Here is a 100,823-nt window from a genome sequence, read left to right on the forward strand (position 1 = left end):
ACGCGCTGCGCGGCCGGGCCGGGCAAGGGACTGGGCAAGGCGCGGGGCCATCGGTTGGGGCAAAGGCCGGCCGCCAGGACCGCCCCACGGCACCACCGGCGGGCAGGGATATGCCGGCCCATCCCATCCCCGCGATCGCGCCCGTGCCAGGCGCGTGGACGCGGCGATGGCGGCGTCCCGATACCGGCTCATCACTCTCATATTTATGCTGCACATCTACGACACGCTATCGCGCACGAAAGTCCCTTTCAACCCCGTCGAAGCCGGCCGGGTGCGCATGTATGTGTGCGGCATGACCGTCTACGATTACTGTCACCTGGGCCATGCCCGGATGCTGGTCGGTTTCGACATTGTGCAGCGCTGGCTGCGCGCCAGCGGCCTGCGGGTCGATTACGTGCGCAACATCACCGATATCGATGACAAGATCATCCGCCGCGCCGTGCAGACCAACCGCCGCATCGGCGAGGTAACCTCGTTCTTCATCGACGCCATGCATGCCGACGAGCGCGCGCTGGGCGTGCAGGCGCCGGATCACGAGCCGCGCGCCACCGCGCATATCGGCGAGATGCTCGACATCATCGGCAAGCTCGAGGACAAGGGTCTCGCCTATCGGGCCGATGACGGCGACGTCAATTTCGCGGTGCGCGGCTTTCCCGGCTACGGCAAGCTTTCCGGCAAGACGCTGGACGACCTGCGCGCCGGCGAGCGCGTGGCGGTCGCCGCCGGCAAGCGCGATCCGCTGGATTTCGTGCTCTGGAAGGCGGCCAAGACCGAGGAGCCGGACGACACCAAATGGCCGTCGCCCTACGGCATGGGGCGCCCGGGCTGGCATATCGAATGCTCCGCGATGAGCAAAAGCCTGCTGGGCCTGCCGCTCGATATCCACGGCGGGGGGCCGGACCTGAAATTCCCCCATCACGAAAACGAAATCGCGCAGACCGAAGGCGCTTTCGGTGGGGTGCTGGCCAATGTGTGGATGCATTGCGGGCCGCTCATGGTCGACGACGACAAGATGTCGAAGTCGCTGAACAACTTCCGCACCATCCGCCAGACCGTCGCCTCCGGCCCGCTGGACGACAGCAAGGCGGATTACGCCTTCAACGCGCGCGAAGCGGAAATGCTGCGTTTCTTCATCGTGCGCAATCACTACCGCAGCCCCCAGAACTACACGCCGGACAACCTGAACGACGCGCAAAACGCCCTGGACCGCCTGTACCAGGCGCTGGCCAACGTGGCGCCCGACGATCAGGGCGTGGATTGGAACGAGCCGCAGGCGCAGGCCTTCAAGGCCGCGATGGACGACGATTTCAACACTTCCGGCGCCGTGGCGGCGTTGTTCCAGCTGGCGGGCGACGCCAACCGCACCGGCAGCGCGCGCACGGCCGGGCAACTGAAGGCCCTGGGCGCCATCCTGGGCCTGCTGCAGCATGACCCCCAGGCCTATCTGCGCACGTCCACCCGCTACAAGCAGGGCGCTCCGGCCGGCGCGGCCGCCTCGACCGTGATGGACGACCAGGCCATCCAGGGCCTCATCGACGCGCGCGCCGCCGCCAAGCGCGATCGCGATTTCGCCGAAGCCGACCGCATACGCGGCGCGCTGCGCGAAGCCGGGATAGAGCTCGAAGACAAGCCGGGCGGCGTCACGAATTGGCGCCGGGTTTGAGCCGCATCCAGGAGCCGCCCGTCATGCCGTCCGCCGATACCGCCGTCAGCAAGCCCCACTATTGGGAAGATGCCGTTTCCCATCTGGTGCGCCGCGACCGCATTCTGAAAAAGCTCATTCCCCAGCATCCGGAAGTCTGGTTGACCCCGCTGGGCACTCCGTTCGTCACGCTGGCGCGTTCCATCGTCGGCCAGCAGATTTCCGTGAAGGCGGCCGAAGCCGCATGGCAGCGCTTCGTCCAGGCGACCGGGGCGCGGCCTTCGCCCACCGCGGTCCTGCGTGTCGGCGTGGAGGGGTTGCGCGAAGCCGGGCTGTCCAAGCGCAAGGCCGAATACGTGCAGGATCTGGCGCTGCATTTCAGCGAGCGCCGCGTCCATCCGGACCGCTGGCCCCTGATGGAAGACGAGGCGGTCATCGACGAACTGGTCGCCATCCGGGGCATCAGCCGCTGGACGGCGGAAATGTTCCTGATCTTCAACCTCCAGCGGCCGGACGTCCTGCCGCTGGACGACCTGGGATTGCTCAAGGCGATCTCGCTACACTATTTCAGCGGCGAACCCGTCTCTCGCTTCGAAGCGCGGGAAGTTTCGCTGGCCTGGCAACCCTGGCGTACCGTGGCAACCTGGTATCTGTGGCGCAGCCTGGACCCTCTGGCGGTCTAGGCCACGTCCCGATACCGCATGGCCCAACAACGGAACCACACCTACATGCGCAATACCTTCCTGGATTTCGAACAACCGCTGGCCGAGCTCGACAACAAGATCGAACAGCTGCGCTTCGTGCAAGCCGACTCCGCGGTCGACATCTCCGACGAAATCGCACGCCTGCAGCAGAAAAGCCAGGCCCTGGCCAAGGAAATCTACGGCAAACTGACGCCGTGGCAGACCGCATTGGTCGCGCGGCATCCGCAGCGTCCCTACACCATGGACTACGTGCGGGAGATCTTCACGGATTTCCATGAACTGCACGGCGACCGCATGTTCGCCGACGATCAGTCCATCATCGGCGGCCTGGCCCGCTTCAATGGCACGTCCTGCATGGTGATCGGCCACCAGAAGGGCCGCGACACCAAAGAGCGCGCGATGCGCAACTTCGGCATGCCGCGCCCCGAAGGCTATCGCAAGGCAATGCGCCTGATGCGCCTGGCGGAAAAATTCGGCATCCCGGTTTTCACCTTCGTCGATACCCCGGGCGCCTACCCCGGCATCGGCGCGGAAGAACGCGGGCAGTCGGAAGCCATCGGCCACAACCTGTACGCCATGGCGGAACTGCGCGTTCCCATCATCGCCACCATCATCGGTGAAGGCGGCTCCGGCGGCGCTTTGGCCATTGCCGTGGGCAACGCGGTCCTCATGCTGCAGTACGCCACCTATTCCGTGATTTCCCCCGAAGGCTGCGCGTCCATCCTGTGGCGCAGCGCCGACAAGGCGCCGGAAGCCGCCGAAGCGCTGGGCATCACCGCGCCGCGCCTGAAAGACCTGGGCCTGATCGACCGCGTGGTCAACGAACCCGTCGGCGGCGCGCATCGCGATCCGCGCGTCATGGCCCGGCTGCTGCGCCGGTCCCTGGGCGACACCCTGCGTCAGCTGTCCGGCATGAGCGCCGACCAGCTGGTCGAACAGCGCCTGCAACGCGTCCTGGCGTACGGTCGCGTCCAGGAAGCGCGCACCTGACCTTCCCGGGACCGCGCGCCATGGCCACCGGCGACGAATCCGACCCTGTTGGCCGCGCCAAGCCCGCATCCGGTCCCGAGGACGCGCGCATCGTGCTGATGCGTCCGCTGCGGCATGCGCTGTCGGCGGCCCGCGCGGAATCGATCCCCGTGGGCGTTGCCGTCAGCGGCGGCGCCGATTCCGTCATGCTGGCGGTCCATGCGGCCGAGGTGGCGCGGGGTATGGGCGTCCCGCTGCATCTTCTGCATATCCACCACGGCTTGTACGAACAGGCCGGCGACTGGGCCGATGCCGTGCGCCGGCTGGGCGAGGCGTTGCAATGTCCCGCGCACATCATGCGCGTCCAGGTGGCAGCCGGCGGCGGTACCGGCATCGAGGCCGCCGCGCGCCAGGCGCGCTACGCCGCGCTGGGGCAGGCGGCGGCGAGCCTGGGACTGCGCCACATCCTGCTCGCCCATCACCGTGACGACCAGGCGGAAACCGTCCTGCTGCGCCTGCTGCGCGGCGCCGGACCGGAGGGGCTGGCGGCCATGTCGCCAGCCACGGCGCGGGACGGCGTCGTCTACCTGCGGCCCTGGCTGGATATCCCCCGCGGCCGCATCCGCGACGCCGCGGCAGCCTATGCGGCCCGGCAAGGATGGATGCCGGTGCAGGATCCCTCCAATGCCGACGAACGCTACACCCGCGCCGCCCTGCGCAACCTGCTGGTGCCCGCCCTGGATGCGCGATGGCCCGGCTGGCAGGCCATCGTCGCGCGCCATGCCCGCCTGGCGCGGGAAGCCGCGCAGATCCTGGGCGAGGTCGCCAGCGCCGATTTCGCCGGGCTGGATCCCTCTGCCACGGGCGACAGCTTTTCCCTGGCGGCATGGCGATCCCTATCGGCCGCCCGGCAGGCCCACGTCCTGCGCTACTGGCTGGGACGGCAGGGCGCGCGCATGCCCACAGAGGCGCGGCTGGCGGAGCTGCTCAAGCAATTGCGGCAACTGCATAGCCTGGGGCACGACCGCCAACTGGTCTGGAACCATGCCGGCCACCGCGTGCGTTGCATCCGGGGACGGGTCAGCGTCGAGCCACGGGAAGCGGCCTGAACGCCGGACGGTGGCGGCTTGCCAACGGCGCATCGTGGACACCGTCCGGCCGCCTTTCCAGCGCTTTTTCCACGGCACGGTAAAATAGCCCACTTTTGCCTGCCGGGCATGACCGGCAGATTTCCAGCCAGAGTACGAGATGTCCCTGATCGTTCACAAATATGGCGGTACCTCGATGGGCTCGGTCGAGCGCATCAAGAACGTGGCGCGCCGCGTCGCGAAGTGGCATGCCGCCGGCCACAAAGTCGTGGTCGTGCCATCCGCCATGTCGGGTGAAACCAATCGCCTGCTGGGCCTGGCACGCGAGATCGCCCCGCAGCCTGACGGCCGCGAACTGGACATGATAGCCGCCACCGGCGAACAGGCGTCCAGCGGCCTGCTGGCCATCGCGCTGCACGCCGAAGGCGTGGAAGCGCGCAGCTACGCCGGCTGGCAAGTGCCCGTCCGTACCGACTCTGCCTACACCAAGGCCCGCATCACGTCGATCGACGATGCGCGCATCCGTGCCGACCTGGACGCCGGCCGTGTCGTGATCGTGACCGGTTTCCAGGGCGTCGATGACGAAGGGCACATCACCACGCTGGGTCGCGGCGGTTCCGATACGTCCGCCGTCGCCGTGGCCGCCGCCATCAAGGCCGACGAATGCCTGATCTACACCGATGTGGATGGCGTGTACACGACCGACCCGCGCGTCGTGCCGGAAGCGCGCCGCATGCCGGTGGTGTCCTTCGAGGAAATGCTGGAAATGGCCTCGCTGGGCTCCAAGGTCCTGCAGATCCGCTCCGTCGAGTTCGCCGGCAAGTATCGCGTCCCCACGCGCGTACTGTCCTCGCTGACCGACCCCATGATTCCGCTCGACGAGGAAATGCGCTCGGGCACGCTGATTACCTTTGAGGATGACGAAAAAATGGAAGCCGCCGTTGTCTCCGGCATCGCCTTCAGCCGCGACGAAGCCAAGATCACCCTGTTGGCCGTGCCGGACAAGCCGGGCGTCGCCTATTCCATCCTGGGCCCCGTCGCCGCCGCCAACATCGACGTCGACATGATCGTGCAGAACCAATCGGTCGCCGGCACCACGGACTTCTCCTTCACCGTCAACCGCAACGAATTCCTGCGCACCATCGACGTGCTCAAGCGCGACGTCATGCCCGCGGTGCACGCCCGCGAACTGGTCACGGACGACAAGGTCTGCAAGGTGTCCATCGTCGGTATCGGCATGCGCTCGCACGTCGGCGTCGCCAGCCTGATGTTCCAGACGCTGTCGAACGAAGGCATCAACATCCAGATGATCAGCACCAGCGAAATCAAGACTTCGGTGATCATCGACGACAAGTACATGGAACTGGCCGTGCGCTCGCTGCACAAGGCGTTCGGCCTGGACCAGGCGCCGGGCGAAAAGGCCTAAGGGTAGTGTTGAAACCCTGCTGCCGCCCGGCGCTGTTGCGGCCGGATGACAGCGAAACCGCGGTTCTTTATGCTAGAATCGCGAATTCTTCGGAGACGTGCCCGAGAGGCTGAAGGGGCTCCCCTGCTAAGGGAGTATGTGGCTAAAAACTGCATCGTGGGTTCGAATCCCACCGTCTCCGCCAAGAGCTTGCACAGACTTGGCTCGCATTGCCCCAAAACCCGCACAGCGTAAGGCTCTGCGGGTTTTTGTTTCCTGCTAACTTCACGGCACCGAATTTCGCCACAGCTGGCCGCGATTTCAGGCCAGCTGCCGTGTAGCCGACCTGGGCGTGGCTGGAGTGCGGCTGCCCCCACGTCATGCCATTGCCCAACGATACGACCAGGCACTCGACTTTCGGTGAGCATCATGGCGCCTAGGGCCGGGTGCTCAAGGGTGCCCATCATCCAAATCCGCTCGGCCGCCTCTTCTAAAATCCGGTTGCGCCTGCCTTGCTGTCAGTTTGCGGTGTTTCGCCATCTCCCTGCACGGTTCTCCTGTATTGGCCGGGCGCAACATCCATCACGCGCTTGAACGCATTGCTGAAGGCACTTTCGGACGCGTACCCAACCGTCGCCGCGGCCTCGGAAATTGAAGCGCCCGCCCGAAGTTCGCGGCGCGCCAGATACATCCGCCATTGGGTCAGGTAAGCGAGAGGTGGAATGCCCATTATTTCGCGGAATCGAACCGCAAGCGATGTTCTCGACATCCCGGCTTTTCTTGCAAGCTCTTCCAGGCCCCAGTTGTGGGACGGTTCGCCATGAATGCTACTGAGCACAACGGCCAGCCGTTGATCACCAAAGCCTTTCAACCAGCCACCATCGCCGTTTGACGCTTGAGCCAAATAGGCTCGCAATGTCTGAACGAACAATAATTGCGTTATCCCCGCTATGACGACGGCACCGCCGGGGCGTCCTCCTTTCATTTCCGACACCAGTTGTTCAAGCAACCAGGAAAGCGGCTCGGCTTCGCCCGTAGTTCCTCGCACATGAATGAGAGGCGGCAAACCGTTCAAGAGTAGCGATTGCCGATCGGCATCGACTTGCACTGTGCCGCCCAGCATGACGAAGTCGCGGCCTTGCCCAAGCTGAAACTCGCCGTCGTCATCTCTAACGAGAGGCGTGGTCGTTGCTCTCTGGATCAGGGATGCGGCGCTGGCCAGCGTCAGCGTGCGTGTGCCATTGGTGATCAAGACATCGCCCGCGTCCACCCTGGCCGGCTCGGACATGCCATCGATCGAATACCAGCAGCCTCCCTCTGTGACCGCGCAGAATTTGATCGCGTCCAGATTGGCGAAGCGGCGTGCCCAAGTTCCGCCAGCTACGACTCGCCCGGACAAGCGGCACCTCGCTTGAAGGAAATTCAGCAGGTCCGAGAGCGGATCGGCTAACAAAATTGAACTCTCGCGCATAAAAATTGAACGGATACGACTTCTTCGTACGTCGCCGACACCCTACCATGCAAAGAGGCTATTCGTCATTGGCAGAATTTTCTGACCTGGACAGGAGAAATCGTTGCCTCTCAATCACTATGTCACGCTCGGCCGTTCAGGCTTGCGCGTGAGTCCGTATTGCCTCGGAACCATGACCTTCGGCGAAGACTTCGGTTGGGGCGCAAGCTCCGAAGAGTCGTTCGCCATGCTCGACGAATATCGAAATCGCGGCGGGAACTTCGTGGATACGGCCAATATCTATACCGCCGGCCATTCCGAGCGGATCATCGGCGACTATCTCAAGCAGAACAAAGTCCGGCGCGACGAGATCGTGCTTGGCACGAAGTTCTATTGCAACCTATTTCCGGGTGACCCGAACGGTGGTGGCGCCGGACGCAAGGCGCTCGTTCAGCAGTGCGAAGCCTCGTTGAACCGGCTCCGGAGCGACTACATCGACATCTACTGGCTGCACAACTGGGATCGGATGGTACCGATCGAGGAAACGTTGCGTGGCCTCGACGATCTCGTCACGGCGGGCAAGATCCGTTATGTCGGGTTCTCGGATATCCCTGCCTGGAAGACGGCCGAGGCCCAGACGATCACTCGTTTCCGCGGATGGGCGCCGATCATCGCGCTGCAACTCGAATATTCGCTGCTGGAACGGACGAGCGAGGGCGAACTGTTTCCGATGGCGCAAGCGATGGGAATGGGCGTCATGCCGTGGTCACCGCTCAAGAGCGGTTTCCTGAGCGGCAAGTTTCGGCGCGGCGGTGCAGGCCAGATCGATACGAAGCGTACGAGCATGGTCGGCGTGCCGGGCGAGGCCGACTACGACATCATCGAAGCCGTCCTGGAGCTTGCATCGGAGCTTGGCATCAGCCCCGCGTCGGTGGCGCTGGCCTGGGTCCGCTTGCAGGCTGGGGTCACATCCACCCTGATCGGTGCCAGGCGGCTAGATCAGCTCAAAGCCAATCTCGATTCTCTCGAAGTGACGTTGTCCGCCGAGCATATCGGCAAACTCAGCCTGGTCTCCAAGCCGAAGCTGAATTTCCCGTCCGAGAACAACGCAACCCTGGCGCCGATGCTGGCGTTCTCCGGCATGACGGTCGATGGCCGAACCGTGCCGCCATTTTCCCGGGCCTGATGGAAGTGAGATGCCACGCCATCGCATGGGGCACCACGAACTTGGTTTGATCAAGGAAAAGAAGATATGGCAATGAGCACAGCACAAGCACCCATCGGTTCAGGCTTCAGTCGCGCCTCCACGACCGCCGACGTCATCAAGGGCATCGATCTGGTCGGCAAGGTGGCTATCGTTACGGGAGGTTATTCGGGCCTCGGGCTTGAAGCGGCACGCTCGCTTGCGTCTGCCGGTGCGCGCATCATCGTGCCGGCGCGTGATGTCGAGCGTGCGCGCAGAGCCGTCGCCGAAGTCGGTGGCGGTATGGAGGTTCAATCGATGGATCTCACCGATCCTCACTCGATCGATGACTTCGCACGCGATTTCGTTGAAACGGGCCTGCCACTTCATCTACTCATCAACAACGCCGGCATCATGGCGCTGCCCGAGCTGAAGCGCGACGCTCAAGGCAATGAACTTCAGTTTTCCACCAACCACCTTGGCCATTTCAGACTGGCTCTGCGACTTTGGCCGGCACTCAAGCGCGCCGGTGGCGCGCGCGTCGTATCCGTCTCGTCCGCTGGGCACCGCTTCTCGCCGGTCGTCTTCAACGACATCAATTTCGAACGCCGCGATTATGAACCTTTCAAAGCCTACGGTCAGTCGAAGACCGCCAACATCCTCTTCGCGGTTGGCCTCGATCGGCGAGGCAAGGACGAGGGCATTCGCGCATTCGCGCTCCATCCGGGTGGAATCGCGGGGACGAACCTCGGCACGCATGTGGGGGTGGAAATGCTGAAAAAGACCGGATTCGTCGATCAGAATGGGCGCCCGGTCATCGATCTGGCCCGTGACTTGAAATCGGTGCCGCAGGGCGCGGCCACCCATGTCTGGTGTGCGGTCAGTCCGCAACTCGATGGTAAAGGCGGGGTGTTCTGCGCCGATTCCGATATCGCTCCGATTCTGCCAGATGGCAACTCTTTCGGTCTGTCTGAAGATCGTGCCAATCGCGGCACTGGCGTCCTAGCCTATGCGGTCGACCCGGACGCGGCCGAAGAACTCTGGCGCAGAAGCGAGGAAATCACCAACGTCTCCATCCAGGGCTAGTCCCAATGCGACGAGGGTGCGCTTGCCCCTCGACACTGCGATTTACGAAAGGACCTGGAGAAATGAACACGCGACGCCTCTGTAGATGGAAGAAGACATCAAACGTTGGACAGCCAAGTGCAAAAGCGCGCTGGTGCTGGGCATCATCCAGGGCAAGACCAGCGTGCGCGTGGGTGGATATGTCTAATCGGTGCTTGATAAGTTGGAATAAGGTGTATTCCCGCGGATCGACGAGCGGCCGATAAGCCAAATCCAAGACCGACGTATGCAGGTGGTGCCATCGCCCTTAAAGAACGCCTTTTTCTACCGCCTCGCGCAGTACCTTATTCACACGAGTCTGCCAGCCCTTGCCGGACCGGCGCAAGTGTTCCATGACGTCCGCATCGACTCGCATGTTTAGCGTGGGGCGCGTCACCAAGACACGCGGCCGACCAGGGCGCGTGACTTTGGCAGCATTCCAATACGCGCGCACCGCGGCCTCGTCGTTCGGGTCGTAGGGGTCGGTTTTCGGATTATGGGGCACAGGTGTTTCCGCTGCCGCCTCCGCCTTGACCCGGTCCCAATCAGTTTTGCTGTGCTTCTTCATACAGCCTCCGTTCGATCTTTGACGCGCGGCGCAGGGAAATCGCACGTACCGAGTTGCCTCGAATCATGTACACCAAGACCAGGACAACGCCAGCCACTTCCACCATCGCCACGTCCATCAGCCGGTTTTCGCCCCCGCGCATTGACTGCAGCGTGACCTTGTTCGGCGCTTCGTAGACCAGCAGCGCATCGCTGAGCGATAGGCCGTGCTTGGCGATGTTGGCGGCGTCTTTGGCTGGATCGAACTCAAGATCCATAAAATAATTGTATGGGCAAAAATAATAGTTGTCTATGCATCAAACCTTGTCCTGACAGGGGGGCGTCCGCCGTTAACAGCGCCGCGCATCCCGCTGCCGGAAGCGAGCTTCGGCACAGGTGGATTGGATAAGGCACGGCTCATCGCGTGTCGTTCCAGTGCGTCATATAGGCCAAAAACTTGGCGATCTTTGTGCTGGCAGTGCCTAAACTCGCATGAACTTGGTTTTGCGGGTTTTGTTACCTGGTAGCCGGGACGCGCATACCGTGTCCTAGTCGATGCGATTGATCAGTGCCTGCTCATGCCTGAGCAGGACTGCACGGCGCGTCTTGTGTTCCTGTCATCTCTGGCAAGCCGCGGTAACAGTAGCGTTTAATGCCGTGGTTCCAGTACGACAAAATCGCCCAGGAAATCGGACTCCGGCCCGAGAGGGACGGATGGCGACGGCCACTTACTTGCGCATTGCTTTCAATGCGCGATAAGGAGCCCTCATATGTCTATTACCTCAGTCAATTCCAATCCCGGTCCTGCCTACGCCGGATACCAGGCCCCCACCGCGCCGCAGGGCGGCACGCTCGGCGCGGCAGAGGCATTCGCTTCCTACGAGGCGCCCACGGCCTCTTCCGCCCAACCGGACATCGGCCGGGGTGCATTCCTATCCAATGGAATGTGCGGCACGCCTTCTTACGAGACCGTGCAGCTGCAGGAAAAAGTCGGACTGATCAACCAGGCCCAACAAGCGGTGAAAACCCTGGTCAACCGTATGCGGCAGGACCCGACGCTGGGTCCGAAGTCCGCAGCGGCCCAGCGTGTCGGAACCTTGCAGGCCACATACGACTTTGTGATCTCCGAGACCAAGAAAAGCGGTCTCTACGGCACCCTGCAGCAGGCTGCCGTACAGCGGCTGAAGGATTCCGGCAACTACGAGGGCCTGGTCAGCCAGGTACGGGAGAAGGAAGCGGCCATGGGCCGCACGCGCGATCGCGCCTGGGCCGAAAGCTGGATCGAAGGCCAATTCGACTACGACCGCGTCGACGCCAATCATCAGGAAGGCCAGCTTTATTTCGATTTGCGCGCGGTCGATGGAGAAGTGCGGGCCCTTCCTGGCAATACGGGCGCCGCCGCTTTCTTCGGCTCCAAGGCAGACGTCTTTGCGCGTGGGCCATTCTCGATCGAATTCGGCGGGACCGTCAAACAGCCGCTCTATACGGTGGAAAACAGGATTACCGGTGAAAAGACCGCACCGCGAGCCTTCGATTCGCGCGGTACGGTGATAGAAGCGGACGGCCTGCGCGCCGAAATGTTCGGAACGCCGGCACCTGGCGATTCGTTTTCCATTTACAAACCCGCCCAAGGGTTCGGGCGGCAGTCCGAATATCAGGTGGGTCATCTCGATTCCCTAGATATGATCTCGGTGGAGAACAGGAAGATAGACCTGTTCAATGCCCTGTTTGGCCCCGCCATTCGCGACGGGGGAGCGAAGCTGCCCAGCAGCATCATCCAGAACTTCATCTATACGCCGGTTTGATGTTCTCCAGCGACGCAGCCCTGATCGGGTACCCCAGGCAAGCTTGCCAGTCCGGGCATGACGGGCCGCCGGACATGGCTGCGTAAGGAGATCCAGGCAAGAACCCGCATGGCATTGCGCCCTGCGGGTTTTTTTTGCGCCCCGGCCTGCTACGCGGAGTCCCGTTGCCGGTCTTCCTTCACAAGACCCGTAGCGATCGCCTAAGCCGGCAATGCCTTGCTCATGACCGCGCTGCGGTAGTTGGTGTGCTTCCATTGCGCGTACTCGATGAAGCGGTAACCGCGCGACGAATACCAGCGCCTGAGATGCGTGGCGGGTTCCGCCGTATCGAGGGCGATTTCGCGCGCGCCTGATTCCCTGGCGCGCTTTTCGGCCAGGGCCATCAGGCGGTTGCCCAGCCCGGCTCCCTGGATCAGGGGATCCACGGCCAGTTGTGCCAGGCTGGCGATATCCGGCTGGTCCAGCCATGGGCTGCCACGTGTGCGGTCCGTGGGCTTGAAAAGCACGGTGCCGACGATCGCGCCATCCAGCACTGCCAGATGGCATTCCCCCATGGCCATGCGTTGCCGCGTGATATCTACGGTCTGGTCGACGGCCATGTAGCGCAGGCCCATGTCGCCGAGCCGCGCATAGGCGCGGTGCAGCAGGGCGGTCAGCTCGGCGGCGTCGCGATCGGGGGATGCCAGGCGGAAATCGATGGCGTCGGGAAGCGCGGGGCGGGACGTGCGCGTGGCGGGCATGTTCATTTTCTTGAAGCCGGGCCGGGAGACTATGATTCTACTTTTCTTCTGTCCGGACCCCGACCATGTCTCAGTCCCTTGTTTCCATTACGCCGGATATCGCTTGCGGTAACGATCGGCCGTTCGTGCTTTTTGGCGGCATCAATGTGCTGGAATCGCGCGACCTGGCCTTGCGCTCGTGCGAGCACTACCAGAACGTCACGCGCAAGCTCGGTATCCCTTACGTTTTCAAGGCGTCTTTCGACAAGGCGAACCGCTCGTCCATCCATTCCTATCGCGGACCCGGCCTGGAAGAAGGCCTGCGGATATTCGAAGCCGTGAAAACCGAGTTCGGCGTGCCGGTGCTGACGGACGTGCACGAGCCCTGGCAGGCGGATCCGGTCGCCCAGGTGGTGGATGTCCTGCAATTGCCGGCCTTCCTGGCGCGGCAGACGGATCTGGCGGTGGCACTGGCCAGGACCGGCCGCGTGATCAACATCAAGAAGCCGCAGTTCATGAGCCCGTCGCAGATCCAGAACGTCGTCGAGAAAATCGTCGAGGCGGGCAATGAACAGATCATCCTGTGCGATCGCGGCACCAGTTTCGGCTACGACAACCTGGTGGTCGATATGCTGGGCTTCGGCGTGATGAAGAAAGTCAGCGGCAACCGTCCGGTGATCTTCGACGTGACGCACGCGCTGCAGCAGCGTGCCGCCGGCGCGGCGGCTTCGGGCGGACGCCGCGAGCAGGTCGTCGAACTGGCGCGCGCGGGCATGGGCGCGGGCCTGGCCGGACTGTTCCTGGAGGCCCACCCGGATCCGGACAACGCGAAATGCGACGGCCCCAGCGCCTTGCCGCTGGACAAGCTGGAGCCTTTCCTGACGCAGCTCAAGCGTCTGGATGATCTGGTGAAGTCTTTCGACCCGCTCGATATCGCCTGAGCGCGCGCCGCCTGGCGATGCCCGCGGCCCTGCGGGCTTATCGGGCGGCTTCCTCCATCTGCGCGGTCTCCTGGACGATCCATTCCTCGAAGGCCTTGATCATCGGCGTATCCTGCCGGCCCTTCGGGTAGGCCAGGTAGTAGGCGTTGGCGGTGTTCACCCGCAGCGCCAGGGGCGCCAGCAGGCGCCCGGTGCGCAGGTCGTCCTCTACGAAGGCGCGCTGCGCCATGACGATGCCCAGTTCGTCGGTGGCCGCCTGATAGGCCAGCGCGGAGTTCTCGAACTTCAGGCCGCTGTTGCCGTCGATGGTCGTTACGTTGGCGGCGGCCAGCCAGTCCGGCCAGTCCGACGCGCGGTGCATGGAGCACAACAGCACGAAACGCGAAAGATCCGCGGGCTCGCGCGGGGGAGGGGCGTTCCTGAACAGGCCGGGGCTGCAGACCGGCAGCAGGATCTCTCCGAACAGCTTGCGGCAGATCGCCCCCGGGATCGGCGCCGGCCCGGAATGGATGCACAGGTCGACTTCGTCGCGATCGAATTCCACTTGCTGGTGCGAGGTCGTGATGTGCACGTCGATGTGGCGATACAGTGCGTGAAAGCGCGCCAGCCGGGGCACGAACCAGCGAATGGCGAACGTGGGCGGCAGCTTGATGCGCAGGATGTTGTCGGTGGGCCGTGCCCGCAGCTGGCGCGTCTGCGTTTCGATCAGGTCGAATGCGGCGCGCAGGGTCGCCGCGTAGCTGGCGCCCTCGACCGTGGTCTCGATGCCATGGCGCAGGCGCAGGCAGAGCTGGACACCCAGCCAATCTTCCAACTGACTGACGTGGCGGCTGACGGCGCCCTGGGTGACGGAAAGTTCCTGGGCGGCGCGGGTCAGGCTGCCGTTGCGCGCGGTGGCCTCGAAGGCCCGCAACGCGTTCAAGGGTGGAAGGCGTCTGGCCATGTGCTCTGAGTTTTTCTCAAGGGACCCTGCATAAATTTTGGTTTGAAGCGCCAGGGCTTGCATTTATCCTAACGCAAAATCTCCGCGAAGAATAAAGCGGAAAACCGCACGGCAGGATCGCGCGGCGATGGATAAGCCGGGTTGCGCTGCAGCATCCCTGGAGGAGAAAAAATCATGCCACGCATCGCTGGCGGCGACGCCGCCCGGCCGCGTTCGAAGGTCCAGGACCCGCGGAGCGGGGGCGACTCCCCGCGGACCGTCTTCGATAGGATCTGGGACGCGCATCTGATCGATCGGCTGGACGACGGCCGCGACCTGGTGTTCGTCGACCGCCACGTGCTGCAGGAAACGACCAGCGCCGTCGCCTTCGCCGGGCTGGCGCGGGAAGGCCGTACCGTGCGGCATCCCGAACTGACCATCGCCACGCAGGATCACATCGTTTCCACCCGGCCGGGACGCGACGAGGACAGCTACCCCGGCGGCCGCGAACTGCTGACGCTGATGCGCGCCAATGCCTTGCAAGGCCATATCCGTCATTTCGGCATCGAGGATCCGCGCCAGGGCATCGTCCACGTCATTGCGCCGGAACTGGGGTTCGCGCTGCCGGGCAGCATCCTGGCCTGCGGCGATAGCCATACATCGACGGCCGGCGGGCTGGGGGCGCTGGGCATCGGCGTCGGCACCAGCGAGGTCGAACATGTCCTCGCCACGCAGACCCTGGCACTGGCGCGGCCCCGCACTATGCGCGTGCGGTTCCAGGGGCGGCCGGGTGCGGGTATCGCGGCCAAGGACCTGATCCTGCTGGCCATGGGCGCGCTGGGCGTGGCGGGCGGGCGCGGCTGCGCCGTCGAGTATGTGGGCGACGCCGTGCGCGCATTGCCGGTGGAAGGCCGTCTGACGCTGTGCAATATGTCCATCGAGCTGGGCGCGCGGCTGGGCCTGGTCGCGCCCGACGAGGCGACCTTCGAATATGTGCGGGGACGCGAGTTCGCCCCCGCGGGCGCGGCGTTCGAGCAGGCCGTGCGGGCGTGGCGGGCGCTGCGCAGCGATGCCGATGCGGTTTTCGACCGCGATGTGGCGGTCGACTGCGCGGACATGGCGCCGCAGGTCACCTGGGGTACGACGCCGGCCCATGTCGGCGGCGTGGACGGCCGTGTTCCCGACCCCGCCGGTTACGCCGACGCCAGGCAGCGCGAGAGCGTCGCGGCGGCCCTGGACTACATGGGTTTGACGCCCGGCATGCCGCTGGAGGGCATCCCCGTGGATGTCGCCTTCATCGGATCCTGTACCAATTCCCGTCTGTCCGACCTGCAGGCCGCCGCCGCCGTCGTGCGGGGCCGGCGCGTCGCCCCGGGCGTGCGCGCGCTGGTGGTGCCGGGCTCCATGGCTGTCAAGCGCGAAGCCGAGGCGCTGGGCCTGCATCGCGTGTTCCGCGACGCCGGGTTCGAATGGCGCGAGGCCGGCTGCTCCATGTGCGTCAGCATCAACGATGACATGGTGCCCGCCGGCGCGCGCTGCATCGCCACCAGCAATCGCAATTTCGAGAACCGCCAGGGGCCGGCCAGCCGCACCCATCTGGCCAGTCCCGCCATGGTGGCGGCGGCCGCGCTGCGCGGGCATATCGCCGACGTGCGCAAGGAGATGCTCCCATGAGACCGATCGCGCGTGTCCGCGCGTGTGCCCTGGGCAGGATGCATCCGGCGCATACGCGCGCGAGGGAGACGACGGCATGAGGCAACCGGTGCGCGAGATCGCGGGCGTCATGGCGGCGATGCCCATGGCCGACATCAACACCGACGCCATCATTCCGTCGGTATGGCTGCGTACCGCGACCGCCGACATGGGCAAGGGCCTGTTCGGCGGCTGGCGCTACGACGAACAAGGCCGGGAGCGGCCGGACTTCATCCTGAACCGCGAGCCCTATCGTCGCGCCCGCATCCTGCTGGCGGACGAGAATTTCGGTTGCGGCAGTTCCCGCGAAGCGGCGGTATGGGCGCTGGCGCAGTTCGGCATCGGCTGCGTGCTGGCGCCCAGCTTCGCCGACATCTTCTACGAGAACGCCTTCCGCAACGGCCTGGTGGCGGCGATTATCGACACCGGGGCCTTTCAGGCATTGCGCGCCGCGGCCCAAGACAGCGCCGAGCCCACCTGCCGCGTCGATCTGGCGACGCTGACCGTGACCGGCCCGGACGGCGCGACGCATCCTTTTTCCATCCCGGTCTCGCGCGCGCAGGCGCTGATGCGCGGTGACGACGAGATCGCCATGACCCTGTCCCTGTTGCCGGCCATCGAGGCGCACTATGAACGCCGGCGCGCCGAATCCGGCTGGTTGTTCCCCGCCGCGTTGCAAAGGAGTACCGCATCATGACCCGTCCCAGCCTGCGTGACGCGCTCAAGCGCGAAACGCCGCTGATCACGCCGCTGGCGCACGACGCGCTGTCCGCACGCATGATAGAGCAGGCCGGCTTCCAGGCTTTCGCGGTGGGTGGTTCCGCCATGCTCGCGGCGCGGCATGCGTATCCCGACATCGGCCTGATCGGCCTGGCCGATATGGCCGACGGCCTGCGCGACATCGCCGCCGCGTCGAGGCTGCCCTTCCTCGCCGATGCCGACGACGGCTATGGCGACGTCAAGAGCGTGGCGCGGCTGGTTGCGCAGTACGAGGCCATCGGCGTCAGCGGATTCCTGCTGGAAGACCAGAGCCGCGACCACAAGCAGCAGCGCGCCGACAAGGCGGCCCTGGTGGTGGACGAGGCCGTCATCGAAGCCAAGCTCAAGGCCGCGATGCAGGCCCGCCGCAATCCCGACACGTTCATCATCGGCCGCACCGATGCCTACGGTCCGCTGGGCCTGGATGCGGCGCTGCGGCGGGCCGAGCGATTCCTGAAGCTGGGCGTGGATGGCGTGTTCATCGCCGGCCTGCGCCGCGAGGAAGACTATCGGCGGGTCGGTGCGTCCTTGAAGGGCGCCTATCTGTCGGCGGCCATGTTCGAGGGCGGCGACACGCCCTGGCTCAGCCCGGCCGAACTGGGCGCGATGGGATACACACAGGTTTCGTATCCGGCCAGCCTGATCCTGCGGGTGGTGCGGGCCCTGCGCGACGGCCTGGACGCGCTGCGGCGCCATGCCGACGGCACGACGCCGCTCGCGCCCATGGCGGACGGCGCCGACGTGCGCCAGGCACTGGACCGCGCGACCGACCTGGCAGGCTGGCGCGCGATCGAGGGCAGCCAGCCGCCCCATCCGTGACGTCACTATCCACGCAGCAAACCAAAAGAACCGGAGGAGACCATGCAGAAACGATACGACAGAACCGCGTTGATACGGCGCGCCGGCGCGGCCTTGCTGGGCCTTGCCCTGGCGGGTGCCGCACAGGCCGAGGACATCGTCGTCAGCAACTACGGCGTTTCCGCCAATGGCATGCCATTCGCGGTGGCCATGGCCAAGGGCTTCTTCAAGCAGGAGGGCGCCAACGTAACCGGCATCCTGACCTCCGCCGGCGGCGGTACCACGCTGCGCAATATGCTGGCCGGCAATGCGCCGTATGCGGAGGTGAATCCCAACGCGGTCATCGCCGCCGCACAGCAAGGCGCCGACATCAAGATCGTCAGCGACAACGTCCTGACGGTGGCGGAGTTCGTGTGGGCGGTGAAGAAGGATGCGCCCATCCACTCCGTCAAGGACCTGAAGGGCAAGAAGATGGGCTACACCAACCCCCGATCCACCAGCCAGGCGCTGGCCACGCTGGTGCTGCAATCCGGCGGGCTGAAGACGGAAGACGTCGAGCTGGTCAAGACCGGCGGCTTCGGCGAAGGCATTGCCGCGCTGGATACCGGCCTGGTGGATGTCACCCCGATGCCGGAACCGCTATGGTCCAAGTATCGCAACAAGTACCGCGCCATCGCCGTGGCCCAGGACATGCTGCCGCCTATCGCCAATGTCATCGGGATCGCCGCCGGTTCGGGCGTGTCGCCGGAACGCGAGGCCTTCATCAAGGGGGTGATCCGCGCGCGCCGGCTGGCGGTCGAGTATATGGAAAAGCATCCAGACGAATCCGGCGACATCGTCGCCAAGGTGTACAACCTGGAGCCGGCCGTCGCGCGCGCGGCCGTGCGCAACCTGGTCGCCAGCCGCACCAATGGGATCCCGTACTGGGGAGCCGGCGAGATCCATATGGACGGCCTGAAACGCGCGGTCGACGTGCAGAAAATGGTGGGCGCCATCAAGGGCGATGTCGACCTGGACAAGCTGATCGACACGCGCTATCTGCCCGACGACCTGAAGAAGGTGAAGTAGCCATGTCACGCGTCGCGCAAGTCTATCCGCATGCCTTGCCCGGCCGCCGGGCCGGCGACCCCAGGACCGGCGCGCCCGCGGCCGTCCACGTTTCCATGCGCGGCGTGGACAAGCTGTTCGCGCGGCCGGCGGGCGGTCCCGACGATACGCTTCACGCGCTCGGACCGATAGATTTGGAGTTGCGCCAGGGCGAGTTCTTTGCCGTGGTGGGGCCGTCCGGCTGCGGCAAGAGCACGCTGCTGGAGCTCGTGGCGGGGCTTTCCACGGCCACGCGCGGCGAGGTGGCCTTCGAGGGCGAGCCCATCGTCGGGCGCATTCCGGACGGGGTCGGCGTGGTGTTCCAGGAGGACGCGTCCTTTCCCTGGCTGACCGTGCGCGAGAACATCGCCTTCGGCCTGCGCCGCCAGCGCATCGAGGCCGCGGAAAAAGCGCGGCGCGTGGACCGCGCGCTGGCGATGATGGGACTGGCGCCGTTCGCGCAAAGCTATCCCGCCCAGCTGTCCGGCGGCATGCGCCAGCGCGTTTGCATCGCCCGTACGCTGGTGACCGAGCCGCGCCTGATCCTGCTGGACGAACCCTTCGGCGCCCTGGACCAGCAGACCCGCCTGCTGATGGGCGACGAGGTCCTGAATCTCTGGCGCAAGACCGGCGCGACGGTGTTCCTGATTACCCACGCACTGGACGAGGCGGCGATGCTGGCCGACCGGATCGGTGTCATGTCGGCCAGGCCGGGAAGATTGATCGATATCGTCGAAACCGGCTGGCCGCGCGATCGCGACAGCCGCATCGTGCAGGACGAACGCTTCGGCGCCATCACGGCGAGGCTGTGGCGCGCGCTGCGCGAAGAGTCCATGAAATCGATAGGCGCCATGGCGCCCGGAGGACAATCGTGAACCGGGCCCGCGTCTGGCGCATCGCCATCCTCCTGGCTTGCGTGGCGCTGCTGGAAGCGCTTTGCCTGACCGGCGTCATCGACAAGCTGACCATGCAGCCGCCGCATCGCATGATCGTGGACCTGGTCAACATGCTGGTGTCGGGTTCGTTGAACGGCGCCATCGCCAAAACGCTGGGCAATGCCGCCGTCGCGTTCGTCGCCGCGGTGGTGCTGGGCGTATCGGGCGCCATCGTGATCCACCGGCTGCGTCGCGTGCGGGACACGCTGGAACCGCTCTTCGCCACGTACTACGCCATTCCGGTGTTCGCCTTCTATCCGCTGCTGATCATTGTCTTCGGCCTGAATGCGGCGCCGCAGATTTTCATCGGCGCGATGCTGGGCGTGGTGGCCGTGATCGTCAACACCCTGAACGGGCTGGACCGCGTGCCCGGCGTACTGCTGAAGACGGCGCGCGTGCAGCACATGGGCGTGCGCGAAACCGCCTGGCGCATCACGCTGCCGTATGCCGCGCCGTATATCCTGACCGGCGCGAAGCTGGCGGTGGCCTATTCGCTCATCGGCATCATCGGGGCGGAGTTCATCATGTCCAACGGCGGCATGGGCTACGAAATCAGCTTCGCCTACAACAACTTCGACAACAAGACCATGTACCCGCTGATCCTGCTGATCCTGCTGGTGTCCGTGTCGGTCAATATGCTGTTCGCGCGCTGGGAGAAGGCGATCCTGGCGCGCAGGGGATTGCGATGAACCGCCGGCCTTCCATCCTGCGCAATACCTTCACCCTGCTGGTCGTGGTCGTGGCCGCCTGGCAGATACTCTACTGGCTGGTGGGCGACGTGGCCCTGCGTTCGCCGGCGCAGACGCTGGAATTCGCGCTGCGCTTCGTGACGACGGCGCAGTTCGGCGCGCACCTGGCCGAAACGGCACGGGCCTTCGGGATGGCGCTGGCGCTGGCCGTGACCATCGGCCTGGCGATCGGCTTCGTGCTGGGCGGGCACCGCTTCCTGGGCGAAGTATTCGAGCCGATGCTGATCGCGCTGTATTCGATCCCGAAGATCACCCTGTATCCGATCCTGCTGCTGGCCTTCGGACTGGGCATATCCTCCAAGGTGGCGTTCGGCACCATCCATGGGGTGATCCCCATCGCGCTCTTCACGGTCAACGCGGTGCGCAATGTACGCGCGGTACATCTGAAAACGGGCAGGGTCATGGGCCTGGCGCCGTGGGACATGGTCACGCGCATCATCTTCCCGTCCGCGTTGCCGGAAATCTTCGCCGGATTGCGCATCGGTTTTTCGCTGACGCTGATCGGCACCTTGCTGGGAGAAATGTTCGCTTCCCAGCGCGGGCTGGGGTTCCTTTTGATGAGCGCCATCGGTCTGCACAACGTCGACCTGATCATGACCTTGACGGTGCTGCTGAGCCTGTTCGCCGGGACGGCCAGCGTGATCCTGCTGGCGATCAATCAGCGGCTGCGAGCCAGGATCAGCCCCTAGGGTTCTGCGGAAGCCCGCCGGCGGCGCGGCGGACTGGGGCAATTTGTCCAGTCACCCGTGCGAAGATTCGCGGGTACACTGGCGAACGAATCTCATTTCGCAAACATGGCCCGTCACCTTCGCCGACAATCGACCGCCTGGCTTGGCCTGTTCGCCATGTGCCTGATCGCGTTCGCGCCGACGGCAAGCCATTTCGTCCGCGCCGCACGGACCTTCGTCCTGCCCGTCTGCACGATCGACGGCCAGGGCGAACACACGGTCAGCCTGTTTGCGGTCGACGCGCGCTCCGGCGGTGTCGCCGCGATGGCGATGAATGGCATGAAAGACATGCCGGGCATGCAACACGGCGCGGCGACGGGCGACAGCGGCGGCCATGCCGATCATCGCTCGGGGCCCATAGACGATTGCGGTTATTGCGATCTGTTCAACCATGCGCCCGCGATATCCATGGTGCCGCCCGCGCCGCTCACGCCGCTTTTGCTGCTGTTCGGTACGCTCGTATTGCCGGCCCTGACGCGCTATACGCCGTTCGGCGCCTTCCCCTCGGGCCGCCCGCGCGCCCCGCCCGCCATTTCCTGATCCCCGTCTCGCGATCCGATTGCCGCCGCCTCTTTCGGCGTCCGCGTTCGTCTTCCCATTTCGATATCAGGAACTCCGATGTCCTATCCTGCCTTGCGGCGCGCGCTGTCCTGCGCGCGCCTGGCGGCGGGGCTGGCCGGTGGCGGCATCCTGCCGCTGCTGCTGCCCGTGCGCGCCTGCGCCGCCGATGCCACGCCCGCCTTGTCCCCCGCCGTCGGCGTGGCCCCCGATACGCGGCCCGCCTTTCCCCCGCAAGCCCCGACCGGCAATGCGGCCGCCACCATGCCTGCCGGACCGGTGCCCGGCCATCCGGCGCCATCCCTGCTTCCGACCGTCAGCGTGACCGCCGACGCCGGCGATGCGCCCGCCTTCGATCCCGACCTGCCGGCTTCGGTGGAGTCCGTCTCTCGCGAGCAGTTCGGGAACTGGAACGTCGTCAATAGCGAGGACACGCTGAAGTACCTGCCCAATCTGGCGGTGCGCAAACGCTTCATCGGCGACCAGAACGCCCTGATCGCCGTGCGCGGCACCAGCAATAGCCAGAGCGCGCGCGGCCTGGTCTATGCCGATGGCCTGCTGTTGAGCAATCTGCTGGGCAACAGCTTTAGCTTCGCCCCGCGCTGGTCCATGGTCGCGCCGGACGAGATCGACCGCGTCGACGTCATCTACGGCCCTTATTCGGCGCTGTACCCGGGCAATTCGCTGGGCGCCACCGTGCTGATGACCACGCGCATGCCGGAATCGTTCGAAGCCCATGCGGACGTGAAGGGGTATACGCAGCACTTCGATCTGTTCGGCGTCGATCGCGATTTCTCGGGCGGCCAGACCTCGGCCTCCTTCGGCGACCGGGTCGGGAAGTTGTCCTATCGCCTGGACGCGGGCCATCTGGAGAACACCAGCCAGCCGCTGCAGTTCGCCACGCTGCCGCGTTCGACCACGCCGGCCCGCGCCGGCGATACGCCCGTGACCGGCGCCCGGTTCTACGACAACCAGACCGGCGCGCCCACCGTCGTCTTGGGCGTGAACGGCGAGGGCATCGAGCGCACCGTGGAAGACCAGTTCAAGCTCAAGCTGCGATACGACTTCACGCCCACGCTGCAGGGGGGCGCGACGGTGGGCTATTGGCGCGATCGCTACCGCAGCGATACCTCGACCTTCCTGCGCGATCCGGCTGGGAACAAGGTCTACCAGGGCACGGTCGACATCGGCGGATACGAGTACGCGATCCCCGCATCCGCGCTGGCGCCCAGCCGCGGCGACAGCGAGAACTGGCTCTATGGCCTGTCCTTGAAAACACGCAATCCAAGCGGCTGGAACGGGGAAGCGATCGCCTCGTATTACGACGTTGCGCGCAATGTCGCCCGCAACGCCGGCCAGGGCGGCCCGGGGGATGGGCCGGGCACCGTCACCTACGGCGATGGCACGGGATGGAAGACGCTGGACTTGCGGTCGACGTATACCCGGCCGGCATCGGCGGCGGGCCTGTCGGCCCACGACCTGGCGTTCGGCTACCACGTGGACAGCTATTTTTCCGATAGCAGGACCTTCGCGACGGACGATTGGTCGGATGGGAGCGCCGGTGCCTTCGCCAACGCCTTCAAGGGCAACACGCAGACGCAGGCCTGGTATGCCCAGGATGCTTGGCGTTTCCTGCCGCGCTGGAAATTCGTCTACGGATTGCGCTATGAGGACTGGCGCGCCTATGGCGGTTCGCAGGCGGTGGGCAGCGTGCGTGCGCCGTATCCGAATGCCGATCAGCGCCATGCATCGCCCAAGGCATCCTTGTCCTTCGATGCGACGGACGACCTGACGCTGCGGGCTTCCATCGGCCGCGCCTACCGCTTTCCGACCGTGGGGGAATTGTTCCAGGGCAAGATCAACGGCTCGACGCTGATCAACAACAACCCGGACCTGCAGCCCGAAAACGACTTGTCCAAGGAGCTGACCGCGCAATGGACGGGCGACAGCGGCGTGTTGCGCGTGTCGCTGTTCCAGGACGATGTGAAAAACACCATCTTCAGCCAGACCGACACCACGACGATTCCCAATGTGACCAGTTTCCAGAACATCGACAAAGTGCGCTCGCGTGGCGTCGAAACCGCTTACCAGGGGCAGGACGTCGGTGTCCGCGGGCTGGATCTCATCGCCAATCTCGCCTATACGCAGTCGAAGATACTGGCCAATTCGCAGAACCCGGCGTCCGTGGGCAAATACTTCTATCGCATTCCGCTGTGGCGCGCGAACCTCGCCGCGACCTATCGCTTTGGCGACAAGGCCGCGCTGACCGGCGCGGTGCGCTATTCGGGACGCCAGTACAACACGCTGACCAACACGGACAGCAATCCGGATGTGTTCGGCGGCACCAGCACGTATACCGTCGTGGATGCCAAGTTCACCTACCGGTTGAATCGCTATAGCGAGGTCAGCGTGGGCGTGGACAACCTGTTCGACCAAAGGTATTTCGTCTATCACCCGTATCCCGGGCGCACCTTGTACGTGGAGATCCGCCTGCACCTGTAGCGGCGGCCGCGCGCCGCGCGCATGGCGGTCCCGCTTCGTCCGCGCCGTGCGCGGCGGCGCGCTGCCGGCTAGGGTATCCACCAATCCGTATTGCATTGACAGCGGCACGTGGCAGTCCGGATAATTTGTCGCAGGCTCGGGACAATATTGTCACGAGCCGACGCAGCAGGATTGCTGCGCAAACACAGGCTATGAAAGCCCTCGCATCGCGCTTCCAGCGTGGTCGAGGGCTTTTTTATTTCCGGGCCGCCGCAAGACTATGCCTCCTTGCGGCAGCGAGCCGGCTTGCCGGCGCGGCGCGGAGGCATCTTTCGTTTCTGGAGTTTCCATGTCGTCTTTGGCTTCCGCCGGCGAGCGCGTATTCCCGGACACCATCGTGGCCGCCGTGCAGATGGATTGCCGCATCGGGCAGAAGGACGCGAACGTGGCGCGCTCGCTGGCGTTGATCGAGCAGGCCGCGGCGCAAGGCGCGGTCATTGTGGTGCTGCCCGAGCTGTGCAACACGGGCTATGTTTTCGACAGCCGCCCCGAGGCCTTCGCCCTCGCGGAAAGCGTGCCGGACGGCCCCACCGCCCAGGCCTGGATCGCGGCGGCGGCGCGCCTGGGCATCCATATCGTGGCGGGCATCACGGAGCGCGCGGGCGATCGCCTATACAACGCCGCGGCCGTCATCGGCCCGCGCGGCTACCTGGGCACCTATCGCAAGCTGCATCTGTGGGGCGAGGAGAACCTGTTCTTCGAGCCCGGCGACCTGGGCTTGCCCGTCTTCGATACGGAGCATGGCCGGCTGGGTGTGGCGATCTGCTATGACGGGTGGTTTCCGGAGGTATATCGCCTGCTGGCCCTGCAGGGCGTCGATATCGTCTGCATGCCGACCAACTGGGTGCCCATGCCGGGACAGGATCCGCGCCACCCCACCATGGCCAATACCCTGGCAATGGCCGCGGCCCACAGCAACGGCCTGAGCATCGTTTGCGCCGATCGCGTGGGTGTGGAGCGCGGCCAGCCGTTCCTGGGCCAGAGCCTGGTGGTCGGCGCCCAGGGCTGGCCGCTGGCCGGCCCGGGCACCCCCGACCAGGAGGAAATCCTTTGCGCGGCGGTCAACCTGAAGCGCTCGCGCGCCGCCCGCCATCTGAATCCCTACAACGTCGTGCTGCGCGACCGGCGCGACGATCTTTATCGACTCGTACCCGGGCCCGGGCAGACGCGTCCCGGCTAGCGCGGTCCGCGCGCATATCCGGTCCGTTTCGCGTGATACAGCGCGATGCGGCGCGGTTCGCCGCCGCGTGGCGGTCCGACCTTGTTTTCTACACAGGACAGAAGATGAAAACCACAGCTACTTTCCTTGCCCCCGCCGTCCTGGCCTGCGCCAGCCTGCTGGCCGTGGCCCAGGCCGCCGAACCGATCCGGATCGGCGTCGCCGTCGGCTTGTCCGGCGCCAACAGCGTGGTCGCGCCGGCGGCCGTGCAATCCTCGCAATTGGCCGTCGACGAAATCAATGCGTCCGGCGGCATCCTGGGCCGCCAGGTGCAACTGGAGATCGCCGATGACGGCTCCGGCGCGGTCGGCGCGCAGAAGGCTTTCGATACGCTGGTCTTCCAGAAAAAGGTCGACGCCGTGATCGGTATGGAAACCAGCGCGGCGCGCAGCGCCGGCCTGCCGGTGGTGGCGCGCGGCAAGACGCCGTATATCTACACCTCGTTCTACGAAGGCCGCTCGTGCAGCAAGTGGCTGTACGTCAACGGGTGGGTGCCGGAACAGCAGGTAGCTCCGGTGGTGGACTACTTCACCGCGCATGAGAAAGCCAAGACCTTCTTCCTTGTCGGCAGCGATTACTCGTTCGGCCGCGGCATGCTGGCCTTCACGCGCAAGTACATCGAACAGAAGGGCGGCAAGGTGGTCGGCGAGGAATACCTGCCCATGGACGGCAGCGACTGGACGGCGGTGATTTCCAAGATCCGCGCCGCCAAGCCCGACGCGCTGATCAGTTCCACCGCGGGCGGCGCGCCCAATGTATCGCTGGCCAAGCAGCTGAAGGCGGCCGGCATCGCCATCCCGTACGGCAACCTGGCGATCGACGAAGGCACGGCCAGGACGATGGGCGACGTGGCCTCGGGGATGTACCTGTCGGCGTCCTACCTGACCAGCATCGACAACGCCCAGAACAAGCGCTTCCTGGATGCCATGCACAAGAAGTTCGGCGCCGAGCTGAAAACGCCCAATGAACTGTCCGAACCCCAGTACGAAGCCTTTTTCCTGTACAAGGCCGCGGTGGAAAAAGCCGGGACGACGGATTCCGACAAGGTCATCCCGGCGCTGGCGCAGGTGTCGTACGACGGCCCGCGCGGGCCGGTCAGCATGAACAAGAGCCGTCACGCCGCCCTGAACATGCACCTGGGCCAGATCCAGGCGGATGGATCGGTGAAGATCCTGCAAACCTTCACGGCGGTCGATCCGGGCCCGCAATGTCCCAACATCAAGTAATGCGTCCGGCAACCCGGAGGCGGATGGCGCAAGGCGCACTGGACCACTGATATGGACCTACTACTCGATGTGCTGACAACGACAGCGATGCTGTTCGTGGTGACGGCCGGGCTGATGGTGATTTTCGGCGTCATGAAGATCGTCAATTTCGCCCATGGCGCCCTGATTACCCTGGGCGGCTACGTCAGCTACGTCGTCACGCGGCTGGGCCTGGATCCGTGGCTGGCCTGGCCGCTGGCCGTGCTATGCGGCATCGTGGCGGGGATGGCGGTGGAATGGCTGGTCGTGCGCCCGCTGTACCGGCGTCCGCTGGATGCGATCCTGGCGACCTGGGGGCTGGGGATCGTCATCGGGCAATTGATCGTGCTGGCCTTCGGGCGCGAAGTGCAGTTCGCCGATGCGCCGCTGTCCGGCATCTGGACCGTGGCCGGTACCGGTTATTCGGCGTATCGCATCGTCCTGATTCCGGCGGCGCTGGCGCTGTGGGCGTTGCTGGCCGGCCTGCTGAACGGCACGCGCTTCGGCGTGCGCACCCGCGCCGTGATCATGAACGAACCGCTGGCCAGCGGACTGGGCATCAATGCCGCGCGCATCCGCTTCGTCACCTTCAGCCTGGGCGCGGGCCTGGGCACCCTGGGCGGCGCGCTGGTTACCCCGCTATCCAGCGTCGATCCCAATATGGGCGTCGGCTGGCTGATCAGCGCCTTCATGCTGGTGATGGTGGCGGGGCATTCGATCACGAGCCTGTTGCTGACCTGCCTGGTATTCGGCGCTTGCCAGGTATTGGTCAGTATCTATGTGAACCCGGTCCTGGGCGGCCTGACCATCGCGGTGCTGGCGGCGCTGACCTTGCGCGTGCGGCCGAAGGGATTTGCCCATGAGTGATGCAATGAGCGATCGTACCGGCGCGCCCGGCACCCGGGCGGCGCGGTCGCCGGCGTCCGGCAGGGGCCTGGGCGCGCTGGCCGTCGCGGGACTGGTGCTGGTGGCCGCCGGGCCTTTCCTGTTCGACACCTATTTGCTGAACGTCCTGATCAAGGCGTACTTCTTCGCCATCGCCGCCCTGACCGTCGACCTGTTGTGGGGCTACACGGGGTATCTGACCTTCGGCCAGTCGGCCTTCTTCGGCATGGGTGCGTATGCCGCGGGACTGGCCTTTACGCACTACGGCTTTTCGCCGGGCGTGGTCGCGCTGGCGCTGCTGGCCGCGGTCGCCGCGACGGCGGTGATGGCGGCCGTCGTGGGCTGGCTGTCCTTTTATCGCGGGGCGTCGCCGTTCTTCGCCACGGTGATATCGCTCGTACTGCCCATCGTCCTGACCCAGTTGGTGCTGACCGGCGGGGAATGGACGGGCTCCAGCTCCGGCCTGACCGGCTACGACAGTTTCGATCTCTCGCTGGCGGGCTGGTACTGGGTCGCCGGAGCCGCCCTGGCGGTCGCCGCGGCGGCGGGGTGGCTGCTGGTACGCAGCGATGGCGGCCGCGTCCTGACGGCGATCCGCGACAACGAGACCCGCTGCGAATACCTGGGCCTGCGCGTATCGCGCGTGCGCATCCTGCTGCTGGTGGGGATGGCGGTCGTGGCCGGGCTGGCCGGATTCGGCTACGGCGCCTTCAGCGGCGTGGTAGCGCCGGAGCTGACCGGCTTCGTGCTGGGCACGGAACTGATTGTCTGGGTTGCGCTGGGCGGAAGGGGAACCTTGTGGGGGCCGCTGGTGGGCGCGGTGCTGATCAACGTGGCCAGTGCCTACCTGAGCGGCAGCATGCCCTTCGCGTGGCAGTTGATACTGGGCGTGGCATTCGTCGCGGTGATCCTGTTGCTGCCCCGCGGCCTGGTGCCGCTGTTGCTGCGCCCGTTCGGCCTGGGCCGGCTGGCACCGCGCATCCCCGTGCTGCAGGCGCGCGATGTCGGGCAGCCTGACCGGGCCGGCCCGCCGGCGCTGGATATGCGCGATGTCAGCCGGCACTTCGGGTCCCTGCAGGTGCTGCGCGGCATTACGCTGACCGCGCGGGCCGGGGAGCTGGTGGGGCTGATTGGCCCCAACGGCGCGGGCAAGACCACCCTGATGCGCGCGCTGAGCGATGGCGCCGAGCGTAGCGGCGGCACGATCTCCCTGTGCGGACACGACATCGGCCGGCAACCGCCGCAGGATTGCGTGCGCGACGGTCTGGGACGCAAGTTCCAGAACGCGAATATCTTCGACACCTTGACCGTTGCGGACAGCCTGCGCATCGCGGGGTCGCTGCATGACAAGCCGTCGCTGTGGCGGCGGTCGGATACGCTGCGGCTGCCCTCCTATGCGCTGGAGGTCCTGCGCGCGACGGAGCTCGATCGCAAGCTGGGCTCGGTCGCGCGCGACCTGTCGCATGGCGAGCAGCAGGCGCTCGAACTGGCCATGGTGCTGGCCCTGGCGCCGCGCATCGTGCTGCTGGATGAACCGACGGCGGGCTTGAGCCGGCATGAACGCGCCCGTATCGGTGAAATCCTGGCTTCGCTGGCCCATCGCCACGGCCTGTGCTGCCTGCTGGTGGAACACGACCTGGATTTCGTCGAGCAGGTCGCCACCCGCATCGTCGTCCTGCACCAGGGCGCCATCGTCATGGACGGCAGCTTTGCCGACGTCGTCGGCTCGGAGCTGGTCAAGACGATCTACGCCGGCACGGGGCAGGGGGACGCGATGAGCGACAGGGGAGGACACCAATGAGTTTATTGAAACTCGATGGGGTGACCAGCGGTTACGGCGCCTCGGTCGTGCTGCGCGGCCTGTCGATGGAAATCGGCTCCGGCCAGGCGGTGGCCCTGCTGGGCAAGAACGGCATGGGCAAAAGCACCTTGCTGAAGACCGTTATGGGCTATCTGCCCAAGCAGTCCGGCACCGTGGCGCTGAACGGCGAGGACATCACCCGGCTGGCGCCGCACCGCGTGGCGCGCAAGGGCGTGGCCTATGCCGCCCAGGAACAGGCCATCTTTACCGAACTGAGCGTGCGCGACAATCTGCGGCTGGGCCTGGCGCGGGAAGCGGACTTCCCCGAGCGGTTCGCCGCCATCGAGCCCCTCTTCCCGGTGTTCAAGGACAGGCTCCGGCAGCCCGCCGGCACGCTGTCGGGGGGCGAGCAGAAGATGCTGCTGGTGGCGCGCGCGCTGATGCTGCGTCCATCCGTTATCCTTCTGGACGAAATCACCGAGGGCCTGCAGCCTTCGGTGATCGACCGCCTGGCGCAAGCCCTGTTGTGGGAGCGCCAGGAGAATGGCACGACGATGCTGCTGATCGAACAGAATGTCGCCTTCGCGCTGCGCGTGGCCGACCGCTACCTGGTCCTGAAGCAGGGCGAGATCGTCGAAGAGGGCGACGCCCGCGATGAGGCGGCGGCCGAAACGATATTTGCCCATCTGCGTGTCTAGGGCCCCAGGCCAGGCAATAAGGCCTGGCCCAGGGTCCCGGCGCGCGGTGGGCCAGGATGGAACTATGACTGCAACCAGGGGATCGTCGGCGGACTGGCGGATCGGCATACTGTTTTCGCGGACAGGCGTGACGCGAGTCACCGGCTCGGAACATTTCCTGGGCACCGCGCTGGCGGTCGAGGAAATCAACGAGGCGGGCGGCGTGCTGGACCGGCAACTCGCCCCGGTGTGCTATGACCCGGCCAGCAACCCGGCGGAATACCGGCGCCTGGCCACGCAACTGATGGCCGACGATGACGTCAACGTGATCTTCGGCTGCTCCACCTCATCCAGCCGCAAGGCCGTCCTGCCAGTGGTGGAGCGCAATAATGGACTGTTGTGGTATTGCTCGTTCTATGAAGGTTTCGAGTATTCGCCCAACGTGGTCTACACAGGGGCGGTGCTCAACCAGAACGCCATGCAGCTGGCGGCCTACCTGCTGCAGCACAACGGTTCGCGGTTCTTCCTGGTCGGTTCCGACTATATCTATCCGCGCGAATCCAATCGCGTGATGCGGGACATGGTCGAACAGCACGGCGGCGAAGTACTGGACGAAGTCTACCTGCCGCTGACGGCCGGCCCCGCGGAAGTGGCGGAGGTCATCCGGGACATCCAGGCGGCCCAGCCGGAGGTGGTGTTTTCCACCGTCGTGGGCGATTCGGCCCGCATGCTTTATCGTCAATACGCCGAAAGCGGCCAGGATCCGCGCCGCGTTCCCATCGCCAGCCTGTCCATGGCGGAAGAGGAAATACGCCTGATCGGGCCTCGACTCTGCGCCGGGCACATTACCGCCGCGACATATTTCAATTCCCTGGACAACGAAAGCAATCGGCGCTTCACCACCCTGTGGCGCGCGCGCTATGGCGACCGGCCCACCAGTACGTGGTCCGAATCCGCATACAACCAGGTCCACCTGTTCGCCCGCGCGCTGGAGCGCACCGGCAGCCTGGACCCGACCAAACTGGTGCGCACGGCCCATTCGGTGCGTTACGATTCGCCGGAAGGGCCGCTGGCCATCGATGCGGAAAACAATCACTGCCTGCTGACGCCGCGTATCGGCGTTTGCCGCGAGGACGGGCAGTTCGACGTCGTCTGGCAAGGGGCAGGTCCGGTCAGGCCGGATCCCTATCTGTCCACCTTCGGGCTGGCCGAGTTCTGGCTGAAGTAACGCGATGAGCAGCATACGCCGCCTCTACGAAGATCTGCGCAGCATCAGCGTCGCGGTCGTGCATCCGCCCGGCGAGGATCGCGAACTGCTGATCGAGCAGCTCAAGCGCATCGGCTGCCGCCTGCAGGTGTTCTGGCCGTATTGCCAGGAGCCGCCGCGCGGAGCCGATGTGGTGTTCTTCCACCTGTCGCAGGAGATTCCCAGCGGCGGCATGTGGTGCGCCAGCGCGACGGAGGCGACATTGATCGCCTTGTCTGACTATGAAAGCCCCACCACGCTGAAACTGCTGCTGGACAGCAGCGCCCATGGCGTGCTGACCAAGCCCTTCCGGTCTTCCGGCGTATTGAGCACGCTGGTGCTGGCGCGTTCGGCGCAGGGCTTCCAGCAGCGCCAGCAGGCCAAGATCCAGAAGCTGGAAGCCACCATCAAATCGCGGCGCCAGATCGACAAGGCCATCAAAGTGCTGGTGGACCACCAGGGCATGGACGAGATCAAGGCCTACGAGCACATGCGGGCCCGCGCGACCAGCCTGCGCGTGACGGTGGCCGAGGTGGCCTCGATGGTGATCGATGCCCAGGAAGTCATGGAAAAGCTGGGCCTGGGTCGGTCCTAGCGGTCCAGCGGTCCAGCGGTCTAGCGTCCCATACGGCCCGCCAGCATGGCGCGCAGGTCCGCCTCGAACGCCGCCCGCACCGCCGCGGATGCATGGGCGCCGACCTGCACACGGGTGGCGCCCTGGCGTAGCCACAAGGTGTCGTCGGGGGCCTTGATCACGCGCAGTCCCTGCGCCGGCAGCAGATAGGTTTCATGCCGCAAACCCTGGTCTACCTCTATCCGGACCTCGCGCGCGTCCGTCAGCGTGACGGTCTCGCCGTCTATGGCGTGGCGGGCATAGGCCAATGCCGCGGTGCCGACGACGGCGAGCTCCAGGCCGCAGAAAACCGGCACCAGCCAGATGCCGCGTATCCAGCAGGCCAGCGCCACCAGCGTCGACATCCCCATGAGCAGGCCGATGCCCGCCGTGTACTGCACCGGCCGCAGCGCGCAGTTGCGCTTGAGCCGCCAGACGCGGGACTCGCGCGGCGGGCGCCATGGAATCGCCCAGCCACCGGCTGCCGGCGGGGCTGCCGACGCCAGGTCGTGAGTGTTCAGGCTAAGGCGTCTCATGCGGGTTTCCGTCCAGGCGCGAAAGGGCGCAGGCAAGCGGTATGCCCGTCTACTTTACTTCCGGCGGCGTTTCGAAGGTATGGAAGGGCGCCGGGGAGGGCACCGTCCACTCCAGTCCCGCCGCGCCTTCCCAGGGGCTGGCGGGTGCCCTGGCCCCTTTGCCGGCGAAGCAGCGCAGCACCGCATACAGAAAGATCAGCTGCGACAGCCCGAACCAGTACGCGCCGATGGTGGCGATCTGGTGAAAGGTCGTGAACTGCGCGGCGTAGTCGACATAGCGGCGCGGCATGCCGGCCAGGCCCAGGAAGTGCATGGGGAAGAAAGTCAGGTTGAACGAGATCATCGAGGACCAGAAGTGCAGCTTGCCCAGCTTCTCGCTGTACATGTAGCCGGTCCACTTCGGGATCCAGTAATAGGTGCCGGCGAACAGCCCGAACAGCGAGCCGGCCACCAGGACGTAGTGGAAATGCGCCACCACGTAATAGGTGTCGTGCACCTGGATGTCGATGGGGGCGATCGACAGGATCAGGCCGGTGAAGCCGCCTATGGTGAAGACGAAAATGAAGCCGATGGCGAACAGCATGGGGGTTTCGAAGCTGAGCTGTCCCCGCCACATCGTCGCCACCCAGTTGAAGACCTTCACCCCGGTGGGGATGGAAATCAGCATGGTCGCGTACATAAAGTACAGCTGTCCGGTCACCGGCATGCCGGTGGCGAACATATGGTGCGCCCACACGATGAAGGACAGCACCGCGATCGCCGCTACGGCGTAGACCATGGATGCGTAGCCGAACAGCTGCTTGCGGGAGAACGTCGGGATGACGGCCGAGATAATCCCGAACGCCGGCAGGATCATGATGTAGACCTCCGGATGCCCGAAGAACCAGAACAGGTGCTGGTACAGGACCGGATCGCCGCCGGCGGCGGCGTTGAAGAAATCGGTGCCGAAGTGGCGGTCCGTCAGGACCATGGTGACGGTTGCCGCCAGCACCGGCATCACCCCCAGCAGCAGGAAGGCGGTGATCAGCCAGGTCCAGCAGAACAGCGGCATCTTCATCAGCGTCATGCCGGGCGCGCGCATGTTCAGAATCGTGACGATGATGTTGATCGCGCCCATGATGGATGAGGCGCCCATGATGTGCAGCGCGAAGATCGCCATATCCATGCCCGGGCCCATCTGGACCGATAGCGGGGCATACAGCGTCCACCCGGCTGCCGTCGCGCCGCCGGGCACGAAGAAGGACGCGGTCAGCAGCACCGCGGCCATCGGCAGGATCCAGAAACTCAGGTTGTTCATCCGCGCGAACGCCATGTCGGCGGCGCCGATCTGCATCGGGATCATCCAGTTCGCGAAACCCACGAAGGCCGGCATGATCGCGCCGAACACCATCACCAGGCCGTGCATGGTGGTGAACTGGTTGAACAATTCAGGCTGGAAGAATTGGATGCCGGGCTCGAAGAGCTCGGTGCGCAGCAGCAGGGCGAGGACCCCGCCTTCCAGCAGCATGACGAACGAGAAAATCAGGTACATCGTGCCGATGTCCTTGTGGTTCGTCGCCATCAGCCAGCGTCGCCAGCCGTGCGGCACGCCGTGCGCGTGTTCGTCGTGGCCGTGCCCGGCATGCCCGGGCGCGTGTACCACCCCTTGTCCGCCTGTATAGCTGCTCATTGCTGTCTCCTGCGAGAGACCCCCACGACCGGCTTTGCTGCTGTGCCACGCGCGGATCTTGTCGGTGTCCGCCATCGAATGCGCAGCCTGGTCATGATGTGCGCTTTCCGGCGCCGTGCGAACCAAGAAATACTTAGTTCCCGGTCATGCGCGCCGGGCGGCAAGCGGGTACAGCACGGGTCGACCGGGGCGGACCGATGGAGAACGCCGGCGAGCGTCAGGCGCGCGTCATGTCACGGACAGGACCGGATCGCCGTTCTGGCTGACGCTGCACACGCCCAGCAGCACGTACCGGGCATGGCGCTCCGCATCTTCTCGGGTAGCGAAGTTCCGCGTCGCGGCCGCGCGCCAGGACAGGGGCGGAGGCATGCCTTGTTCGTCCGCTCGTGTCGTGGCGATGACGACGGCATAGCCGTCTTCCCCTTGCCGGGTTATCTTGCAAATGACACGATGGCCGTCGATGACGATCTCGCGCGATGCATCCATGCCGTCCCCCTTGTCGATACATGGCGTGCATTCGAAGTTACCCCGTTTCAGGGCCAACGTTGCAACCAATGGTGAGCGCGCGGTGCCAGCCTTCATTCATACGGACCCATCCACTTGCCCTGCCGTGCCCGCCAGGGCAAGAAACGGCAGGGAATTTGCTGTTATCCATCCATGCAGACGGAGAGGCCCATGAGCGAAGCCGGCGGGAAGGGACGCGTTTCAACGGATCGTGTTGCCCGTGCATTGCTGGAAAGCGCTACCGACTTCGCGATCTTTACGGTGGATCTATTCCTGCGCATTACCAGCTGGAACAGCGGCGCATGCAAGGTGTTCGGTTGGGCAGAGGACGAGGCGCTGGGCGCGGACTCCGCGATGATCTTCACGCCGGAGTCGCGTCGGCGCGGCGACCACCGCCTGGAAGCGGAGACGGCGCGCACGCAGGGCCGCGCCGAGGACGAGCGCTGGCACATGCGCAAGGACGGCTCGCGGCTGTGGGCATCCGGGCTGATGCAGCCCTTCCTGGACGATCGCACCGGCGAGCATATCGGCTACCTGAAGATCGTCCGGGACCGGACGGAGCTGCATCTGGCGGAGAGCAGGGCGAAGGCGGTCGACGCCCGGTTCCGAGCCCTGGTTGAAAGCTCGCCGCAGATGACGTTCTTCACCGACGTGCGCGGGCGCGTCATCTATACCAGCCCCTACTGGTCCCGCTATACGGGCCGCGAGCAGGGCGGCGAGCCGCGCGGGCACTGGACGGAATCCATCCACCCCGACGACCGCAAGCCGGTGCAGCGGGCCTGGCACGACGCCATGATGAGGGGCGTGGGCTGCGAGATGGAGATACGCTTCCTGCGCGCCGCCGACAACACGTGGCGCTGGTTCATGGCCCGTGCCGCCCCCATCGATGAGGACGGCCGCGTGGGCGGCTGGCTCATTATCGCCTTCGACATCGACCTGGTCGTCGCCGCCCGCAACGATTTGCGCCGCAGCCAAAGGCTGCTGCTGAACGAAGTAGCGCGGGGCAAGGCGGAACGCGACCGCACCTGGCAGTTGGCCAATGACCTGATGGTGGTGACGGACTTCGACGGCTATGTGCTGGATGCCAATCCGGCGTGGACGGTCCAGTTGGGCTGGAAGCACGAGGAACTGCTGGGCAACAATATTCTGGCGCTGGTGCGTTCCGATTACGCCTTGCTGGCGCAGAGCCAGCTCAAACGTCTGCAGCGCGGGCATGCGACATCGCGCTTCGTGTGCGAATGCCGGCATCGGGACGGCAGCTTCCGTACGCTGTCGTGGACGGCCGTGCCGGGCGATGGCCTGGTCCACGCGGTGGCCCAGGACGTCACGGCCGAGAGCGAGGCCATGGCGGAGCTGGAACTGGCGCATGAAGCGCTGCGGCAGTCGCAGAAGATGGAAGCGGTCGGCCAGCTGACCGGCGGTATCGCGCACGATTTCAATAACCTGTTGACCGGCATCATCGGCGCATTGCAGCTCATGCAGAAGCGGGCAGATCGCGGCATGGTGGTGGATATCGCGCGCTACGCCGACATGGCGATGGAATCGGCAAAGCGCGCCGCGGCGCTGACGCACCGCCTCCTGGCGTTCTCGCGCCGCCAGCCCCTGGCGCCCAAGCCCACGCCGCCGAATGCGCTGATCCGGGCGCTGACCGAGCTCTTCGAGCGCACGCTGGGCGAAAGGATCGCCCTGGAAGTCGATCTGCAGGATGATTTGTGGAACGTCCTGTGCGACCCGCATCAGCTCGAAAACGCCATACTTAATCTGGTGATCAATGCGCGCGACGCCATGCCCGACGGCGGTACGCTGACCATCACCGCGCGCAATGTGGATCTCGACAATGTCGTCGTGAACAGCGCGGTTATCCTGACCGCCGGCGAGTACGTCTGCATCTGCGTCGCCGATACCGGCGTCGGCATGCCCACCGACGTGGCCGCCAAGGCGTTCGAACCCTTTTTCAGTACCAAGCCGCAGGGCGAAGGTACGGGCCTGGGCTTGTCCATGGTGTACGGTTTCGTCCGCCAGTCGGGCGGCTACACCGACCTGGACAGCCGGCCAGGCAAGGGCACATCGATCCGCCTGTACCTGCCGCGGTACACGGGCCACCCGGCGCCGGAGCAGGATGCGGCCGACGGGCCGGAGCCGGCGGCCGACCTGCGGGCTACGCAACAACCGCTGGTGCTGGTCGTGGAAGACGACCCCCGGGTGCGCGACCTATTGGTGGAAGTGCTGCTGGACCTGCAATGCCGGGTGGTGGAGGCGGCCGACGGCCTGTCGGGACTGCGCATCCTGAACGACACGCCCAGTATCCAGCTGGTGATCAGCGACATCGGGCTGCCCGGCATGGACGGGCGCCGCATGGTCGAGCAGGCGCGCGCCGTCCATCCGGGCCTCAAGGTCATCCTGGTCACGGGCTATGCGCAAAGCCTGGCGCTGACCGAAGGCCTGCGCGAACCTGGCATGGAGCTGGTCACCAAGCCTTTCGGCATCGACGAGATCACCCGGCGCATTACCGCCATCCTGGCTTCCTGATAAAGATTTTCTTTACTCGAATCGCATAAATATTCGCTTTTGCTTTTTAGAGGCGCCATTCGACAATACGGCCACCACGAGAGGCATGCCTCTCCATCGCGAATGGATACGCCATGGATATGTTGGAAGTCAGGGTATGGCGCAGTGCCGGCGCGGGCGAGTTCGTTACCTACCGCGTGCCGCGCCACACCAGTCAGACCGTGCTGGATGTCGTCACCTACATCCAGCGCGAGCTGCAGCCCGACCTGGGCTACCGCTATGCCTGCCGCGTGGGCATGTGCGGTTCCTGTGCGATGACGGTCAATGGCAAGGCCCGCTGGACCTGTCGCACCCATGTTTCCAAGGTGGCCACGGATGGCCGGCTGGAAGTCGCGCCGCTGTCCAACCTGCCGGTCATCAAGGACCTGGTCACCGACATGAGCAGCTTCTTCGATAAATGGGCCCAGGCCAAGGGCAGTTTTGCCGGCACGCTGTCGCGGCATGACGATTTTGCGCGCGTGCCGCCGGCCTCGCCACGCCGGCAGGCAGTGGACGCCGGCATCGAGTGCATAGGCTGCGGTGTCTGCTACGCGTCCTGCGACGTGGTGACCTGGCGGCCCGATTACCTGGGGCCCGCGGCATTGAACCGCGCATGGACGTTGATGAACGATGAGCGCGATACGCAGGGCGCGGAGCGCCTGCGTGCCGTGGCGGGCGACGCCGGCTGCCATTCGTGCCATACGCAAGGCAGCTGCACGGAGCGCTGTCCCAAGGCGATCTCGCCCACGGCAGGCATCGCCGGCCTGAAGCGGATGGCGGCCAAGGCCGCCATAAAAGGGGAACTGTGATGGCAGCGATGGGTGTGCGCACGCAGGCGCGGCTTTGGTATTACCAGCGCGTCAGCGCGATGGTGCTGGCGCTGTTCGTCGCCGTCCATATCGGCATCATCGTCTATGCCGTGCGCGGCGGCCTGACGGGCGCCGAGATACTGGCGCGCACGCATGGCAGCGCCGGCTTCGCCCTTTTCTACGGCGTTTTCGTATTGGCCTGCGCGGTGCACGTGCCCATCGGCCTGCTGCGCATCGCGGAGGAATGGCTGCGCTGGCGCGGACCGTCGGCAGTGGCGGCCGTGCTGGCCTTCGCGCTCCTGCTTGCCGTCATGGGCTTGCGCGCGGTATACGGGGTGGTCGCATGATGCGTCGCAACGATGCGCGCGCCCGCAATCACCCGGCGTACTGGGCGTTTCTGGTGCACCGGTTGTCGGGCCTGGCGCTGGCACTCTTCCTGCCCGTGCATTTCTGGGCCCTGGGCCAGGCCATAGCGGGGGAGCAGGCGCTGGATGGCTTCCTGCGCTTCGCCGACCGGCCGCTGTTCAAGTTCGCGGAATGGGGACTGGTGGTGTTGCTGTCGCTGCACCTGATGGGCGGCCTGCGGCTGCTCGTCATCGAATTCGCGCCCTGGACCCATTTGCGCAAGGATTGGCTGGCCGTGGGGCTGGGGGTCGGCGCCTGTACGGGACTGGCGTTTCTACTGGCGTTGTTGCGGTAATCGCGCATTGACGCAACAGGGGCAAGGTGCGACGCTGACGCGCCGCTCCTTTTCGCGGTACGAGCTTCGCCGCAGATGCGAAGCCGGAAATTCAACGGAGACAACCATCATGCACGAGTATCTGTACGAGCTGTCCAGGGGCCCCCGGCATTGGCTGCACACCTGTATCCTGGCTTTCGCGACGACCGCCCTGGCGATGTCCGGCGTGGTCCATGCCGAATCCGCCTGGCCTGACAAACCCGTCCGCATCGTCGTCCCCTTTACCGCCGGCGGCACGACGGACGTGGTGGCGCGGGTGGTCGGGGCCGAGCTGGGCCAGATGTGGCACCAATCGGTCGTCATCGACAACCGTCCCGGCGCGGGCGGGGCGATCGGCGCCACGCTGACGGCGAAGTCGCCGCCCGACGGCTATACCTTACTGATGGCGTCGGGCAGCATGTTTACGGTGAATCCGTACCTGTACCGCAATCTGCCGTATACCCTGAAGGACTTCGACTACATTACCAACGTGGCCAGCGGCCCGATGCTGGTCCTCGTGAACAACTCGGTTCCGGCCCACAGCCTGAAGGAGTTGATCGCGCTGGCCAAATCCCAGCCGAAGAAACTGAACTTCGGTTCGGCCGGCAATGGCAGCCAGGTCCATATGGCCGGCGAATACCTGGCCGACGCCGCCGGCATCCAGATCACGCATGTTCCCTATAAAGGCGAAGCGCTGGCCTATAACGACCTGATCGCCGGCCAGGTGCAGCTCGTGGTCGGCAATATTGCTGCGGCCTCGGTGTTTGCCAAGAGCGGCAAGGCGCGCGCGCTGGCCGTCACGGGGCCGAAGCGCTCGCCCATGATGCCCGACGTGCCCACCGCCAAGGAAGCGGGCCTGCCGAACTACGAGACGACGGGATGGTTTGCCCTGGTGACCGCCGCGGGCACGCCCAAGGCCGTCATCGACAAAATCCAGCGCGATACCGCCAAGGTATTGCAGATGCCCGCCGTGCGCGAAAAGCTGGCCGGCCAGGGCATGACGCCGGTGGGCAATACGCCGGATCAACTGTTCAAGAGTATCCAGGACGAATCCGGGAAGTGGAAGGCGATCGTCGAACGCCGGAATCTTTCCATCGATTGAACGCTGCGATCGCGCGCCGCGACGGCCCTTGCCGGCGCGGCGGCGCGTCGCGATGGAGACGTTGCATGAAGCCAGACCTCGCGGCGGTGGAAGAGGCCGCCAAAGATCTTTACATCCGCGCGCTGAAGATCCTGCCGCCCGACATCAAGGCGGGGATAGACAACCTGGCGGAAATGGAAAGCTCGCCGGTGGCGCGCGGGGTGCTGCAAACCATGCGCACCAACATCCGCGTGGCCGAGGATCATGAAAACCTGCTTTGCCAGGACACCGGCATTCCCATCTACAACGTGGCGATCGGCCGCAACGTGCAGGTGGACGGGCATGCGCTGAAGCAGGCCATCCGCAAGGGGTGCGAACGCGCGACGCGCGAACATCCCCTGCGTTCATCCGTCGTCCACCCGTTGACACGGAAGAACAACCATACATCCTGCGGTTTCGATGTCCCGGTCATCCACATCGACTTCGACGACACGCCGGACCGCCTTTCCATCGAGATGATTCCCAAGGGCAGCGGGTCGGAGAACAATTCCTTCCTGAAGATGGCCGTGCCGGCCGAAGGCGTGGACGCGATCAAGGCCTTCGTCGTGGATTGCGTCATCGCCGCGGGCGGCAAAACCTGTCCCCCCACCATCGTCGGCGTCGGCGTGGGCGGAACCTCCGACCTGTGCGTGGCGCTTGCCAAGCGCGCCGCCACCCGGCCGCTGGGCACGCAGTGCCAGGATTCCGGCGGCGCCGAACTGGAGCGCGCGCTGTCGGCCGCCGTCAACCAGCTGGGCGTGGGGCCGCAGGGGCTGGGCGGCGACGGCACGGCCTTCGCCGTGCACATCGAACTGGCGCACACCCACATCACGATGAACCCGGTCGCGGTGAACATGCAATGCCATTCGGCGCGGCGCGCCCGCGCGGTCTTCACGCCGCAAGGCATCGATTACGGATTCTGATCATGGCGCATCACGAACTCACCATGCCGGTCACCGAGGCGCAGGTCCGGCAGCTGCACGTGAACGATACGGTCACGCTGCAACGGACGCTCTACGGCATCCGCGACGCCACGCAGATCCACATGTTCGACAAGGGACGCAAGACCCGGATGGACCTGAACGGCCACGCGGTCATCCACACCGCGCCCAATGTTCGCAAGGTACCGGTCAGCGAGGCGAACCCCGCCGGCTACGAATCCGTCTGCATCGGCACCACGACATCGGACCGCATGGAGCGCTTCACGCGGCCGCTGATGGCCGAATACGGCGTGCGCCTGGTCATCGGCAAGGGCGGGCTGCGCCAGGGCTCGCAGGACGCCTTCCGCGAATTGGGCGGCGCCTATCTGGCCATCATCGGCGGCACCGCCGCGCTGGAAACCACCTGGATCGAACAGATCGAGGACGTGGACCTGGACGACCTGAATCCCGAATCGCTGTGGCGGTTCCGGATCCGCGATTTCGGTCCTCTGCTGGTCGCCATGGATAGCCATGGCGGCAGCCTGTACGACGCCGTCCGGCACGACACCGAAACCCGCCGCGCGGCGGTCCTGGCCAGCCTGGGGGTGGCCGCGCCATGAGCCTGCCCCTGCCGATCAAGCGGTTGAAGACCGACATCCTGATCCTGGGCGCGGGCGGCGCGGGGTTGTTCGCCGCCTTGCATGCGCACCGGCGCGACCCCGGGCTCTCCATCACGGTGGCCGTGAAGGGGCTGCTGGGCAAGTGCGGCTGCACGCGCATGGTGCAGGGCGGCTACAACGTAGCGCTGGCGCCCGGCGATTCGGTGGAACGCCATTTCATGGACACCATCGAGGGCAGCAAGTGGCTGTCCAACCAGGATCTCGCGTGGACACTGGTCAGTACGGCCATCGAGCGCATCCATGAACTGGAGAACGAGCTGGGTTGCTTCTTCGATCGCAACCCGGACGGCACGGTGCACCAGAAGGCGTTCGCCGGCCAGACCTTCGACCGCACGGTGCACAAGGGCGACCTGACCGGCATCGAGATCATCAACCGCCTGTCGGAGCAGGTCTGGCGGCGCGGCATCGACCGGCTGGAGGAACACCGCGCGCTGGCCTTGATCCGCACGCCGGACGGGCAGGCGCTGGCGGGCGTACTGATGATCGATGTGCGCACCGGCGAATTCGTCTTCGTGCAGGCGCGCGCGGTGCTGCTGGCCACCGGCGGCGGGCCGACGATGTACAAGTACCACACGCCTTCGGGCGACAAGAGTTGCGACGGGCTGGCGATGGCCCTGGCGGCCGGCCTGCCGCTGCGGGATATGGAAATGGTCCAGTTCCATCCCACGGGATTGCTCGCCGGGACGGACACGCGCATGACCGGTACCGTGCTGGAAGAAGGGCTGCGCGGCGCGGGCGGGTATCTGCTGAACGGCAATCAGGAGCGCTTCATGCAGCGCTACGATCCGCGCGGCGAGCGCGCCACGCGGGACATCGTATCGCGCGGCATCTACGCCGAAATGCGCGAGGGACGGACGTCGCCCAATGGCGGGGTCTATATCCAGATGCATCATCTGGGCGTCGACGCGGTACGCCGCCAATTCAAGGGCATGGTGGAGCGCTGCGCGGATTGCGGGTTCGATCTCGCGGGCGGCCTGGTGGAAGTGGTGCCGACCGCGCACTACATGATGGGCGGCGTCGTTTTCCAGCCGGATTGCCGGACGGCGCTGCAAGGGCTGTTCGCGGCGGGCGAGGACACCGGCGGCGTGCATGGCGCGAACCGTCTGGGCGGCAATGGCGTGGCCAATTCGACCGTCTTCGGCGGTATCGCCGGCGACAGCATGGCGCACTGGGTACGACAGGAAGGAGACTGGCGCGCGCCCGACGAGCAGGCGATTTCGGCGGCCGTCGATGCTGCGCTGGCGCCTTTCGCACGCTCATCGGAAGGACTGCATTCCATCCGCGAAGCCCTGTATGACTGTATGTGGACGGATGTCGGTATCATGCGCGACCGTGCGGGCCTGTTGCGGGCGCGCGATACGCTGGCCGGATTGCGCGATCGCCTGTCGGTCGTCGGCGTGGCAGGTACGGATCGCGCCTTCAACCTGACCTGGCATGATTGGCTCAACCTGCGCAGCCTGGTCGAGGTCAGCCAGGTCATCACCGAAGCGGCCCTGGCGCGGGAGGATTCGCGCGGGGCGCATTTCCGGGAGGACTTCCCGCAGGCGGGGGACCTGGACGCCTCGGCCTATACCGTCGTGCGCCGGGATGGCGATGCGATCCGTATCGCTCGCGAGCCGGTGGCCTTTACCCGGGTCGCGCCCGGCCAGAGCCTGCTGAAAGATGCCGCCTGATGCCGGGCGGGGCAGCGGCCGTCATCCGGCTAGCGCTTTCGCCAGCAGGCTGGCGCTGCCCACGATAAGAATCGTCCACAGCATACGAAAGATGTATGCCGCCGGTACGCGATGCCGCAGCCAGGATCCGGCGCGCACGCCTAGCAGGCAACAGGGCAACATCCAAACCGACAGCGCAAACACGGCCGGTTGCAGCAGCAGCCCCGTCACGGCGAACATGACCAGGCGCGTCAGGCCCGTCAGCATGATGAGCGTGCCGACGGTGGCGCGCAGCGCGTTACGGTCTTCCAGGCGGCCAGCCAGGTAGATGGTGTAGAGCGGCCCACCCGTCCCGAACATCGCGGTAAAACCCCCGCCACTGAATCCCAGCGGAATCGCCCAGCGCGGACCCAGCTGCCGGAAGGTATCGCCCCCCCTCAGCCGCCAAAGGGAATACAGCAGCACCCCCACCCCCAACAGGATAAGCAGGGGCCGCTCCGGTACGTACATCAGCAGCCCCAGCCCGGTCAGCATCCCCAGCAGCATCCAGGGGACGATGCGGCGCAGCTCCGACGTCTGCACGTTGGTGCGGCTGGTCGCACCGAGCAGCAGGCCGGAAATCATGTCGCAAACCAGCATGATGGGCACGGCGCGATGCAGCGGCATGACTTGCGTCAGCAGCGGCATGGCCACGATCGCCGCGCCGAAGCCGGTCATGCCGAAGACGATGTAGCCGCCCATCAGCGCCAGGCCGGCGACCAGCAGCGCGGCGGCGTCGATACCGGTCGCCGCCGAGCCCAAGTGTGACGCCAGGTAATCCCACATCGCAGCGAATTCCTGGTAGTCAGGCTTGCGCCGGGCGGGATATGTTGGGCGCCGGAAAGCCTTCGATCATGATGTTCAGGCAGGCGGGCAGCGCGGAGCGATGCGCGTCATCGACAGCGACCGCGACCTGGGCGGGATCGGTGACCTGCCTGCCGAAGCCGCCGAAGGCCGCGGTAACCGCATCGTAGCGGGCGGGCAGCAGCTCGCAGCCGATCAGCCGGTCCTTGCCGTAGTCGCGCAACTGAATCTGGTATTCCGCGTTCCAGCGCGCGTCGTTGCCCACCACGGCGATGAACGGCAGCCGGTAGCGCACGGCGGTATCGATCTCCGCCGTATGAAAGCCGAAGGTGCCGTCGCCCATGACGGCGACGACGGGGGCCTCCGGCCGGGCCAGGCGCGCAGCCAGCGCGAAGGGCAGGGCCGCGCCGATGGACCCGGCCACGCCGTTGATGACGCGGTTGGGCGCGCGCAGGCAGGCCTGGGCCCATTGGCCGATTTCGCCGCCATCGGCGATGAAGACGGAATCGGGGTGGCTGTCCAGCAGTTTTTGCAGCGGGGCCAGCGCTTGCACGGGATGCATGCGGCCCGGAACGGCGGACGCAGCCGTTTGCCACGCGGGCGGGCGATAGGCGATGGCGTCGCGCACGTCGCGCGTCCATGCGTCGTGCCCGTTCGAGGCCGCCGCCGTGGCCTGCAGCAGGGCGCCCAGCGCGGAGGCGGCATCCGCCAGCGCACATTCGGCCAGGCGCGGTCCCACCGCGCGGCGCGTGCGTTCGAATTCCGCCGCTTCGGCGTCGACCTGCAGGAAGGTGCAGGCCGCGGCGATGGCCGGCGCCTTGCCGAACTTCAGCGTGAAATCCAGCCGCTTCCCCAGCAGCAGGACGCAGTCGGCCTGGGCCAGCATTTGCGCGAAGGCACCCAGGCTGGGGTCGCCGATGCCGCGCGGGCTTTCCATGCCGACCACGGGAATGCCGCAGGCGGATTCCAGTTCGCGCGCGAGCGCCAGCGTGCGGCCCATCATGGCCGCCGGCCCCGTCAGGATCAGGGGCCGCTTCGCCGCCTGCAGGCGGCGGATCAGCGACGCCGCGGTGTCGGTATCCAGTGCCTGGGGAACCGCATCGAAGGATTGCGGCGCGTCCGCTTGCGCCGCGCATGCCGCTTCCAGCGCATCGGTGGGCAGGCCCAGGCTGACGGGCCCGGGACGGCCCGAGCGGGCGATGCGGATGGCCTGGCCGACGTCGTGCGCCATGCTGTCGGCGCTGGCCACCGTGCCGGACCATTTGGTCAGCGGCGCAGCGACCTCGGCCTGGCGCATCTCCTGGAAGGCCCCCATGCCCAGCTGGTTGTTGGGCGCATGGCCGGACAGCAGCAGCACGGGCGATTCCCCCATGCCGGCGGTGTACAGCGCCGAAACCGCGTTGGCGTGCCCCGGGCCGCCGGTGACCATGGCCACGCCCACCTCGCCGGTCAGGCGCGCCCAGGCGTCGGCCATATGCACCGCGGCGCCTTCATGCCGCACGTGGATAAGTTCGATGTTCGCGTCGATGCAGGCGTCGAACACCGGCATGATGTGATTGCCCGAAAGCGTGAAGATGCGTTTGACCCCGGCGCTGGCCAGGGTTTGCACGAGCGCGTCGGCGCCGTTGCGGGATCGGGTCATGATGGGGTCTTCCTCCTTTCTTCGGCGCGCGCGGCGCGCGCCTTATTTGATCTGGATATCGAGCTTCTTGCCCAGGTCGCGGAACAACTGGTATTGCTCCTGCGCGAAACGGGCGGTGGCGGCCGGCGGCATGACGTTCGGAATCGAGCCGATACCGCGCACCCCGCCCAGCCAATCCTTGTCCTTGGCCAGCTTCTGCAACACGTCGCCCCATTGCCGCACCAGGGGCGCCGGCATGCCCGGCGGCCCGTACAGCGCGCTCCAGCCGCTGATGCGCTCCAGCTGCGGATAGCCTGTTTCTTTGGCCGTGGGCACGTCCGGCAGCTCCGGCAGCCGCTGCGCGGTGGTGGTGACCAGGGCGCGCAGGCGGCCTGCCTTGACGTTGCCGATCAGGGCCGTGACGTTGTTGCAACTGAACTGTACCTCCTTGGACAGCACCGCGGCGGTGGCCTCGCCGCCGCCCTTGTAGACGATCTGCACCGCCGACCGCGGCGGCAGGCCGGCGGCGTCCAGCAGTATCTGGGTCGCCAGGTTCAGCACGGTCGCCGGGCCGGAGGTACTGTAGTTCAGTTTGCCGGGCTGCGCGCGGATGGCCTGCACCAGCTCGCCCAGCGTGCGGTACGGCGCGTCGCCATTGACCACGCAGACCATGGGATTGAGGTCGAGCAGGCCCAGCGGGGTGAAGTCGTCCCAGCGGTACTTCAGGTCGGCCTGCAGCGCGGGCAGGATGGACTGCGAGCCGACGCGCGCCAGCAGCAGGGTGTAGCCGTCCGGGGCGGCATCGCGCACGAACATCGAGCCGATCGCGCCGTTGGCGCCGCCTTTGTTCAGGACCACCATCGGCTGAGGCAGGTAGGCGTGTACGGCCTTGGCCAGGTTGCGCGCGGCCAGGTCGGCATCGCCGCCTGCGCTGAAGGGCACCACGACGGTAATGGGATGATCGGGATAGCTGGCCCCGGCAGCCGCGGCGGGCGCGGATACCGTCGAGGCCAGGATGGCGCTACAGGCCAGGGCCGCCGACCAGGCTTTCAGGCGGGGCCGGGCCGCGAGGGTGGCGCGGGCACGCGGCACCGTGACGGCACCGACGCGGGTCCAGGCGGATGCGCACGCGGCGCGGGGGGCGATGCGTTTCATAGGGTCTCCTCCGGTGGCGTGTCACCCGCCGCGGGCGTCCTGCGCCACGCTGTTGTGGATATTGTTGTCGTTCTCGTTGCACGGGCCGGAGTCGCCTTGCAGCCTGGCAGGGCCCGCCCCATTGTTCTATGCCGCATCTATAAAGTAAAAGCTAATAATTCTTCGGTTGAGAGAAAGCGGAACTTGTCATGGCCTTGTGCTCCCTACGCTTTCCCGCTTTCCCGCTTTCCCGCTTTCCCGCTTTCCCGCGGGCCGATTCGCATCGCAGATCCCATCGCCCCATACTGCCCATAGTCAATCGCCGATCTTCACCTTTTCCCGCAACCAGGCGCTCATGTCCTCCATCCGCACGCTCAAGACCTTCCTCGCCGTGGCCCGCCACGGCACCTTCGCCGCCGCCGGCAAGGAAATCGGGCTGACGCCCGCTGCCGTGGGTTTGCAGATACGCGCGCTCGAAGAAAGCCTGAACTGCCAGCTTTTCGATCGCAGCGCCCGCGCGGCGGTGCTGAACCCTGCCGGCCGCGCCCTGGTGCCGGAAGTCTCCGATATCGTCCGCCGTTACGAGTCGCTGGGCGCGGAAGCGGGCGGGGACGGCATGTCCGGCACCATGGTCGTGGGCGCGCTGGTATCGGCGCTGATGGGTGCCTTCGCCGATGCGCTGTGGACCGTACGGCAGCGCTACCCGCGACTGGACGTGCGTCTGTTCGCCGGGCTGTCCAGCGATTTCGCGCTGCGGGTCGAGCGGGGCGAGCTCGATGCGGCCATCGTCACGCAGCCGCCGCACCCCTTGTCTTCCAACCTGCTCTGGACGCCGCTGTATACGGAACCCATGATCCTGATCGTGCCCCGCGAGCCGCATTTCGCGCTGCCGGCCAGGATGGAGCGCGTGCTGGAATCCTCGCCATTCCTGCGCTTCGAACGCAATACCTGGACCGGCATCCTCGTGCAGGAGGTGCTGGACCGCGTGGACGCCCGCGTGCGCGACAGCATGGAATTGAACTCGGTCGAGGCCATTATCGAACTCGTGCGGCACGGGTTCGGCGTATCCATCGTGCCGCGCCTGGCCAACGTCGCCTGGTCGCAGGACCGCGCGCTGCGCGTGATCCCCTTGCCCGGCGTGGACGTGCATCGCCGGGTGGGTTTGCTGGAGCGCGCGCGTCACAGCCGCACGGCCTTCACTGATGCCATCAAGGATTACTTCAGCCAGGTATCCCGGCAGGGGGCGAAGGGCGGAGCGATGGCGCGCGTTCCCGCGCCGGCCCGCCGTGCCGCGCGGCGGGCCGGCTGATCGCCTTCGTCCCCATGCGGCTAGCCGGGCCGCCGCGGACCGGCGGACTTTCTGCTATAGTTGCGCGCTTTCCCGGGGCAGCCGGCGTCTTTTCGTTAAAGGCGGCGGCCCGGATGGAACCACGGCGTGGTTCCTCACCGACCCCGCGGGGACTTGAAGGGCAAGAAAAGCGTGCTATAATCTTGCTTCTTTACTGAGGCGTTGCCAGGAATGTTCAACAAACCCGGCAAAACTTCAGCAGCAGTACCAAAGCGCCCGTAGCTCAGTTGGATAGAGTACTTGGCTACGAACCAAGGGGTCGTGGGTTCGAATCCTGCCGGGCGCGCCAGAATTTTCTAGCTGGATCAGGTAGTTAAAGCCGCTTAGAGCTTATCGCTCTAAGCGGCTTTTTTCTTGCCGGGTGACGTTTGGGTGACTTGCCCCATGCGAATCGGACGGACCAACGCCAGCAAATTCCAGTATTCCCCATCGCCGGGGCTTACGCTCGGTCCCCTTTCCCTAATGCATATGCATGCCGCCATTGATGGCGAGATTGGCACCGGTGATGTAAGCGGCATCCTCTGAGGCCAGGAATTGAACAAGGCTTGCGACTTCGTCGGGTTGGCCCAAGCGTCCGAGAGGGATAGACGGCAAAACTTTCGCGAACAAAATCTCCCTCGGCAGTTCCGTCACGGTTCCTGTTGCCAGGTAACCTGGGGATACCGTGTTGGCCGTGACGCCATACCGCGCCATTTCGAGGGCAAGGGACATCGTGAACCCATGCATGCCTGCCTTGGATGCGGCATAGTTGGTTTGCCCGAATAAACCGCGTTGGCCGTTCACGGAAGAAATATTGATAATGCGTCCCCACCGACGTCCGGCCATGCCGTCCAGTACCGGCTGTGTCATGTTGAATACGGAATCGAGATTCGTCGCGATCACACTCTCCCAGTCCGCCCGCGACATTTTGCGCAGCGTCGAGTCCCGGTAGATTCCCGCATTGTTTACAAGAATGTCGACGCTCCCTACCTCTGCATGCACGCGCTCCACGCAAGCCCGGCAACTGTCATGGTCCGCCACGTCGGCCGGGTAGGCGCATACCCGGATTCCGTCGCGTCGACGTTGCTCCAGCCAGGCTTGCGCGTGTGTATTCTCGGGTGACTCTGTTACCACGATGCGATGCCCGGCACGGTGCAGGCGGGCCACTATGGTTTGTCCCAGGCCGCCCATTCCACCGGTGATCAATGCAACTCGTTGCGGCATGGCTGTGTCCCCTCAATCAGATAAGCGAACAGTCGCGCGCAGGCCTTACGGATGGGTACGCCCATAGCGTGACGGGACGGCGTCGCGGCCGTGCATAGGCTGCGCGCCCGGTTTCGCGCTACGTCGATTCTCCGTCGCGGTTTCGAAACTCGAGTTGATTCAGATCAAGCGGACTCGGGATAACCGGTGACAGCATGATCATGCGTCAGATTATCCCTTGACATTCGTTCAGCAAAGCCATGCGCAGCTACACCTGCATCGCTGGCCCCGCCATGAACAACCAGGGTCGTACGCGCCGTGGGACTAGGAAAAGAAAATGAGCGATTTCCCCTTACCTCAGCGGATCTTCCTGGCCACGGACATGAGCGCCCGATGCGATCGGGCCTTGGACCGCGCGGCCAGGTTGGCGCGTGGGTGGGGAAGCGAACTGATCGCGACGCACGTCGTCAACCATGCCGAGCTGGTTCGGCATGACCGTCTCTCGATCGGTGCCCCATCCTGGCGTCGGTCGGAGTCATGGATTCAGACGCGTGGGCGCATGCTGCGCGCCGACCTGGAAGCCGAAGGCATCACGGCAACGACATGTGTTCTGGTCGGCGTGGCGCCCGAGACGGTGTTGCACGCGAGCAAGGAGACTCATGCCGAGCTTGTCGTGCTCGGTATCGCGAAGGATGCGCGGATGGACCGCATCCAGTTGGGAAGCACCGTCGATACCTTGGTGCGCCGCGCCCGTGTACCCGTCCTGAACGTCAGGAATCGGGCGCGAGACGCCTACCGGCATATCGTGGTCGCGACCGATTTCTCCGCGGCAGCCATGCATGCGTTGCAACTTGCTGCGAACTGGTTCAGGGATGCTCGCCTGACCTTGTTTCACGCCGACATTCCACCTGGGACGACTCCGACAGATGAGGACCACGCGACGCAGTCCTGGCGTGCAGCAATCGCCCAGCAATGTGCCACCCACATCGCCGAGGCAGCGCTCCCCGCATCCACCGAGGCCCAGCTGCATTGCATACTGGAATACGGTACTCCTGAAGCTTTGCTTTCCGATTACGTGGGCAGCGCCGACGTCGATCTGGTCGTGCTGGGCTCGCGGGGACGCGGCGGGCTGAGGAGGGCGTTGCTCGGCAGCACGGCGGAAAATCTCCTGCACACTCTGGATTGCGACACGCTGGTGGTGCGCGGTGCATGAAGCCGCTCCCTCACCGACGCCCGGTGCCCCGCCCACACCCGCGCCGGCGCCCAACGGCATCGATGCCGGTCAGGGCCGCGACGTCGCCCCGGCCTGGCACGGCCTTACCGCGGACGAAGTGCTACGTCATTTCGCGGTGGACCCCCATCGAGGGTTGGAAGCCGGTGCGCGGAGGAAGGCCCTTGACCGATATGGCCTCAACGCCTTACCCGAGGCACCGCTGAGACCGGCATGGCGAATATTCGCGCGCCAGTTCAAAAGTCCGCTGATTTACATCCTTTTCGTGGCCGCGGCGCTGGCGCTGGCCCTGGGACACCATGGCGATGCGGTCGTTATCCTTATCGTTGTACTGGTCAATGCGGTGATAGGGGGGGGCCAGGAGGGCCGGGCCGAACGGTCGATGACGGCGTTGCGCAGGTTGTCCGAACTGCGCGTGCGTGTGCTTCGGGAGGGCGCCGAGCACACGATCGGAGCGCGCGAACTGGTGCCGGGCGACATCGTATTGATCGCCGCGGGCGATGCGATCGCGGCCGATGCGCGCTTGATCGAAGAGGTGCAGCTGCGCATGGCGGAGGCGGCACTGACGGGCGAGTCGGTGCCCGTGTCCAAGGTAACGGCGGCGATGCCCGAGGCGACCGGGCTGTCCGATCGACGCTGCATGGTGTATTCCGGAACGCATGCCACCGCAGGCCGCGCGCGGGCAGTGGTTGTCGCTACCGGCGCCAGTACGGAGCTGGGCCGCATCGCTGGGCTCATTGAAAGTGCCGAAGAGCCCAAGACGCCGTTGGAACTGCGCTTGGCGCAGTTCGGCAGGGCCCTGGTCGTGGCGGCGCTCGGTCTATTCGTGCTCGTTCTGTTGCTTGGGCTATGGCGCCAGCTGCCGATGGCCGAGGTGTTGATGGTGGCCATCAGTCAGATGGTCTCGATGGTCCCCGAAGGGCTCCCTGTGGCGATGACGATCGCGCTGGCGGTTGGCATGCAGCGCATGGCCGAGCGCGGCGCGATCATCCGTCGGCTGTCGGCGGTGGAGACGCTGGGGTCCACCACCGTGATCTGCAGCGACAAGACCGGCACGCTGACACGCAACGAGATGACCGCCGTAACCCTGTGGCTCCCGGGGGGACGCGAAATCGCAGTGGGCGGAACGGGATATCTACCCATGGGCCCGCTGACCGAGCGCGATGAACCTGCGCAGCTCACCGACCCGGCGCTGCATGCGTTGCTGCTGGCTGCGTCGCTATGCAATGACGCGGAGCTCCTCGAACCGGAGGACGAGCGTGGCTGCTGGACGGTGCTGGGCGACCCGACGGAGGGCGCGCTGCTCGTGCTGGCGCGCAAGGCAGGCCTTGCGATCGACACCCTGCGCACTGATGCCCCCCGGGAAGACGAGCTGCCTTTCGATTCGGACGCGAAGCTGATGGCCACGCGTCACCGGCTGCCGGACATGACGCGGCGCGTCTGGATCAAGGGCGCTCCAGAGGCCGTGTCGCGGCTTTGCGGAGCCGAAGGCCGCACGGAACTCCAGGCGGCGCGGATGGCGGCAGAGGCCATGGCGGCACGCGCGCTCCGGGTGCTGGCATTTGCCACCCTGGATGATGACGTCCTCGATCCCTTGGCTGATTTCGAGGCCCTGGGCGGCCGCGTGCGCTTGCTCGGGCTTGTCGGCCAGATCGACCCGCCGCGCGAAGAGGCCAAGCTGTCCGTAGCCGACTGCCGGTCCGCTGGAATACGGCCAATCATGGTCACTGGAGACCATAAGCTCACCGGCCTGGCTATCGCGCGCGAGCTGGGGATCGCCCGCGACGGCGATCGCGCGGTCGACGGCTCCGAGCTCGAACGCATGGGTGAAGCCGAGCTCCGTGCGGAGCTGCCCGGGGTCGCGGTATTTGCCCGTGTTCAACCCGCACAGAAGTTGCGCATCATCGAGGCATTGCAGGCCCGGGGCGAGGTGGTTGCCATGACCGGCGATGGCGTCAACGACGCGCCGGCATTGGCGCGCGCCGACGTAGGCGTGGCAATGGGCATTACCGGTACCGAGGTGGCCAAGAGCGCGGCCGACATCGTCATTACCGATGACGATTTTTCGACCATCGTGGGCGCCGTGCAGCAGGGGCGTGTGGTCTACGGCAATCTGAAGAAAGTGATCCTGTATTTGTTCGCGACTTCGCTGGCCGAGGTACTGGTGTTGTTGCTGGCGCTTGTCGGCGGCTACCCCTTGCCGCTGGCAGCGGTGCAGATCCTCTGGATCAACATCGTTACGGAAGGAACGGTTACGGTGAACCTTGCGATGGATCCGGCGGATGGCGACGAGATGCGGCGCGCCCCGGCTCCGCGAAACGAACGCCTGCTCGACGCCGCGTTGCTGCAGCGGGTCGCGCTGATGACACCGCTGATCGCTGCGGTAACGTTCGGCTGGTTTGCGTGGCGGCTCGACCAGGGCGCGGCGCTGGAGATCGTTCGCACCGAGACGTTTACGGTGCTGGCCATGTGCCAATGGTTCAACGTCCTGAATTGCCAATCGGACAGTGCTTCGGTGTTGGGCCTACGCATCCTGCGCAACCGCTGGCTGCTTGGTGGACTATCCGTGTCGGTGTTGTTGCAGGTGCTGGTACTTTATGTTCCGGCGATGAACGACGCCTTCCATACTGTTGCGCTGCAGCCGGCCTCGCTGCTTCCCCTGCTCGGGCTGGCCAGTAGCGTGCTATGGGTCGAAGAGGTCCGCAAGCTATGGGCTCGAAAGGCTGGCGCGACGAGCAGGAGCCGCTTATGACGCTGGCGTGGCTAACGTTGCAGTTCGTCCTCTGCGCGGGTGTGATCGCGCGCGCGGGCTACGTGCTGAGCCGCAGTGCGGACGCGCTCGCCGGCGCTTACGGCTGGGGGCGCGGCTGGGTCGGGTTGGCGCTGGTGGCGACAGTCACCTCGCTGCCGGAATTGGCCTCGGGTATCAGCGCGGTGGCTTTCGTCGATGCGCCCAATCTGGCAGTGGGAAACGCGCTTGGCGCCTGCGTCATCAACCTGCTGTTCTTCGTCGTCGTGGACGCCTTGCAGCGTCCACAGCCGATGTACTGTGAGGCCAGCGCGACACACCTGCTGGCGGCCGGCTTTGGCGTGGTAATGCTGGGCTTCGTGGCCATGAGCTTGCTTGCAGGCGGACGCGTCGAGGCGGTACTGCACGTCGGTGTCTATAGCCCGCTACTGCTGGTGTTATACCTGACAGGATTGAAGTGCATCCATGGACATGAACGCCAGGCCTTGGTGGCCGCGGCCGGCCGGGCCATGCCTGGACCGGTGGCGCCGATGTCGCGCGAGTGGCGCCGGTTCGGCCTGGCAGCGATGGCCGTCCTGGCCGCCGGGAGTTGGCTCCCGGAGGTGGCCGACGATCTGGCCCGGATATTCGGCCTGTCCCGGAGCTTCGTCGGTACGATACTCATGGCCATCGTGACCACATTGCCGGAGATGGCCGTGACCTTAGGCGCATTGCGCATCGGCGCACTGGACATGGCCATCGGAAATCTGCTTGGCAGCAATCTGTTCAACGTTGTGATCCTGGCGGTGGATGATGCCTTCTACGCACGTGGACCGCTGCTTGCCGACGTGGCACCCGTGCATGCAGGAACCGCGGTCACCGCGCTGGTGATGACGGGACTGGTCGTCATCGGCCTGGCCATGAGGCCGCGAGGCCAGCTACTAGGCCTTTTGAGCGGCATCAGCGTTGCGCTCGTGGCGACCTACGTCGTCAACGCGATGCTGCTCTACCTTGGCGGGACGTGAGGCAGACATGCAGCAACCTTTCGCCGAATTCGCTTTGCTGCTGACGGCCAGCGCGCTGGCGGGAGCCATTTTCGTACGACTGCGCCAGCCGGCGCTCATCGCGTATATCGTCGTCGGCGTCGTGGTGGGACCGGCGTTTCTGGGTCTGGTGTCGGCTCACGACCAGATAGACCTGCTTGCGCAGGTCGGGGTGACGGTGTTGCTTTTCGCCGTCGGCTTGAGTTTGGACCTGAATCATATCCGCCATGTCGGGCCGGTGGCACTCGCCACGGGCCTTGGTCAGCTGGGCTTCACAATCCTCATTGGCCTTGCCATCGTTCTGTCGTTGGGTAAGGGGATGATGGAAGCCTTGTACGTCGCGGTGGCGCTTACCTTCTCCAGCACCATCATCATCGTGAAACTATTGTCCGACAAACGCGAGCTCGATAGTCTTCATGGACGGATCGCGGTGGGTTTCTTGATTGTGCAGGATTTGGCGGCGGTGATCGCGATGATGGCGATGAGTGCACTGCGAGGCAGCCCAGGTTCGGGAGGGGAACTTGCGGCATGGGCCGCGGTGCTGCTGTCGCTGTCCTGGCGATTGGCACTGGCGGCCGTGACCCTATTCGTAATTATGCGCTGGGTATTGCCAGCGCTCGTAGGTGCGATGGCGCGCTCGCAGGAGCTTCTATTGATCTTCGCCGTTGCATGGGGCGTGGCATTGGCCGCATTGGGCGAATGGGTGGGCTTCAGCAAGGAAGCAGGCGCCTTTGTTGCGGGCTTCTCGCTTGCGTCGATGCCCTATCGCGAAGCGATGCGGGCAAGGCTGGCGGGCATCCGGGATTTTCTGTTGCTCTTCTTCTTCATCGACCTCGGCTCGAAACTTGACTTCTCTACCCTGGGCGCCGAGCTTGTGCCAGCGCTGGTGCTGTCGATTTTCGTGCTGATCGGAAATCCCGCGATTGTGATGGCTATCATGGGCTTGATGGGGTACCGTCGTCGAACCGGTTTCATGGCCGGGCTCACCGTGGCGCAGATCAGCGAGTTTTCCATCGTGTTCGTCGCCATGGGTGTGACATTGGGGCATGTGGGCGCGCAGGCCTTGAGCCTGACCACCCTGGTCGGTTTGGTGACGATCACCGTGTCTACCTATATGATCCTGTATGCGCAACCAATTTATGAGCGCATTGCGCCGCACTTGCGGCTGTTCGAGCGTCGGCATCCGTTCCGCGAGGTTGCTGCGGAGACGCAGGCGGCGATTGAACCCACGGCCGAAGTCATTGTCTTTGGTCTTGGTCGCTACGGCAGGCGCTTGTTCGAGCAACTGCGCGTCGGTGGGATCAGTGCGTTGGGCGTCGATTTCGATCCAGAGGTCGTGCTGGAATTGCGCGGCCACGGCTTACCGGTAGTGTTTGGAGACGGGGAAGATCCGGACTTTCTCGAGTCCCTGCCTCTTCGGCGTGCGCGATGGGTGATCACCACATTGCCCCAGTGGGAGTCCAATCGGACATTGCTGCACGCGCTCCGTAGAGCTCAGTATCACGGAAAGGTTGTTGGCGCGGTGCGCGATACGGCCCACGCTGACGCCCTGGCCCAGGCCGGTGCCGCGTGCTCACTTAATGTCTTCAATGATGCAGCCGACCATGCAGCTGATCGCTTGGCTCGAATCATTCGTCGACAGCTGGACATTCGATGATTGCGCCATCCAAACCGTCCTTGCTGCAACAAGGAAGCCAGTTCTCCTGCGAAAGTGGATGGTCAACCTAGCGCAGAAGCCGGTGACGATGAATGGCCGCCACCGAGGAATCGCGATACGGGAGCATCCGCTATAGCGAACGGTTGGCCGAGGCGGGCATCGAACAGTTGGTCGGCAGCCGTGGCGACCGCTACGACAACGCCTTGGCCGAGACGATCAACGGTCTGTACAAAGCCGAACTGATCCACCGTCGTGCCTTACATCTGGCCTGCAGTCTGTGCACGCGCCCTGGCGCGCTCCGCATCCTGCAATTCGCGCCATGCGATCTTCCCTGTAGCAAGCCGAGGGAGGTCGTCGACGAAATCGACCAGCCTCGGGTACTTGTAGGCCGCCATTCTGGCTTTGCACCAGTCGATGATATGGCAGGGCTCAACGCGTCCCTTGGCGCCTTCGCGCAGCACGATGATTGCCTTTACCGTCTCGCCACGATATGGGTCATGCGCGGCTATGACGCACGCCTCGCGCACGTCAGGGTGCTCATGCAGCAACGCTTCAATTTCCGTCGGCCACACCTTGTATCCCGACGCATTGACCATGCGCTTAAGGCGGTCGACGATGAAAAAATACCCTTCGCTATCTACGTAGCCCAGGTCTCCGGTACGAAAGAACGATCTTCCGTCCAGATCGATGAAGGCATCGCGCGTGGCCTGTTCGTTTCGCCAATAGCCGCCAAACATCTTGTCGCTGCATATCACTATTTCGCCTATCGCACTCCCTGCCAGTTCCTGCAGGGTTTCGGGATCGACGATACGGGCGTCGGTGTTGAACAGGGGAACGCCCAGGCACTGGCGCTTGAAATGAGCCGCCGGATTTCCCATGAAGGGCATGCCCTCCGACAACCCGTAGCCTTCCAGAAAGTCCACGCCCAGCAATGCTTTTATTCGTTCGCCGATCGCCTGCGGCATACCGGCGCCGCCGCCGCCCACGCGGCGCAGCGAGCGGAGGTCGTAGCTGGAAAGCCGATCGCTGGCCAGGAAATCGATCATCACGGTCGGCATCGTATTCCAATGGGTGACCTTATGCCGGGCAATCAATTCGGCTGCGCTATCGCGATTCCAGCGCGGCAACAGGACCAATGTACCGCCGACGTATATCGGCGTGTTCATCATGTTCTGCATGCCCGTAATATGGAAAAACGGCAAGGCCGCCAACACAACGGTTTCCGACTGCATATGCATCCAGTGGGCAACGGTGTTGATACTGGCCATCATCGAGCGGTGCGTATGCATGCAGCCCTTCGGCCTGCCGGTCGTCCCCGAGCTATAAAGGATTACGGCAAGCTGCTCCGGGCTTTGGTCCACAGGACGGGAAGGGGCAAGATCCGCCTCCAGTACGCTTTCAAAATCATGTAACTCAGGTGCGCGGTCGTCCGGTTCGGACAATATTCCCGCATCCGCTGCCGGGCTATCGACGACAACGACGCCGGCAAGGGCCGACGGGTTTTCCATCCCCAAGAGTTCGGGCACCATGCCGGCGCTGGTGAATGCGAAGCGCGCGCCTGTGTCTGCCTGGTAATGTGCAAGCTCGCCGCGCTTGTTCATTGGATTGACGGGCACCACCACCGCGCCCACGCGCAGGATCGCATAGTAGGCAACGATGAATTCCCGGCAGTTTTGCATATAAAGCATGACGGGCTCCGAACTGCGGACGCCCAGGCGGTGCTCCAGGAATCCCGACATCCGCTCCACCGCTGCCAGCAGTTCGCTGTAGGTCAGGGTTCCACGCTCGTCGATCAAGGCCGCCTTTTCCGGGAAGCGGGTTGCCGACACCAGGAGATTGAAGTGAAGGTTTGTCCCGGGCGTCGCGATCTGGTGTGGAAGATGCCCGGGCCAGTGGCTGACTTGCTGTGGTGTCATGGTCGACCTATTTATGCGGCTTGATTGCGGTCAATCGAGGGTGATATGGAGATCGGAGATGGCTTTGGCCCAGGTCTCGCGATCACGGGCAACGCGTTTGCCGAAAGTCTCTTGATCGGTGCCGGTAGGCTCTTGTCCTGTCACGATCATGCGATCGGCAACATCCTTGCGGTGGACGGCCGTCAGGACTGCTTTGGATATTGTGTCGATCACGGCTTTGGGCGTTGCGGCAGGCGCGAAGATTCCACACCAGCCGCTGGCGTTCATTTCGGGATAACCCGCCTCGATGAAGGTCGGAACGTCGGGGAGCAATATGGCCCGCACGGGGTTGGCGACGGCAAGTATGCGGATCTTATGGGCGTCGGCGTACTGCTTGTAGGTGCCCACTGCGCCCCAGGCGCTGGTCGTGCGGCCAGCCAACATGTCCTGCAGCGCCGGAATTTCGCCGCCATAAGGAACATGGATCAGCTTTATCCCGGCATGTTGGGAGAACTGCGCTGCCCAGATATGGGCAGATGATCCCTTGCCGTACGAGCCGTAGCTCAATTGCTCAGGCTCCTTTTTCGCCAGCGCAACGAACGACTGCAGGTCAGTGACCGGAACCTGGATCCCCACCCCGAATGCGACGGGGGTATTGGCGACTTCCGCCACGGGCGCGAGATCGCTCAGCCGGTACGACGCGTTCTTGTGCAGCAGATCCGCCTGCAATACGCCGGTATGGGTCATCAATAGGGTATAGCCGTCGGCTGGCGCCTGGGCGACGGTGGAGGCCGCGATCATGCCACTTGCGCCCGTTCGGTTTTCTACGATGACCGGCTGCTTCAGTTGGTTGGACAATTCGGCGCTGAGAATCCGCGCAATCGTATCGATACTGCCTCCCGCATTGGTGGGCACGATGATCCGGATGGGCTTTTCCGGAAAGCCGGACGGGGCGGCGGCGACGTTGGCCTGCACGCCGACGCATGCGGCAATACAAAGAATCCTGCATACCGACAGGAAAGCATGATTGTTCATGATGACTCCAGCATGGCATAAGGGAAGGAAAGGGATAGAGGACGCAGTAGCTGCCGCGTGTCGCCTCAGGGGCGATCTACCTCGCTCAGGAAGCGAGGCAGGCTGGAAAACCGCGCCAGGTGGTGGTCGGTGTCGCCCAACATGGCTTCGATAACGGTCAGCCGCTTCACGTAGTGGGAGACCGCAAGCTCGTCTGAAAGCCCTATTCCCCCGTGCAACTGCACCGCCTGCTGCGAGATGAACTTCATGGCCTGCCCCGCGCGCACTTTGGCTGCCGAGGCCAACCGCTTGCGGTCGCCTGCCTCCAACGGCGTGGACATTTCCGCTGCTGCCAGTGTTGCGACAGCACGCGCCTGCGCCAGATGAATCGCCATGTCGACCATACGATGCTGCAATGCCTGGAAGCTGCCGATTGGCACGCCGAACTGCTTGCGGGTTTTGAGATATTCCAATGTCGCCGCGTTCAGCGCTTCCATGGCGCCGATGGCCTCGCCGCACGCCAGTACGATGCCATAATCGGTCACTGCTTCCAGCATCCCCCAACCCTTGCCTTGTGCAGACAGCAGGGCCGAGGAAGGCACCCGGACATTTCTCAGCACGATGTCCGCGGCACGTAGCCCATCGATCGTCCGGTAGCCGCGCGCGGTCAGGCCGGCGGCGTTTGCGGGAACGAGAAAGAGGGAGATGCCATCGGGCTCCCGCTGTCCCCCGGATGTGCGTGCCGATACGATCGCATAACCGGCCTGTGCACCGTGCAGCGCAATCGTTTTGACACCGTCAAGGACGTAGTCGCCATCGTGCAGCCTGGCGGACGTGGCCACATCGAAAAGTTCGTGGCGGGACTGCCGTTCTCCAAGCGCGCACGTCATCGTCAGCGTACCGGAGGTAACTTCTTCCAGGAGTGCAGTGTGACTACCCGATAACCGGAGGAACTCCGCTGCCATCGCCGTTGCCAGTACGGGCTCCACGACCAGGCCCCTGCCCAATTCCTCCATGACGATGAACATGTCCATGACGGTCCCACCCAATCCGCCAACGGATTCTGGAAGCGGCAGGGCAAGGACGCCAAGCTCGGAGAGTGCGCGCCATGCCTGCTCCGACACGCCGAGCTCACTGTGGATGACAGAGCGGCGTGCTTCAAAGCCGTAGTCTTTGTCGACCCATCGGCGCACTGCGTTGGCGAACTGCTGTTGATCCTGCGTATAGTCGAAGTCCACGTTCCCGCTCCTTAGAGACCCAACGCCAGTTTGGCGATGACGTTCTTCTGAATTTCGTTGGAACCCCCGTAGATCGCGATCTTTCTGGAGTTGAAATACAGAGATGCGAGAGGCGCCGCGTCGTCGTTCTCGGTCACGGAATGGTCTCGCTCGCCGGCAATGAACGCAGGGTCGAAGGGCGATCCATAGGGGCCGACGGACTCGAGCATGAGTTCCGCGATGGCCAACTGGATCTCGCTGCCTTTTACCTTCAGCATCGAAGCCTCCGGCGTCGGGGATTTCCGCTGTTCTCCCTGCGAGATGGTCTTCAGCACCAGCATCTCCAGCCCCATCAGGTCGATTTCCAGCGAGGCGATCTTGGCCGCAAAGATGGGATCCTTGAGCAAGGATTCCCCATTCTTCGTCTGTTTGTATGCCAGCCGCTTGAGCGATCGGAGCTCGCGTTTCGAGCGGCCGACGGCCGCGATATTGGTACGCTCATGGCCCAGCAGATATTTGGCGTAGGTCCACCCCTTGTTCTCTTCGCCGATCAGGTTTTGCGCGGGTACCTTCACGTTGTCGAAGAACACTTCGTTGACCTCATGTTCCTCATCCAGCATGACGATGGGCCTAACGGTGATGCCCGGCGATTTCATATCTATCAGGATGAAGGAGATTCCTTCCTGTTTGCGAGCAGTGGGATCGGTGCGCACCAGGCAGAAGATCATGTTGGCGTACTGCGCCCATGTCGTCCACGTCTTTTGGCCGTTAACGAGGTAGTGATCGCCTGCGCGTTCGGCACGTGTGTTTATCGCCGCAAGGTCGGAGCCGGCGCCCGGCTCCGAATAGCCCTGGCACCACCAATCATCGCAGTTGAGAATGCGTGGCAGATAATGGCGTTTCTGGACATCCGTCCCGAAGGCCATGATGACCGGAGCCACCATGTTCACACCGAACGGCATGATGATGGGGGCGCCGGCGGCAGCGCAAGCTTCGTCCCAGATGTGACGCTGCACCGTGTTCCAGCCGGTGCCGCCATATTCCACGGGCCAGCTTGCCCCGGCCCAACCCTGGGCGGCCACGATCTTGTGCCATCGAACGAAGTCCTCCCGGTCCAGGCGCTTGTGATTCAGTACCTTGGCTCTTAAGTCGTTCGGGAGGTTTTCCCGTAGCCATGCGACGACGGTCTTGCGAAACTCCAGGTCCTGCGGACTGTAGCTGAGGTCCACGGTATCTCCAGGTGTGCCGATTGCAGGTGAAAAAAGAGGGCGCCGCAAACCGCGGTCAGATCGGGGGCCAGTTGAAAAAGTCCGCCGTTTCCTCGAGCGGTGTGAGAGCGCCCCGCATGGCGGGCATGGCAATCTCTCCGATACTCTCCGGTGTCCAACCGTCAGACTGGTGGACGGACTTCACCGGGCGCGGCTGGCTCATCAGCATGATCTCGTTGCCACGCACGGCGAAGACCTGGCCATTGATGTCGCGTGCCAGCTCGCTGCCCAGGAAGACAGCGAGCGGCGCGACCTTCGCGGGCGTCATCAACTGCTGCTTGCGCTCCGCTGCGCGCTTCTGTTCCTCGGTGGTTACCGGTATGGAGGCGACCATGCGCCCCCAGGCAAAGGGGGCGATGCAATTGGACCGCACGCCCGCGCGCTGCATGTCGATGGCAATGGTTCTTGAAAGGCCGACGATGCCCATCTTCGCGGCCGCGTAGTTCGCCTGGGCGCGGTTACCGACCAGGCCGGAGGTGGAGGTCATGTGGACATACGCGCCGCTACCTTGCTCCTTGAAAAACGGTGCCGCGGCGCTGCTGGTGTAGAAGGAACCATACAGATGGACCTTGAGCACAGAGTCCCATTCCTCATCTGTCATCTTGTGGAAGAAGCGGTCCCGCAGGATTCCGGCGTTATTGACGATGCAATCCACCCGGCCGAAGGTATCGATCGCCTGCTGAACCAGATTCTGTGCTCCCTTGCGTGTCGCGATGGAGTCCGTATTGGCCGAGGCTTCGCCCCCGGCTGCCCGGATCTCTTCTACGACCGCGGCTGCGGGACCTGCGTCGCTCCCTTCGCCGTTCAGGGACGCGCCGATGTCGTTGACCACTACCCGCGCGCCGGCCTGCGCAAGCTGTAGCGCGATGTCGCGGCCGATGCCACCTCCAGCGCCCGTGACGATCGCGACTTTGTCTGACATGGATAGCTTCATGATTCGTTCCTGGATAGTTGCAAGCGCCCTTGGGCATGACTGATGACGATGGCGTCGCGAGCGGCGACGTAGCCTTCAAGCGCGATGTGGGTTCCCTCGTTCCACATGCGGAACTCGATGACGTCGGAGGGATAGACGGGCGCGGAGAACCGGGCATCGAAGCCGCGGAGCCGTGTGGCGTCTCCGTCGGCGAACGCCCGGATGATCGCGATGGCCGCAAAGCCATAGGTCGCCAGGCCGTGGAGGATAGGGCGTGGAAAGCCCGCTCGCTGGGCGGCTCCGGGATCGATGTGCAATCGGTTGTTGTCCCCGCACAGGCGATATAGAAGTGCGGCATCGCTGCGGACGGCATACTCGACACGCTGGTCGGGTTGGCGCGCTGGCGCCGCGGTCAAGGGCGCTGGCGCATCATCGTCCAGCATGACGTCCTCTGTGCCGGTTGCCGAAAAGCCGCCATCGCCGCGGCAATAGAACAACTGCCAGGCGTGGCCGTAGAGGTCGCCGTCTTCCGACTGCAATGTCTTGCGGACCGTGACCAATGCGCCTTTCGACTGCCCCTTGTCGACCACGCGGCAGATCCGCGATGTACCCAGTATGCGGCCCTCTGCCGGCAAAGGGCGGTCCAGGTCGACGCGCTGCTCCCCCTGGACCAGTCGGGTGGCGTCTATGCCCAAGGCCCGCTCGTCGCGTGCCCAGAATCCGGGAGACGCAATCACCGCCGCCATCGTGGGGACCGGCACCTGGTCGGTCTCGTCGACCATTCGCAACTGACGACGGTCGAGGGGATCCGAGATCGCACCGACGGCCAGCGCATAGAGGGCGGAGTCGCGCAGGGTGTAATCGTAGAGCGTGGTTTTGCTCCATGCTTTGACGGCGTCGAGATTCATGCGCTTGGCTCCGCCTCGTCCAGGACAAACACGGGGACTCTGACCGCGCCGGCGCGGGCGAACGCGACGCGCACGACAGCGCCGATGTGTAGCCGCTCGAGCGACGCATCCACGATGTTGCTCAGCATCCGGACGCCTTCATCCAGCTCGATGAAAGCGAGTGCCTGGCCGCCCGGATCGCCACCGTTTTCGGTGTACGAATAGATGGTGCCTCGGCCGCTGGCCGGAACCCAGTCCACCTCGGCGGAAAAGCAATGAGGGCAAATGCGGCGGGGATAGTAGTGCGCCTGTTCGCAGGCACGGCAATGGCCGTAGAGCAATCTGCCTTGTGCGGCGGCTGCGAAAAATGCCTCGTTCTCGGGATTTGTGGCTGGCGCTTGCCACTCGCGGTTGTCTATGAACATTCAATCAACTCCTTCCTAGGATCAGCGTCGCGCTTCCATGGCGAGCGCCGAGGTTTCCGCCGGTTCCCTGCGCCAGCGCGAGTTCGCAGCCGGGGACCTGTACCTCGGGATGCGCTTCGCCTCGGAGTTGGCGTACCGCCTCGATCACTTTGGTAATGCCTCCGCGGTTGGCCGGGTGGTTGTTGCATAAGCCGCCGCCGTCGGTGTTGAAGGGCAGCCTTCCGACACCGGAAACGAGATTGCCGTCCTGAACGAAACGGCCGCCTTCCCCCTTGGCGCAGAAACCCAGGTCCTCCAACTGAAGCAGCACGGTGATGGTGAAGCTGTCGTAAATGGAGGCGTACTGGATGTCGGCCGGCGTCACGCCCGCCTCTGTAAAAGCCTGTGGGCCCGATTGCGCGGCGCCGGTGACCAATAGATCGCTGCCTCCGCCATATACGCCGCGCGCGGCCTCGCCCGCGCCCAGCACGTCGACGACTGGCCGGGCGAGGCTGCGCGCGATTTCGGGCCGGGTGACGACCAATGCGCCGCCGCCGTCGCTGACGACGCAGCAGTCCAGGCGATGAAGCGGATCCGCGACCAGAGGGGAATTGACAACGTCTTCCACCGTAACGGGCTTCCGCAGCATGGCGTGAGGGTTGTGCTGGGCGTGGATGGATGCCGCGACCTTGATCCAGGCCAACTGCTCCGCGGTTGTTCCGTACTCGAACATGTGGCGCCGCGCCACCATGGCGTAGCCCGCCAGCGTATTCATCCCGAAGGGTTGTTCGAATGCGGTGTCGGGCGATGTCGCTCCGTACGCCCGAGGCCGGGCGGTCGAGGGATCGGACCGCGGCCGGCCGGCCAACGTAATCAAAGCCACGTTGCACTTGCCCGCCGCGATCGCCTGCGCGGCGTGGGCGACGTGTATGAGATAAGAGGACCCTCCGGTCTCTGTCGTGTCCATGTGTCTTACCCGCAGGCCCAGGTAATCCATCATGGACAGGGCACCCAACCCCGGGGCATCGCCGGCGCAGAAATAGGCATCAACGTCCTGGATGCTCAACCCCGCATCCGCGAGGGCGCCTCGGGCGCATTCCGCGTGCAGTTGAGCGACGGAATGCTGCTCCGCCTTGCGCAACGGGTGTTCGAAAACGCCCGCAATGCAGGCCCGCTTCTTGATGGTCATAAAGCCCTTCTTTCGTGTTGTTGATTCTGCCTGGAAGAACGTCGTTCTGTATTCTGGTCTGAATTCTGATCGAAATCCAGATCACGTACAATAGGGTTAACATGGGGGTGCACGCTTATCCCCACTTCGGCGGTGGTTCTTGCTTGCCATCGCATCACACACAAGGACGGCTTCGCGCCGCTCGAACGACATGAGTACTGCAGACTCCATGGACCGGGAGGTTCTGGCTGACAACATCGCTGCGTCCGTCTATGCGGCAGTGCGGGCAAAGGCGGTGACCCATGCGTTTCTGCCGGGGGAACGATTGAACGAGGGCGAATTGGCCCGCGAATTGAACGTCTCCCGCACGCCTTTGCGAGCGGCACTACACCGCCTGACGACAGAAGGGTTCTTGCGCTCGGTCGCGGGCAAAGGGTTCTTTTTCAGGGATCTGGATCCCAAGGAGCTCTTCAGCCTTTACGAGCTGCGCGCCGCGCTGGAAGTGGCCGCGGCACAGTTGGCCATCGAGCGGGCCAGCGACCAGCAGATCCAGGCGCTTGCGGCCATGGTCCGCGAGGATGGGGCTGCGGAAGGTTGCACCCAGATGGATCTGATCGCGCAGGACGAGGCGTTCCATGTGCGCCTCGTATCCTTGGCCGGGAATCTGGAGATGTCGCGCGTCCTTGAGAACATCAATGCGCGCATACAGTTCGTGCGGTGGATAGATCTCGGCGCCCCCACGCGCCGGGCGACGCACCATGACCACAACCGGATCGTCGATGCGCTTGCCAGCCGCGACAGCGACGCGTGCTCCGAGCTTCTGAAAAAGCATATCGGACGGCGCCAGGACGAGATCGTCGCGGTAGCGCATGCCCGCCTGGCCCAGTTGTTTACGGAAAGAGCAACTCGCTCGCGCGTGTGACCGCGCCGAATTCCGAATGGTTAAAGATCCTGAGCTTTCGATCTTTTTGGGGATGTGATGAAGATACTTGTGCCTGTAAAGCGCGTCGTCGACTACAACGTAAAAGTGCGCGTGAAATCGGATCAAACCGGTGTGGACATCGACAACGTGAAGATGTCGATGAACCCGTTCGACGAAATCGCGGTCGAGGAAGCGACGCGCCTGAAGGAGAAGGGCACGGCCACGGAAGTCATCGCCGTGTCGGCTGGCGTGCAGCAAAGCCAGGAAACCTTGCGCACCGCCATGGCCATCGGCGCCGATCGCGGGATCCTCATCCAGACCGACGCCGTGCTGCAGCCACTGGCCGTGGCCAAGCTGCTCAAAGCCGTGGTCGACAAGGAGCAGCCGCAGCTGGTGATCCTGGGCAAGCAGGCCATCGATGACGATGCGAACCAGACGGGTCAGATGCTGGCCGCGCTGCTGGACTGGCCGCAGGCCACCTACGCCAGCAAGGTCGAAGTCGAAGAGGGCCGGGTCAGGGTTGCGCGCGAAGTCGACGGCGGCCTGGAAACGCTGATGCTGAAGCTGCCGGCCATCGTCACCACCGACCTGCGCCTGAACGAGCCGCGCTATGTCACGTTGCCCAACATCATGAAGGCCAAGAAGAAGCAGCTGGATACGGTCACGCCGCAGGACCTGGGCGTCGACCCCACGCCACGTCTGAAGACCCTGAAGGTGTCGGCGCCGCCCGTGCGTAAGGCCGGTATCAAGGTGCCCGACGTGGCCACGCTGGTGGACAAGCTGAAGAACGAAGCGAAGGTGGTCTGAAGATGACGATTCTGGTTATTGCCGAACACGATAACGCCCAGCTCAAGGGCGCTACCCTGAGCGCCATCACAGCCGCCTCCAAAATTGGTGGCGACGTGCACGTGCTGGTGGCCGGCAGCAATGCCCATGCCGTAGCGGACCAGGCCGCGCAGGCCCCCGGCGTGTCCAAGGTGCTGTTGGCCGACGCGCCACAACTGGCCGAAGGCCTGGCCGAAAACCTGGCGGCCCAGGTGCTGGACATCGCCGGGGACTACGGCCACATCCTGTTCCCCGCCACCGCGTCGGGCAAGAACGTGGCTCCACGCGTGGCCGCCAAGCTGGATGTGGCGCAGATCTCCGACATCATCGTGGTGGAATCGGCCGACACCTTCCAGCGTCCCATTTATGCCGGCAACGCCATCGCCACGGTGCAGTCGTCCGACGCGGTGAAGGTCATCACTGTGCGTACCACGGGCTTTGACGCCGTGGCCGCGCAGGGCGGCTCGGCGGCGGTGGAAAGCCTGACGGCCGTGGCCGACTGCGGCCTGTCGTCTTTCGTGGGCCGTGAAGTGGCCAAGAGCGATCGCCCGGAATTGGCCGGCGCGCGAGCGGTGGTGTCGGGCGGCCGCGGTCTGGGTAGTGCCGACAACTTCCACATTCTTGAGCCCCTGGCTGACAAGCTGGGCGCGGCACTCGGTGCATCGCGCGCCGCCGTCGACGCCGGCTACGCGCCCAATGACTGGCAGGTGGGTCAGACCGGCAAGATCGTCGCGCCGCAGTTGTACGTGGCAATCGGGATTTCGGGCGCCATCCAGCATCTGGCGGGCATGAAAGACTCCAAGGTCATCGTCGCCATCAATAAGGACGCCGAGGCGCCGATCTTCGGCGTGGCGGATTATGGATTGGTAGGCGACCTGTTCGAAACCGTGCCGGTATTGGCGGCGGCGCTGGACCATTGAGTGTCGCCGCCCGATACGTGGCTGCGAACCAAGGGGGCGTGGATTCGAATCCTGCCGGGCGCGGGAACCTGACCCGGACAGCACGCCGCGCATCCGTTGCGCGGGTTTTTGGATCGCGTGGGAGCAGGCTGCCGGAAAAAGCAGGCTGACCGGCTGTCATCATCGGCGTTATGCTGGATACATGGCTACCGGAAGCAAGAAGGTCATTTACGTTGCCCTGGCAGGCAATCTGCTCATCGCCCTGACGAAGTTGTTCGCCGCGCTGTATACCGGCAGCTCGGCGATGCTGTCGGAAGCCGTCCATTCGCTGGTGGATACGGGAAACGGCGGCTTCCTGTTGTACGGGATGCGGCGGGCCAAGCTGCCACCCGACAAGCGCTTTCCGTTCGGGCACGGCAAGGAGATCTATTTCTGGAGCTTCGTGGTCGCGCTGCTCATCTTTTCGCTCGGTGCCGGCATCTCGGTCTACGAGGGCATCCGGCACCTGCGCCATCCCGCAGTGATTGAAGATCCGCTCGTCAACTACATCGTGCTCGGCCTGAGCATGCTGTTCGAGGGAAGTGCGTGGGTGGTGGCGCTGAAGGAGTTCAGAAGGCAAAAGGGCAAGCGGGGCTACCTGGAAGCGGTCGAGGCTGGCAAGGATCCCACGGCGTTTGCGGTGCTGCTGGAAGACAGCGCCGCGATGTTGGGGCTGCTGTTCGCCCTGGCCGGACTGACCTTGAGCGAAGTAACGGGCAACATGATGTATGACGGCGCGGCGTCGATCGTCATCGGGCTGATACTCGCGTCGGTGGCCATCCTGTTGGCCAGGGAGACCAAAGGCTTGCTGATCGGCGAGAGTGCCAATCCGGAGGTCGTGGACGGTGTCCGCGCATTGATCGAAGCGACCCCCGGCGTCGATCGCGTCAATGAAGTCCTGACCATGCATATCGGCCCGGACTTCATATTGGTGAACATCAGCCTGATGCTGTCGCCGGCCCTGGATCGTGCCCAGGCCCACGAAACGCTGGACCGCATCGATGCGCGGATACGGTCGAGCTACAGCCGCATCAAACGCGTCTTCATCGAATCGGAAACGCGGCTGCGGGGCGGCGAGACGGCACGCGCCCCTGGACCGGAGGCCTCCGGCTGATCGCCCGGCACAACCGCGGCCGGCCCGGGCAGGCTCAAGCCATCACCGCTGGATGGCGCCGAGCACCCGGGCTATGTCGGCCGCCGGCACGGGCCGCGAAAACAGGAAGCCCTGCGCTTCGTCGAAGCCTTCCCTTTTCACCGCGTCAAGCTGCGCCTGGGTTTCAACGCCCTCCACCGTCGTCGTGATCCCCAGGCTGCGGCCGATGCCCGCGACCGCGCGGATGATGGCCAGCGATTCCCGGCCGTCCGGCAGGTCGCTGATGAAAGCGCCGTCCACCTTGATCTTATCGAACGGGAAAGTGCGCAGATAGCCCAGGGACGAATAGCCGGTGCCGAAGTCGTCCATGGCGATTTTCACGCCCAGCAGGCGGATATCCTGCAGTATCCGCAGATTCGTATCGCACTCGTCCAGCATGACGGATTCCGTGATCTCCAATTGCAGGCGGCTGGCGGGAAGCCCCGACGCGGCCAGCGCCGCCGACACCGTGTGCACGAGGTCGCCGTTCTGGAATTGCAGCGGCGACAGATTCACCGCCACGGCGGTGCCGTCCGGCCAATGGCTGGCTTCGCGGCACGCCGTCTGCAGTACCCATTCCCCGATCGGGATGATCAGGCCGCTTTCCTCCGCCAGCGGGATGAACTCCGCGGGGGAGACCATTCCTTTGCCGGGATGTCGCCAGCGGATGAGCGCCTCGCAGGTACTGACCTTGTTCGACGCCAGTTCGACCACCGGCTGGAAATAGATTTCCAGCTCCTGGCGGGCAATGGCGCCCTTCAATGCGACCTTGAGCTCCAGCTGGGCCTGGACGCTGGCATCCATGCTGTCCACATATCGCCGATAGATGCCGCGCCCCTCCGACTTGGCGCGATAGAGCGCGACGTCCGCGGCGCGGATCAGCTGGTCCGCGGTGCTGCCGGCAGCAGGCGCGAAAGCGATCCCGATACTGGCCCCGATGGTGACGGAGACGTCTTCCAGCTGGAAGGGTTCGTCCAGCGTGCGGATGATCCGCTCCGCCATTGCCTCGACATGCTCGGGGGCGCGGAGGGCCGGCTGTATGACGACGAACTCGTCGCCTCCCAGGCGGGCGATGGTGTCGGTGTCGTCGACACACGCCCGCAGGCGGTCCGCTGCCTGGCGCAGCAGCAGGTCTCCGATCGGATGGCCATAGGCGTCGTTCACCGACTTGAAGCCGTCCAGATCCAGTATCAGGACCGCCAGTTGGGTGCCGGGGGCCAGGTGGGCAAGGTCGCGGTCCAGGCGTTCGCGGAACAGCACCCGGTTCGGCAGGTTCGTCAGGGCATCGTGCCGGGACATATACGATATCTGGGTCAGCGCCTGGAAACGCTCCTGCTCGGCGCGGCGGCGGTCGGACGTGTCGCGGAAGAAGATCGAAAGTCCTTCTTCCGTCGGGGCCGCGTGGACTTCCAGCCACATGCCCAGTGCGGCGACGTATTCCTCGAACGTCACCGAATCCTGCGTCGCCAGCGCCTTGCGGCATTGGGCGGCGAAGGCGCCGTTTTCTTCATCGGGGTAAAGGCGCCAAAGGCCCGTGCCTATCGCCTCGTCTCCCAGGCCCAGCAGGCGCCGGGCATTCGAGTTCATGTACGTCAGCCGCCAGGCGGGATCCACGACGAGCACGCCATCCAGGGTGCTTTCCAGGACGGATGCGAGCCGGTCCGCCGCTTTCTCCGCCGCGCGCCGCGCCGACTCGGTGACGTCGCGGGCCGCCTTGGCCTCTGTGATATCGCGCCAGATGGTCAGGATGCGCGTCGGCTTTCCATCCTTGCCAGGTACCGGGGTGGAGACCACGTCCATGCAGCGTACCTTGCCATCGTGGGTGGTGATCGTCATTTCGAATCGCGCGCGGTGTCCCGCGCGCGCGCGTTCGAAGGCGGCCGTTACTGTGCGCATGTTATCCGGCGTGACCACCTTGTCCCATCGCGCCTCGCTCACGTCGGCAGTGTCGGACAAGCCGAAGATCTCGCGGCCCGCCCGGTTGATGAGCAGCGGCGTTCCGTCCAAGTCCAGCAGCCGTACACAGTCCGGGCTGCTCTGGAAGATGCTGCGGATCAGGATCTCGCTTTCGCGGACGGCCTCTTCGGCGCTCTTGCGTTCGTGCACGTCCTCCAGCAGTCCGTACCATCTCGAGACCCGGCCGTGCTCGTCCAGACGGGCCGCCGCGCGGCTCCTGAACCATTTGTAGGTGCCGTCGAACAGGCGAACCCGGAATTCGATGTCGCAGGGATCGCCGGTCCTGACCGAAGCATCCCAGCGCTCCTGGGCCAGCGGCAGGTCCTCAGGATGGACGCTGTCGGTCCAGCCGGACCCGTACGTGGATTGCGGAGACAGGCCCGATACCTGGGTCCACGTCGCTCCGGCTTCGATGACGCGGCCGGCCGCATCGGCAATCCATGGGACCTGCGGATGAAGCTCGACCAGCGACCGGTAACGTTCCTCGCTTTCCCGCAGGACGCGTTCCGCTTCCCGCAACTGCGTCACGTCCGTGATCAGGACGAGCAGCAGCCTGCGGGAGAGGCCAGACTCCGGGAACAGGATGCGGTGCTTGTGCGTGACGAAGGTTTTGCCGCCCTCGGGCGAGGTGATGGTTTCTTCGAAGATGCGGGGTTCGCCGGTGGCGAATATCGCCCGGTCGACCGCGATGATGGCATCCGCCTCGCGGCGGGGCAGGAAGTCGTAGTCCGTTCTTCCGATGACCTCCGCCAAAGGCCGCCGCATCATGGCGCAGGCAAGCGGATTCATATAAAGAAAGCGGGACTGCTCATCCTTGACGATAACGGGATGGCGGAATTCCTCGAAGATGGCGCGGAATACTTCCAGTGCGCCATCCACGCGGCGCGGTTGCTGATCAGGTAGAGCAGCAGACATCCCATCTCTCCGAGGCAGTGTTGGGGCGGGCCCCTTCAGTCCGGCGTCGCGGATCATGCTTCAACGCGCCTTTTATTTAATCGTGTGGCGATACTATGCCATCGGTAAGGCCGACGCGCTGCAGGGATATATTGCCTTTTCGCGACATCTTGCCGAAGCGCCATCCGGCGACGTGGCGGCGGCAAGCCGGCCGTTCGAAAACGGATGTAGAGTCCATGAGCAATCCGCGTGCGCAACCCGCTCGCGCGGGCGCGCCGCAAAACCCGATAAATCGAAAAGGAGACAAGCATGGCTACCGAGACGTGGTCGGACCGATCGATAGCGATTACCGGCGCGGCGGGAGGCATAGGCGCCGCCTGCGCCCGCCAGCTCGACGCGCTGGGCGCATCCCTGATCCTGATGGACCGCGACGAGGCCGCGCTGCAGCGCGTGGCGGCGATGCTGCGCCCCGATGGCGCGCGGCGTCTCGTCGCCGCCGATCTCGGCGAACCCGGCGTGTGCAGGCAGGTCTTCGATTCGATTGATGAACTGTACGGGCTGATCCACATGGCCGGCATCTACCAGGCCGACGACCTGGCGCCGGAAAGCCGCGCGGTGTGGGATCGCACGATGACGGTCAACCTGGACATGGCTTTCGACCTGGCCAGCGCGGCCGCGCCGCGGCTGTGCGATCGCGGCGGGCGAGGAGCCCGCATCGTCATGGCCGCCTCGCTGGCCTATCGGCGGGGCTCTTTCGACCACCTTGCCTATTCGGCTTCCAAGGGCGGCATCGCCGGCCTGACGCGCGCTCTGTCGCGGCGGCTGGCGCCGCAGGTGCTGGTCAATGCCGTGGCCCCGGGCATCATCGACACGGCCATGCCGGCCCAGTTGATCGCCGCGCGCGGCGACGCGGTACGGCGCGAGATCCCGCTGGGGCGCTGGGGGACCGCTGACGAAGTCGCCGGCACGGTCGTGTTCCTGTGCAGCGACGCGGCCAGCTACATCACCGGCCAGATCATCAATATCGATGGCGGCATGGTCAACGGCTGAATCGCCGGATGCGGGCGAGATACCCGGCGTGGTGCGGCCGGGTCTGCCCGTGGCGTCGTTGCAGGTATGGGGTCGGCGCACGGCAACACGGCGAATGCCGTTTACTCGCGTGGCTGCGGGAAAACCCTAAATCAATAATATTGACCGATTGTATTACGAGATCTAGTCTGTACCTGGGCCGCCGCTCAATCGGTGCGTCGCCTGGGGGCCCGCCGCTACGCGCACATGCTCCGCGCCATCGGTCCAGGACCCAAGGGCGGATCGGCGGAGTCCATGATGGGATCGCCCCGGCCGAGGCCGTCCGGCACCGCCGATTCCGGCGGCATTTTTTTAGTCCGGTTTGTCGTCAGACAATCCGTCAATAAGATCGAAAAAGGAGGAAGCAGCCAAATGGTTTCAGTAGCCCAAGCCTCGCCGGTGCCTCTCGCCGGCACTTCCACCGAGCAGAAACGCAGGAATGCCATCAAGGGCGCGTTCTTCTCGGAATTCATCGATATGTTCGATATCTATCTGCCGGTGGTCGTGTTGGCACCGGTGCTGTTCTATTTCCAGCCACGCGGTATCGCCCCGGAAACCGAGGTTCTCCTGGCATCGCTGGTATTCATCACGACCTTGCTGGGTCGACCGATCGGCGCGCTGATTTTCGGCATGGTCGCCGACCGCATCGGCCGCCGCAAGGCTTCCATCTGGTCGGTGTCGGGCTTCGGCGTGGTGACGCTGTTGATCGGCTTGCTGCCGGGCTATGACAGCATCGGCATCGCATCCTATCTGTTGCTGGTCGCGCTGCGGTTCGTCGACGGCATTTTCCTCGGCGGCGGGTATACCGGCGCCATGCCGCTGGCCATAGAATACTCGCGCAAGTCGCAGCGCGGACTCGTCGGCGGCCTGATACTGGCAGGGTTTCCGGCCGCCTACGTCTGCATCAATCTGGTGGCGATGCTGATGTTCGCGCTCTTTCCGCTGGCCGGTGCGCAATCGCCGTACGCGCAGGTGGGCTGGCGGATTCCTTTCCTGATCGGCGCCGCCCTGGCCGGCGTGCTGGCCTGGTATTACATCCATAAGGTCGCCGAATCGGAGATCTGGCAAACCGAGGCGAAGAAGGATGGCGCCGGACCGGCCAGGGAGAAACTGCCGCTGATGGACCTGGTTCGCGGACGCAGCGGACGCAACCTGCTGCAGGTGCTGCTCCTGATGACCGGCTTCTGGCTGACGCAGAACCTGATCACCATCTATATGCCCACGGGATTGCTGGCCTCCACGCTGCACCTGAGCGCTTTCGACACCGCCGCCACGCTGCTGGTGTGCTACGGAACGCTGTTCTTCAGCTATATCGGTTCGGGCATGCTGGGGCAGCGCATCGGTCGCCGCCGTTTCTTCATCGTGGCGGGACCGCTGATCGCGACCGTCGGTGCGGCCCTGTTCTATGCGCTCTCGCGGGCCGGCGGCATGCCGCTGCCGGTGATCATGCTGCTGGTCGTCCTGCTGTCCGTCCTGGTGACTTCGCCATGGGGCGTGATCGTTACGTACATCAACGAGCGCTTCGTGACCGACGTGCGCGCCACCGGTTTCGGCGTGGGATTCAGCCTGTCGGTGATCATCCCGTCGTTCTATGCCTTTTACATGAACTGGCTGGGCCGTCTCATGCCGATGCGGTGGGCGCCGGTGGCACTGCTGGTGATCGGCGGCGTGATCGGCACAATCGGCGCCATGATGGGTCCCGAGACCCGCGATGTGGACTTTTAAGGATGACGACCATGCGCAAGGATAGGGCAGGCTTCATTGGCCTGGGCAACATGGGCGGGCGCATGACGCGGCGCCTGGTGGACGCCGGCATCGCGGTGACCGGCTTCGATACGGACGCGTCGCGGGCCGCTGCGTGCGGCGCGGCGGCCGCGCGCGGCGTCGGCGATGTCGTGGCGGCGGCCGACGTCGTCCTGATGTCGCTGCCGGACAGCCATGTGGTAGAGGCGGTGGTCGAGGGCGCCGACGGCGTGCTCGCGCATTGCCGCGCGGGGCAGACCATTGTGGACTTGAGCACCGCCGCCGCCAGTTCGACCATGCGGCTGCACGAATTGTTCCGCGACAAGGGCGTCCACTATATCGATGCGGGGATTTCGGGCGGCGCGGCGGCCGCCGAAAAAGGCACGCTGACGCTGATGATAGGCGGCGATGCCCAGGCCGTGGACGCGGTGCGCTGGGTATTCGAGCCCTTCAGCGCCAAGGCGCTGCACATGGGCGCCAGCGGGGCGGGACATGCGACCAAGCTGTTGAACAACTTCCTGAATGCGGTCAGCCTGGCGGCGACCGCCGAGGTAATGGTGGCCGGCAAGAAAGCCGGGCTGGACCTGCATCAACTGCTGGAAGTATTGAACAGCAGCAGCGGGGTGAACTTCGCCACGCAGAACCGCTTCCCGTACATCATCGATGGCAACTATCTGGAAGGCGGCTTGACGAACAGGCTGATGACCAAGGATGTGGTGCTGTACGTGGACCTGGCGCGCGAGCTGGGCGTGGCGTCGCTCAATGCGGCCGGTCCGTTGTCCTGCTTCGGCCTGGCCACCGCGCTGGGTTATGGCGACACGATCAGCAACCGTGTGGTCGACGCGATCGGCGACGTCTCGGGCGGCGTCAGGCTCAAGGACCAGGGGAGTCGATGATGGCGCTGACGCAACGGCAGCAAAACCTGAAAGATGCCTTCGTGCGCTTGCGTGGCGCCTGGGGCGAGGAATGGGAAAGCATCCTCAGGCTGGACCCGGGATTTTTCGAGGCCTATCTGAACCTGGCCTCGGTACCCTGGCTTAAGGGGCACCTGGAGCCCAAGGTAAGGGAATTCATCCACATCGCCGCCGATGCCGCGGCCACGCACCTGTACCGTCCGGGCATCAAGGCGCATATCGAAGCCGCGATACGCTACGGCGCGACGCGCGAGGAATTGATGGAGGTACTGGAACTGACCAGCACCGTGGGAATCCACGCCGCCAACGCGGGTGTCCCCGTGCTGCTGGAGGTGCTGCGGGAAGAAGGGCTGCGCGACGCCCCCGCACCGCTGGACGAGCGCCGCGAGGCATTGAAGCGGGACTTCCGCAAGAATCGTGGCTATTGGCACGAGACCTTCGACGGACTGCTCGAACTGGATCCCGAATTCTTCCAGGCCTACCTGGACTTTTCCTCCGTGCCGTGGCGCACCGGCGTGCTGGCGCCGAAGGTCAAAGAGCTGATGTACTGCGCCTTCGACGCGTCGGCCACACACCTGTACCTGCCCGGCCTGAAGCTGCATATGCGCAACGCCATCGGCTATGGGGCTACCGCGCAGGAACTCATGGAAATGCTGGAGATCGTCAGCACGATAGGCATCCACGGCGCCGCGGTGGCCGCGCCCATCCTGGAAGAGGCGTGGGCCGCGCGGGACGCCTAGCTTCTCGCCTGGGCGAGGCCGCGCGCCGCCATGGCGCGGGCCGCGCCGGCGCCGCCGCCTGCCTATTGCGATGGAGGCACGTGCAGCATCGCGACCTTGCCGGCCAGCGCCGGCGCGGGCGGCGGATAGCGCAGCAGGACCTGGGGGTCGTGGCCCGGCACAATGTGAGCGTGGCTATCGGCCAGCGTATCCAGCCGGCGGTGGCCTTCCAGCATGTCGCCGACATTGAACACGGCGGGAAACGGGCGGCCTTCCTCCATGTTGCGGTAATAGTGCGAGGCATCGGAGGCCAGCACGACCCAGCCGCGCGCCGTATGCACGCGCACCACCTGCAGGCCCTTGGTATGGCCGCCGATACGGTGCACGGTGATCCCGGGCGCGATCTCGGCATCGCCATCGTGAAAGCGGACGCGGCCCGCATAGACCTGTTCGACCATCTGCAGCACGTCGCGCAGGTTGAAGGCTTCCGCCATGCAGCGGTGGGCCATATAGCGGCCGGTGGCGTACTCCATTTCGCGGTCCTGCAGATGGAAGACCGCGTTCGGATAGGCCGCCAGGTTGCCGACGTGATCGTAGTGCATGTGTGTGACGATCAGGTCGCGCACGGCGTCGACGTCCACATCCATCAGCTTCATCGCATCGCGCATCGGATGGATCAGCTTGCGGCCGCGCGCGCGCGCCTCGTCGGCATCGAAGCCGGCGTCCACCACCCAGGTGCGCCCGGCATCGCGGATCAGCCACACGAAATAATCCATGGGCATGGGGCCGTTGTGCGGGTCGCCGCCCAGGAAATTGGCGGCGGCGGTGCGTTGATGTTCGCCATATTTGATGGCGAAGACTTCGTACTCGGGAAGCATGGCGGGTCTCCTCCGTCTCGGATGCGGCATCGGGCGATGATAGGTAATGTCTGACAGTCAGTCAATAATACAATTCAACGTGCCGAGGGACGGTATGATCCGTCCGCGGTTCCAACCAAGGAGATGAACGGATGATCGTCGAAATGCGTGTCTATCACTGCGCTCCGGGCAGGCTGCCCGCCCTGAACGAGCGCTTCACCGGCATTACGTTGGGGTTCTTCAAGAAGTATGGGATCGAGCAGATCGGCTTCTGGACCACGCTGGCGGGGCCGAGCAACCAGACGCTGACCTATCTGCTGAAATGGGAGAGCCTGGCCGAGCGCGAGCAGAAATGGAACGCCTTCCAGGCGGATCCGGATTGGATCCGCCAGCGCAATGCCACCGAGGCCGAGAAAATCATCGTGGAGCGGGTGGAAAACCAGTTCCTGGCGCCCACGGCCTATTCGGCATTGCGCTGACGGCGGTTGCCGGGGCCGGCCGGCCCCGGCATGGTTCTCCGGGCATGCGCCTTGCTGTCGACGCTCTCCACTCCCGGAGGTGCAGCATGGACTCAGGTCGCGACGGACGCATGGTCAGGCATGGTGGCAGTTTTTACCACTTCCGGACGGTGGAGCAGGCTGCGGGGTTCCTGCGGGCGCTGCAGGACGGCAAAAGCGTCGAATCCTGCCGGCGGCGCTGGCGTCCCCGCCTGGTGCAGGTCGCGGCTTCCGTCGCCGCGCCCGGCATTGCCCGGCAGCCAGGCAAGGATTGATCGCTATTTCACCGCCACCAGGACCGGCTGCGCCTGGTAGATATCCGCGAACATCTGCTTCAGATTGGCGATCTTGGGCAGATCGTTGTAGACGATGTACGGATAGCGCGGATTGTTCACCAGGAAGTTCTGGTGATAGGCCTCGGCGGGATAAAAGCCTTTCAGGTTCTCCAGCGTGGTGACGATGGGCTTGGCATAGACGCCGGCCTTGCCGAGCTGGGCGATATAGGCCAGCGCCACTTCGCGCTGCATGTCGTTGGCGTAGAACACGGTGGAGCGGTACTGCGTGCCGGTATCCGGCCCTTGCCGGTTCAGTTGCGTAGGATCGTGCGCCACGGAAAAATACACCTGCAGCAGTTTGCCGTAGCTGATCTGGCGCGGATCGTAGGTCACCGCGACCGACTCCGCGTGGCCGGTGTCGCCGTCGCTGACGTCATCGTAGTGCGCCGTGCCGGCGCTGCCGCCGGCATAGCCGGAGACCGCCTGCTTTACGCCGCGCACGTGCTGGAATACCCCTTGCACGCCCCAGAAGCAGCCCCCGGCGAAGACGGCGGTTTCGGTGGCGGCGGTCGTGGCGGGCTCGTCCTGGACGGGCGGCGGGATGGCGACCGCGGCTTCGGCGGCCTGGGCGGGGGCGTGTCCGGCGAACAGGGCCGTCGCGGCGGCGGCGCAGGCGGCAAGCGCCAGGAAAGGCCATTTGGCCGGGAAACGGGCGGCGAATGTCATGATGGGGCTCCGAAGGGGCGGGGGGCGAAGGAATTATGGCGCCGCCGCGCCCGCGGAAACTTAAATTAACCGTGATATTGCCGGCGCGGCGCCGCGCCGGCACGCGCCTGCGCGACAATAGCGACCGCCGGGCCATACTGGCGCCCGAACGCCGTGACCGATATGACCTCCGCAAAACGCATTCTTATCGTCGAAGACGACGCCCATATCGCCGAACTGCTGCGCCTGCACCTGCGTGACGAAGGCTACGACGTGGTCCACGCCGCGGATGGCGACAACGGCCTGCGCCTGCTGGAAGGCGGGGGCTGGGACCTGCTTGTGCTCGACCTTATGCTGCCGGGCGTGGACGGGCTGGAGATCTGCCGCCGCGCGCGCGCGATGACCCGCTACACGCCCATCATCGTGACCAGCGCCCGCGCCAGCGAAGTCCATCGCATCATCGGCCTGGAGCTGGGCGCCGACGACTACCTGGCCAAGCCGTTTTCCATGATGGAGCTGGTCGCACGGGTTAAGGCCCTGCTGCGCCGTGTGGAGGCGCTGGCCCGCGACGCCCGCATGGAGGGCGGCATGATCGATATCGCCGGGCTGCGCATCGATCCGCTCGCGCGCGAGGCCTTCGTCGACGGCAACGCCGTCGACCTGACGCCGCGCGAGTTCGACCTGTTGTATTTCTTCGCGCGCCATCCCGGCAAGGTTTTCTCCCGCATGGACCTGCTGCACGAGGTCTGGGGCTACCAGCACGACGGCTACGAACATACGGTCAATACGCACATCAACCGGCTGCGCCTGAAGGTAGAGGCCAATCCCACGGAACCCCAACGCATCCTTACGGTATGGGGCAAGGGCTACCGTTTCGCGGCAGCCGGCGGCGGGGATACCGCATGAGGCACCTGAGCCTGTCGCAGCGCCTGTCCCTGGTCTTCGCGGTGTTGTTGCTGGCATGTACGGCGGCGGCGGCCTGGCTGCAGATCAATGCCAACCACGTGCGGGAAGAGGAAACCGCGCAGCGTTTGTCCAGCGGACTGGCGCGGCACATCGCCGACAGCGCGCCGCTGATGGACGCGGACGGCCTGCGTCCCGGTGCCGTGCGGGATCTGTTCGACAAGCTGATGGCCGTCAACCCCAGCGTCGAGGTCTACCTCTTGTCCAGGGACGGCCGTATCGTCGGCGATGCGGCGCCGCGCGGACACCTCAAGCGCGAACGGGTCGATATGGAGCCGGTGCGGCAGTTGCTGGCCGGCGCTCCCCTGCCTGTCCTTGGCGACGATCCGCGCAGCGCGACAGGGCGCAAGGTTTTCGACGCCGCGCCTTTGACGGTACGCGGCGAGAACGCCGGCTATGTCTACGTGGTCCTGCAAGGAGAGCGGCGCGATGCCCTGTCGGCCAATCTGGCCGCCAGCGCGACGACGCGCACGATGCTGATGTCCCTGGGGCTGGTGGCCCTGTGCTGCCTGATAGCCGGGCTGGTGGCCTTCGCCCTGATCACGCGTCCGCTGCGTCGATTGACGGCGGTGGTGCGGGACTTCGACGCCAATGAACAGGCCGCCACCGAAACCTTGCGCGCGTCGCCGGCGGCCGCCATGCCGCCCGCCGGCGGCGATGAAATCGGCGTGCTGGAACAGGCCTTCCGCCAGATGGCGGCGCGCATCGCGGAGCAATGGCGCGAGCTCAGCCGGCAGGACCAGCAACGGCGCGAGCTCGTTGCCAATATTTCGCACGACCTGCGCACGCCGCTGACCTCCCTGCATGGATACCTGGAAACCCTGCTGATAAAGGCCGATACCCTGGATGACGCAGACCGGCGCCGCTACCTGGAGATCGCCCTGGGCCAAAGCCGTAAAGTCGGCCGCCTGGCGCAATCCCTGTTCGAGCTGGCGCGGCTGGAATCCGGCCTGATCCAGCCGGATAAGGAAGTCTTCGCGCTGCCCGACCTTGTGCAGGATGTCTTCCAGAAATTCGAGCTCGCGGCCGAAGCGCGCGGCTTGCACCTGTCGGCCGGCTTCGACCGCGATCTACCGCCAGTGGAGGCCGACATCGGGATGATCGATCGGGTTCTGACCAATCTGCTCGACAATGCCATCCGTCATAGCCCGCTGGGCGGTGCGGTAGACGTTCGCATGACCGCGGACAGGGGCGCGGCCATCGTCACGGTCGGCGACGACGGACCGGGTATACCCGAGCCCCTGCGCGAAAATCTCTTCACCCGCGCTTCCGTATGGCGCTCGGATCGCGCCGAGGCCGGCGGTCTTGGCCTGCTCGCCGTGCATCGCATCCTCGCCTTGCATGGCGGCGATATACGGCTGGTGTCGCGACCGGGCCGGGGGGCCGTCTTCGAATTCCGCCTCCCCGCGGCGGCTGCCCGGCCGACCACGTCCGGCGCGTAGCGGCCGGTCCAGGGCCCCGGCCACCACTACGCACAAGGCATGGTGCGGCCTCGCCTGTAGATCGATAGGTGTAGGTCCGTGCTTTCGACCTAGGAAGCGCCCTATGCCCCGTCGCTCGTACGGCCTAGGGTGAACGCATTCTGGAGCTCTCGCATTACTGCGCGCACTATCTGCGCGGAGTAGGTATGACGTGAACGCCTGAATCGGATGGGACATGGACAAGAAGACCGTTGCGTTGCTCGTGAATGCCACGAACCAGCCTGGATGGGTGCATGAAGTCGCCCAGTGGCTATCGCGTGAAGAACACTTCCAGATCGCCGCGCTGATCGTCGCCTGGGACGATACGCAGTCCGCCGAACGCAGCTTGCCGTGGTCGCGCGACCCGCTGGGGACCGTGGCGCGGCTGGAATCGCGCATGCTGGAAACCCGCCACCGCGCCCAGCTGGCGACCAGCGAGCTGACCGCATCCCTGCCTCCCGGTACGCCGGTGCTGGACCTGGGGGTCACCCGCGGCCATGGCGGCCTGCTGGCCGCCGATCCGGAGCAGCTGCGCGATCTGATGGCGCTGCGCCTGGACGTCATCCTGATCCTGGGCGCGCCGGCGATACGGGGAGAGTTGGCTTCCCTGCCGGCCCACGGGGTATGGATGCCCGTGCATTCGGACCTCAAGGACCAGCAGCATGTGGCCCACGCCGGGTTCTGGGAGGTGTATCAGCGTTCCGACCACACCACGGTCAAGCTGTGGCGGCTGGGGGCGACCGAGCAGGCCGATGAATTGCTCGATGCGCGCAGCTTCAACACCGAGGTGTTTTGGCTGAAGAACCGCGCGCGCGCCCTGAGCCTGGCCAACCTGATGATCTTCGATACCTTGCAGGCGATGGTGCAGCCGGAGCGGCGCAAGCAGCCCTCGTCGTCGCTGCAGATCCATACGGCGATGACCCGCCCGCAGCCGGCCCAATGGGACGGCGCCGCCTATCTGGCTCGCCAGGCATGGCTGGCCTCGAGCATGGTGCTGCGTCGCGCCATGAAGCGCAACGTGCGGTGGCGCATCGGTATGTGCCCGACCGGGCGCCAGGAGGTCGTTACCTCCGAGGCAGCGGTCATGGTGCCGCCGAAGGGGCGGTTTTTTGCCGATCCCTTCGTGTATACCCGCAACGGACAACCCTATATTTTTTTCGAGGATTATTACTTCCGCGAGCGTAAAGGGAAGATATCGGTCGCCACGTATATCGACGGAGCCTTCCGCTTTCTGGGCGTGGTGCTGGACCTGCCTTATCACTTGAGTTTCCCCTACATTTTCGAATACGGCGGGGCTACCTATATGGTGCCGGAAACCTGCGGTAACCGAACCATCGAATTGTGGAAATGCACGGAATTCCCGCTTGAATGGGAATTGCATTGCAGGCTGATGGACAATATTTCGGCCGTAGACACCATCGTTTTCCCTTACGGGGGGCATTGGTGGCTATTCACGAACATCGATCGGACCGATGGCGTCAGCCATTGCGACGAGCTGTTCGCCTTCTACGCCGACCGTCCCGACACGGACCGCTGGACGCCGCATGCCCTGAATCCGATCGTCCATAGCCCCGTCAAGGCCCGCAACGCCGGGGTGATCCTGGCGGCGGACGGCAGCGTGGTCCGCTGCGCCCAGTCGCAGGGTTTCCAGCACTACGGCAACGGGGTGTCGCTGAACCGGATAGAGGAGCTTACGCCCCATACCTACCGGGAGGCCGACGGCCCCGTGAATTACCCCAGTTTCCTGCGCAAACCATTCGCTTCCATGCATCACTGGCATCACCACGGCGGTCATACCGTGTTCGACTTTGCATTTATGGAATAACAAATACCGGCGCGCGCCACCGCGGGTGGCGCGCCGGTAAAAGGAAACTCCCCGCAGCATAATCGCGGCGCATCGCGTAAAGCAGCAGCAGCGTTTCGCCGCTCCCCCCCGAAACCCGCATGAAATAAGGCTTGGAGCTCTACATGAAGACACAACTCGCCCAGGGTCGCTTGCAAAAGCTTGCAGACCGACTCCATTCAAAACTTGTTTAGTACCGCATTTAAACCAGCGTGGCGCTGATGTTTATTGATGCAGAAAAAATCAGGAGGGGCGGCTTCCGGGGGCATTCGATTGATACTAACGGATGACTTCGCTTCCTGTCGGTTTATGTCGATTGGATAAGCTTGATTTTGGACTGGGCTACCCATAACATGGACTGGTCATCCTAACGATGACTACTCAAGTTTCGGTCGGTTCCGCCAACGTCTCGCCCAAGTGGTCGGCAGACACACCGAACAAAAAAATAGCCGCCGTGTGTTTGCGCTACGTACCATTCACTGCTGCACTCTTGTTGCATCTGATGATGTCTTATGGGGAAAGCTATGTCGAAAATGGTCTTGATCGAGGCTCATCCACTTTTACGGCTGGGTCTGCGTCAAATTCTGGGCAAGGTTGAAGGCGTGTGGGAAATCGTCGGTTTGGATCTGGCGAATCTGGACGAAGCCGCTGAGCAAAACCGTGGCGCCGAACTTCTGATTTTCGGCTTGCCGATCGAAACCGAAACCGGTTGGCAAGCGTTGGCGGATGTACGCCGGGTGCTCGCGCCCAAGCGCATCCTCCTCCTGGTGGACAACATGCCTATGCAGGCCCTGTCCCGTCTTCCGGAAGGAAGCATCCACGGATGCCTGATGAAAACGGCGTCGATCGAGGTGCTGGAAGCCGCCATACGGCTGGTGATGGCGGGGGGGCAATGCTTTCCGAGCGGCCAGATGGCGCAACCGTCGGCCACCGCCGATGCACCGGCGGCGGCCGTGCAGCATGCGCCTGCCAATACGTCGATGATGATGGCCGGCGATGGCGATCATGCGGCCAGTCAGAAGATGGCAATGCCGATCACGGCCGGGGCGCAGTTGCTGAAGATCACGCCGCGGCAATACGAAGTCCTGGTTCTGCTGTCGCGCGGCTATCCGATCAAAACGGTCAGCCGCATGCTCAATATTTCCGTGGCGACGGCAAAGACCCACGCTTGCACGCTGTACCAGCGGCTGCAGGTGAAAAACAAAGGGGAGGCGGTATACACGGCCTTGCAACGTGGCGCCACGCTGGATTGGGATTCCAGCGGTGCCAATGGATCCAGTTATGAGCGCAACCGGCTCTAGCGCGTTAGATCGCGGTTTTAGTCGGACTTCGAAGCAAGCCTTTCGATGAGAGTCGGGGCTTGCTTTTTGCATTGGGAGCGAGGCCGTTAAGGCCCATGCGTCGGCTGTCATCCGCACGGCGGAGATGCACAGGGGCATGCCCTTGATACGATGGCGCAGGCCGTTCCCGAGCAAGCCACGATCGACCCGATCCGTGCCATGGCTGGGACGCTCAGCACATCGTGAGAGGCTCCCGGCGAATGACTACCGTCCTGATCGAGGAATATGCGATTCTGCGCATCGCCATCCAACACATCCTGGAGACCGCGCGCAGCCCCGAAAGCGTCATGGCCATGGCGCCGCAGAAGTTGAACGAGTTGTCCTTATCCGCGGTGCGTCCCGTGGAATTGCTGGTCCTGGGAATCGCCGGAGTGACGGATAACGACTTGCACTTGTTGTCGGCGTCGATGTCGCTGCTGGCACCCCGCCATACGCTGGTGCTGCACGATACGCTCGACCCGCGCTTCATGCTGGAGGCGGCGCGCTCGGGTGTGTGCGGGCTGCTTCCAAAATCGTCCACCACCGAAGCCATTACGGCCGCTGTGCACCTGGTGCTGGCCGGCGGGCAGTGCTTTCCGCGCACGATCGTCGAGGCGACGCAGACCACGTCGCATTTGCCCGGGCGCGGCCATGCGGCGATACGGATGCTCACGCCCAGGCAGGAAGAGATCCTTCGGCTTCTGGCGAAGGGCCGCACGATGCGCGAGATCAGCCGGGAAATCGGCATCTCCGTCGCTACCGTGAAAAGCCACGCACGCACCCTGTATTGGAAGCTGAACGCCCGCAACCAGGCCGAAGCGGCCTATATCGCCGTGCAGGAGGGGTTGCTGCGCGACGAGGCACCCGAGGCGAAAGGCGACGAGCCGTCGCCCGGATGACGTCCGCGGACGTGCGTGGCGACTGGTTCCGTGGGGGGCGACAGGCATCGCAGCAGGCGCCCTGGAGGGCGCGTGTCGAGGGCGTACGCGCGTCGGGAAACGCCGTGCCGCGCGCGGCCGCGGGAAGCCTATTGGGCCTTGCGGACCGCTGCCCGCCCGGGCTCGCGTAGCGCGGCCAATTCGCGCTCCAGGCGCTCCAGCACGGTGTCGGTGTGCAAGTGGGCGCGCGCGTAGCGCAGCGCCGCATCGCCCAGCACCGCGCGCCGTGCGGGGGAGGCCGCCAGACGCAGTATCGCGCGGGCCATGGCGCCAGGGCTCTCCGGCCGAACGACGATGCCGCATTGGGCGACGACCTGCGCCAGCTCGGTACCTGGCGCGGCGCCGCAGATAACCGGCTTGCCGCTGGCCAGCATGCCGGTCAGCTTGGACGGCATGACCAGATCGGCCGCGCCGGCGCGCTGCGGCAGCAGGTGCAGATCGGCGGTCGCCAGCAGGGCGGGCAGGTGTTCTGCCGGCTGCAGCGGCAGGAAATGAACCTGAGGCAGTTCGGCGCAGCGCAGCCGCAGTTCTTCGCGCTGGTGGCCCTCGCCGCAGAAAATGAAGTGGATGCCGGCAAGCCGGCGCAGGATGCGGGCGACGCCGGACAGGGTTTCCAGGCCCTGCTTGCCGCCCATGTTGCCGGAGTAAACGGCGACGATGGCGTCGGCCGGGATGCCCAGCTGGCCGCGGTAGTCCACCGCGGCGGCGCCGGCACGCGCGGCATCCACGTCTATCCAGTTCGGAAACAGCACGAGGCGATCGTCGCCGATGCCTTTCTGGCGCGCCAGCGCCAGCATGCGGGTCGAAATGGTGGAAATCCGGTCGAAGCGCCGCATCAGCCAGCGTTCGATGCCGCCGACCAGGCGCTTCAGCCGGTCTCCCTTGAGCAGGCCCAGTTCGAAGGCTGCATCGACTTCGTAGTCCTGGATGTGCAGCCATGCGCGCGCGCCGCACAGGCGCGCGGCGGCCACGGCCGCCGGCGCGCAGAAAAGGGGCGGCTCGACGACCATAATGACGTCGGGGCGGCGCAGCGCGCAGGCCAGCAGCAGGGGCAGGCTGGACAGGGCGAATGTCGCCAGGTGCAGCAGGCGCTTCGCGCCGCCCGGCTTGGGCGGAACCCAAAGCGGCGCGCGCAGGACCTTGACGCCCTGCCACGTCTGGGCGGCGTAGCGGCCGGCGCGGTAGCCGGGTTGTACGCGCCATTGCGGGTAGTACGGCGGAGCGGTGATCGCGGTGACCCGGTGGCCGCGAGCCGCCAGCCAGGCGGCCATTTCACCGGTGTATTTGCCGGTACCGGTAAGCTCCGGCGCGAAGTTGATGCCGTAGACGAGTATCTTCATGGAAGGGTCCGCACCCGGGGGCGTACCGGACGGCAGGGCGTCCCATGGCAGACCATGCCGGGCGGCATATCCTTGAAGACCGAGCTTCGCGCCCCGATGACGGCGTTCCGGTGGATCGTGACGCCCGGGGCGATGAAAACGTCGGTGGCGATCCAGGCACCGTCCTCGATCACGATGGGCTTGCCGCGAATGGGGAATTCGGGCAGCGCCGCATCGTGGTCGCCGGCGCATAGATAACCGCGCTGCGAGACGACCGCATGATTGCCGATGTCGATGTCGGCCAGGCTGTACAGGACGACGTCGTCGCCGATCCAGGAATAATCGCCGATGCGGACTTTCCATGGATACGTAATCTTCGCGCTGGCGCGGACCAGCACCTTTTCTCCGACATGGGCCCCGAACAGCCGCAGCAGGAAACGCCGAAAGCCGTAGGCGAACTGGGGCGAATAGCGGAATGCGGTGCTTTGCACCATCCACCACAGCTGCACGTACAAGGCGTTCCGGCCGCGAAAGCCGGTGGGCATCTGGAAAAGATTGAGTCTTTGGAAAGTGTCCATGGCGCCGGCTCCACGGGTCAATGTGTGCCGCCACGCACGGGATCGGCCTCGGCGTCGGCGGCGGGAGAAGCAGCCGCCATCGCCGCGCGCAGTTCGCGCGCCTTGATGCCGATCTGCCAGTAATACATGGATCGCGCCACGGCGTAGTCCAGTCCGGTCTTGCCGTCCAGGAACCCCAGGCGCACGATGTAGCAGTGCACGAAGGCCGCCGCGGCCTTGAAGGGCATGGCGGCGAAGATGCGCTTCATGGCGGAACGCAGGCCGATATTGGCCTCGCGCGGATCGTTCAGCAGCCCCTTGACGCGCAGGCTGGCCTCCCAGTCGGAGTATTTATTGTGCTTGTCGAAGTAGTGGAACAAGCCGTCGTGGTCGTGGTGCGCCATGCGGTGCTTGAGCAGGAACACCGGCCCGGCGACCTGCGGCTGGTAGTGGCCCTCGACTTCCCACATATTGGCGACGTCCAGGTCGTTGTAGTCCAGGAAGCGCGAGCGCGCGCGCGGCAGCAGCACCAGCTTGTACACGCGATGGCCGTGGCGCAGCAGCTTGCCGCAGAAAACGTAGTCGAAGCCGACGAAGGCGCCGCCCGCGCCCTGGGCGAAGCGCGGCAGGCAGTCGTTGATTTCGCGTGTCAGCGCCGGGCTCATGACTTCGTCGGCGTCCACGTAGAGCACCACGTCGTGGGAGAAGGGCAGGTTGTCCAGGCACCATTGCTTCTTCTTCGGATACCGCCGGTTCCATTCGAACTGCACCACGCGCGCGCCCAGGGCGGTGGCCATCTCGACGGTACGGTCGGTACTGTGCGAATCGACGACAAAGACTTCGTCGAAGTCGCTCAGCGCCCGCAGGCATTTTTCGATGTTCCGTTCCTCGTTCTTGGTCATGACGATCACGGATACTGGTACACGGGTCATGTGCGCGCTCCTACGCGGTCCAGGGCCTGCTTGCGCAGCAGGGGCTGGAAGAGGTCGGCCACATTGCGGCAATGGCGTTCCAGGGAAAAGTCCGCGGCCCGCTGGGGACCGAGGTCGGAAAGATGCTCGCGGCGCGAGCCGTCGTCGGCCAGCGACTGGATGGCGCGCGCCACTGCGGCTGCGTCGCCGACGGGGACGAGTTCGCCGAACTTGCCGTCCTCCAGGATTTCGGCGGGCCCCGACGGGCAGTCGGTCGCGACCACGGGGATGCCCAGGCAAAGGGCTTCCACCAGCACGATGCCGAAGCTTTCGCGCTCCGAGACCGAAAGGAAAATATCCGCGCTGGCCAGCATGGGGAAGGGATTGTCGACGTGGCCGACCAGGCGTACCGGACTGCCGGGCTGTCGCGCGGCGATCTGTGCCTCGAATTCGCCGCGCTGGGGCCCTTCTCCGATGATGGTGAAGACGATGCCCGGATCGTTGAGCAGGCAGGCCGCGTCGATCAGCGTCTGAAAGCCCTTGTTGCTGACCAGGCGGCCCACCGATACGACGTGCAGCTTGCCGTCGCGCGGCAGCGTCTGACCAGGGGCGCGGGCCTGTGCGCGCACTTCGTCGAGCGGGATGCCGTTGTAGATGTGCCGGCATTTGTCGCGCAGCGAGGGCACCATGGCGACCAGGTCGCGCGCGACGCCTCGCGAGACACCCACCACGTCGTCATGGGCTCCGTAGCAACTGCGCAAAAGGGCGCGCTTCAGTCCTCCCAGGCTGGTGGAGCGGTAGTGCGCGGACGGACTGTTGTGCTCGAAGGCGACCGTGCGGAAGCTGCCGGACATCAGCGTGCGCGCGGCGGCGACCAGGATGTTGCAGATCAGGCCATGCGAACAGACGACCGCGGGCCGTTCGCGGCGGATGGTGGCGATCAGCCGTGCCAGGCTCCAGGGCGCGGAAATCTGCATGGCCCGGTTGCTGAGCTTGCGGGCGACGCCGCGCGTGACGTTGGCCTTGCTGGGGCTGAACTCGTGCTCGATCTCCCGCATGCAGAACAGCGATGTGGTGAAACCGTGCTTGGGCAGTTCTTCCAGCATGAAGTAGACGCATCGGCCCACGCCACCGCGATGCAGGTCCGGAACGACGAAGAGAATATCAACCATGGTGCGGCAACCTCGGGTAGGCGGTTTTTCCAGGCGCTTGTCCGGGAATGATCGGGCGCGGGGCGCGTTGACGCGGTCCCGCGGGCGGAACAGGCCCGGCCGGCGCGACGGGCCGCGCGGCCGCCACCTCGTAGGGTGACAGGGCCGGACGGTAGTTGCGCAACAAGGACAGGCAGTAGGTCAGGAGAAAACCCGTCAGGGCGGTCTTGGGCGCGTAGGCCAGCCCGCCGGAAAGGGAGTCGATGAAGATGTATATCGGGACGCAGGCGATCAGGTAGCGCCGATGCATGTCCAGCCCGGCGTTGCCGTTGCGCCGTCCCAGCGAGAGCAGCATCAGGAGCAGCGGCGGCGCCATGATGGCGAAGGTACCCACCAGCCCGAACTTCATCAGGTAGAAGGCCCAGGAATTATGCGCGAAGGTGCCCAGCTCGAACCCGTCTTCGCCCATGACCCAGTACCGGTAGCCGGCCCCATGGCCGAACAGGGGCTCTTCGCGGAACTGATCCATCTGGCCCTCGTATTCCTGTACGCGGGCGCCGTAGCTGGAGTCGTCGTCCAGGGCTTCGACCGTCAGCACCCGGCTCGCCAGCACATCGAGATAGCCGATGGCGTAGAACACCAGCAGTCCGGCGACGATGGCGGGCGCGAAGATCACGGTGACCCGCCGCAGCGCGCCGACCTTGCCGCCGAGCGCAACGGCGATGCCCACCGTGACGGCAAGCTGCAGGTACTGGCTGCGATTCAGCGAAAACACCAGCGCCATGAACATGAACATGATCAGGAAATACGCGGTACGCGATTTCAGGCCGAGCACCTCCCGGAAATAAAGGATGGATGTGATGGACATGGGCAGGGCCCAGATGCCCAGGTTGACGTCGCGTACCGGATCCACGGTGCTGAACCCTATCGCGACCTTGATGATCATCAGCGCCGATACGGTCAGGCCGGCGGCCACGATGGTCCATTGCAGCTTGCGATAGGCTTCCGGGCCGTCGATATCCCGATAGCAGAGATAAGGGGTTATCAGGAAATAGACGACGATGCGCATGTCGCGCAACATATCGCCGGCCTCGATGCCCGGTGGCGGCGGTGCCATATAGATCAGGTAGGCCCAGGCCAGCAGGTTCAGCCCCATCAGCAGCGTGATGGGCGCGGAAGGCAGCCGATAGGCGTCCGGATCGGCCAGCCTGACGAACTTGACGGCAAGGATGGCCACGAAGATCAGATCGAAGAGCGACAGCTTGAAGCCGCCCACGGCGATGACCAGCGACTCGTTGCTCAGCGCCAGCGCACTGAACACGAAGGCGCACAGCAGGGGTACGGTCGAATAGTGATTCTGGACGTGACGCATGGCGGCCTCTTAGTGAGCATTCCAGTCGTCGCGACCGGCTACTTTATGCAGCAGCTTGTCGAACAGATAATCCAGATCGCCCTGGCGCGCATGCGCCGCGACTTTGGCCGCCCGGCACGACAGCCCGAACAGCGGACCCAGGCCGCTTTCCGTGGCGCGGATGTCGCCGACGATCTGCTCGCGCTCGCGCTCCAGGACATCCTGCAGCAGGGCGGTCTTGGTTTCCTCGTGCGCCGTATAGACGCCCATGGCCGTGGGGACGATGACGTTGGGGCCGTCGTGCAGCAGGCGGCTCCACAGCTCCAGATCCATGCAATAGCGCATTTCCTCTTTCAGCAGGCCGTGGTGCTCCAGGCTGTCGCGGCGGAACAGCGCGACCTGGTTGGGGATGGATGCGCGTATGACGGTCAGCTTGGCGCGCGTCAGGGGAATGTAGTAGACCTGGCGGAAGATGCGGTTGTCGGCATCGGCGATGTACAGATGGCCGTTGACGATGGGCGGACGGCGCTTGGCGGCGGCGCGGCCCAGCTTGACCAGTGCGCCGGGGCAATACAGGTCGTCGGAGTTCTGCCAGCCGACGTAATCGCCGGTGGCCATGGCGAAGCCTTTGTTGATGGCATGCGATTGCCCGCGGTCCTTCCTGCTTTCCCAATAGGCCAGGTGCGATTCATATTTGCGGATGATGTCCACGCTGCCGTCGGTCGAGCCGCCGTCCATGATGATGTATTCCAGCCGCGGGTAGCCTTGGTTCAGCACGGACAGGATGGTCCGTTCCAGGAAGCGGGCCTGGTTGTACGACGGCGTGACGATGGTGATCTTCGGCAGGCTGTCGGCGTCCGCCGGGGGCGGGGGCACCTGCAGGCGGCTGACGAAGTCGACCAGGTCGCGGGTGGCTTTCAAATGGCGCTTGCGCATCAAAGACCTCAGCATGGGCGTGAAACTATCGTGTTGCGGTACGGGCTGGAACGAAGGGCGGCGGGCGCGACTGGCGCAGTGCGAGGTAAATGCCGTAGAGCGTCGTCACCGAATACGCGATGCGCGCCCAGCCCGCGGCGATCTCGCCCACCGGCGCCACCAGCAGGAACAGCACGCAGACCATGCTGACCCCGGCCAGGCCGTTCAGGACGGCCACCGCGCGGCTGTTGCCCATGCCCAACAGCGCGAAATGGGCAACGACATTCAGGGAGAGCAGGCCCGCGGCGACGATCAGCAGCCTGAAAGTCGCGAGGTGACCGGGGGTATAGGCATGGCCGAGCATCAGGGAGAGGACGGGCGCGCTGATCGCCAGGGCCAGCGCGGTACCGAGCAGGGACAACGCCAGGTTGACTGCCATCAGGCGGCGCACTTCCCTCGATACCGCGCGCTCGCCATCGGCGCCGGCGGCGAGATGGCTGATGCGCGGCATGGTCTTCTGGAATATGGCCACCGAGGCGGTATGGATCATTTGCCCCACCTGGGCGCCAACGGTATAGATGGCCAGGGTGGCCGGGCCCAGCAGCGATCCCACCAGGATGCGGTCGACCGAGCCGAAGGCGACGGCGCTCAGGCTGTTGAACCAGGACCACCGCGAAAATCGGAAGGCCGCGCCCATTGCCCGGCGATCCAGGAGCGGCCGCACGAAGTAATGGCCTTCGCGACGGGCAAACAGATGCATCTTGACCAGTCCGGTCGCGAGCAGGCCGCAGGCCTGCGTCAGGCTGGCCAGCGTGGGGGAACCGGTCAACATCGCCACGCTGCAGGTCACCGTGTAGGCGGTAAGGCGGCCGCCGACTTCGCACAGTGCCGTGGTCGCGAATGCTTCGCGGCCCTTCAGGCAACCGGTGAACAACTGGTCGAACTGCTGGCTAAGGTAGACGGCAAGGGCGGGCAGCGCCAGGGTCGACACTGCGATGCCGCCGAAAGTGGCATCGGGCCATAGCCAGGACACGCCACCCCAGGCCAGCAGTGCCAGCATTACCACGAAGACCAGGGCGCAGCCGACCAGCGAAAAGCTGACCCCGGCGCCGCGCATGGCGCCGCCGCGCTCGTGCAGGCGTTCGGAAACCAGCTTGGTGCCGGTCACCGCTGCCCCCAGGTTGGCGACGTTGCCGAAGCCCGCCAGCGCCATGATCATGGCGAACTGCCCGAAGCCCACCGTGCCCAGCTGGCGCAGCAGGACGGGCGTGGCGGCCAGGGCGATGAGCGGCCCCAGTCCGTATTCCATCAAGCCCCAGAACGAGGCGTTCCCGGCGATGTATTTCCTGACGAGCGCACGCATGAGCGCGATTCCCCCGTATCGGTTGCGCGAGCCCGCCGGAGCGGACCCGGATCTAGGCAAGCGGCAGCGCCTGCCGGGCGGCATGGCGCAGGTAGTCGTGATAGGTGGACTCGATGCCTTGGCGCAGCCCCATCTCGGGGCGCCAGCCCAGGGCCTGGATGCGGCTCACGTCGAGCAGCTTGCGCGGCGTGCCGTCCGGCTTGCCGGTGTCGTACACCAGTTCCCCGTGGTAGCCCACCACCTGCGCGACCATGGCGGCGAGCTCGGCGATCGATACATCGCTGCCCACGCCGACGTTGTAAACCCCCTCGGCACGGTCGGACTCCGCCAGCATCACGCAGGCGCGCGCCAAGTCATCCACGTGCAGGAATTCGCGCCGCGGCTTGCCGGTGCCCCAGATGACGACCGTGGGCGACCCCTGTTCGCGCGCTTCGTGGAACTTGCGGATCAGCGCGGGCAGCACATGGCTGTTTTCCAGGTCGTAGTTGTCGTTCGGCCCGTACAGGTTCGTCGGCATGGCGCACAGGTAGCGGGCGCCGTACTGGCGGTTGTAGGCTTCGCACAGTTTCAGCCCGGCGATCTTGGCGATCGCATACGCCTCGTTGGTCGGCTCCAGCGGGCCGGTCAGCAACACTTCCTCGCGCATGGGTTGCGGTGCCAGCTTGGGATAGATGCAGGACGACCCCAGGAACAGCAGGCGGCGCACGCCGGCGGCGTGTGCGGCCCGGATGACATTGCATTCCATCATCAGGTTGCGGTACAGGAAGTCCACCGGATGGTTCTGGTTGGCCAGGATTCCGCCCACCTTCGCGGCGGCCAGGTAGACCGTATCCACGCGCTGCGTGCAGAAGAAGCGGTTGACCTGGTTCTGGTTCTCCAGATCCAGTTCGCTGTGCAGGCGGGTGACGATGTTCCGATAGCCGCGCTGGCGCAGCTCCCGTTCGATGGCCGAGCCCACCATGCCGCGATGGCCCGCCACGAATACGTATTGATCCAGGTCAGCCATGGCGCTATTCCTTGTAGGCGTAGACTTCGTAGCCGTTCTGTTCGACCAGGGCGTCGCGCTGAGCTTCCTTCAGGTCGTTGGCGATCATTTCCTTGACCAGCCCCTCGAAGCTGGTGCGCGGCGTCCATCCCAGCTTTTCCCTAGCCTTCGTCGGGTCTCCCAGCAGCGTTTCCACCTCCGTCGGGCGGAAGTAGCGCGGATCCACGCGCACGATGACCTGGCCCGGCTTCACCGCCTCATAGGCAGGGCTCAGCAGAACGGTGGCGGTCTCGTCGACGCCTTCGCCTTCCCAGGCCAGCAGCAAGCCCAGCTCGCGCGCGGCGATATTGATGAAATCGCGCACGCTGTACTGCATGCCGGTCGCGATGACGTAGTCCTCCGGTTTGTCCTGCTGCAGCATCAGCCACTGCATTTCCACGTAGTCGCGCGCGTGTCCCCAATCGCGCAGCGCGGACAGGTTGCCCAGGTACAGGCAGTCCTCCAGCCCCAGCGCGATGCGCGCCAGCGCGCGGGTGATCTTGCGGGTGACGAAGGTTTCACCGCGCCGCGGCGATTCGTGGTTGAAGAGGATGCCGTTGCACGCGTACATGCCGTAGGCTTCGCGGTAGTTCACGCAGATCCAGTAGGCGTACAGCTTGGCGACCGCGTAGGGGCTGCGAGGATAGAAGGGCGTGCTTTCCCGCTGGGGGACTTCCTGCACCATCCCGTAAAGTTCCGAGGTCGACGCTTGGTACAGCCGGGTGCGGTCCTCCATCTTCAGGATGCGCATCGCTTCCAGCAGGCGCAGGGTGCCCAGGCCATCGGCATTGGCGGTGTATTCGGGTTCCTCGAACGAGACGCCGACGTGGCTTTGCGCGGCCAGGTTGTAGATCTCGTCCGGCTGCACGGCCTGCACGATGCGGATCAGGCTGCAGGCGTCCGTCATGTCGCCATGGTGCAGCACGAAGTTGCGCGGGCTGGTATGAGGATCCTGGTACAGGTGATCGATGCGGGCGGTATTGAAAAGCGAGGCGCGGCGCTTGATGCCGTGCACCTCATAGCCTTTGCCCAGGAGAAACTCGGCGAGATATGCGCCGTCCTGGCCGGTGATTCCCGTAATCAGTGCCCGTTTTGGCATGGCTGTGTCCTTAAGGCTGAGATGTGCAAGAAGATTACTGACGTAGTGCTAGCCGGGGTATCGGCCGGAAGGTCTAAGGCAGCCTGCCCGTGTCGCCCCATTGGGGGAAGGCCCGGGCGGGCCGGCGGCCCGCGGGGCTCAGACGCGGCCGTACATATCCTCGAAACGCACAATGTCGTCCTCGCCGAGGTAGGCGCCCGACTGCACCTCGATGAGTTCCAGGGGGATCTTGCCGGGGTTCTCCAGGCAGTGCACTTCGCCCAGGGGGATATACGTGGACTGGTTCTCGGTCAGCAGGAAAGTCCGGTCGCCGTTGTGGATACGCGCGGTTCCCGAGACCACCACCCAGTGCTCCGCACGGTGATGATGCATTTGCGACGACAGGCGCGCGCCCGGCTTTACCGTGATGCGCTTGATCTGGTAACGCGGCCCTTGCCCGATGGAATCGTAGGAGCCCCATGGGCGCCTGACTTCGCGGTGATGCTCCATTTCGCTGCGGTGCTGGGCGCGGAAGGTTTCCACCACGCGCTTGACATCCTGCGTGTGGTCCTTGTGTACCACCAGCACGGCATCGGCGGTTTCTATGACGACGATGTTGTCCAGTCCTATCGTCGCCACCAGCCGGTTGGTCGCGTGCACCAGGCAGTTGCGCGACCCCTCGATCAGTACGTCACCCGAGGTCGAGTTGCCGTCCGGGCACTTGGAGGCAATGTCCCATACGGCGTCCCAGGCGCCGACGTCGCTCCAGCCGGCATCCAGCGGCACGGCCACCGCGCTGTCGGTGCGCTCCATGACCGCGTAGTCGATCGAATCGCTGGGGCAGGTGGCGAAGGCCGCCGCATCCAGCCGGAAGGCCGCGTCATCGCCGGCGCCGGCGCGTACGGCGGCGCGTACCGCATTCAGCATGGCCGGGGCCAGGCGCTCCAGCTCGTGCAGGAACACCGACGCGCGGAACGCGAACATGCCGCTGTTCCAGTAGTAGCCGCCGTCGCGCAGGAATTGGGCCGCGCGCTCGGCGTTCGGCTTTTCGACGAAAGCCTGGACGCGATGCCACGGGCCGTCCGATGCTTCCGTCCGCAAATAGCCGTAGCCCGTCAGCGGGGCGGTCGGCCGTACGCCGAAGGTGACCAGGGCGCCGTCGCTGGCCGCCTCGTGCGCCACGCGGAAGGCGTCGCGCAGCGCTTGGCCCTCCTCCATGACGTGATCGGACGGCACGACGAGCATGACCGGATCGTCGCCATCGCGCATGGCGCGCAGCGCCGCCGCCGCGATGGCGGGCGCGGTATTGCGCGCGCAGGGTTCCAGCAGCAGTTCCGGCTGGATGCCATCCAGCTCCTGCAGCTGCTCCGCCGCGATAAAGCGGTGGGCGTCGTTGCAGACCAGCAGCGGGCGGCGCGCGCCGGCGTTGTCGGCGAGCCGCATGACGGTGTTCTGCAGCAGGCTGCGCTCGCCGGTCAGGCGGATGAACTGCTTGGGCAGCAGTTCGCGCGACAGCGGCCAAAGCCGCGAACCGGATCCGCCGCAGAGGATGACGGGGCGAAACTCGGGATAGGGTCCAGTCATGGATGTTGCTCCGTGAAGTAGGCCTTCGTGTAGGGATGCACTTGCGCGTCGGCCGCGGCATCCTCGGGGGTGTCCCAGCGGTAGCCCAGGTGCTGGCTGGCGGGGAGTGCCGACGCCAGCGGACCGGCCGGTAATTGCGTCTGATATGCCAGCACCACGTAATGGGTGGGCATCCCGCGTTCGCCGGCGAAATTGATGTCGTAGAAGTGTTCGTACACGCCGCGCAGGCGCCAGCGCGCCGGCGGCAGGGTCATGCCGAGTTCCTCGCTGGCCAGGCGCTCCAGCGCCTGTGCCAGCGCTTCGCCCTTGCGGATGCGCCCGCCCGGTACGAACCACCGGCCCTGGGCCGGCGGGTTGCCGCGCAGGCCCAGCAGATAGCGTCCCCGCTGGTCCCGCACCAGCAGGTCGATGGAGACCAGCGGCAGCATGTCGACCGCGGCGCGGAAGCGCTCGGCGCTGAGCCTGCCCGCGGCGGGCCGCGCCCGTCGGTCAGTAGACATCTTTCCCGGTCCAGCCAGACACGGCGGTCTTGGCGATGATGCGCAGGTCCATCAGGAAGGTCCAGTTCTGTATGTAGTACAGATCGAACTCCACGCGGCTGCGCATCTTGTTGATGGTGTCGGTCTGGCCGCGATAGCCGTTCACCTGCGCCCATCCGGTGATGCCGGGCTTGACGCGATGGCGCATCATGTAGCGCGCCACTACATCCTTGTACTGTTCATTGTGTTCCAGCGCGTGCGGGCGCGGGCCGACCACGGACATCTCGCCGCGCAGCACATTGATGAACTGCGGCAGCTCGTCCAGGCTGGTGCGGCGCAGGAATGCCCCGATGGGAGTCACGCGCGCATCGCCGCGCGTGGCCTGTGTGACCGTGCCGTGCGTTTCCTGGTGCACGGTCATGCTGCGGAACTTGTAGACGTTGAATACCTTGCCGTCCACGCCCAGGCGCTTCTGCGTGAAGAGCACGGGTCCGCGCGACGTCAGCTTGATCAGCATGGCGATGGAAAGCAGTACCGGCGATAGGGCCACCAGCACGCAGGACGCGAACACGCGATCGAATATCTCCTTGGCCAGGCCCCGGATACCGGCGGCGGGCAGGCTGTTCAGTTCGATCGCGGGCACGCCCAGGAACTCGTCCACGCGGTGTCCCAGCAGCCGGACCGACATGACGTCCGGGATCCATCGCACGTCGATGCAATCGTGGCGCAGGTGGTAAATCGCCTCGCGTACCAGTTGGCTGGATTCGACCGGCAGGGCGATCCATACTTCGCGCACCTCGTGCTGGCGGATGAAGCCCGATAGTTCGTTAAGGGTTTCGATGCGATGGACGCGCGCCGGCACATGCTCCCTGGTATTGACGTAGATGCCGACGATCTCGTAGCCCGTGCTGCGCGCGGCCGAGGCGCGTCGCCACAGGTCGTGCCCCAGCGTACCGAAGCCGATCATGGCCACGCGTTTGCGGTCCATGCCGCGGTCGCGTGCCTCGCGCAGGATGCTGTGCACCACCAGCCGCAGTCCCACCAGACCGGCCGCGGTACCGCCGTACCACACCAGCGCCCACAAGCGCGATATCGCGCCGGCCTGGTGATTCACGAAGCTGATCAGAATCCCGAGCGCGAACACCACCGTCCACGCGGCGAAGCTGCGTATCGATAGGTCGAACAGGCTGCGGCCGCGCCATGAGCTGTATAGACGGAACGCGGGAAACAGCGCGATGGTGCCGAAGCTGCACAGGTACACCAGCATCGCGTGTATGGGCGCGACGTCCGGTCCCTGGCGCACGTCCAGCCAGGTGGTCGCGGCCAATCCGACGGCCGCCACCACCGCGGCATCCGTCAATCGAAACAGCAGGCTCGTATCGGCAAGCCGGCCCGATACATTCACCGACGAGGTGTCCATGACGTGCTCCCAGGGCGATTTCATCGGCGCGGCCGGCGAAGTGCGCGGCGCATATGACGACCGAAAAATCATAGGGACGAGCCATGCAGGTCGAAACGTCCAAAGGGCTTATGCGAAGTATTAGGCCGTCAGCCCAATGTGCGGCACCGCGGAAATCGCGTGGAATGTCGCAACCCGTTACGCGGCCGTAGTACCGGGAAACAGTAGGCCCTGACGGGCCGTCAACCGTGGAAAGCCAATGAACACGATCCTTCGCACGCTATGCCGGGGCGGCCTGATGGTCGCGCTGCTCTCGCTGTTGGGCGCTTGCGCATTCGCGCCAGGCATGCGCTACAAGCCCGACTTCCTGGTCGATCCCAACGATCCCAACTCGCGTGTGGAGGTCAAGGCCATCACGCCGAAACTGGCGATGGAGCAGACGCGGGCAAGGGATCAGCCCGTCAGCGATAACGTTCGTAAACTTATCGGCACGCCTAAACCCTACGTGATCGGACCGGGCGACATCCTTTCGATCGTGGTCTGGGACCATCCGGAACTAGTGCTTCCGACCCAGACCTACAGCATCGGAACGGGGCCGACCGAACTTACCTTCGGCGACACGGGAGCCGGTATTCCGGGCTATCCGGTCTCTTCGGATGGCTACATTCAGTTCCCCTACGTAGGCCTTGTGAAGGTAGCCGGGTTGACCGAGGCACAGGTCCGCAGCGGCCTCATACGGGGATCGGCCAACTATATTCAGGATCCTCAAATCACAGTGCGCGTGCTAGGTTATCGCAGCAAACGCGTATTCGTGGAAGGCGAAGTGAAGACGCCTGGTCCGCTGCCGATTACCGATGTGCCGATGACCCTGCCGCAGGCCATCAACACGGCCGGCGGGGTGCTTGCCACGGCGGACCGCAGCCGCGTTTACGTGACGCGTAACGGTCAGACGACGCGCGTGGATTTGCCGTTGCTGCAGCAGGCGGGCATCGATCCGACATCCATCCTGCTGCAATCCAACGACATTGTCCGGGTCGTGCCGCGCGACGAGAACAAGGTCTACGTGATGGGAGAAGTGACGGTGCCTCAGGCACTGACAATGCGTGACGGTGTGCTTACGCTCGGCGATGCGCTGGGCGAGACCTCCGGTCCGAGCCAATTGACCAGTGAGCCCGCGGACATCTATGTCGTCCGTTCCCTGCCCAACGCCACACCGGAGGTATTTCGTCTGGACAGCGCATCTCCCCAGGCCATGGCGGTAGCTCAGAAGTTCCCGCTGGAATCGAAGGACGTTGTTTTCGTCGATGCGGGCAACCTGGTGCGGTGGAATCGCTTTATCTCGCTCTTGTTCCCCAGCGCGCAGACGGTCCAGACCGTGGACGCCGTCCGCAAACAGTAACCCCCTCCGCACGCGGCCCGCATGGTGTTGCGATGCGGGCCTCCGTGTGCCGGCTCCGGCCGGCGCGATGTTTCTTCCTACTAGCGAGTCGACAATGAAGCAGCCTCCTCTCCAGCTGGAATACGCCAATACCGGGGGAACGCCTCCCGATACACCAATGATGTCGTACGTGGACGTATTGCTGGCGAATCGTTTCATGATCATCGCCGTGACCGTACTCGCGACCCTGATCGGCGTCGCCTATTACCTGATCAAACCGCCGGTGTACCAGTCGGACATCGCGGTGCAGGTGGAAGAGGAATTGCCGACCGGGCAGAGGACCAGCATGCTGGGCGACGTGTCGTCGATCTTCGACATCAAGCAGGCCGCGTCGGGGGAGATGGAGATACTGCGTTCGCGCATGGTGGTGGGACATGCCGTGGACTACTACCAGCTCTACGTGCATGCGACCCCGGACTACTTCCCGGTCATAGGCCGGTGGCTGGCCAGGCGGCATGAGAGCTTTGCGCTGCCGGCCGCGATCACCGATGCGATACCGGGAGGCTGGGCCTGGGGGGGCGAGCGTATCCAGGTGAATCGTATCGACGTGCCCGACGATTTGATCGGCAAGAAGCTGAGCGTGGTCGCGCTGGGCGGTGGCGCCTACGAGCTGGTCGACCCCGTGCACGACCGGCGGTTCGAAGGGCGCGTCGGGCAGCTGGAGCGCTTCGAAGTGCCCGGCGGGGCGATCGAGGTGCAGATCGACGTCCTGCAGGCCCGTCCGGAGACCACCTTTACGGTGATACGCAATTCGCGCCTGGAAGCGATCGAATCGCTGCAGACCCGCATGGGGATTTTCGAGCGCGGCCGCCAGTCCAACGTGATCGGCGTGACGCTGCAGGGCCAGGATCCGGTGTTGACGGCCGCGGTGCTGAACGAGATCGGCCAGGAGTACGTGCGGCAGAACACCAACCGCAAGACCGCTCAGGCCGAGAAATCGCTGGCGTTCCTGGATCAGCAATTGCCCGTGTTGAAAAAGCAGCTGGAAGATTCGGAGACCCGCTACAACGCCCTGCGAAATGCGCGCGGCACCATCGACCTGACCGAGGAAGCCAAGCTGGTGCTGGGCCAGTCGGTGGAAACGCAGAACCGCATCTTCGAGCTGAAGGCGCGGCGTCAGGAACTGGTGACCCGTTTTGCGGCCTCGCACCCCAGCATTACCGCCATCGACCGTCAGATCGCCTCGCTGACCGGCGATATGAACAAGCTGAACAGCAAGATCCGCGAGCTGCCGGACCTGGAGCAGGACGTGGTTCGGCTGACCCGCGACGTCAAGGTCAATACGGATCTGTACACCGGCCTCTTGAACAACGCGCAGCAGCTGCGCATGATCCGCGCCGGCAAGGTCGGCAATGTGCGGGTGGTGGATACGGCGGTGGCGGCGGAACGGCCGCTCAGCCCCAAGGCGCCCATCGTGCTGGGCATTGCCGCGCTGGCCGGCCTGGTCCTTGGCGTGGTTGCCGCCTTCGTACGCAACGCGCTGTTCGGCGGCCTGACCGATCCCGACGAAATCGAACGCTATACCGGGCTGCCGGTGCTGGCGACCGTGCCCTACAGCGATCTGCAGGA

At 64.9% G+C, this 100,823-nt stretch carries 90 protein-coding genes, 2 tRNA genes and 2 pseudogenes; 59 read left to right on the top strand and 35 right to left on the bottom strand.

Annotation, left to right across the window (positions count from 1 at the left end; all coding sequences use genetic code 11):
* Window positions 1-205 precede the first annotated feature (205 nt).
* The 6 genes from cysS (at window position 206) to ACO1P8_RS02000 (ending at window position 6,013) form a co-directional block, all read left to right on the top strand.
* Complete coding sequence (gene cysS, locus ACO1P8_RS01975; RefSeq protein WP_486294254.1) at window positions 206-1,663, top strand: cysteine--tRNA ligase; 1,458 nt, start codon at window positions 206-208, stop codon at window positions 1,661-1,663.
* A gap of 23 nt (window positions 1,664-1,686) precedes the next feature.
* Window positions 1,687-2,325, top strand: coding sequence for a DNA-3-methyladenine glycosylase family protein (locus tag ACO1P8_RS01980; protein WP_094840961.1), 639 nt, complete (start codon window positions 1,687-1,689; stop codon window positions 2,323-2,325).
* A gap of 45 nt (window positions 2,326-2,370) precedes the next feature.
* On the top strand, window positions 2,371-3,336 hold the full coding sequence (locus ACO1P8_RS01985; RefSeq protein ID WP_094844485.1) for an acetyl-CoA carboxylase carboxyltransferase subunit alpha: 966 nt from the start codon (window positions 2,371-2,373) through the stop codon (window positions 3,334-3,336).
* A gap of 107 nt (window positions 3,337-3,443) precedes the next feature.
* A complete protein-coding gene (tilS, locus tag ACO1P8_RS01990; protein ID WP_486294344.1) occupies window positions 3,444-4,424 on the top strand; it encodes a tRNA lysidine(34) synthetase TilS in 981 nt (326 codons plus the stop codon).
* Between the two features lie 139 nt (window positions 4,425-4,563).
* Window positions 4,564-5,829, top strand: a complete 1,266-nt coding sequence (locus ACO1P8_RS01995) for an aspartate kinase (protein ID WP_094840962.1) — start codon at window positions 4,564-4,566, stop codon at window positions 5,827-5,829.
* 91 nt (window positions 5,830-5,920) lie between these two features.
* Window positions 5,921-6,013 (top strand) — tRNA-Ser (locus ACO1P8_RS02000).
* A gap of 285 nt (window positions 6,014-6,298) precedes the next feature.
* Here the strand turns inward: ACO1P8_RS02000 and ACO1P8_RS02005 are convergent.
* Window positions 6,299-7,279: an AraC family transcriptional regulator gene (locus ACO1P8_RS02005; protein WP_486294255.1), complete on the bottom strand. Its 981-nt coding sequence runs from the start codon at window positions 7,277-7,279 to the stop codon at window positions 6,299-6,301.
* Window positions 7,280-7,382: 103 nt separating this feature from the next.
* Here ACO1P8_RS02005 and ACO1P8_RS02010 point away from each other — a divergent pair, with 103 nt between their 5' ends.
* From ACO1P8_RS02010 to ACO1P8_RS02020, 3 genes and pseudogenes are all read left to right on the top strand, one after another.
* The gene (locus ACO1P8_RS02010; protein WP_486294256.1) at window positions 7,383-8,444 is read left to right on the top strand and encodes an aldo/keto reductase; all 1,062 of its coding nucleotides are present in this window, start codon (window positions 7,383-7,385) and stop codon (window positions 8,442-8,444) included.
* Window positions 8,445-8,516: 72 nt separating this feature from the next.
* Window positions 8,517-9,527 carry an SDR family NAD(P)-dependent oxidoreductase gene (locus ACO1P8_RS02015; RefSeq protein ID WP_486294257.1) on the top strand — a complete coding sequence of 337 codons (1,011 nt, stop codon included), beginning with the start codon at window positions 8,517-8,519 and terminating at the stop codon, window positions 9,525-9,527.
* Between the two features lie 85 nt (window positions 9,528-9,612).
* Window positions 9,613-9,693, top strand: a pseudogene (locus ACO1P8_RS02020) (DUF1153 domain-containing protein); the annotation flags it as partial.
* A 120-nt stretch (window positions 9,694-9,813) separates the two neighbouring features.
* On the opposite strand, the gene ACO1P8_RS02025 reads toward ACO1P8_RS02020, so the two are convergent.
* Window positions 9,814-10,113 (bottom strand): BrnA antitoxin family protein, encoded by a 300-nt coding sequence (locus tag ACO1P8_RS02025; protein WP_486294258.1) that lies wholly within the window; start codon window positions 10,111-10,113, stop codon window positions 9,814-9,816.
* Entirely contained in the window at window positions 10,091-10,369 is a 279-nt protein-coding gene (locus tag ACO1P8_RS02030; protein ID WP_486294259.1) for a BrnT family toxin, read from the bottom strand. The genes ACO1P8_RS02025 and ACO1P8_RS02030 overlap by 23 nt, the downstream gene beginning before the upstream one ends.
* A gap of 693 nt (window positions 10,370-11,062) precedes the next feature.
* On the opposite strand from ACO1P8_RS02030, the gene ACO1P8_RS02035 reads away from it, so the two are divergent.
* Window positions 11,063-11,896, top strand: a complete 834-nt coding sequence (locus ACO1P8_RS02035; RefSeq protein ID WP_486294260.1) for a hypothetical protein — start codon at window positions 11,063-11,065, stop codon at window positions 11,894-11,896.
* Between the two features lie 200 nt (window positions 11,897-12,096).
* Here the strand turns inward: ACO1P8_RS02035 and ACO1P8_RS02040 are convergent, their stop codons facing one another.
* Window positions 12,097-12,636 carry a GNAT family N-acetyltransferase gene (locus tag ACO1P8_RS02040; RefSeq protein WP_486294261.1) on the bottom strand — a complete coding sequence of 180 codons (540 nt, stop codon included), beginning with the start codon at window positions 12,634-12,636 and terminating at the stop codon, window positions 12,097-12,099.
* A 65-nt stretch (window positions 12,637-12,701) separates the two neighbouring features.
* Between ACO1P8_RS02040 and kdsA the strand changes: the two genes are divergently transcribed.
* The gene (gene kdsA, locus ACO1P8_RS02045; protein WP_486294262.1) at window positions 12,702-13,556 is read left to right on the top strand and encodes a 3-deoxy-8-phosphooctulonate synthase; all 855 of its coding nucleotides are present in this window, start codon (window positions 12,702-12,704) and stop codon (window positions 13,554-13,556) included.
* A 37-nt stretch (window positions 13,557-13,593) separates the two neighbouring features.
* Here kdsA and gcvA read toward each other — a convergent pair whose 3' ends face one another.
* Window positions 13,594-14,499: a transcriptional regulator GcvA gene (gcvA, locus tag ACO1P8_RS02050; protein ID WP_486294263.1), complete on the bottom strand. Its 906-nt coding sequence runs from the start codon at window positions 14,497-14,499 to the stop codon at window positions 13,594-13,596.
* A gap of 174 nt (window positions 14,500-14,673) precedes the next feature.
* Here gcvA and leuC point away from each other — a divergent pair, with 174 nt between their 5' ends.
* From leuC to ACO1P8_RS02130, 16 genes are all read left to right on the top strand, one after another.
* A complete protein-coding gene (leuC, locus tag ACO1P8_RS02055; protein WP_486294264.1) occupies window positions 14,674-16,152 on the top strand; it encodes a 3-isopropylmalate dehydratase large subunit in 1,479 nt (492 codons plus the stop codon).
* 76 nt (window positions 16,153-16,228) lie between these two features.
* Window positions 16,229-16,867, top strand: coding sequence for a 3-isopropylmalate dehydratase small subunit (gene leuD / locus ACO1P8_RS02060; protein ID WP_486294265.1), 639 nt, complete (start codon window positions 16,229-16,231; stop codon window positions 16,865-16,867).
* On the top strand, window positions 16,864-17,748 hold the full coding sequence (locus ACO1P8_RS02065) for an isocitrate lyase/PEP mutase family protein (protein WP_486294266.1): 885 nt from the start codon (window positions 16,864-16,866) through the stop codon (window positions 17,746-17,748). Before leuD ends, ACO1P8_RS02065 begins: the two co-directional genes overlap by 4 nt.
* 42 nt (window positions 17,749-17,790) lie before the next feature.
* Entirely contained in the window at window positions 17,791-18,795 is a 1,005-nt protein-coding gene (locus tag ACO1P8_RS02070) for an ABC transporter substrate-binding protein (RefSeq protein WP_486294267.1), read from the top strand.
* A 2-nt stretch (window positions 18,796-18,797) separates the two neighbouring features.
* A complete protein-coding gene (locus ACO1P8_RS02075) occupies window positions 18,798-19,688 on the top strand; it encodes an ABC transporter ATP-binding protein (RefSeq protein WP_486294268.1) in 891 nt (296 codons plus the stop codon).
* A complete protein-coding gene (locus ACO1P8_RS02080; protein WP_486294269.1) occupies window positions 19,685-20,437 on the top strand; it encodes an ABC transporter permease in 753 nt (250 codons plus the stop codon). Before ACO1P8_RS02075 ends, ACO1P8_RS02080 begins: the two co-directional genes overlap by 4 nt.
* Window positions 20,434-21,186: an ABC transporter permease gene (locus ACO1P8_RS02085; protein ID WP_486294270.1), complete on the top strand. Its 753-nt coding sequence runs from the start codon at window positions 20,434-20,436 to the stop codon at window positions 21,184-21,186. The genes ACO1P8_RS02080 and ACO1P8_RS02085 overlap by 4 nt, the downstream gene beginning before the upstream one ends.
* 105 nt (window positions 21,187-21,291) lie before the next feature.
* Window positions 21,292-21,765, top strand: coding sequence for a DUF2946 domain-containing protein (locus tag ACO1P8_RS02090; protein ID WP_486294271.1), 474 nt, complete (start codon window positions 21,292-21,294; stop codon window positions 21,763-21,765).
* Between the two features lie 78 nt (window positions 21,766-21,843).
* The gene (locus ACO1P8_RS02095; protein ID WP_486294272.1) at window positions 21,844-24,285 is read left to right on the top strand and encodes a TonB-dependent receptor; all 2,442 of its coding nucleotides are present in this window, start codon (window positions 21,844-21,846) and stop codon (window positions 24,283-24,285) included.
* Between the two features lie 328 nt (window positions 24,286-24,613).
* The gene (locus ACO1P8_RS02100) at window positions 24,614-25,504 is read left to right on the top strand and encodes a nitrilase family protein (protein ID WP_486294273.1); all 891 of its coding nucleotides are present in this window, start codon (window positions 24,614-24,616) and stop codon (window positions 25,502-25,504) included.
* 104 nt (window positions 25,505-25,608) lie between these two features.
* Window positions 25,609-26,769, top strand: a complete 1,161-nt coding sequence (locus ACO1P8_RS02105; RefSeq protein ID WP_486294274.1) for a substrate-binding protein — start codon at window positions 25,609-25,611, stop codon at window positions 26,767-26,769.
* A 51-nt stretch (window positions 26,770-26,820) separates the two neighbouring features.
* On the top strand, window positions 26,821-27,654 hold the full coding sequence (locus tag ACO1P8_RS02110; RefSeq protein ID WP_486294275.1) for a branched-chain amino acid ABC transporter permease: 834 nt from the start codon (window positions 26,821-26,823) through the stop codon (window positions 27,652-27,654).
* 4 nt (window positions 27,655-27,658) lie between these two features.
* A complete protein-coding gene (locus tag ACO1P8_RS02115) occupies window positions 27,659-29,473 on the top strand; it encodes a branched-chain amino acid ABC transporter ATP-binding protein/permease (RefSeq protein WP_486294276.1) in 1,815 nt (604 codons plus the stop codon).
* Complete coding sequence (locus ACO1P8_RS02120; RefSeq protein ID WP_486294277.1) at window positions 29,470-30,171, top strand: branched-chain amino acid ABC transporter ATP-binding protein; 702 nt, start codon at window positions 29,470-29,472, stop codon at window positions 30,169-30,171. Before ACO1P8_RS02115 ends, ACO1P8_RS02120 begins: the two co-directional genes overlap by 4 nt.
* Before the next feature lie 64 nt (window positions 30,172-30,235).
* Window positions 30,236-31,378, top strand: a complete 1,143-nt coding sequence (locus ACO1P8_RS02125) for a transporter substrate-binding domain-containing protein (protein ID WP_486294278.1) — start codon at window positions 30,236-30,238, stop codon at window positions 31,376-31,378.
* A 4-nt stretch (window positions 31,379-31,382) separates the two neighbouring features.
* Window positions 31,383-31,991 (top strand): ANTAR domain-containing response regulator, encoded by a 609-nt coding sequence (locus ACO1P8_RS02130; protein WP_486294279.1) that lies wholly within the window; start codon window positions 31,383-31,385, stop codon window positions 31,989-31,991.
* Window positions 31,992-32,011: 20 nt separating this feature from the next.
* Here the strand turns inward: ACO1P8_RS02130 and ACO1P8_RS02135 are convergent, their stop codons facing one another.
* The 3 genes from ACO1P8_RS02135 to ACO1P8_RS02145 all read right to left on the bottom strand — a co-directional run bounded on the left by ACO1P8_RS02135 (window position 32,012) and on the right by ACO1P8_RS02145 (window position 34,700).
* Window positions 32,012-32,545 carry a DUF2244 domain-containing protein gene (locus tag ACO1P8_RS02135; RefSeq protein WP_486294280.1) on the bottom strand — a complete coding sequence of 178 codons (534 nt, stop codon included), beginning with the start codon at window positions 32,543-32,545 and terminating at the stop codon, window positions 32,012-32,014.
* 49 nt (window positions 32,546-32,594) lie between these two features.
* Complete coding sequence (ctaD, locus tag ACO1P8_RS02140; RefSeq protein WP_094840987.1) at window positions 32,595-34,214, bottom strand: cytochrome c oxidase subunit I; 1,620 nt, start codon at window positions 34,212-34,214, stop codon at window positions 32,595-32,597.
* A 228-nt stretch (window positions 34,215-34,442) separates the two neighbouring features.
* Window positions 34,443-34,700 (bottom strand): hypothetical protein, encoded by a 258-nt coding sequence (locus ACO1P8_RS02145; RefSeq protein WP_486294281.1) that lies wholly within the window; start codon window positions 34,698-34,700, stop codon window positions 34,443-34,445.
* Between the two features lie 189 nt (window positions 34,701-34,889).
* Between ACO1P8_RS02145 and ACO1P8_RS02150 the strand changes: the two genes are divergently transcribed.
* The 8 genes from ACO1P8_RS02150 (at window position 34,890) to ACO1P8_RS02185 (ending at window position 43,185) form a co-directional block, all read left to right on the top strand.
* Window positions 34,890-37,247: a PAS domain S-box protein gene (locus ACO1P8_RS02150; RefSeq protein ID WP_486294282.1), complete on the top strand. Its 2,358-nt coding sequence runs from the start codon at window positions 34,890-34,892 to the stop codon at window positions 37,245-37,247.
* A 113-nt stretch (window positions 37,248-37,360) separates the two neighbouring features.
* Window positions 37,361-38,074 (top strand): succinate dehydrogenase/fumarate reductase iron-sulfur subunit, encoded by a 714-nt coding sequence (locus ACO1P8_RS02155; RefSeq protein ID WP_486294283.1) that lies wholly within the window; start codon window positions 37,361-37,363, stop codon window positions 38,072-38,074.
* Window positions 38,074-38,421, top strand: coding sequence for a succinate dehydrogenase (locus tag ACO1P8_RS02160; RefSeq protein ID WP_486294284.1), 348 nt, complete (start codon window positions 38,074-38,076; stop codon window positions 38,419-38,421). The genes ACO1P8_RS02155 and ACO1P8_RS02160 overlap by 1 nt, the downstream gene beginning before the upstream one ends.
* Window positions 38,421-38,774, top strand: a complete 354-nt coding sequence (gene sdhC / locus ACO1P8_RS02165) for a succinate dehydrogenase, cytochrome b556 subunit (RefSeq protein ID WP_486294345.1) — start codon at window positions 38,421-38,423, stop codon at window positions 38,772-38,774. Before ACO1P8_RS02160 ends, sdhC begins: the two co-directional genes overlap by 1 nt.
* A 109-nt stretch (window positions 38,775-38,883) precedes the next feature.
* Window positions 38,884-39,894 (top strand): Bug family tripartite tricarboxylate transporter substrate binding protein, encoded by a 1,011-nt coding sequence (locus ACO1P8_RS02170; RefSeq protein ID WP_486294285.1) that lies wholly within the window; start codon window positions 38,884-38,886, stop codon window positions 39,892-39,894.
* A 65-nt stretch (window positions 39,895-39,959) separates the two neighbouring features.
* Complete coding sequence (locus ACO1P8_RS02175; RefSeq protein WP_486294286.1) at window positions 39,960-40,835, top strand: fumarate hydratase; 876 nt, start codon at window positions 39,960-39,962, stop codon at window positions 40,833-40,835.
* A 2-nt stretch (window positions 40,836-40,837) separates the two neighbouring features.
* Window positions 40,838-41,452, top strand: a complete 615-nt coding sequence (locus tag ACO1P8_RS02180; protein ID WP_486294287.1) for a fumarate hydratase C-terminal domain-containing protein — start codon at window positions 40,838-40,840, stop codon at window positions 41,450-41,452.
* Window positions 41,449-43,185 (top strand): L-aspartate oxidase, encoded by a 1,737-nt coding sequence (locus tag ACO1P8_RS02185; RefSeq protein ID WP_486294288.1) that lies wholly within the window; start codon window positions 41,449-41,451, stop codon window positions 43,183-43,185. Before ACO1P8_RS02180 ends, ACO1P8_RS02185 begins: the two co-directional genes overlap by 4 nt.
* Window positions 43,186-43,206: 21 nt before the next feature.
* On the opposite strand, the gene ACO1P8_RS02190 is transcribed toward ACO1P8_RS02185, so the two are convergent.
* From ACO1P8_RS02190 to ACO1P8_RS02200, 3 genes are read right to left on the bottom strand one after another with little or no spacing between them, the layout of a single operon-like run.
* A complete protein-coding gene (locus tag ACO1P8_RS02190; protein WP_486294289.1) occupies window positions 43,207-43,989 on the bottom strand; it encodes a sulfite exporter TauE/SafE family protein in 783 nt (260 codons plus the stop codon).
* A 19-nt stretch (window positions 43,990-44,008) separates the two neighbouring features.
* Window positions 44,009-45,649: a thiamine pyrophosphate-binding protein gene (locus ACO1P8_RS02195; protein WP_486294290.1), complete on the bottom strand. Its 1,641-nt coding sequence runs from the start codon at window positions 45,647-45,649 to the stop codon at window positions 44,009-44,011.
* A gap of 42 nt (window positions 45,650-45,691) precedes the next feature.
* On the bottom strand, window positions 45,692-46,783 hold the full coding sequence (locus ACO1P8_RS02200; RefSeq protein WP_486294291.1) for a tripartite tricarboxylate transporter substrate binding protein: 1,092 nt from the start codon (window positions 46,781-46,783) through the stop codon (window positions 45,692-45,694).
* Window positions 46,784-47,117: 334 nt separating this feature from the next.
* Here ACO1P8_RS02200 and ACO1P8_RS02205 point away from each other — a divergent pair, with 334 nt between their 5' ends.
* Together ACO1P8_RS02205 and ACO1P8_RS02210 are read left to right on the top strand one after the other, a co-directional pair.
* Window positions 47,118-48,071 (top strand): LysR substrate-binding domain-containing protein, encoded by a 954-nt coding sequence (locus tag ACO1P8_RS02205; RefSeq protein WP_486294292.1) that lies wholly within the window; start codon window positions 47,118-47,120, stop codon window positions 48,069-48,071.
* 251 nt (window positions 48,072-48,322) lie between these two features.
* Window positions 48,323-48,399: transfer RNA gene (locus ACO1P8_RS02210), tRNA-Arg, on the top strand.
* Between the two features lie 170 nt (window positions 48,400-48,569).
* On the opposite strand, the gene phbB is transcribed toward ACO1P8_RS02210, so the two are convergent.
* Complete coding sequence (gene phbB / locus ACO1P8_RS02215) at window positions 48,570-49,313, bottom strand: acetoacetyl-CoA reductase (protein ID WP_486294293.1); 744 nt, start codon at window positions 49,311-49,313, stop codon at window positions 48,570-48,572.
* Between the two features lie 316 nt (window positions 49,314-49,629).
* On the opposite strand from phbB, the gene ACO1P8_RS02220 reads away from it, so the two are divergent.
* From ACO1P8_RS02220 to ACO1P8_RS02240, 5 genes and pseudogenes are all read left to right on the top strand, one after another.
* Window positions 49,630-50,505 (top strand): universal stress protein, encoded by an 876-nt coding sequence (locus tag ACO1P8_RS02220; protein WP_486294294.1) that lies wholly within the window; start codon window positions 49,630-49,632, stop codon window positions 50,503-50,505.
* The gene (locus ACO1P8_RS02225) at window positions 50,498-53,275 is read left to right on the top strand and encodes a cation-translocating P-type ATPase (RefSeq protein ID WP_486294295.1); all 2,778 of its coding nucleotides are present in this window, start codon (window positions 50,498-50,500) and stop codon (window positions 53,273-53,275) included. Before ACO1P8_RS02220 ends, ACO1P8_RS02225 begins: the two co-directional genes overlap by 8 nt.
* Entirely contained in the window at window positions 53,272-54,276 is a 1,005-nt protein-coding gene (locus ACO1P8_RS02230) for a sodium:calcium antiporter (RefSeq protein WP_486294296.1), read from the top strand. Before ACO1P8_RS02225 ends, ACO1P8_RS02230 begins: the two co-directional genes overlap by 4 nt.
* A gap of 7 nt (window positions 54,277-54,283) precedes the next feature.
* On the top strand, window positions 54,284-55,951 hold the full coding sequence (locus tag ACO1P8_RS02235) for a cation:proton antiporter (protein ID WP_486294297.1): 1,668 nt from the start codon (window positions 54,284-54,286) through the stop codon (window positions 55,949-55,951).
* 110 nt (window positions 55,952-56,061) lie between these two features.
* Window positions 56,062-56,208, top strand: a pseudogene (locus tag ACO1P8_RS02240) (IS3 family transposase); the annotation flags it as partial.
* Here the strand turns inward: ACO1P8_RS02240 and ACO1P8_RS02245 are convergent.
* From ACO1P8_RS02245 to ACO1P8_RS02280, 8 genes are all read right to left on the bottom strand, one after another.
* Window positions 56,209-57,867, bottom strand: coding sequence for a long-chain-fatty-acid--CoA ligase (locus ACO1P8_RS02245; RefSeq protein WP_486294298.1), 1,659 nt, complete (start codon window positions 57,865-57,867; stop codon window positions 56,209-56,211).
* Window positions 57,868-57,897: 30 nt separating this feature from the next.
* The gene (locus ACO1P8_RS02250) at window positions 57,898-58,881 is read right to left on the bottom strand and encodes a Bug family tripartite tricarboxylate transporter substrate binding protein (protein WP_486294299.1); all 984 of its coding nucleotides are present in this window, start codon (window positions 58,879-58,881) and stop codon (window positions 57,898-57,900) included.
* Window positions 58,882-58,946: 65 nt separating this feature from the next.
* Entirely contained in the window at window positions 58,947-60,098 is a 1,152-nt protein-coding gene (locus tag ACO1P8_RS02255) for an acyl-CoA dehydrogenase family protein (RefSeq protein WP_486294300.1), read from the bottom strand.
* Window positions 60,099-60,109: 11 nt separating this feature from the next.
* The gene (locus ACO1P8_RS02260; protein WP_486294301.1) at window positions 60,110-61,306 is read right to left on the bottom strand and encodes an acyl-CoA dehydrogenase family protein; all 1,197 of its coding nucleotides are present in this window, start codon (window positions 61,304-61,306) and stop codon (window positions 60,110-60,112) included.
* 55 nt (window positions 61,307-61,361) lie between these two features.
* Entirely contained in the window at window positions 61,362-62,279 is a 918-nt protein-coding gene (locus ACO1P8_RS02265) for an SDR family NAD(P)-dependent oxidoreductase (protein WP_486294302.1), read from the bottom strand.
* On the bottom strand, window positions 62,276-63,166 hold the full coding sequence (locus ACO1P8_RS02270; protein WP_486294303.1) for a MaoC/PaaZ C-terminal domain-containing protein: 891 nt from the start codon (window positions 63,164-63,166) through the stop codon (window positions 62,276-62,278). The genes ACO1P8_RS02265 and ACO1P8_RS02270 overlap by 4 nt, the downstream gene beginning before the upstream one ends.
* Window positions 63,163-63,570 (bottom strand): Zn-ribbon domain-containing OB-fold protein, encoded by a 408-nt coding sequence (locus ACO1P8_RS02275; protein ID WP_486294304.1) that lies wholly within the window; start codon window positions 63,568-63,570, stop codon window positions 63,163-63,165. Before ACO1P8_RS02275 ends, ACO1P8_RS02270 begins: the two co-directional genes overlap by 4 nt.
* A 4-nt stretch (window positions 63,571-63,574) precedes the next feature.
* The gene (locus ACO1P8_RS02280) at window positions 63,575-64,738 is read right to left on the bottom strand and encodes a thiolase domain-containing protein (RefSeq protein ID WP_486294305.1); all 1,164 of its coding nucleotides are present in this window, start codon (window positions 64,736-64,738) and stop codon (window positions 63,575-63,577) included.
* 190 nt (window positions 64,739-64,928) lie between these two features.
* On the opposite strand from ACO1P8_RS02280, the gene ACO1P8_RS02285 reads away from it, so the two are divergent.
* The 4 genes from ACO1P8_RS02285 to ACO1P8_RS02300 all read left to right on the top strand — a co-directional run bounded on the left by ACO1P8_RS02285 (window position 64,929) and on the right by ACO1P8_RS02300 (window position 68,516).
* A complete protein-coding gene (locus tag ACO1P8_RS02285) occupies window positions 64,929-65,639 on the top strand; it encodes a GntR family transcriptional regulator (RefSeq protein WP_486294306.1) in 711 nt (236 codons plus the stop codon).
* 57 nt (window positions 65,640-65,696) lie between these two features.
* On the top strand, window positions 65,697-66,446 hold the full coding sequence (locus tag ACO1P8_RS02290; RefSeq protein ID WP_486294307.1) for an electron transfer flavoprotein subunit beta/FixA family protein: 750 nt from the start codon (window positions 65,697-65,699) through the stop codon (window positions 66,444-66,446).
* Between the two features lie 2 nt (window positions 66,447-66,448).
* Window positions 66,449-67,384 (top strand): electron transfer flavoprotein subunit alpha/FixB family protein, encoded by a 936-nt coding sequence (locus ACO1P8_RS02295; protein ID WP_486294308.1) that lies wholly within the window; start codon window positions 66,449-66,451, stop codon window positions 67,382-67,384.
* Between the two features lie 181 nt (window positions 67,385-67,565).
* Window positions 67,566-68,516, top strand: coding sequence for a cation diffusion facilitator family transporter (locus tag ACO1P8_RS02300; RefSeq protein WP_486294309.1), 951 nt, complete (start codon window positions 67,566-67,568; stop codon window positions 68,514-68,516).
* A gap of 42 nt (window positions 68,517-68,558) precedes the next feature.
* Here the strand turns inward: ACO1P8_RS02300 and ACO1P8_RS02305 are convergent, their stop codons facing one another.
* Complete coding sequence (locus tag ACO1P8_RS02305; RefSeq protein ID WP_486294310.1) at window positions 68,559-71,405, bottom strand: EAL domain-containing protein; 2,847 nt, start codon at window positions 71,403-71,405, stop codon at window positions 68,559-68,561.
* 288 nt (window positions 71,406-71,693) lie between these two features.
* Between ACO1P8_RS02305 and ACO1P8_RS02310 the strand changes: the two genes are divergently transcribed.
* The 4 genes from ACO1P8_RS02310 (at window position 71,694) to ACO1P8_RS02325 (ending at window position 75,849) form a co-directional block, all read left to right on the top strand.
* Window positions 71,694-72,434 (top strand): SDR family NAD(P)-dependent oxidoreductase, encoded by a 741-nt coding sequence (locus ACO1P8_RS02310; RefSeq protein WP_486294311.1) that lies wholly within the window; start codon window positions 71,694-71,696, stop codon window positions 72,432-72,434.
* A 390-nt stretch (window positions 72,435-72,824) separates the two neighbouring features.
* Entirely contained in the window at window positions 72,825-74,177 is a 1,353-nt protein-coding gene (locus tag ACO1P8_RS02315) for an MFS transporter (protein WP_486294312.1), read from the top strand.
* Window positions 74,178-74,188: 11 nt separating this feature from the next.
* Window positions 74,189-75,091, top strand: a complete 903-nt coding sequence (locus tag ACO1P8_RS02320) for an NAD(P)-dependent oxidoreductase (RefSeq protein WP_486294313.1) — start codon at window positions 74,189-74,191, stop codon at window positions 75,089-75,091.
* The gene (locus ACO1P8_RS02325) at window positions 75,088-75,849 is read left to right on the top strand and encodes a carboxymuconolactone decarboxylase family protein (protein ID WP_486294314.1); all 762 of its coding nucleotides are present in this window, start codon (window positions 75,088-75,090) and stop codon (window positions 75,847-75,849) included. The genes ACO1P8_RS02320 and ACO1P8_RS02325 overlap by 4 nt, the downstream gene beginning before the upstream one ends.
* 62 nt (window positions 75,850-75,911) lie before the next feature.
* On the opposite strand, the gene ACO1P8_RS02330 is transcribed toward ACO1P8_RS02325, so the two are convergent.
* On the bottom strand, window positions 75,912-76,706 hold the full coding sequence (locus ACO1P8_RS02330; protein ID WP_486294315.1) for an N-acyl homoserine lactonase family protein: 795 nt from the start codon (window positions 76,704-76,706) through the stop codon (window positions 75,912-75,914).
* A gap of 131 nt (window positions 76,707-76,837) precedes the next feature.
* Between ACO1P8_RS02330 and ACO1P8_RS02335 the strand changes: the two genes are divergently transcribed.
* A complete protein-coding gene (locus ACO1P8_RS02335; protein ID WP_486294316.1) occupies window positions 76,838-77,164 on the top strand; it encodes an NIPSNAP family protein in 327 nt (108 codons plus the stop codon).
* Between the two features lie 86 nt (window positions 77,165-77,250).
* Window positions 77,251-77,457, top strand: a complete 207-nt coding sequence (locus tag ACO1P8_RS02340; protein WP_486294317.1) for a hypothetical protein — start codon at window positions 77,251-77,253, stop codon at window positions 77,455-77,457.
* Between the two features lie 3 nt (window positions 77,458-77,460).
* Here ACO1P8_RS02340 and msrA read toward each other — a convergent pair whose 3' ends face one another.
* Complete coding sequence (gene msrA / locus ACO1P8_RS02345) at window positions 77,461-78,183, bottom strand: peptide-methionine (S)-S-oxide reductase MsrA (protein ID WP_486294318.1); 723 nt, start codon at window positions 78,181-78,183, stop codon at window positions 77,461-77,463.
* Between the two features lie 162 nt (window positions 78,184-78,345).
* Between msrA and ACO1P8_RS02350 the strand changes: the two genes are divergently transcribed.
* From ACO1P8_RS02350 to ACO1P8_RS02370, 5 genes are all read left to right on the top strand, one after another.
* On the top strand, window positions 78,346-79,068 hold the full coding sequence (locus ACO1P8_RS02350) for a response regulator transcription factor (protein ID WP_486294319.1): 723 nt from the start codon (window positions 78,346-78,348) through the stop codon (window positions 79,066-79,068).
* Entirely contained in the window at window positions 79,065-80,567 is a 1,503-nt protein-coding gene (locus tag ACO1P8_RS02355) for a sensor histidine kinase (protein ID WP_486294320.1), read from the top strand. The genes ACO1P8_RS02350 and ACO1P8_RS02355 overlap by 4 nt, the downstream gene beginning before the upstream one ends.
* Before the next feature lie 214 nt (window positions 80,568-80,781).
* Window positions 80,782-82,410 (top strand): glucosamine inositolphosphorylceramide transferase family protein, encoded by a 1,629-nt coding sequence (locus ACO1P8_RS02360; RefSeq protein WP_486294321.1) that lies wholly within the window; start codon window positions 80,782-80,784, stop codon window positions 82,408-82,410.
* 542 nt (window positions 82,411-82,952) lie between these two features.
* Complete coding sequence (locus tag ACO1P8_RS02365; protein WP_486294322.1) at window positions 82,953-83,729, top strand: helix-turn-helix transcriptional regulator; 777 nt, start codon at window positions 82,953-82,955, stop codon at window positions 83,727-83,729.
* A 239-nt stretch (window positions 83,730-83,968) separates the two neighbouring features.
* The gene (locus ACO1P8_RS02370) at window positions 83,969-84,646 is read left to right on the top strand and encodes a helix-turn-helix transcriptional regulator (RefSeq protein ID WP_486294323.1); all 678 of its coding nucleotides are present in this window, start codon (window positions 83,969-83,971) and stop codon (window positions 84,644-84,646) included.
* A 128-nt stretch (window positions 84,647-84,774) separates the two neighbouring features.
* On the opposite strand, the gene ACO1P8_RS02375 is transcribed toward ACO1P8_RS02370, so the two are convergent.
* The 12 genes from ACO1P8_RS02375 to ACO1P8_RS02430 all read right to left on the bottom strand — a co-directional run bounded on the left by ACO1P8_RS02375 (window position 84,775) and on the right by ACO1P8_RS02430 (window position 97,837).
* Complete coding sequence (locus tag ACO1P8_RS02375; protein ID WP_486294324.1) at window positions 84,775-86,025, bottom strand: WcaI family glycosyltransferase; 1,251 nt, start codon at window positions 86,023-86,025, stop codon at window positions 84,775-84,777.
* Window positions 86,022-86,582 (bottom strand): WcaF family extracellular polysaccharide biosynthesis acetyltransferase, encoded by a 561-nt coding sequence (locus tag ACO1P8_RS02380; protein ID WP_486294325.1) that lies wholly within the window; start codon window positions 86,580-86,582, stop codon window positions 86,022-86,024. Before ACO1P8_RS02380 ends, ACO1P8_RS02375 begins: the two co-directional genes overlap by 4 nt.
* A 17-nt stretch (window positions 86,583-86,599) precedes the next feature.
* Entirely contained in the window at window positions 86,600-87,493 is an 894-nt protein-coding gene (locus tag ACO1P8_RS02385; protein WP_486294326.1) for a glycosyltransferase family 2 protein, read from the bottom strand.
* Window positions 87,490-88,644, bottom strand: coding sequence for a glycosyltransferase (locus tag ACO1P8_RS02390; RefSeq protein WP_486294327.1), 1,155 nt, complete (start codon window positions 88,642-88,644; stop codon window positions 87,490-87,492). The genes ACO1P8_RS02385 and ACO1P8_RS02390 overlap by 4 nt, the downstream gene beginning before the upstream one ends.
* Window positions 88,637-89,995 carry an O-antigen ligase family protein gene (locus ACO1P8_RS02395; RefSeq protein ID WP_486294328.1) on the bottom strand — a complete coding sequence of 453 codons (1,359 nt, stop codon included), beginning with the start codon at window positions 89,993-89,995 and terminating at the stop codon, window positions 88,637-88,639. The genes ACO1P8_RS02390 and ACO1P8_RS02395 overlap by 8 nt, the downstream gene beginning before the upstream one ends.
* A 9-nt stretch (window positions 89,996-90,004) precedes the next feature.
* On the bottom strand, window positions 90,005-90,925 hold the full coding sequence (locus ACO1P8_RS02400) for a glycosyltransferase family 2 protein (protein ID WP_486294329.1): 921 nt from the start codon (window positions 90,923-90,925) through the stop codon (window positions 90,005-90,007).
* Between the two features lie 10 nt (window positions 90,926-90,935).
* Window positions 90,936-92,252, bottom strand: a complete 1,317-nt coding sequence (locus tag ACO1P8_RS02405) for a lipopolysaccharide biosynthesis protein (RefSeq protein ID WP_486294330.1) — start codon at window positions 92,250-92,252, stop codon at window positions 90,936-90,938.
* A 52-nt stretch (window positions 92,253-92,304) separates the two neighbouring features.
* Entirely contained in the window at window positions 92,305-93,258 is a 954-nt protein-coding gene (gene fcl / locus ACO1P8_RS02410) for a GDP-L-fucose synthase (RefSeq protein ID WP_486294331.1), read from the bottom strand.
* A 4-nt stretch (window positions 93,259-93,262) separates the two neighbouring features.
* Window positions 93,263-94,375 (bottom strand): GDP-mannose 4,6-dehydratase, encoded by a 1,113-nt coding sequence (gene gmd, locus ACO1P8_RS02415; RefSeq protein ID WP_486294332.1) that lies wholly within the window; start codon window positions 94,373-94,375, stop codon window positions 93,263-93,265.
* A 138-nt stretch (window positions 94,376-94,513) separates the two neighbouring features.
* Window positions 94,514-95,938 carry a mannose-1-phosphate guanylyltransferase/mannose-6-phosphate isomerase gene (locus ACO1P8_RS02420; protein WP_486294333.1) on the bottom strand — a complete coding sequence of 475 codons (1,425 nt, stop codon included), beginning with the start codon at window positions 95,936-95,938 and terminating at the stop codon, window positions 94,514-94,516.
* Window positions 95,935-96,438 carry a GDP-mannose mannosyl hydrolase gene (locus ACO1P8_RS02425; protein WP_486294334.1) on the bottom strand — a complete coding sequence of 168 codons (504 nt, stop codon included), beginning with the start codon at window positions 96,436-96,438 and terminating at the stop codon, window positions 95,935-95,937. The genes ACO1P8_RS02420 and ACO1P8_RS02425 overlap by 4 nt, the downstream gene beginning before the upstream one ends.
* On the bottom strand, window positions 96,428-97,837 hold the full coding sequence (locus ACO1P8_RS02430) for an undecaprenyl-phosphate glucose phosphotransferase (RefSeq protein ID WP_486294335.1): 1,410 nt from the start codon (window positions 97,835-97,837) through the stop codon (window positions 96,428-96,430). The genes ACO1P8_RS02425 and ACO1P8_RS02430 overlap by 11 nt, the downstream gene beginning before the upstream one ends.
* 238 nt (window positions 97,838-98,075) lie before the next feature.
* Here ACO1P8_RS02430 and ACO1P8_RS02435 point away from each other — a divergent pair, with 238 nt between their 5' ends.
* Both ACO1P8_RS02435 and ACO1P8_RS02440 read left to right on the top strand, forming a co-directional pair.
* A complete protein-coding gene (locus tag ACO1P8_RS02435; protein ID WP_486294336.1) occupies window positions 98,076-99,215 on the top strand; it encodes a polysaccharide biosynthesis/export family protein in 1,140 nt (379 codons plus the stop codon).
* A gap of 94 nt (window positions 99,216-99,309) precedes the next feature.
* On the top strand, window positions 99,310-100,823 hold a 1,514-nt coding region (locus ACO1P8_RS02440), incomplete at its 3' end, for a GNVR domain-containing protein (protein ID WP_486294337.1).

It is taken from the genome of Bordetella sp. (genome assembly GCF_057362025.1).

Coding starts and splice junctions, on each gene's coding strand:
- ACO1P8_RS02025 (WP_486294258.1), bottom strand. CDS start 10,113: ATGAAGAAGCACAGCAAAACTGATTGGGACCGGGTCAAGGCGGAGGCG.
- ACO1P8_RS02160 (WP_486294284.1), top strand. CDS start 38,074: ATGGCAGCGATGGGTGTGCGCACGCAGGCGCGGCTTTGGTATTACCAG.
- ACO1P8_RS02220 (WP_486294294.1), top strand. CDS start 49,630: ATGAGCGATTTCCCCTTACCTCAGCGGATCTTCCTGGCCACGGACATG.
- ACO1P8_RS02310 (WP_486294311.1), top strand. CDS start 71,694: ATGGCTACCGAGACGTGGTCGGACCGATCGATAGCGATTACCGGCGCG.
- ACO1P8_RS02110 (WP_486294275.1), top strand. CDS start 26,821: ATGGACCTACTACTCGATGTGCTGACAACGACAGCGATGCTGTTCGTG.
- ACO1P8_RS02150 (WP_486294282.1), top strand. CDS start 34,890: ATGAGCGAAGCCGGCGGGAAGGGACGCGTTTCAACGGATCGTGTTGCC.
- ACO1P8_RS01985 (WP_094844485.1), top strand. CDS start 2,371: ATGCGCAATACCTTCCTGGATTTCGAACAACCGCTGGCCGAGCTCGAC.
- ACO1P8_RS02280 (WP_486294305.1), bottom strand. CDS start 64,738: ATGACCATCAAGAAGCGGGCCTGCATTGCGGGCGTTTTCGAACACCCG.
- ACO1P8_RS02245 (WP_486294298.1), bottom strand. CDS start 57,867: ATGACACCACAGCAAGTCAGCCACTGGCCCGGGCATCTTCCACACCAG.
- ACO1P8_RS02195 (WP_486294290.1), bottom strand. CDS start 45,649: ATGACCCGATCCCGCAACGGCGCCGACGCGCTCGTGCAAACCCTGGCC.
- ACO1P8_RS02155 (WP_486294283.1), top strand. CDS start 37,361: ATGGATATGTTGGAAGTCAGGGTATGGCGCAGTGCCGGCGCGGGCGAG.
- fcl (WP_486294331.1), bottom strand. CDS start 93,258: ATGGCTGACCTGGATCAATACGTATTCGTGGCGGGCCATCGCGGCATG.
- ACO1P8_RS02370 (WP_486294323.1), top strand. CDS start 83,969: ATGACTACCGTCCTGATCGAGGAATATGCGATTCTGCGCATCGCCATC.
- ACO1P8_RS02305 (WP_486294310.1), bottom strand. CDS start 71,405: ATGTCTGCTGCTCTACCTGATCAGCAACCGCGCCGCGTGGATGGCGCA.
- ACO1P8_RS02395 (WP_486294328.1), bottom strand. CDS start 89,995: ATGCGTCACGTCCAGAATCACTATTCGACCGTACCCCTGCTGTGCGCC.
- gmd (WP_486294332.1), bottom strand. CDS start 94,375: ATGCCAAAACGGGCACTGATTACGGGAATCACCGGCCAGGACGGCGCA.
- ACO1P8_RS02135 (WP_486294280.1), bottom strand. CDS start 32,545: ATGAGACGCCTTAGCCTGAACACTCACGACCTGGCGTCGGCAGCCCCG.
- ACO1P8_RS02290 (WP_486294307.1), top strand. CDS start 65,697: ATGAAGATACTTGTGCCTGTAAAGCGCGTCGTCGACTACAACGTAAAA.
- leuC (WP_486294264.1), top strand. CDS start 14,674: ATGCCACGCATCGCTGGCGGCGACGCCGCCCGGCCGCGTTCGAAGGTC.
- msrA (WP_486294318.1), bottom strand. CDS start 78,183: ATGACATTCGCCGCCCGTTTCCCGGCCAAATGGCCTTTCCTGGCGCTT.
- ACO1P8_RS02430 (WP_486294335.1), bottom strand. CDS start 97,837: ATGGACACCTCGTCGGTGAATGTATCGGGCCGGCTTGCCGATACGAGC.
- ACO1P8_RS02190 (WP_486294289.1), bottom strand. CDS start 43,989: ATGTGGGATTACCTGGCGTCACACTTGGGCTCGGCGGCGACCGGTATC.
- ACO1P8_RS02175 (WP_486294286.1), top strand. CDS start 39,960: ATGAAGCCAGACCTCGCGGCGGTGGAAGAGGCCGCCAAAGATCTTTAC.
- ACO1P8_RS02285 (WP_486294306.1), top strand. CDS start 64,929: ATGAGTACTGCAGACTCCATGGACCGGGAGGTTCTGGCTGACAACATC.
- ACO1P8_RS02235 (WP_486294297.1), top strand. CDS start 54,284: ATGCAGCAACCTTTCGCCGAATTCGCTTTGCTGCTGACGGCCAGCGCG.
- cysS (WP_486294254.1), top strand. CDS start 206: ATGCTGCACATCTACGACACGCTATCGCGCACGAAAGTCCCTTTCAAC.
- ACO1P8_RS02125 (WP_486294278.1), top strand. CDS start 30,236: ATGACTGCAACCAGGGGATCGTCGGCGGACTGGCGGATCGGCATACTG.
- ACO1P8_RS02375 (WP_486294324.1), bottom strand. CDS start 86,025: ATGAAGATACTCGTCTACGGCATCAACTTCGCGCCGGAGCTTACCGGT.
- ACO1P8_RS02105 (WP_486294274.1), top strand. CDS start 25,609: ATGAAAACCACAGCTACTTTCCTTGCCCCCGCCGTCCTGGCCTGCGCC.
- ACO1P8_RS02250 (WP_486294299.1), bottom strand. CDS start 58,881: ATGAACAATCATGCTTTCCTGTCGGTATGCAGGATTCTTTGTATTGCC.
- ACO1P8_RS02320 (WP_486294313.1), top strand. CDS start 74,189: ATGCGCAAGGATAGGGCAGGCTTCATTGGCCTGGGCAACATGGGCGGG.
- ACO1P8_RS02295 (WP_486294308.1), top strand. CDS start 66,449: ATGACGATTCTGGTTATTGCCGAACACGATAACGCCCAGCTCAAGGGC.
- ACO1P8_RS02380 (WP_486294325.1), bottom strand. CDS start 86,582: ATGGACACTTTCCAAAGACTCAATCTTTTCCAGATGCCCACCGGCTTT.
- ACO1P8_RS01995 (WP_094840962.1), top strand. CDS start 4,564: ATGTCCCTGATCGTTCACAAATATGGCGGTACCTCGATGGGCTCGGTC.
- gcvA (WP_486294263.1), bottom strand. CDS start 14,499: ATGGCCAGACGCCTTCCACCCTTGAACGCGTTGCGGGCCTTCGAGGCC.
- ACO1P8_RS02335 (WP_486294316.1), top strand. CDS start 76,838: ATGATCGTCGAAATGCGTGTCTATCACTGCGCTCCGGGCAGGCTGCCC.
- ACO1P8_RS02205 (WP_486294292.1), top strand. CDS start 47,118: ATGTCCTCCATCCGCACGCTCAAGACCTTCCTCGCCGTGGCCCGCCAC.
- ACO1P8_RS02100 (WP_486294273.1), top strand. CDS start 24,614: ATGTCGTCTTTGGCTTCCGCCGGCGAGCGCGTATTCCCGGACACCATC.
- ACO1P8_RS02420 (WP_486294333.1), bottom strand. CDS start 95,938: ATGACTGGACCCTATCCCGAGTTTCGCCCCGTCATCCTCTGCGGCGGA.
- ACO1P8_RS02075 (WP_486294268.1), top strand. CDS start 18,798: ATGTCACGCGTCGCGCAAGTCTATCCGCATGCCTTGCCCGGCCGCCGG.
- ACO1P8_RS01980 (WP_094840961.1), top strand. CDS start 1,687: ATGCCGTCCGCCGATACCGCCGTCAGCAAGCCCCACTATTGGGAAGAT.
- ACO1P8_RS02265 (WP_486294302.1), bottom strand. CDS start 62,279: ATGAAGCTATCCATGTCAGACAAAGTCGCGATCGTCACGGGCGCTGGA.
- ACO1P8_RS02350 (WP_486294319.1), top strand. CDS start 78,346: ATGACCTCCGCAAAACGCATTCTTATCGTCGAAGACGACGCCCATATC.
- ACO1P8_RS02120 (WP_486294277.1), top strand. CDS start 29,470: ATGAGTTTATTGAAACTCGATGGGGTGACCAGCGGTTACGGCGCCTCG.
- ACO1P8_RS02435 (WP_486294336.1), top strand. CDS start 98,076: ATGAACACGATCCTTCGCACGCTATGCCGGGGCGGCCTGATGGTCGCG.
- kdsA (WP_486294262.1), top strand. CDS start 12,702: ATGTCTCAGTCCCTTGTTTCCATTACGCCGGATATCGCTTGCGGTAAC.
- ACO1P8_RS02065 (WP_486294266.1), top strand. CDS start 16,864: ATGACCCGTCCCAGCCTGCGTGACGCGCTCAAGCGCGAAACGCCGCTG.
- ACO1P8_RS02315 (WP_486294312.1), top strand. CDS start 72,825: ATGGTTTCAGTAGCCCAAGCCTCGCCGGTGCCTCTCGCCGGCACTTCC.
- ACO1P8_RS02340 (WP_486294317.1), top strand. CDS start 77,251: ATGGACTCAGGTCGCGACGGACGCATGGTCAGGCATGGTGGCAGTTTT.
- ACO1P8_RS02330 (WP_486294315.1), bottom strand. CDS start 76,706: ATGCTTCCCGAGTACGAAGTCTTCGCCATCAAATATGGCGAACATCAA.
- ACO1P8_RS02390 (WP_486294327.1), bottom strand. CDS start 88,644: ATGGTTGATATTCTCTTCGTCGTTCCGGACCTGCATCGCGGTGGCGTG.
- ACO1P8_RS02275 (WP_486294304.1), bottom strand. CDS start 63,570: ATGTTCATAGACAACCGCGAGTGGCAAGCGCCAGCCACAAATCCCGAG.
- ACO1P8_RS02145 (WP_486294281.1), bottom strand. CDS start 34,700: ATGGATGCATCGCGCGAGATCGTCATCGACGGCCATCGTGTCATTTGC.
- ACO1P8_RS02200 (WP_486294291.1), bottom strand. CDS start 46,783: ATGAAACGCATCGCCCCCCGCGCCGCGTGCGCATCCGCCTGGACCCGC.
- ACO1P8_RS02115 (WP_486294276.1), top strand. CDS start 27,659: ATGAGCGATCGTACCGGCGCGCCCGGCACCCGGGCGGCGCGGTCGCCG.
- ACO1P8_RS02030 (WP_486294259.1), bottom strand. CDS start 10,369: ATGGATCTTGAGTTCGATCCAGCCAAAGACGCCGCCAACATCGCCAAG.
- ACO1P8_RS02405 (WP_486294330.1), bottom strand. CDS start 92,252: ATGCGTGCGCTCGTCAGGAAATACATCGCCGGGAACGCCTCGTTCTGG.
- ACO1P8_RS02005 (WP_486294255.1), bottom strand. CDS start 7,279: ATGCGCGAGAGTTCAATTTTGTTAGCCGATCCGCTCTCGGACCTGCTG.
- ACO1P8_RS02230 (WP_486294296.1), top strand. CDS start 53,272: ATGACGCTGGCGTGGCTAACGTTGCAGTTCGTCCTCTGCGCGGGTGTG.
- ACO1P8_RS02360 (WP_486294321.1), top strand. CDS start 80,782: ATGGACAAGAAGACCGTTGCGTTGCTCGTGAATGCCACGAACCAGCCT.
- sdhC (WP_486294345.1), top strand. CDS start 38,421: ATGCGTCGCAACGATGCGCGCGCCCGCAATCACCCGGCGTACTGGGCG.
- ACO1P8_RS02180 (WP_486294287.1), top strand. CDS start 40,838: ATGGCGCATCACGAACTCACCATGCCGGTCACCGAGGCGCAGGTCCGG.
- ACO1P8_RS02270 (WP_486294303.1), bottom strand. CDS start 63,166: ATGAATCTCGACGCCGTCAAAGCATGGAGCAAAACCACGCTCTACGAT.
- ACO1P8_RS02385 (WP_486294326.1), bottom strand. CDS start 87,493: ATGACCCGTGTACCAGTATCCGTGATCGTCATGACCAAGAACGAGGAA.
- ACO1P8_RS02355 (WP_486294320.1), top strand. CDS start 79,065: ATGAGGCACCTGAGCCTGTCGCAGCGCCTGTCCCTGGTCTTCGCGGTG.
- phbB (WP_486294293.1), bottom strand. CDS start 49,313: ATGCCGCAACGAGTTGCATTGATCACCGGTGGAATGGGCGGCCTGGGA.
- ACO1P8_RS02085 (WP_486294270.1), top strand. CDS start 20,434: ATGAACCGCCGGCCTTCCATCCTGCGCAATACCTTCACCCTGCTGGTC.
- ACO1P8_RS02400 (WP_486294329.1), bottom strand. CDS start 90,925: ATGCTGAGGTCTTTGATGCGCAAGCGCCATTTGAAAGCCACCCGCGAC.
- leuD (WP_486294265.1), top strand. CDS start 16,229: ATGAGGCAACCGGTGCGCGAGATCGCGGGCGTCATGGCGGCGATGCCC.
- ACO1P8_RS02170 (WP_486294285.1), top strand. CDS start 38,884: ATGCACGAGTATCTGTACGAGCTGTCCAGGGGCCCCCGGCATTGGCTG.
- ACO1P8_RS02425 (WP_486294334.1), bottom strand. CDS start 96,438: ATGTCTACTGACCGACGGGCGCGGCCCGCCGCGGGCAGGCTCAGCGCC.
- ACO1P8_RS02130 (WP_486294279.1), top strand. CDS start 31,383: ATGAGCAGCATACGCCGCCTCTACGAAGATCTGCGCAGCATCAGCGTC.
- ctaD (WP_094840987.1), bottom strand. CDS start 34,214: ATGAGCAGCTATACAGGCGGACAAGGGGTGGTACACGCGCCCGGGCAT.
- ACO1P8_RS02090 (WP_486294271.1), top strand. CDS start 21,292: ATGGCCCGTCACCTTCGCCGACAATCGACCGCCTGGCTTGGCCTGTTC.
- ACO1P8_RS02325 (WP_486294314.1), top strand. CDS start 75,088: ATGATGGCGCTGACGCAACGGCAGCAAAACCTGAAAGATGCCTTCGTG.
- ACO1P8_RS02365 (WP_486294322.1), top strand. CDS start 82,953: ATGTCGAAAATGGTCTTGATCGAGGCTCATCCACTTTTACGGCTGGGT.
- ACO1P8_RS02095 (WP_486294272.1), top strand. CDS start 21,844: ATGTCCTATCCTGCCTTGCGGCGCGCGCTGTCCTGCGCGCGCCTGGCG.
- ACO1P8_RS02040 (WP_486294261.1), bottom strand. CDS start 12,636: ATGCCCGCCACGCGCACGTCCCGCCCCGCGCTTCCCGACGCCATCGAT.
- ACO1P8_RS02185 (WP_486294288.1), top strand. CDS start 41,449: ATGAGCCTGCCCCTGCCGATCAAGCGGTTGAAGACCGACATCCTGATC.
- ACO1P8_RS02015 (WP_486294257.1), top strand. CDS start 8,517: ATGAGCACAGCACAAGCACCCATCGGTTCAGGCTTCAGTCGCGCCTCC.
- ACO1P8_RS02070 (WP_486294267.1), top strand. CDS start 17,791: ATGCAGAAACGATACGACAGAACCGCGTTGATACGGCGCGCCGGCGCG.
- ACO1P8_RS02300 (WP_486294309.1), top strand. CDS start 67,566: ATGGCTACCGGAAGCAAGAAGGTCATTTACGTTGCCCTGGCAGGCAAT.